Source organism: Pseudomonas kielensis (assembly GCF_030505375.1).
Lineage (GTDB): Bacteria > Pseudomonadota > Gammaproteobacteria > Pseudomonadales > Pseudomonadaceae > Aquipseudomonas > Aquipseudomonas kielensis.
Genome location: NZ_CP130043.1, coordinates 4,776,619 through 4,891,961, shown reverse-complemented (window position 1 = coordinate 4,891,961; position 115,343 = coordinate 4,776,619). Strand labels below are relative to the sequence as shown.

Below are 115,343 nucleotides of genomic sequence, written 5' to 3'. Positions count from 1 at the left end.
AGCTTAGTCCAGGGCGTTGCTACATAGTTTCCGGGCATTTTGCCTGAACTATAGGGATAACGTCCCAAACAATGGCGAAGACACAGGGACAGCGCAAAATAAAAAAGTTCCATTGAGCGGCAAAAGAAATCAAAATCGCCGTCCAAAGTGGCTGCGCACACGCTTTTCCATGCCGGCCACTGTTGTCAGACGCCATTTACGAGGTGAGCAATGGGCACAGTAGTCACCGCACTGCCGACACAAACCCTGTACGTCACCGTTCGTCGTGACGAACTGCGCCAACTCAAGGCCGACCGCGAACAATTGCTCGAACAGGTCGCGCAACTGCGCTTGCAGTTGGCCCAGGTGCAACTGCCAGAGCCTTCAGTGACCCGCTGAAGCTGCCTTGCACCGCGCAAACAAAAACTAACAATTTTTTCACATCCGCCTAGGGATACTTCGCCGTTTTAGTACGCCGCTCGCGCGCGCGTGAACCGTGGATGCCTGGAAACGCTCCAGTCTCCGCGTCATTAATCGGCTGGAGCGCTGAATGGCGATGTTTAAACGCAGCAGTACGCCTGCAAAAGGGTTTGATTGGGCAGGCTTGGGCTGGCTGTTCCTGTTCTTCTGGTATTTTTCCGGCATTACCCAGCTACTGATCCTGTTGACCGGCACCTCGGGGTTCACCGGTTTTCGCCAGGCCTTCGTGATGTCCGCCATCTGGCTCGCGCCGATGCTGCTGTTCCCCGCCCGTACACGCCTGCTCGCGGCGGTGATTGGGGTGGTGCTCTGGGCCTGTTCGATGGCAAGCCTGGGCTACTTCTTCATATACCAGCAGGAGTTCTCGCAAAGCGTCATCTTCATCATGTTCGAGTCGAACGTCTCGGAAGCCGGCGAGTACATGACGCAGTACTTTGCCTGGTGGATGGTGGCTGCGTTCATCGCGCACACCGCTGGAGCCCTGTTCCTCTGGACCCGCCTGCGCCCGGTCTACCTGCCGCGCGGCAAGGCCTTGCTGGCAGCCACGGCAATTCTGGTCGCGGTCATCGGCTACCCGCTGGTCAAACAGACCGCGCGCACCGGCAGCCTGGCCGCCGGCTACGAAAAATTCGAAACCCGGATCGAACCGGCGGTGCCATGGCAGATGCTGGTTGCCTATCGTCGCTACGGCGAAACCCTGGCCAGCATGCAGGGCATGCTCGACAACGCCAGCCAGGTCCCACCGCTGCACAACTTCAAGGACGCGATGGCCGGCCAGCCCGCGACCCTGGTCCTGGTGATCGGTGAGTCGACCAACCGTCAGCGCATGAGCCTGTACGGCTATCCGCGGCAAACCACGCCGGAGCTGGACAAGCTCAAGGACCAACTGGCGGTGTTCGACAACGTCATCACCCCACGCCCCTACACCATTGAAGCGCTGCAACAGGTTCTGACCTTCGCCGACGAAGAGAGCCCGGACCTGTACCTCAAGACGCCGTCGTTGGTCAGTGTGATGAAGCAGGCCGGCTACAAGACCTACTGGATCACCAACCAGCAGACCATGACCAAGCGCAACACCATGCTCACCACCTTCTCCGAGCAGGCGGATGAGCAGGTCTACCTGAACAACAACCGCAACCAGAACGCCCGCCAGTACGATGGCGACGTGCTGGAACCGTTCACCAAGGCCCTGGCCGACAGCGCGCCGCGTAAATTCATCGTGGTGCATCTGCTGGGCACCCACATGAGCTACCAGTACCGCTATCCACCTACCTACGACACCTTCAAGGACCGTCAGGGCGTACCGCCTGGGGTCAGCGACGATCAGTTGCCGACCTACAACAGCTACGACAACGCGGTGCGTTACAACGACTTCGTGGTCTCGAGCCTGATCAAGGACTACGCCAAGACCGATCCGAACGGCTTCCTGCTGTACCTCTCCGACCACGGCGAAGACGTGTTCGACTCGGCGGGCCACAACACCCTGGGTCGCAACGAAGCCAAGCCCACCGCGCCGATGTACACCATTCCGTTCATGGCCTGGGCCTCGCCGAAATGGCGGGCAAACCACGCCTGGGACTTTACCGGCGACTTGCAGCGGCCCTACAGCAGTTCGCACCTGATCCACACCTGGGCTGACCTGGCCGGTTTGAGCTTCGACGAACTGGACCACAGCAAGAGCCTGGTCAGCAACAGCTTCAAGGCGCGCCCGCTGTTGATCGGCAACCCTTACGAACGTGAGCAGAAGGCACTGATCGACTTCAGCCTGATGAAGCCCAAGGCGCCTGCCACGGCCGTCGTGGCTCAATAAGCAAACCCTGCGGGGGCCGGTTCCGGCCCCCGTTTCTGCAGGCCCTGAGCCCACGCAAAATCCCCCTCGAAAAAATTAGATTAATAATTATTCGCAATTAGGCTAAATATCCTGATTCACCTTCGTCTTTGAGCAAACGGAATTTTTCCATCGAAGACAAGGAGTCGGCTGCGATGTTCGCGCCTATTACCCGTTCCATGACCTTGACCCTGGGCCTGTGCAGTCTCGCCCTGTGCCCTTCCGCCCATGCGGACACCGAGCCGGATAAACAGCAGGAGCCTGCCGCCAAGGCGCTCGAACTGGACACCACCAACATCAATGCGGTGGGTCTGGGGACCACCACTGAAAACACCGAGTCCTACACCACCGGTGCAATGAGTACGGCGACCCGGCTCAACCTTTCCATCAAGGAAACCCCGCAGTCGGTCTCGGTGGTCACCCGCCAGCAGATGGACGATTTCAAGCTCACCACGCTTTCCGAAGCCATGAGTCAGACCACCGGCGTGGTCGTCCAGCACAACGACTCCGACCGGGTCAGCTATTCCTCACGCGGCTACTCGATCAACAACTTCCAGATCGATGGCATGCTCAACACCTTCGGGCGCATGAAGTCCGACTCGGATACCATCATCTACGACCGCATCGAAGTGGTTCGCGGCGCCACCGGCCTGACCACCGGCGCGGGCGATCCTTCGGCCACCATCAACATGGTGCGCAAGCGTCCGACCGCCCAATGGGAAGCCAAGACCGGCGTCAGCGGCGGCAGCTATGACGATTACTACAGCTACGTCGATGTCGGTGGCCCGCTGGCGTTCGACGGCCGCCTGCGTGGGCGCAGCGTGCTGGCCTACCGCGACAGCAAATCGTTCCGCGATCACTACCAGCTGCAACGGGAAGTCGGCTACGGGATCCTCGAAGCGGACCTCACCGACGACACCGTGCTGGCGGTCGGTTACGACTACCAGGACAAACAGGTCCAGGGCACGTCCTGGGGCACGGTGCCGTACTGGAAATCCAACGGTGACAAGGCCAACCTGTCGCGCTCGACCAACATGGCGACCAAGTGGAGTTCCTGGCCACTGAAAGACAAGACCGCCTTCGCCAACCTGGACCAGAACCTGGGCAACGGCTGGCACATGAAGGGCGCCTATACCTACCGGGAGAGTGACACCGACGGCAAGGTCTACTACGGCGGTGGCGGCTATCCCAACGACGACCGCAGCGGCATGGTCGCCTACCGCAGCCACATGAAGGGCGAGCAGAAGATGGAAGTCTATGACTTCAACTTCGCCGGCCCCTATCAGTTGCTCGGACGCGAACACGAGTTGATGGTCGGCTACGGTGAAGCCGAGCGCAGCGCGTCCAACCCGTACCTGGTGTCTGCACCGACGCCACCGGGCTACGACAACATTCCTGATTGGAAGTACATGGGCAACATCGGCAAGTTCCGCGACACCGACACCGGTATCGAAGGCTCGAACGACAGCACCAAGCAAAAAGCCGGTTACCTGGCCACCCGCCTGAGCCTGGCCGAAAAGTGGCATGCAGTCCTGGGCAGCCGTTATGGCAGCTGGAAAACCGATAGCAACTACTACAGTTTCAACGACCAGTACCAGCGCACCGGCAACGACCACAGCAGCCAGACCCAAAACGACGTCTTCACCCCCTATGCCGGCTTGCTGTACGACATCACCCCTGAGTACACGGCTTATGTCAGCTACACCGACATCTTCAAGCCGCAGACCGAGCGCGATTCCAGCCGCAAGTACCTGGACCCGATTGTCGGCCAGAACTATGAACTGGGGCTCAAGGGCAGCTTGCTCGATGAGCGCTTGAACGTCGCCACCGCGGTGTTCTGGAGCAAGCAGGACAACGTCGCCGAACTGGATGACTCGGTGCGACCGGACCCGACCACCGGCGAAGACTTCTACAAGTCCGGTGGCAAGGGCAACAAGGTCAACGGCTTCGAGGCCGAGGTATCGGGTGAGGTCATGCCGGGCTGGAACATGACGGCCGGCTACACCTACACCCATTCGAAAAACGGCGAAGGTGAGCGCAACAACACCAACCAGCCGTTGAACATGCTGCGCATCTCGACGGCTTATCGCCTGCCGGGTGAATGGAATGCGCTGACGGTGGGCGGCGCGGTGAACTGGCAGAGCGACATCTACGAATTCGCCAGCCGCCCCGTCGGACGCGACGCCGATGGCGACATCGTGACCAAGGAAACGCGGATCAACCAGAACAACTACTCGGTGGTCAAGCTGATGTCGCGCTACGAGTTCGACAAACACCTCACCGCCTCGTTGAACGTCGACAACCTGTTCGACGAGAAGTACTACGACAACGTCGGCTTCTACAACGGCGTGTTCTGGGGTGACCCACGCACCGTCACCTTGAGCCTGGACTACAAGCTCTGACCCTCAGGAACTGAAGGAGCGCCGTCCGGCGCTCCTTCACGTTACAGCGGCTTGGTCCAGAACAGCATCCGCCCGTGGTCCGGATCGAACATGCCGGGGGCGAAACCAAACTTGTCGTACGCTGCCTGTGCGACGGCGTTGCCTTCCAATACTTCCAGGGTGATCTTGCAGCAGCCACGCTGACGGGCAATTTCCTCGACCTTGAGCAACATCTTCTGACTCAGCCCAAGACCGCGATACTTGCCGACCACCGCAACGTCATGGACGTTGACCAGCGGGCGACAGGCAAAGGTCGAAAAACCCTCGAAGCAATTCACCAGCCCGGCCGGCTCGCCATTGACGAAAGCCAGGACGCTGAATGCATGGGGACGCTTGGCCAATTCGCCGGGTAATTGCTGCAACACGTCGGCCGGCAACGGTGTGCCGCTGCCCATCGGGTCTTGCGCATAGTGGTCCAGCACCACGCCTATGGCTTCGGCATGAGTCGGGTTGCTGTAGCTGGCCTGGAGTACCAGGATGTCTGCGGGTTCCATTTCCTTCCTCGATCTAACGGTAAGCGCTATCCCTGCGGGTATCGCCTGGGGCAATCGACATTAACCTGTGGCGCGCGACCGGACAACCGTGACGGCTGGGGTAGCGTTTCAGGCTGGAGCAAAACGCCGCAACTGCATCTCCTTCAAACGGCTCAAGGTGCGGCGAAAGGCAAATTCCAGGTAACCCTCGGTGTACAACTGATCCATCGGCACCTGTGCTTCCAGATACAGCGGGACCTTGCGGTCATAGCACTCATCGACCAAGGCAATGAAGCGCCGCACGCTGTCGTCGTGGACCGACAACTGCGGCAACTCGCGGTCACCGGCAGCAACACGGGCACTCCCATCTTCGGTGCCGCGGGCAATCCGTCCGGGGCGTTGCTGGGCGCTGAGATTGGGCACTTCGCTGATCAGGATAGCGCTGAAGCGATCACACAGCGCCATGAAATCCATGGCCGCCAACGGTTGCTCGCAGAGGTCGGCATAACGACACCAGAGCACCTTGTCACTGGCCTGGACCACGGCCACCGAACGGTAACCGATGTTCACCGGCGCGCTGGACACCGGCTGGCCGGCGGTCAGCTCGGCGAAGACCTGACTCAACCCCCCGGGCTCACCTGCTTTGCTGACCCAATAACGCTGCAGATTCACCCCCGGATGCAAGCGGTGATCCTCAGCGCCGTCCACCGCCACCACCTGCATATGCGCCTGGATCGCGGCAATCGCCGGGACGAAGCGGTCACGATTAAAACCGTCCGCGTACAGCTGCTCGGGCGGCTGGTTGGACGTGCAGACCAGTACCACGCCTTCCTCGAACATCACCTGGAACAAACGACCGAGAATCAGCGCGTCACCAATATCATTGACGAATAGCTCGTCAAAACACAGCACCCGCACCTCCCGACTCAACTCCCGAGCCAACGCCCGCAGCGGGTCGGCGGTGCCGGTCAGTTGAAACGAACGCTGATGCACCCAGGCCATGAAATGATGAAAATGCTGCCGCCGCGCCGCTACCCGCAAGGTCTGGTAGAACTGATCCATCAACCAGGTCTTGCCCCGCCCCACCGGCCCCCACAGATAAACCCCAGCGATCGGCGCCCGGCCTTGATGCAAAGCCTCGTGACACGCCTGCAACGCCAACACCGCCCGCTCCTGAGCGGCATCGACAACAAAGCCCTGCTGACTGATGGCCGATTGATAAGCGCTGAGAGGAGAATCGAAGGTCATGGGGCCCCGGGGTCAATACGCAAAAACCGAAGTATCGCATGCCCTCACGGATAATCCGCCAGATGCCTTGGTGCAGAGCAAGGACTGCTGCGACAGAGGATTAGGGTATTACCGAAGCAGACGGTGTGGCCAATATCGCCATCGCGAGCAAGCTCGCTCCCACAGGGGTAAGAGCCCTTGGTTACTTGGGGTCGGGCGACGTTCCGTATTCCCAAGTAACCCGCCGTAGTGCGCAACCCTAAGTAGCCATCACCGCAGCAACGGATACACCCACCCAACCCTCCCCACCCAACCAACTTTCGACGCTTTAGTGGCTTGACGCTTCTGGCAGGTCCACCTTTCTGGCATCCTGCGCCTCCATTTTCTGACCTGGCCTTATTGGCACCCTCCCCGTGACCTCATCTGACCACGCAAAAACTGCCCCGCGTTCCGACCTGATTTACGGCCTGTACGACCGTCCCCACTTCACCGCGACCGTGTTTGCCGCACTGCAGCACGTGCTGGCAAGTTTCGTCGGGATCATCACCCCGACCCTGATCATGGGCAGCGCCCTGGGGCTGCAGAGTGAAATCCCCTACCTGATCAGCATGGCCCTGTTCGTTTCCGGCCTCGGCACGTTTGTCCAGGCGCGCCGCTTCGGCCCGGTCGGTTCCGGCCTGCTGTGCCTGCAAGGCACCAGTTTCTCGTTCATCAGCGTGATCCTCAGCGCCGGCTTCATGGTCAAGGCGCGGGGTGGCGGTACCGACGAGATCCTCTCGACGATTTTCGGCGTGTGTTTTTTTGCCGCATTCATCGAGGTGGTGCTGAGCCAGTTCATCGGCAAACTGCGCATGCTGATCACCCCGGTCGTCACCGGCACCATCATCACCCTGATGGGTCTGTCGCTGATCAAGGTCGCCATGACCGACATCGCCGGCGGCTTTGGCGCGGCTGACCTGGGCGGCGCCCACCATCTACTGCTGGCCACCCTGGTGCTGGGCACTATCGTGGTGCTGAACCGGGTAGACGTGCCATTCCTGCGCCTGGGGGCCATCGTCATCGGCCTGACCCTGGGTTACCTGGTGGCCTGGTTGATGGGCGACGTCGACTTCGCCAACATGACCGCCGTGCCCCTGATGAGCGTGCCGGTGCCGTTCAAGTACGGTTTTAACTTCGACTGGGTGGCGTTCATTCCGATCGCGGTGATTTTCCTGGTCTCGCCCCTGGAGGCCGCCGGCGACCTGACGGCCAACTCGATGATCTCGCAACAACCGGTCAAGGGCCCACTGTATATCCGCCGGATCAAGTCCGGACTGTTGGCGGACGGCCTCAACTCGGCGATGGCCGCCGTATTCAACAGCATGCCGATGGTGACCTTCGCCCAGAACAACGGAGTGATCCAGCTGACCGGCGTCGCCAGCCGCTACGTGGCGTTTTTCATTGCCGGCCTGCTGGTGTTGCTGGGGCTGTTCCCGATGATCGGCGCGGTGCTGCAACTGATGCCCAAGCCCGTGCTGGGCGGCGCTGAACTGGTGATGTTCGGCACGGTGGCCGTGGCCGGGATCAAGATCCTCGCCGAGGCCGGGCTGCACCGGCGCAACATGCTGATCGTGGCGATCTCCCTGGGCATGGGCCTGGGCGTGGCGGCCGTACCGGAAGTGCTGCGCGAGTTGCCCAAGGCGTTGCACAACATCTTCGAGTCACCGATCACCGTCGGCGCGTTGTGCGCTATCGTGCTGAATATCTTTTTGCCCGAGGAGTTCATCGAGCTGGAAGAAGACGACTTTGACCCGGAGGCCTCGATTCTCCAGGTCATGGAAAACCCCGACGTCAGCCACTCGGGCGAACCGCTCAAGCCCTCGGCGGTCCCATCCTTGAAGCGCTAATCCGCGGGTGGGTCGAGCCGCTGGCGGTTCGACCCCTGTTGATGAGAGCCCCTACATGCGCCGATTCATCTTTGCCGGCCTTGCCCTGTTGTTGCTCAGCCTGAATGGCTGCGCGCTGTTTCCCGATCGCGACCCGTTGAACGTCAACGTGGTCGGCCTCGAGCCGCTGCCCAGCCAGGGCCTGGAGGTGCGATTCGCAGTCAAGATCCGTCTGCAGAACCCCAACGACAACGCCATCGACTACCACGGCGTGGCCCTGAACCTTGAGGTCAACGGCCAGCCTCTGGCCTCCGGCGTCAGTGACCAGCAAGGCTCGATCCCGCGCTTCAGCGAGGCGCTGATCAGCGTGCCGGTGAGTATTTCGGCGTTCTCGGTGATGCGCCAGACCCTGGGACTGAGCCAGACCCAGTCCCTGGACAACCTGCCCTACGTGCTACGAGGTAAATTAGCGGGCGGCCTGTTCGGCACCCAGCGTTTTGTCGACAGCGGCCAATTGAGCCTGGCCGGCCCAACTGCCGGCGCCCGTTGACGCCGCGCGCCCATCACACCAAGGAGGTGGATTCAGATATGGCCCCATACCCCACGCTGTACACCGAGCGCTTGATCCTGAAACCGCTGGAACTCGCCGATGCCCAGGCGATCCAGCAGCAGTTCGCCCAGTGGGACGTGGTGCGCTACCTCAATGCCCTGGTGCCCTGGCCGTATCCGCCGGACGGTGCCCTGGTCTACCTGCGCGACATCGCCCTGCCGGCGATTACCCGGGGGGAGGAATGGCATTGGTCGATCCGCTTGAAGTCGGCCCCCGAGCAACTGATCGGCAACATCAGCCTGATGGACGAACAGGACAATAACCGTGGTTTCTGGCTGGGCCCTGCGTGGCAGGGCCAGGGGCTGATGGCGCAAGCCTCGGCCGAGGTCACCCGCTACTGGTTCCAGGACCTTGGGCGCGAGCTCATGCGTGTGCCCAAGGCCTCGCCCAACCTGGCGTCACGCCGACTCTCGGAACGCAGCGGCATGCACCTGGTCCGGGTCGACGAAGGCAACTTCGTCGGCGGCCGCTACGCCCAGGAAACCTGGGAAATCACCCGCGAGCAGTGGCAGCGCTTACTTCGCCGCCATTAGGCGATTGACTTCGCTGCGCACCATGTTGGCGTATTCCGGCGGTGACATGGCGTCCAGCTCCGAGCGGACCCATTCGGCCCATTTGCCTTTGCGCTTGGAACGCTCACCGAACAGACGGGCCGCTTCACCTTTGGATTTGCCCAGGTTGCTCTGCCAGAGGTCGAACAGACGGGACTTTTCATCTTCAAGCGCGGCGCGCTCGGCAAGGGGCTTGTCGGCCAGATTGAAGCTCATGGGAGTTACCTGCTGCATAAAATAGGCGACATCTTACACTGTAGGTAGAAATCTCCGGCGATGGATTTACCCAGACCAGGGAGCATCGCAGAAAAAATCTGCAACTTTTACCCGCCGCCTACACTCCATTGTTCACTGTCCCTTTCCCTGCAAGGAGTTACCCGATGGCCCGAAAAACTGCCGCCCAGGCTCAAGAAGAGCAAATCAAGGATCAGGCGTTCAGTGAGCTGCAAGCGCTGATCGAAGAGTCGGAAAAGCTCCTTAAAAGCAGCGCCGCCCTGGTGGGCGAGGAAGCCGAGACCCTGCGCGGGCAAATTGCCCTGAAGCTGCAGCAGGCTCGCGACTCGGTCACCAGCGTGCGCGAACGCACCCAACCGGTGGTCGATGCCACCGAAACCTACATCGGCGGGCACCCTTGGCAAACCGTGGCAATCTCTGCCGGGTTTGGCCTGGTGGTGGGGTTGTTGTTGGGGCGCCGTTGAGCCCCACATCGCTGTAGGAACAACTGGGGTCTGGTGGACGCAGGACTTGTAGGAGCGAGTGCCCGCTTGCGGCTTGCTCGCAATGCACTCAAGGACAACGCGTCCATCCAGCCACTGCACCTCATCGTTGACGACCCTCGCCGGCAAGCCGGCGCCTGCACATCGGCAGGTCAGCCCTCAGCCAGGCTGCGCAACTGCACCAGGGTTTCATCGTCCAGCACGATGCCTGCTGACTCAGCTTTACGCCGCTCGCGATGACGGCGATCACCCGGCAGTCGGTGCAAACCGACGGCATGCATCTGCCGCACCAACTCCTGGCTTCTCTGCGCGAAGTTCTGCCCCGCCGCCTTGCTCGGGTCGATGACGATCAACAACTGCCCGGTCCACGGGGTCTTGGCACCAGGGTGATTGGACCAGTCGAATTCGAACGAAAAATTGCCCCCTGTCAACGCCGCCGCCAGCAACTCGACCATCATCGACAACGCCGAGCCCTTGTGTCCGCCAAACGGCAGCAACGCCCCGCCCTCGAGGATCGCTTTCGGGTCCGTGGTCGGCTGGCCCAGGCTGTCCACCCCCATACCCGGCGGCAAGCGCTCGCCCTTGCGCGCAGCGATCTGCACATCGCCATGGGCAATGGCGCTGGTGGCCAGATCAAAGACAATCGGCTCGTCGTCTGCCCGTGGCGCGGCAAACGCAATGGGGTTGGTGCCAAACAACGGACGGTCGGCGCCGTGGGGCACCACGCACGTCATGCTATTGACCACGCTGAGTGCCACCAGCCCCTCATAGGCAAAGGGCTCGACGTCCGGCCAGAGCGCGGCGAAATGGTGGGAGTTGCGAATCGCCATGACCGCGATCCCGGCACTGCGGGCTTTCTCTACCAGCAATGCGCGGCCAGCAGCCAACGCCGGCTGGGCGAAGCCGTTCTGCGCATCGACCCGCACGAACCCCGAGGCGACATCTTCCACCACCGGCACCGCCTGGCCATTGACCCAGCCGCTTTTAAGCGTCGAGACATACCCCGGAATGCGGAACACCCCATGGCTATGGGCACCATCTCGCTCGGCCCCGGCACAATTGTTGGCCAGCACCGTGGCGACTTCGGGACGGGTGCCGTGGCGCAGAAAAATCCCTTCGAGAAGATTCACCAGTGTTGGGTACGACACCGTATGTGAGGCAGCTTGATCGTGTGACACAGACATCTGAAGCTCCAGGTTTTTTATTGGAGGGGGCAACAGCGCGGGGATCCCGAGGCGCTGATTAAACCCCCCTTGACGCGCCCGCTGTCAACTGTCGAAAGGCGACCCACAGCACACTAACTATCTACCGCGCTGCGCCGTCTCGGCCCACTTAGCCTTGGAGCCTCCCCAGCGACTCACAATCGTCGCGCCCCACCGAGACAAACACCATGACAGACCAGCCCCTACCGCTGTTTTTCCCTGAAGCCCTGCAAGACCTGAAAGTCCTCACCCCAAGGTTACGGGCCCTGGATTTCTCGCTCGCGGACCTGGCCTGGTTGCGCAATGTTGAACTCGCCAGCCACACACACCGTGCCGCGCAGCCTGACCCCATGACCGTCGAATCCATCGCCCTCAGGGTCAAGGACAGCCAGCCAGAGCCCCTGGCCGGCAGCTTCATGCTGCACCCGACACCGGTCGATCAAAAGGCAGTGCTGTACACGCCCTACGGCGGGCTGCAGAAGTTCGACAACCCGGGCGCCGCGATTCAGACGCTACAGGCGTCGCTCAAGGACCCCGGCAAGCGCCTGGAGCTGTTGCGCTTGCTGCCCATCGCCTGGCGTCATTCATGGCCCGACGACAACAGCTTCAGCCTGAGCCATGAGGTCATCGACGAGCCGGTGTTCGAGCACCAGGGGCGACAATTCGCTGCCAGCCAGCGCAACAACCTCAGCCTGATGCGCGAACAACTCGAACAACTGCCCACCTTGAGCCACTTGCTTGAACAGCTACTCGACCGTGAGCTGGGGCGCTCCTTTCCCGGGCTGGACCAACGACAAAGCCGTGTCGAATTCTTCGCGCTCGACCCAGAGGGTGAACGGCGCAAGGTCGATAGCAAACCCTTGACCCAGGCGCTACTGGATTTTTTCCTGCATCGCACATGGCCTGCGGGCCTCAACCGACGGTTTGCCAATCCGCGCCTGGTACCCACTGCCGATGACCCTGCCCCCTGGGAAAACGCCGTCAAGGGCATCGCGCAAGGCCTGGCGCCCTTGTTGGCCGAGCGATTGCGCAGCTATTGGGCAACTGACGCCGGGGTCGTCGGTTCGCGCCTGGCTTTTTTTGCCCAGGCCATGAGTGACAAGGCGCGCCTCGACCTGCTGCGCAAACGCCAGGAGCAAATCCTCAGCCCCGAGCAGCACCAGGTCCTGCTCGCGCTGCTCGAGCGTGGGAACGCCCCCGCCGGCTATGACGCCGACCAGTTGCAAGCCGAAACCGTGCGCGTGTGGGAGCAGCCTGAGCAGTATGTCGAGCCGGCCAGCACACTGCTGCTGAGCAACCGCAACAGCGCTTACCTGTATAGCCAGTCCCAGGGCGTGCAAGTCCTGAGCGACTACGCCCAGCTGAAACAGACCGTGCAACGCATGGTCACCAGCAGCGGCCATGAAGATCAGGTCTACAGCCTGCTGAGCCTGCCGGAGCGCAACCTGCTGCTGCGCCTGGACGAGCCCCAGGTATCCGGCGAACCGGTATTCGGCAACCTGTTCCAGCGCCTGGTGTCGGACATCATCAGCAAGCAACAGCAGAGCATCAGCCACGCACTGGATGTCTTTCGCAACAGTGAAGGGGCTATCGATCTGCCGGCGTTGTTCGATCAGTCACTGGACGTGCGGGCCATGCTCGACAGCGCGTTGCTGGAGCCGGCCGATCAGCAGCGCTGGAGTCTGCGGCCGTTGATCAGCGGTGAACATCACCCCTCCATACGGGCGACGGACAGGGCCGAGCTGCACCTCAAGTCCCTGCAAAGCGTACGAGACTCCCTGGCCGAAAAACTCGCGGCGCTGCCCGCGGACAGCCTGGCACTCCAGCAAACCTTCCTCGAGGGTCTCAAGCCCGACCTCGGCCACGCCATGGCGGTCGGTATTCGCGGCGAAGCTGCTCTGCGCCAACTGCCCCGTACGTTCAGTGCGCATGACAAGGCCATCGTCGACACTGCCCTCAATCCCGATACCCCGACCCGCCGGCAACGCAACGCATTGCGCGGTTTCCGACCCGATGCCTGGTCATTGACCCTGCTCTGCTCGGGTGAGCCCAACCTGATGCCACTGGCCAATTGTTTGCTGCTGACCGAACGCGGCGGCCTGGACCCGTCACACTCGGGACGGGCCATTCTCTGGACGCCGGCACAGGGTCTGGAGGCCTTCGCGTCCATCACCCACGCCCGGCTCGAACTGGACAAGCGCTTGCTGGATGAAGGCGCACGCCTGGAGCTGCTGGAAAACCTCCCGCGTGACCTCTACCGCCCTCATCGCAGCTATACGCTGGGGCCGTTTCGCCTGATTGAAGGCCATGTACTGCAGGAGCGTCAGCAATCGGCGATCAACCACTTCATTGCCGCACGCCGGTTCACCCGCTCACTCGGCCTGCCGGACGCGAGCCTACGCGCGGATTGGCTACGGCATAAATCGTCGCCCACGCCACTCAATCTCGAACATGCCATGCAGATAGCCCGGGGCATCATCACCCAGCGCTCGTTACCGGCCTGGCTCGGCGCGGCCTCTGCGGGACAGATGCAGCAGCATGCCGAATTGCTGGAGCAATTTCGTCTCAGCCTCGAACCAGGCGGTGACTACCTGCATGACGTGCAACCCCTTTCAGGCTACGTCGCCGAGCGCCTCAAGCAACTGCTGCGCGCGCGTTTTCCTGGGGCTGAGCTTGACCCCGATCAAATGCAGGTGACGCCGACACTGGCTTTGAACGGCCCAGTTCAGACACTCACTGAATTCGCTCTCAACCCCACCCATGTGCTGCATAGCGCCGGTTTCGCGATCACCTCGGGCAGTGCCCTGGAGCTCACCGCGCAGGTCACTGCCAGTGAAGTCAGAAAGCTGTTGCTGCAACTGGACATCAAGACCGCCTACCGCGAGCAACTGACCCGGCTCCTCACCGGCAACACCCGTGCGGTCCTCAAGCGCCAGCAACGCTTCGTCCGGCAGTTGCCCTGGCAGTTGCGGCTGCACGCCCACGCCCTGAACCTGCAGGGCAACCTCTCGGAGCAGGGCCTTGCCCTGGTTGAGCAAGTGCTGGAGATGCCGGATGCCCTGGCGCGTGCCAGTGTCAGCGGGGCCAAGGCGATCGTCCGGCCCCTGGAACTGATCGCCACCCAGGGCGCCGCAACCGTCAAGGCCTTGGGTTTGTACCTGATCGGCGAGCACGTCAACGGGCCGCAGGTGCTCTATGCGCCGTACGACAAACACCTGGGTATTACCGAGTACGCCAACACGGCCAGCGTGGTGAGCGCGATCAATCATCCGGGGCCATTGCAGGATCTGTTGCTGCGCCGCTTGCCCGCCCCCCACCAGGCAACCTACCAGAACCTGCTGGGCAGTGGCCCCGACTCCGATATCCAACTCGCCTGCCACCCGATTGAAGGCAACCTGCTGCATCGCTTGTTCGCCGATAACAGCGTTCTGCTGTCACACCTGCTGGGCAGTCATCTGGAGCGCAGTGCAGCAGCGGACTGGGACGCGCTCAAGGCGCTGTTTGCCAAGGGCATGAAGTATGGCGGCGCTTTTTTGCCGGGCAAACTGGCGATTCCCCTGGCGCTCTGGCAAAGCTACACCTCCTTCAAGCAGTCGGCCGAGGCCCTGCAGGATCACCACTGGAAGACCGTGTTGCCGAGCTTTATCAACGGTATCGCGCAACTGGTGAGGCTGGGCAGGTTGTTGCATGTCCCCGTCGGGGTGAGCCGCGACACCAGGGCCATCGACCTCTGTGCGCCCGCGCGGACCCGGCTACAGCCCTTCGAAGCCACGCAACTGGCCCTCTCCGGCGAACGCGCTGCCGACGGCAGCTACCCCATGGCTGTCGGGCAGCACTATGCCCCGGTGGCGGGCAAGGTCTACCCCATCAGCAAGAAAGCCATCGCACCACGCATCGTCGAGACCCAGCGCCAGGGGCCCTACCTGCTGAACCAGGGTACCCAATGGTTGCTGGACCCTGACGTGCATAGTGTTCACTACGGCAAGGCGCTGTCGAAACTGCACAGCAAACTGGTCACCCGGCAGGAGGTACGCCGGCTCATCAACATCGAAGCCCGGGGTATGGAGAAGATCCGCCAACTGTTCCCGGAAAAAGCCAGGCAGATCGTGCAGGCACTCGACCTTGCGCGCTTCTACGCGTTCAACAGCCTGCACAATCTGGCCCAGCTCAAGAGCACCCAGCGCGGCGCACGCCTGGAGGTACTCTTCAAGGAAATGTTTGACGTCGACAGCCTCAATGAAAGCCTGCTTCGGAAAATCAAAGAGGCCATTGTGCCCCTGTGCAAAGCCCTGGTGGATCCGAGCCTGGACTCACTCGACCACGATCGGTTTGTGGTGGGCTCCAACCTCTATCCCACCGAGGGCGTGATCGCGTTTGTCGTCAGTGAAGACGCACAGCGTGCGGTGCATTTCACCGAGCACTTCTTCAACCAGCAACTGGACATGTATGAGGGGGCCTTGACCGAAACATTCGATATCACCGCCCACGCCCAGGCCGCCACTCTGATCCACGAGTTTTCGCACCTGTTTTCCAATACGTATGACTTCGCCACAGTGGAGTCCCGCAGACCCTTCAGTGACCTCATCTCGACCCTCACTCACGCTCACCGCCTGCTCAAGGCCACGCATGAGACGTTCCAGCGTGAAGCGCTGTCCCTGCGCACGCCGGCCGAGGAATTGTTCGCCTACTGGAACCGCGAAGAACAGACGTGGGAAAGTTTTGACGACGCCCTGGAGGCCAGGCAATTGCGCAACGCCGTCAGGTCAGCCACCGGCGCCGCAAACATGCAGGAGGCACGCACGGCGTTCTTCAATCCCGATTCGCCCGATCGACGTACCGACACCATCCTGCGTAATGCCGATTCGGTGGCACGCCTGGTATGTGAAATGGGCCGGCGCCTCGACCCGGTTCCAGGAATGGACGAAAAAGCCATTCATTGATGTTTAATCGCCATGACGGCTGGTCTCGGCGGCCGGTGCTGCTGTCCGACACTGGCACCGGGATGATGGCGGCAAACGCGTAATGGGCCTTGTCATGGGTAAAAATCGGCGGAAAATAATTGACAGGCCACTGGCCCAAAATATCGGCGTCTGACCCTTCGATGACGTACTTTCGACAAAATTTCTACATTCAGAGCTTCATGATTTGCCCCGCTCATTCGTCTTAATGACAGAGAGCACAAATCACATTTTCCTGATCAGGCTCTGAAAAGGAGTTTTCTGCATGTACAACTCGCCAATGCCAACGGATGGCAAACCCGCGCCGCAAGGCGTTTCACTGGGTCAGGAAGTCACTGTGTTCGGCAAACCGGTGGAGCGTCACAGTAACGAACGTATCCGCCAACTGCTCAAGAGCTTCGGTCTGCGCACCAGCCTGATACGCTTGAAAGTGATCGACGCACTGCTCAGTGCCGCGCAGAACGACCACCCGCTGGGCGTCCGTGGGGTGCACAACCACCTGCTGGAACTGGACATACCGCTGTCTTTTCTCAGCGTGCGCGAAGTCTTGAAGCGTCTGTGCAGCGAGGGGGTAATTGTGCTCAACCCGGACAAAAGCTACAGCCTGCATCCGCAGGCTGCCGCCGTGCTCCAGCGTCTCGACTGACGCGGGCCCACCTCGCTCAGGGCTTGACCTTGCGCCGCATCACACCGTTGATTACCACCACCGCCACGGCCACACCGATCGCGATGTACTGGAACAGCGTTTCGCTGATGATCCCGGCATTCTGCAGATACGACAGCCCAAGCATGATCGCCAGCACCACCAGGGAAATCAGAATCGAGTATTTCAAACGTTGCGACTGGGTCATTGCGGGTTCCTGAACCTGTGAATGTGTGAGTCCTGCGGCGCGCTGCCCCCTCCCTGTTCGGGGAGCCAGCAGCGCGCGGGCCACATGGTACACCCAAGATGTTTCGCCGGGCGCGCCACGCAACTGACAAATCGGTAATCCGCGCCTCAGTCTACTGACAGCGCGGGCCGTTTAAGGTCCTGCCAAACCTGAAGCTTCAGGATTGACGGGACTTTTTTATGCCTTCAACACCCTCACGACGTTCTTTGCTCAAAAGCCTGGCCGCCGGCACAGTCCTGGCAGGTGCAGGCCTGTGGCGCCCAAGCACCTGGGCCGTGACCGCTGACACCCCCTCCTCGACCCTGACCGGTAGCCGCTTCGACCTGTGGATCGGCGAATCGCCGGTCAACTTCAGTGGCCGCCCACGCACCGCCATGACCATCAACGGCGGCATTCCGGGCCCCTTGCTGCGCTGGCGCGAGGGCGACACGGTGACGTTGCGCGTGCACAACCGGCTCAAACAGGACACCTCCATCCACTGGCATGGGATTATCCTGCCCGCCAACATGGACGGCGTGCCCGGCCTGAGTTTCCACGGCATCGCCCCCGATGGCCTGTACGAATACCAATTCACCCTGAAGCAGAACGGCACCTACTGGTACCACAGCCATTCCGGCCTGCAGGAACAGGCCGGCGTCTATGGCCCGTTGGTGATCGACGCTCGCGAACCCGAACCGTTCGCCTACGACCGGGACTACGTGGTGATGCTCAGTGACTGGAGCGACCAGGCCCCGGAACACCTGACGCACACCCTGAAAAAGAAGTCCGACTACTACAACCGGCACCAGCGCACGGTCGCCGACTTCATTGCCGATGTCAGCCGCGACGGCTGGGCGGCCACCGTAGCGGACCGCACCCTGTGGGCCGAGATGAACATGAGCCCCACCGACCTGGCAGACGTCAGCGGTGAGACCTACCACTACCTGATGAACGGCCAGACGCCACACACCAACTGGACCGCCCTGTTCCAGCCAGGGGAAAAGCTGCGCCTGCGGCTGATCAATGGCTCGGCCATGAGCTACTTCGACTTTCGCATTCCCGGCTTGCAGCTGACCGTGGTCGCTGCCGACGGCCAGTACGTGCAGCCGGTCACCGTCGACGAGTTGCGCATCGCCGTCACCGAGACCTACGACGTCATCGTTCAGCCCACCAGCGCCCGCGCCTACACCCTGTTCGCCCAGTCGATGGACCGCAGTGGCTATGCCCGCGGCACGCTCGCCACGAGCCTGGGGCTCAGCGCCGAGGTCCCAAAGCCTGACCCGCGCCCGTTGATCGGCATGGCCGACATGGGCATGGACCACGGCAGCATGGCGGGCATGGGCCATAGCCAGATGGCCGGCATGGATCACAGCAACATGCCCGGCATGAGCGCCCCACGGCAAAGCCATCCGGCGTCGGAAACCGACAATCCGCTGGTGGACATGCAGACCCAGCGTCCCAGCGCCAGGCTCGCCGACCCGGGCATTGGCCTGCGCGATAACGGCCGCCGGGTGTTGACCTACGCCGACCTTCGGAGCCGCTTCGCCGACCCCGACGGGCGCGAACCCTCGCGCACCCTCGAACTGCACCTGACCGGGCACATGGAACGCTTCGCGTGGTCATTCGACGGCATCAAGTTCAGCGACGCCCAACCCCTGCGCCTGACCTACGGCGAGCGCCTGCGCATCACCCTGGTCAACGACACGATGATGACCCACCCGATTCACCTGCACGGCCTGTGGAGTGATCTGGAGGACGAGCACGGGCGCTTTCAGGTGCGCAAGCACACCATCGACATGCCACCCGGCACCCGCCGCAGTTATCGGGTCACCGCCGACGCCCTGGGTCGCTGGGCCTTTCACTGCCACCTGCTGCTGCACATGGAAATGGGCATGTTCCGTGAAGTGCGCGTCGATGAACCGGGGAGCCCGACATGAACATTCGCCTGCTGCTGGCCGCACTTGGCGGTTTTTACCTGAGCCCGACCCAGTCGGCCGAAAGCATCGACCATTCGGCCATGGGCCACGGCACGATGCCGGCCATGGACCACAGCCAGATGCCTGCGCTGCAGAGCCGCACGCCAATCCCCGTGCCGAGCGACGCGGACCGCCGGGCAGCGTTCCCGGCAGTCAAGGGGCATGGGGTACACGACAAAGCGCTCAATGGCTTCTGGCTGATCGACCAACTGGAGTACCAGGATGCCACCGACGGCAGCGCCCTGGCCTGGGACATGAGTGGCTGGGTCGGCGGCGATATCGACCGTCTGTGGCTGCGCACCGAAGGTGAACGCACCAATGGCCACACCGAAAAAGCCGAAGTACAGGCATTGTGGGGGCATGCCATCGGTCCCTGGTGGGACCTGGTCGCCGGCCTGCGCCAGGACTTCGAGCCAGGCTCGCCGCAAACCTGGGCCGCATTCGGGGTGCAGGGCATGGCCCTGTATAACTTTGAAACACAAGCCACGTTCTTCGTCGGTGAAAAGGGGCAAAATGCCCTCCGCCTGGAAGGCGAGTACGACATTCTGCTGAGCAACCGGCTGATCCTGCAACCCAGCGCCGAGCTGAACCTGTACAGCCGCAACGACCCCGAACGGCGGATCGGCGCGGGGTTGGCCAACACCGAAGCCGGTCTGCGCCTGCGTTATGAAATCGTTCCCGAGTTCGCCCCGTACATTGGCGTGACCTGGAGCAGCACCTACGGCAACACCGCCGACTACACTGGCGAGGATGACGAACAGCGCAGCCAGACGCGCTTCGTCGCCGGCGTGCGGCTCTGGTTCTGAGCCCATCAACGCAACGATCGACAAAGAGACTTCCCATGCACACCACAGCACTTCGCCTGGCCGCCCTGGGCGCCCTGTTCATCAGCACCCAGGCCCTGGCAGCCGAACTGATCCCGATCGACGTCCACCGCGACGCCAACTGCGGTTGCTGCAAAGCCTGGATCAGCCACCTGCAGGACAACGGCTTCAAAGTCACCGACCACGTCGAAACCAACATGAGCGAGGTCAAGCAGCGCCTGGGTGTGGCACCGCGCCTGGCGTCCTGCCATACCGCGCTGATCAACGGCAAATTTGTCGAAGGCCACGTCCCGGCCGAACAGGTGCTGGCCCTGGCCAAGCGTGACGACTTGTTGGGCATGGCCGTACCGGGCATGGTCACCGGCTCGCCGGGCATGGAAATGGGCGATACCGTCGACCCGTACCAGGTAATCGGCGTGTCTAAAGATGGCAGTCAAACAGTGATCGCCGACTACCCGGCCAAGTAGTGCTGCTGGCGTACCTCGGGCTGTTTGCGGCGGCATTCGGCGCCGCCACCCTATTGCCCCTGCAGTCCGAGGCGGTGTTGGTGGGCCTGTTGCTCAACGGCCAGCACTGGCTGTGGCTGCTGCTGGCCGTCGCGACCCTGGGCAACGTCCTCGGGTCGCTGGTCAACTGGTGGCTGGGGCGCGGCGTCGAACGTTTCAAGGACCGCCGCTGGTTCCCGGTCAGCCCGGCCAACCTGGAAAGGGCCCGCCGGCATTATCAGCGCTATGGCCACTGGTCGCTGCTGCTGAGCTGGTTGCCGGTGATCGGCGATCCATTGACCCTGGTGGCCGGCGTCATGCGCGAGCCACTGGGGCGTTTCCTGTTGATCGTGACCCTGGCCAAAGGCGCCCGGTACGCTGTGCTCGCCCTGGCCACGCTTGGCTGGCAGGGCTGACCTTTTCCCCCGGACACAACCAACCCTGTGGGAGCCGGCCTGCCGGCGATGGCCTTCAACGATGACACGTGCATCACAGGCCAACACCCTCCCTGTCGCGCACTTATTTGGTGCGCATACCTGCCTCCCCTCGCGCCACAGACCTACACCTCCTGCCTCTTTTTGTTCGCCCATTGCTGAAAACCTGCCCTTCGTCGGTGCAATTGTCACAATTTTTCGGTTGTCTTCTCCTGATCCAAACCGATTGTCGAACAATCCGAAAACCGGCCTACCCCGCTCTAGGTTCTGGCCTAGACTGGGTTTCGCAGGGTCAGACCGTCGGGTCATAAAACGGCGAAAAACTCGAAACTTTCCGCTATAGCGACAGGTCAGGTGATTAGAGGGGTCACGGCCGCTGGTGCAATCCTTGCAATGTTCACAACAGCCTTGGAGCTCCAACGCATCGGGTCGCGCTTGCGCCACGACGCGTGGCGCGCTTGCGCCTGGCCACAGGAACCGGCCGCTTGATGTACGGGTGAGATGCCTGAAACAGATCAATAAAACGGGAGAAACACATGAACAGTGCCGCTTTAGAAATCCAGGGAGAGCGTACTCAGCAGGCCATCGGCGAGTCGACGTCGATGTCGATCCTGGCCCCCGGTGCAAAGACGGTACTGCCCACTCCACGTCAGAATCCGAACAAAAAGAAAGTCCTGTTCGTGACGTCGGAAATCGCCGACCTGGTCAAGACCGGCGGCCTGGGTGACGTCTCTGCTGCACTGCCTCGGGCCATGGCCCACCTGCACGACGTCCGCGTGCTGATTCCCGGTTACCCGCAAGTGATGCACAGCGACAACCCGATCCACATCATTGGCGAACTGGGCGGTCATGCCGCGCTGCCGCCGTGCAAGATCGGACGCATGGACATGCCCGACGGGTTGGTGATCTACGTCTTGATCTGCCCCGAACTGTACGAGCGCGAAGGGTCGCCCTACGGCGCCAATAACGGTCGAGACTGGCCCGACAACCATATCCGCTTTGCCCGCCTGGGCCTGGCCGCCGCCGACATCGCCGCCAACCTGGCGCAAATCCACTGGTGCCCGGATCTGGTGCACGCCCATGACTGGCCCGCGGGCCTGGCCCCGGCCTACATGCACTGGCGTGGGCAGCGCACCCCAACCCTGTTCACCATCCACAACCTGGCCTACCAGGGGGTGGTCAGCCTGGCCTCGTGCCCGGAGCTGGGCATTCCCGAACACGCCCTGCAGCAAGAAGGCATGGAGTTCTACGGCAAACTGTCCTTTCTCAAGGCCGGCATGGCCTACTCCAGCCACATCACCACGGTCAGCGCGACCTACGCCCAGGAAATCACCACCCCGGCCTTCGGCTGCGGCCTCGACGGTTTCCTGGCCAGCAAGACCCAACAGGGCCTGCTCAGTGGCATCCCCAACGGCATCGATGAAAGCTGGGACGCGGCCACCGACCCGCACCTGGCCTGCCCCTTCACCATCGGCGACTGGGACGGCAAGGCCGCCAATGCCGCCCAGGTGCGCGAACTGTTCGGCCTGCAGGACAGCGAGGGCCCGCTGTTTGCCGTGGTCTCGCGCCTGGTCTACCAGAAAGGCCTGGACCTGACCGAAGGGGTGGCCGAGTACATCGTCAAATCCGGCGGGCAGATCGCAATCATCGGCCGCGGCGAACCGGAGGAAGAACAAGCCATGCGCAACCTGGCCCTGCGCTTCCCCGGGCAGATCGGCGTGCGCATCGGCTTCAATGAAACCGACGCGCGGCGCATGTTCGCCGGCAGTGACTTCCTGCTGATGCCCTCGCGCTACGAGCCCTGCGGCCTGAGCCAGATGTACGCCCAGCGGTTTGGCTCCCTGCCGGTGGCACGTAATACCGGCGGGCTGGCCGACACCATCGAAAATGGCGTCACCGGCTTTCTGTTCGACGAGTCCACTGTGGCCAGCTACGAAGAGGCACTGAGCCGGGCCTTCAAGGTCTTTGCCTTCCCTGCCCTGCTCAATGCCATGCGCTGCCGGGCCATGGCGGCACCGTTCAACTGGTGCAAGGCCGTCGAACCCTACGCTGAACTCTACGAACAACTGGTGGCCAAGGCGCTGGGGAAATCGGTCAAGTTATAAGAGGGAACTGTGCATGCCGTTACGGACTATGGAAACCTGGCCCCACGGCGCTGTCATGCTGGATGCGCAACACACTCGGTTTGCGCTGTGGGCACCCGATGCATTTTATGTGAGTGTCGAGTTGGACGAGGGGCCGTCGCTGCCCATGCTGCCCCAGGCCGACGGCTGGTTTGTCCTCAAGACCCGCTGTCCGGCCGGAACCCGCTATCGCTTCAACATCGATGGCGAACACGACGTCCCCGACCCCGCCTCGCGTGCCCAGGTGGCGGGACCTGAGTCGGCCAGCGTGGTGGTCGACCCGCTCGCCTACCGCTGGCAACACCTCTCCTGGCAGGGCCGGCCCTGGCACGAAGCGGTGATCTACGAGTTGCACGTCGGCCTGCTCGGCGGGTTCGCGCAGGTCCAGCACCAGTTGCCGCGCCTGGTAGAGCTGGGCGTCACGGCCATTGAACTGATGCCCCTGGCGCAGTTTCCCGGCGAGCGCAACTGGGGGTATGACGGCGTGCTGCCCTATGCCCCGCAATCGTCCTACGGTTCGCCCGAAGCCCTCAAACAACTGATCGACTGCGCCCACGGCCTGGGCCTGGCGGTGATCATCGACGTGGTCTACAACCATTTCGGGCCGGACGGCAATTACCTGCACCACTACGCCAAGCGCTTCTTTCGCGAAGACCGGCACACGCCCTGGGGTGCCGCCATCGACTTCCGGCGCCGCGAGGTGCGCGACTTTTTCATCGACAACGCCCTGATGTGGTTGCTCGAGTACCGCTTCGACGGCCTGCGCCTGGACGCCGTGCACGCCATCGACGACCCGGACTTTCTCCAGGAGCTGGCAAAGCGGGTCCACCAACAGGTCGATCCGGCGCGACATGTGTGGCTCACCGTGGAAAACGAGCACAACCAGGCCAGCCTGCTGGAGCAGCGGTTCGACGCCCAATGGAACGACGACGGGCACAACGCCCTGCACGTCCTGTTGACCGGGGAAACAGATGCCTACTACGCCGACTTCGCCCACAACCCCACCGAGCAACTGGCCCGCTGCCTGAGCCAGGGGTTTGTCTACCAGGGCCACACCAACCGCCATGGCGAGACCCGCGGTGAGCCCAGCGGCCACCTGCCCCCCAGCGCGTTTGTGCTGTTCCTGCAGAACCATGACCAGATCGGCAATCGCGCCTTTGGCGAACGCCTGCACCAGTTGTGCCCGCCCCAGGCCCTGCACGCCGCCACGGTGCTGTTGCTACTGTCGCCCATGATTCCCCTGCTGTTCATGGGCGACGAAGTGGCCGCCGATCAGCCCTTCCTGTTCTTCACCAGTCATCACGGCGACCTCGCACCGTTGGTACGCGAGGGCCGGCGCAATGAGTTCGCCTCCTTCAAAGCCTTTGCCGACCCCCATAGCCGCGAACGCATTCCCGACCCCAATGCGCCACAGACCTTCGAAGACTCGCGGCCCAACCTCACGCCCGGGGATTACGGCATTCGCCACAGCACCCAGGCGCTCTACCGGCAACTGCTGCTGATTCGCCACCGCGAAATCATCCCACGCCTGCCCGGCGCCCACGCGCTGGGTGTTTCGGTGCTCGGCGAGGGGGCGATCAGCGCGCGCTGGCAACTGGGGGACGGCAGCGTGCTGCACATTGAGTTGAACCTCAGCGCCAAGGCTGTTGCCCATATACCGCAAGCCCAGGCCCAACTGCTGTTCGCGTGCCCGCCACAGGCGAGCACTCGCTTACAGCGAGGCACCCTGGCTCCCTATTGCGCGCTGGTCAGCCTGACGGCAGCGGCATCCATGCTACCCCCCGCAGGAGAGCGCCAATGAGCGATGCGCAACTGGAAATTCTCGCCAGCCGGGCCGGCCTGGCCGTGGACTGGATCGACGCCAATGGGCGCGCACAAAAAGTGGCTCCGGCAGTTCTGCGCGCCGTCCTCAACGGTCTCGGCCACCCGGCCGGCAGTGCCCAGGAAATCGACGCCAGCCTGTTGCAGGTACAGCAGAGCCAGGCGCGCAGCCAGTTGCCACCGCTGTTGACCGTGGATGTCGGGGCCCGGCTTGACCTGGCGCGTTACTTCGAACCGCACAGCCCCTGCGAGATTCATCTGGAGGACGGCGCCATCCTCAACCTGAAACTCGACGACGAGGCGCAGTTGCCGGGGCTGATCCCGGTGGGTTACCAGGAAGTCAGCATCGCTGGCCGCTACTTCACCCTGGCCGTGGCGCCCCTGCACTGTCACAGCGTCGCCTCGGCCGTGGACAGCGACACCCCGCGAGCGTGGGGCCTGAGCGTGCAGTTGTACGCCTTGCGCCGCCCCGGCGACGGCGGTATTGGTGACACCCAGGCCCTCGAAGAGCTGGCCCGGGTTGCCGGTGAACGCGGCGCTGAAGCGCTGGCTATCAGCCCGATGCACGCGATGTTCAGCTGCGACACCCAGCGCTTCAGCCCCTACTCACCGTCCAGTCGGCTGTTCCTCAACAGCCTGTATGCCGCGCCCGGCGAGATCCTTGGCGAACGCGCCCTGCGCATGGCCATCGAGGCCACCGAGCTGGCCGACGAGCTCGCCCAGCTGGAAAGCCAGCCCCTGGTGGACTGGCCCGCGGCAGCCCAGGCCAAGCAGAAACTCTACCAGGCCCTGTACGAAGGCTTTGCCCGCGGTGATCATCCGTTGCACGCCGACTTCAGCAGCTTCCGCCACAGCGGTGGCGAAGCCCTGGAAAACCACTGCCGTTTCGAAGCCCTGCAAGAGGTCTGCGCCGCCCGTGGCGAAAGCCTGGACTGGCGCCATTGGCCCGAGCCCTGGCGCAACCCGCGCAGCCCGGAGCTGGCGGCCTTCGCCGAACAGCATGCCGGACGCATCGGCTTCTACGCGTTTTGCCAATGGCTGATCGCGCGCTGCCTGCAGCGTGCGCAAAACGTCGCCCGCAGCAGCGGCATGGGCATCGGCCTGATTGCCGACCTCGCGGTCGGGGCGGACGGCGGTGGCAGTCAAGCCTGGAGTCGCCAGGACGAACTGTTGGCCTCGCTCACCGTTGGCGCGCCACCGGACATTCTCAACCGCGCCGGCCAGGGCTGGGGGATCTCCGCGTTTTCACCCGAAGGCCTGGTACGCAATGGCTTTCGCGCCTTCATCGAAATGCTGCGGGCCAACTTTGCCCACGCCGGCGGCTTGCGTATCGACCATGTGATGGGCCTGCAACGACTGTGGGTCATCCCCCTCGGCGCGCCGCCCTGTGACGGTGCCTACTTGTATTACCCGGTGGACGACCTGCTGCGCCTGCTGACGCTGGAGTCGCACCGGCACCAGGCGATCGTCCTCGGCGAAGACCTCGGCACCGTGCCCGATGGCCTGCGGGAAAAACTCATCGCCCGCTCGATCCTCGGCATGCGCGTGCTGCTGTTCGAACAGGATCACAGCACGCGCTTCCGGCCGATTCTCGACTGGCCCGACAACGCCCTGGCCACCACCAGCACCCACGACCTGCCTACGCTCAACGGCTGGTGGCATGGCCGTGACATCGAATGGAACGCCCGTCTCGGGCTGGTGACCGGCGACGACGAAACCCACTGGCGCGCCCACCGCCAGCGCGAGCGTGACAGCCTGCGCAGCGCGCTGAGCCAGGACCCGCAGAACTTTCGTGAAGAGCAGCACGAGACTGACCAAGTGCTCGATGCCAGCGTGCGTTTTCTCGGGCATACCCGGGCGCCGCTGGTGTTGCTACCGCTGGAAGACGCCCTGGGCCTGGACGAACAGCCCAATCTGCCGGGCACCGTCGACACCCACCCCAACTGGCGGCGACGCTTGCCCGCCGACAGCAAGCAACTGCTGGACGATGCCGACGCCGCGCGGCGCCTGGAAATGCTCGCCTGCGCACGCCTGCAAGCCAGCGAGCGTGATCGATGAGTAGTCTGCGGGCCACCGTCAGGCTGCAGTTTCATCACGGTTTTACCCTGGATGACGCGGTGCCGCTGGTGTCCTATTTCGCCCGGCTCGGCATCAGCCACCTGTATGCCTCGCCGCTGCTCAAGGCCCGCAGCGGCTCGATGCACGGCTACGATGTGGTCGACCCTGGCCAGGTCAACCCGCAACTGGGGGGTGAAGCGGCGCTGCGGCGCCTGGTCAAGACCCTGCGGGCCCACGACATGGGCCTGATTCTCGACGTCGTGTCCAATCACATGGCCGTCGGTGGCGCCGACAATCCCTGGTGGCAGGACCTGCTGGAGTGGGGACGACTCAGCCCCTATGGCGAGTTCTTCGATATCCAGTGGCACTCGCCCGACCCGCTGCTCGAAGGCCAGTTGCTCCTGCCGTTCCTGGGCAGCGACTATGGCAGCGCCTTGCAGGACGGTAGCCTGGCGCTGCGCTTTGACTCGGCGCAGGGGCGGTTTTATGCCGAGCACTACGAACACCACTTCCCGATCTGTCCAATGGACTATGCAACGCTGCTGATGCCCGACGAGCGTCTGAGCGTCGAACACAGCGGCGCACTGAAAACCCTCGCCGAGGGTTTTACCCGCCTGCGTCACCAGACCACCGCCCATTCGCTGGCCGGCCCCTTGCAACAGGCCTTGGCGCAGTTGGCCAGGGAGCCCGCGCTGGCCAGCTGCATCGAACACAACCTGGCGCTGCATGACGCTCGCCAGCCCGATGGTTTCACCCGCCTGCACCACCTGCTGGAACGTCAGAGTTATCGCCTGGCCAGTTGGCGCACGGCGGCGGACGACATCAACTGGCGGCGCTTCTTCGACGTCAATGAACTGGGCGGCCTGCGGGTCGAGCGCCCGGCCGTGTTCGAAGCCACCCACGGCAAACTCTTCGAGTTGCTGGCCGACGGCCTGGTGGACGGCTTGCGCATCGACCACATCGACGGGCTCGCCGACCCACGGGGTTACTGCCGCAAACTGCGGCGCCGGGTCGACGCCCTGGTACCGTCACGGCACATCCCGATCTACGTGGAAAAGATTCTCGGCCCCGGGGAAACCCTGCGTCGCGACTGGGGGGTCGATGGCACCACCGGCTATGAGTTCATGAATCAACTGTCGTTGCTGCAGCACGACCCGCACGGCGCGTTAGCCCTGGGCGAGCTGTGGCAACGGCACAGCGAACGTCCACAGGCGTTCATCGAGGAAGCGCACCTGGCCCGCCAGCAGATACTCAACGGCTCGCTGGCCGGCGATTTTGAAAGCGTCGCCCAGGCCCTGTTGCAAGTGGCCCGCGATGACGTAATGACCCGCGACCTGACCCTCGGTGCCATTCGCCGGGCGCTGCAGGAACTGATCGTGCATTTCCCGGTGTACCGCACCTACATCAGCCCCCGCGGACGCTCCGCCGAGGACCAGGTGTTTTTCCAGCAGGCCATGGACGGTGCCCGCCAGACCCTGGGCGAAGCCGACTGGCCGGTGCTCGACAACATTGCCCTGTGGCTGGGCGGCCAGCCTTGGCGCGAGCGTCCGGTGGGGCGCCAACGCAAGCTGCTCAAGCACGCCTGCGTGCGGTTCCAGCAACTGACATCACCGGCGGCGGCCAAGGCCGTGGAGGACACCGCGCTCTATCGCTCGGGCGTGCTGCTGTCGCGCAACGATGTCGGGTTTGATACCGAGCAATTCAGTGCGCCCTTTTCCGATTTCCATGCCGCCTGCATCCAGCGTCTGGCAGCCTTCCCGAACAATCTGCTGACCAGCGCCACCCACGACCACAAGCGCGGTGAAGACAGCCGGGCGCGGTTGGCCGTACTCAGCGAACGCAGCGCCTGGTATGCGCAACAGGTCGACACCTGGCGCACCGAGGCCGCGGTTCTACGTGAAGACGCCCAGGCGCCGGCAGCCGGGGACGAACTGATTCTCTACCAGGCGCTGCTCGGCAGCTGGCCTCTGGGTTTGCGCTGCGACGACCTGCCGGCCCTGACCGATTACTGTGAGCGCCTGTGGCAGTGGCAACAAAAAGCCCTGCGCGAAGCCAAGCTGCACAGCAGTTGGAGTGCTGCCAACGACGCTTACGAACAAAGCGCCCGGCATTTTACCGAGCGCCTATTGCTCGCCCCCGAGGGGCTCGCGCTGCGCACCCGTATCGCCGACGCCGTAGCGGTGATTGCCAGCGGTGGCGGCCTGAATGGATTGGCGCAAACCTTGCTGCGCATGACAGTGCCGGGGGTCCCGGACCTGTACCAGGGCAATGAGTTCTGGGATTTCAGCCTCGTGGACCCGGACAACCGGCGGCCGGTGGATTTCCAGGCACGGATGCAGGCACTGGAGCACCAACCAGATCCGGCCCGGTTGCTCGACACCTGGCAGGACGGACACATCAAGCAAGCCTTGATCGCCCGCACCCTGGCAGTACGCGCCGAGCATGCCGAACTGTTTCGCGCCGGGCGTTACTTGCCCTTGCCGGTGTCAGGCAGCCAGGCCCCACGCGTGCTGGCGTTTGCCCGCGAGCACCAGGGCCAGTGGGCGATTGTGCTGGTGCCGGTCCGGGTCGCCGCGCTGCTGGAAAGCAGTGCCACACCGTTGGTTCCTGCCCTGCAGTGGGGCGATACCCGGGTCACTCTACCGTTCACCCCTCGCGGGGGAAAACTGAAGGGACTTTTTTCCACGGTGCAAGTCACACATCACACAGAGTTGCTGATCAGCGCCGCGCTGGGGGATTTCCCGGTCAATCTGTTTATCCAGACTTGAGTTCAACTCAGGAGCATTGCGATGAGTACCGATGAAAAACGCGTTCGTGAATTTGCCTATCAGATCTGGGAGTCCGAGGGTCAACCCCAAGGACAGGAAGCGCGCCACTGGGAGATGGCCCGCAAACTGGCGGAAGCCGAAGCCCTGGCACCGGCCAAGCCGGTAAAAACGCCAAAAGCCAAGGCCCCGCCCGCAACGAAAACCAAGGCCAAGGCCGGCGCCGCCCAGGTCGTCACCCCGCCAGGGGAAAAAAGCGTCGCCGCGAAAAAGCCCCGCGCCCCGCGCAAACCGGCCAGTTGACCCACGACAGCGGCTACGACAACCGCATCGACCACCTCAGGTCGATGCCGGTCATGCGCTACAGGAGTTTTTATGACCTCACCCGACAACACCGCAAAACCAGCCCATGGCGCAGAAACCTCGCGGATTCGTGAAGGGCTGCCCTTCCCGCTGGGCGCGACCTGGGATGGTCTGGGGGTCAACTTCGCGATCTTCTCGGCGAACGCGACCAAGGTCGAACTGTGCATCTTCGACGATGCCGGGAAAGTCGAACTCGAACGCATCGAACTGCCCGAGTACACCGACGAGATCTTTCACGGTTACCTGCCCGATGCCCATCCGGGGCTGATCTATGGCTATCGTGTGTATGGTCCTTACGACCCGCAGAACGGTCATCGTTTCAACCATCACAAACTGTTGATCGACCCCTACGCCAAGCAACTGGTCGGCGAGCTGAAATGGTCCGAAGCGCTGTTTGGCTACACCATCGGCCACCCGGACGCCGACCTCAGCTTCGACGAACGTGACAGTGCGCCATTCGTACCCAAGTGCAAGGTGATCGACCCGGCGCACACCTGGGGCCACGACCACCGAGTCAGTGTGCCCTGGGACAAAACGATCATTTATGAGACTCACGTACGCGGCATCAGCATGCGCCACCCGGCGGTTCCGGAGGCGGTGCGCGGCACCTTCGCCGGGCTGATGGTCGATGACCTGCTGGAGCACATCCGCAAGCTGGGAGTGTCGTCGGTGGAACTGCTGCCGATCCATGCCTTCGTCAACGACCAGCACCTGCTGCACAAAGGCATGACCAACTACTGGGGCTACAACAGCATCGCCTTTTTTGCTCCCGACCCACGCTACCTGGCCAGCGGCAAGATCGCCGAGTTCAAGGAGATGGTCGCGCACCTGCACGAAGCCAATCTGGAGGTGATTCTCGACGTGGTCTACAACCACACCGCCGAAGGCAACGAACAGGGACCGACCCTGTCCATGCGCGGCATCGACAACGCCTCCTACTACCGCCTGATGCCGGACGACAAGCGTTTCTACATCAACGACTCAGGCACCGGCAACACCCTCGACCTGAGCCACCCTTGCGTGCTGCAGATGGTCACCGACTCCCTGCGTTACTGGGCCACGGAGATGCACGTCGACGGTTTCCGCTTCGACCTGGCAACCATCCTCGGGCGTTACCACGATGGTTTCGACGAGCGCCACAGCTTCCTCGTGGCCTGCCGCCAGGACCCGGTGCTGCGCCAGGTCAAGCTGATCGCCGAACCCTGGGACTGCGGCCCCGGGGGGTACCAGGTGGGTGGATTCCCGCCGGGATGGGTGGAATGGAACGATCGTTTTCGCGACACCGTGCGCGCGTTCTGGAAAGGTGACGACGGCCAGTTGGCCGACTTCGCCGGACGCCTGACCGCCTCCGGCGACATGTTCAACCAGCGCGGGCGCCGGCCCTACGCCTCGGTCAATTTCGTCACCGCCCACGACGGTTTCACCCTCAACGACCTGGTGTCCTACAACGACAAGCACAACGAAGCCAACGACGAAGACAACCAGGACGGCAGCAACAACAACCTGTCCTGGAACCATGGCGTCGAAGGCCCGAGCGACGATCCCGAGATCAACGAACTGCGCCAACGGCAGATGCGCAATTTCTTCGCCACCCTGCTGCTGGCCCAGGGCACACCGATGCTGGTGGCCGGTGACGAATTCGCCCGCACCCAACACGGTAACAACAACGCCTACTGCCAGGACAGCGAGATCGGCTGGGTCAACTGGGACCTGAGTGACGACGGCAAGGCCTTGCTCAAGTTCGTCAAACGCCTGATCAAACTGCGCCTGACCTACCCGATCCTGCGTCGCGGGCGTTTCCTGGTGGGCAGCTACAACGAAGACATCGGGGTCAAGGACGTGACCTGGCTGGCCCCGGATGGCAGCGAGATGACCACCGAACAGTGGGAAGACAGCCATGGCCGCTGCCTCGGGATGCTGCTCGACGGCCGCGCCCAGGAAACCGGCATCCGCCGCAAGGGCGCCGATGCGACCTTGCTGCTGGTGGTCAACGCCCACCACGACATCGTCAATTTCAGCCTGCCCGCGGTTCCGGACGGTGGCTTCTGGACCTGCATGATCGACACCAACCAGCCCTCGATCCGCGGCCAGGAGCGCTTCGAGTTCGAGCACTCATACTCAGTCACCGGCCGCTCGCTGCTGCTGTTCGAATTGCAGCACCACGACGAAGACTGAGGAGTTCCCCCAGGTGCACCACAAAAAAAACCTGGGGGACCACGCCGCGCACGCGACGAACCCTGAACCATGGGCAATACTCTGCCCGCTGCCCTTGAGGAACTGCCCCCAGGGTGTTCCGGGCGCATGGACGGAGCAAGGCACTCAGCCTGTCGGTCAGGCATCGGGAGACGACCGACAGCTCACGCTTACAAGGACGTGTCAACATGAAAAGCACCTCGCTTCTGGACAGCAACCTGCCCGCGCAGATCTGGAATGGCGCCCGCCAATTGGACAACCTGCCGGTCATCAACACTCAGTCGCTCATCGCACCCGGCGCCCGCGCCGTGGTGATCGCCCCCCACCCCGGCGATGAAGTGGTGACCTGCGGCGGCCTGCTGCAATTGTTCGCCAACCTGGGGCATCCCCTGCAACTGATATCCGTCACCGACGGCAGCGCCAGCTACCCGGGTTCGCAACTGTGGCCGGAGAAACGCCTGAGCGTGTTTCGCCCCCAGGAAAGTGTCGAGGCCCTGCGCAGGCTGGGGCTGCCCATGCACAGCCTGAAGTGGATTCGTGGCGGTTTCACCGACGCCGCACTGGCCGAGCGCGAGACCCAGTTGGCGCACTTCATTGCCCGCTACCTGCGCCCCGAAGATGTGCTGTTCAGCACATGGCGCGAAGACGGCGTCGTCGACCATGACACCGTCGGTCGCGCCAGTGCCAAGGCCGCCCAGATGGTCGGTGCCCGTCTGTGCGAACTGCCTTTCTGGGCCTGGCATTGGCCGGTGCGCGACCAAGGGCAGATCCCCTGGCATCGCGCGCGCAAGGTGCGCCTGGACAGCTGGACGACCGCTCGCAAGCGCCATGCCATCCACGCCTATGCCAGCCAACTGGATGGCGATCCGGAAATGGGCATCGCGCCGCTGTTGCCCAAGGTGGTCCTGGAACGCTTGCGCCAACCCTATGAGATTGTCTTTGTGTAAGGCCATTGCCCACAGATGTCGATGATCGGCGGCGATACTCTGAACTGCTGGCCGCCACATCAGTCGCATGGATATCCCGCCGCGACTTTCCAGGAGTGCACGTGAACCCCGACCCAGAACGTCAACCCGGCCCCGTCCCGCCGCAGGACACCCTCCCGGCCGTGCATCGGCTCCGGGTGCTGACCGTCAACACCCACAAAGGTTTTACCGCCCTCAACCGGCGTTTCATCCTGCCCGAGTTGCGCGAGGCCGTGCGTAGTACCTCCGCCGACCTGGTGTTTCTCCAGGAGGTATTGGGTGAGCATGATCGCCACGCCTCGCGCCACAGCAACTGGCCGTCGATGTCGCAGTATGAGTTCCTCGCCGACAGCATGTGGAGCGACTTCGCCTACGGACGCAATGCGGTCTACCCCGACGGCCACCACGGCAACGCCCTGCTGTCCAAGTACCCGATCCGCCATCACCGCAACCTGGACGTGTCGATCACCGGGCCCGAACGCCGTGGTTTGCTGCACTGTGTGCTGGATGTACCGGGCCACGCCGAGGTCCACGCCATCTGCGTACACCTGAGCCTGCTGGAAAGCCATCGCCAACTGCAACTGGCGCTGCTCTGCCAGTTGATCGAGTCACTGCCCGCAGACGCTCCGGTGATCATCGCCGGCGATTTCAATGACTGGCAGTTGCAGGGCAACGTCACCCTTGCTCAGCGCGATGACTTGCATGAGGCCTTCGAACGCCACCACGGGCGGCCGGCCAAGACCTATCCGGCACGTTTCCCGCTGCTGCGCCTGGACCGCGTGTACCTGCGCAACGCCAGCAGCCACGCCCCCAGAATCCTCGGCAATAAACCCTGGAGCCATCTTTCCGACCACTTGCCGCTGGCGGTCGAGGTACATCTCTGATTCGTGCCAAAAGGGTAATGCAGAGCCGTTTCCGGATGATTTTCCGGTGAAACAACAGCTTAGAGAGTCGTCAATTTTCAGGCATTTACGTGACCTAAATTAGCCATACCGCTCATCGTTCAATTTCTTGACGCAGGGCTCCGGGTCTTCTTAGCTAACCCTTACTACCCCCGGAAGTAACTCCTGGGGCAGGCCGAAAGCTCCCGTTCCTGCGGGCCGCCGGGGCTTGCCCCAACGAAATCGGTCGCCCCTCATTCGGGGTAGGAGAGACGCCAAGACCAGACATGGCATGCGTATGCAGCAAGGTAGACCTCCATGAACACCTCCCTTATCCAACACGAGATATCCGTCACCCTATACACCCTGTCGACTTCGCTGCTGCTGTGTACATCCATGGAGGTTGTGGCATCGTCTGCCGAAGACGAGGCGATTCCCTGGTATCGCCAGGACGTACCGACCTTCGCCTTCCCTGCCCCCCCTATCACTGCGTCCGGCCAGTTCATGCGCCAGCCCGGACTCGACAACCAGTTACTGACCATCCAACAGGCCGCCCCTTCGGCCTGGCAACAGGTCTACGGACACGCCGCCACCCAGGCCGAGCAGGATGTCCTCAACTCACAGTTCTCCACCGTAGGTGCGGCGCTGGCCAAGGGCCCGGCCCTGTTGACCGTGCACGGCAATGGCGGCAGTACCCAACGAGTGGGCCTGTTGGGTGGTAGCAACCAGATCCAGGGCAACAGCAACGGTACGCTGGTTGGTCCGGCCCTGGCCAACCCCGGCACCGACAGCCTGAACGTCCAGGGCGACAGTCTCGGTGCGTACTGGAGCTTGACCGGGGCCAACGGCTGGCACGTCGACCTGAGCGCCAGTGGCGGCCGGGTCAGCGGCTTCAGCCGTAACGCCCAGGGCGAGCGCCAAGCCACAGAAGGCAGCGCGGTGACGCTGTCGGTGGAAGGGGGGTTCCCCATCGGGATCAGCAAGAACTGGGTGATCGAACCCCAGGCGCAGTTGATCAACCAGCGCATCTCCCTGGACACCCCCTACGCCAACGGCAACGCCCAGGCCAATGAACTGAGCAGCTGGAGTGGCCGGGTCGGGGCGCGCTTGAAAGGGAGCTACGACATCAACGGCCTGCCGGTCGAACCCTACGTCCGCACCAACCTGTGGCACCGGATCAACACCAGCGACACCGTGACCCTGGACCAGGTCGACAAGATCAGCAGCAGCCGCTACTCCTCCACCGTCGAACTGGGCTTGGGCCTGGTCGCCAAAGTCAGCCCCAGCGTCAGCCTTTACGTCAGTGCCGACTACAGCAGCGACGTCGACGACAACGACCTCAACGGTCTGATCGGCAGCCTCGGCGTGCGGATGCGCTGGTGAGCTTATGTTGGAGGAACAAGGCTTGCCCGCGATAGCGGTGCGTCAGGCACCATTGATGTTGAATGGACTGGCCTCATCGCGAGCAAGCTCGCGCCCACAGTGCTTTAGCCTGCCCGTAGATCTCGCGTACACCCAGCACATGTGTGGGAGCGAGCCTGTCCGCGATGACGGTATGTCAGCCACCATCGATACATCAGGCCGGCCTCTACCCAAACGGACGCAACATCAACACCGCCAACGGCGGTAAATTCAGCACCAGTGACTGCGGCTGCCCGTGACTACCTTCGTCTTCAGTCTCTGCGCCACCGTCGTTACCATAATTGGACCCGGCATAAATGCCCGCGTCGCTGTTGATCAACTCACTCCAGCGCCCGGCAAACGGTACGCCCACCCGATAGGCAGGACGCGGCACCGGGGTGAAGTTGGCCACCACCAGCACCGGTCGGCCATCCTTGCTCCAGCGCAGCCAGGCATAGACGCTGTTGATCGCATCATCGCCAATCAACCACTGGAACCCTTGCGGCACATCGTCCTGGTCGTGCAGCGCCGGCTCTTCGCGGTACAGCTGGTTGAGGTCGCTGACCAGCTTCTGCACGCCCCGGTGTTCCGGGTACTGCAGCAAGTACCAATCGAGCTGCTGGTCATGGTTCCACTCGCGCCACTGGCCGAACTCACAGCCCATGAACAACAGCTTCTTGCCCGGATGCGCCCACATGAAACTCAGGTAGGCCCGCAGGTTGGCGAACTTCTGCCAGCGATCGCCGGGCATCTTGTCGATCAGCGAATGCTTGCCGTGTACTACTTCGTCGTGGGAGATCGGCAGGATGAAACGCTCGGACCAGGCGTACACCAGACCAAAACTCAGCTCATTGTGATGGTGCGCGCGGTACACCGGGTCCTGCTGGATGTAGTGCAGGGAGTCGTGCATCCAACCCATGTTCCACTTGTAGTCAAAGCCCAGCCCGCCTTGCTGGGTGCTCTGGCTGACGCCCGGCCAGGCGGTGGACTCCTCGGCGATGATCAGGGCGCCCGGCGCCTCGAGGTCGACCACGTCATTGAGGTGGCGGACAAAATCGATGGCTTCCAGATTCTCCCGTCCGCCATGGCGGTTGGGCACCCATTCACCGGCCTTGCGCGAGTAGTCGCGATAGAGCATCGAGGCCACGGCATCGACCCGCAGCCCGTCGATATGGAAGTGCTTGAGCCAGTGCAACGCCGAAGCCAGCATGAAACCGTGCACTTCGGTGCGCCCCAGGTTGTAGATCAGGGTGTCCCAGTCCTGGTGGAAGCCTTCCTGCGGGTTACCGTATTCGTACAGCGCGGTGCCATCGAACTGCGCCAGGCCATGGGTGTCGGTGGGAAAGTGTGCCGGCACCCAATCGAGGATTACCCCAATCCCGGCCAGGTGACAGGCATTGACGAAGGCAGCGAAGTCACTGGGTGAACCGTAGCGCGCACTGGGTGCGAACTGCGAGAGCGGCTGGTAACCCCAGGAGCCGCCAAAGGGATGCTCCATGATCGGCATCAATTCGATGTGGGTGAAACCCAGGTTTTGCACGTAGGGAATCAGACGTTCGGCCAGTTCGCCCCACTGGTACTGGCGCGCCACTTCCCCGACATCGTCGACCTCGCACTGCCAGGAACCGGCATGCAGTTCATAGATCGACAACGGCGCGCTCGGCAGGTGACGCTCACCGCGGGTCTGCATCCAGGCGTGGTCCTGCCAGTCGATGGTCAAGGGGCCGGCGACTTTCGACGCGGTGTCCGGCGGCAACTGGGTGGCCAGGGCCATGGGATCGGCCTTCAGCGGCAGGATCCCCTGGGCGCCAAGAATCTCGTACTTGTACGCTTCCCCCACCTGCAGGCGCGGGATGAACAACTCCCAGACCCCGGAGGGATGACGCAGGCGCATCGGGTGGCGGCGGCCGTCCCAGATATTAAAGTCCCCCACCACCGAGACCCGGCGGGCATTCGGCGCCCACACGGCAAAGCGCACCCCATCCACTCCGTCGACGTTCTGCAACTGGGCGCCCAGGCAGGCGCTCAAGTCACGGTGGTTGCCTTCGGCGAACAGATACAGGTCCATCTCGCCCAGCAACTGGCCAAAGCTGTAAGGATCCTCGGCCGTCTGCTCGCCACCGGCCCACTGGGTCCGCAGGACGTACGCCTGGGCCTGGGGGAAATGACCGACGAACAACCCCGGCACCTCGCTGGCCGTCAGGCTGCCCAGCACTGCACCGCTGTCACGGGCCAGCACCTGGACGCTCAAGGCGTCCGGCAGATACGCCCGAATGAACTGGCCGCCGGCGTCATCCCCGTGAGGCCCGAGAATCGCAAACGGATCCGGATGTTCGGCACGCACCAGCGCCTCGATGTCGCGCGCTGCCGGCAGCAGCGCTTCTTTGAGTCCCCGTTCCTTCATCACTGCTCTCCACCTATCTCGGAAAAGGGTTCAAGTCCACTTAACAACCCATAGAGCCCGTGCAACGGCACGGGTAGCCAGGCGGGACGATTTTCGGCTTCATACAGCACTTCATAAGCAGCCTTCTCCAGACTGAACAAGGCCAGCGCGGCGTCTTGCGCCCCAGGCATCTGCCAGGCATGAGCAAGACTAGCTGTCGCCAGCCGATATGCCTGGACAAAAGCGGCCTGTGCCTCACGTAAATACCGTTCAGTGACCCGTGCGCGTGCGACATCCGCTTGCTCGGTGCTGTCGACGCCCTGGCCGTTGCGCGCCATGGCCGCGGCGTAATCGAACGAACGCAGGACCCCGCTGACGTCCTTGTACGGGCTGTGCTTGCCCCGACGTTCATGCAATGCCCGCGCCGGTTCGCCCTCGAAGTCGATCAGGTAGGCATCGCCCTTGATCACCAGCACCTGGCCCAGATGCAAGTCGCCGTGGACTCGCATACGCAGGCCGCCCGTGGCCTGTTCGGCCAACCCTTGCAGGTGTTTGAGAATGACCTTGCGGTGTTCCAGCAAACGGGCCACCCGCTGCTGATCGCCAGCTCCCAGTTGAGCCTGGTGCTGCTTGAGCAACAGCAAGGCGCGTTCCAGTTGCGCGGCGATCGACTGGTACAACACCTGCTGATCCTTGGCGGTGGTCACTTCGCTGCCGAACGCCGGGTCCTTGCCGGGAGCTGCCAGCAACAGGTGCATTTCACCCAGGCGCTGGCCGAGCATGGCAGCGAAATCCTGCAGTTCGCCGAGGGCGTTGTAGTGCTGGTCCTGTTCGGACATGGCATCGGCCAGTTCGTCACGAATCGCCCGCTCAAGGTTGTTCTGGGTCCACTCCCAGGCATCGCCCTGGTTGCTCAGGTACCCCTGGGCAATCATCAGCAGGTGGTCCACGCCCTGGGCGTCGCGCCGCACCACGGAGCCGAGCAGCGGCGAAATATGTTCGAAGCCCGCCGCCGTCAGGTACGCGCCCATCTCCAGCTCAGGGTGCACACCACCGGCCACTTTGCGGATCAGTTTGAGCACCAGGCTGCCCCCGATCACCACTGAACTGTTGGACTGCTCGGCGGACAGGTAACGCACTTCGGACTCGGCCCCAAGCCCCAGCTGCGCCAGTTGGCCAGTGGGTTCGAAACGAATCTCGCCGTCGCTGGACGCCAGCACCGTCTGTGCCTGGATCGCCTGCAACACCGCCCGCACAAAGCTGTCGAGACTGAACGCATCGGTGACCAGGCCGACCTGCGGCCCACGCCGGACCCGCGACAGCGCCAGTTGCTGGGGCAACGCCGCCCCCACCTGGTCCTCGCCAAGAAAACCGAAGGGCAATTGATACCGGCTGGTCTGGCCCTGGCTGCTGACCTCGATTTCGCTCAGCAACACCGGATGCTGGGCATCGCCAAAACGCACCCCATAGGCAATGTGCACCGATTCGATGCTGGCATCCTTGCCGGCGAACCAGCGGCGGTTGAGCAGCCAGCTGGGTAGCACGCTTTGCTCCAAAAGGGTGCGCGATGGTGCTTCAAGCAACTCTTCCATGCGCTTTTTCAGGACCAGGGTGGTGAAGTCCGGCAAGCTTTGCGCCGGCTCCACGTGCCAGCTCGGCATCTGGTTTTCCGCCGCCAGCACGAACCAGTAGAACCCATAGGGCGCCAGGGTCAGGAGAAAGCTCAGCTGGCCGATGGGCGGGAAGGCGTTGCCCCCCAGCATCTCCACCGGGACCATGCCGACGTAGGCCGACAGATCCAGCTCGGCCGCTTGCGCACTGCGCGACACGTTGGCCACGCACAAAATGGTTTCGTGGCGGCCATCGGCCCCGGTGAATTCACGGGTATAGGCCAGGATCCGGCGATTGCTCGGCGACAGCATTTTCAGCGTGCCGCGGCCGAACGCCTTGGATTGCTTGCGCACCGCCAGCATGCGCCGGGTCCAGTTGAGCAACGAGTGGGGATCGCCCGCCTGGGTTTCGACGTTGACCGACAGGTAGCCGTACTGCGGGTCCATGATCGGCGGCAGCACCAGGCTGGCCGGGTCGGCGCGGGAGAAACCGCCGTTGCGATCGATCGACCACTGCATGGGCGTGCGCACACCGTCCCGGTCGCCCAGGTAGATGTTGTCGCCCATGCCGATTTCGTCGCCGTAGTACAGGGTCGGTGTGCCAGGCATCGACAGCAGCAGGCTGTTGAGCAGCTCGATCCGGCGTCGGTCACGCTCCATCAAGGGCGCCAGGCGCCGGCGGATACCCAGGTTGATCCGTGCCCGACGGTCGGCGGCGTAGTAATTCCACAGGTAATCGCGCTCCTTGTCGGTGACCATCTCCAGGGTCAGCTCATCGTGGTTGCGCAGGAAAATCGCCCATTGGCAGTTGGCCGGGATCTCCGGGGTCTGGCGCAGGATATCGGTGATCGGGAAGCGGTCTTCCTGGGCCAGGGCCATGTACATGCGGGGCATCAGCGGAAAGTGGAACGCCATGTGGCACTCGTCGCCGCTGTCGCCGTGGGGATCGCCGCTCTTCTTGTTGCCAAAGTACAGCTGCGTGTCCTCCGGCCACTGGTTGGCTTCGGCCAGCAGCATGCGATCCGGGTAATTGGCGTCGATCTCGGCCCGGATCTGCTTGAGCACGTCATGGGTCTCGGGCAGGTTTTCGTTGTTGGTGCCGTCGCGCTCGATCAGGTACGGAATGGCGTCCAGGCGCAGGCCATCGATGCCCATGTCCAGCCAGTAGCGCATCACCGACAGCACCGCCTTCAAGACCTGCGGGTTGTCGAAATTGAGGTCCGGCTGGTGGGAGTAGAACCGGTGCCAGAAATACTGGCCGGCCACCGGGTCCCAGGTCCAGTTGGACTTCTCGGTGTCGAGGAAGATGATCCGGGTGCCGTCGTATTTCTGGTCGTCGTCGGACCACACATAAAAGTCCCGCGCCGCCGATCCGGGCTTGGCCTTGCGTGCCCGCTGGAACCAGGGGTGCTGGTCGGAGGTGTGGTTGATCACCAGCTCGGTGATCACCCGCAACCCGCGCTTGTGGGCTTCGGCAATGAAGCGCTTGGCGTCGGCCATGGTCCCGTAGTCGCTGTGCACGCCACGGTATTCGGCGATGTCGTAGCCATCGTCACGCCGTGGCGAAGGGTAGAACGGCAACAGCCAGATGGTGTTGACGCCAAGGTCGGCGATGTAATCGAGCTTGGCGATCAGCCCGGGGAAATCGCCGATTCCGTCGTTGTTGGAGTCGAAGTAGGATTTGACGTGAACCTGGTAAATCACCGCATCCTTGTACCAGAGCGGGTCATCGCTGAAGGTGGCTGACCTGGGTTTCTTCGCCATTACAATCTCCTGTTCAATGGGGGGTGGCAGGACCGGTCGTGCGGGCCTTGTGAGCCCGCGCTACAGCGATATCCGCCAGATGCCGAACGGTTGATGCCAGGGCTCGATGCGCATCCATTGGGTCTTGCCGTACCAGCTCCAGCGATGGCCGTTCATCAAGTCTTCGCCCTGGGTCACTGCGTCGTCCGCCAGGCCCAGCTCCCACAATGGCAGTTCGAAATGCGCCTCCTGGGCGTTGAACGGATCCAGGCTGACGGCCACCAGAATGAAGTTACTGCCATCGGCGCTGCGTTTGCCGAAGTACAGGATGTTGTCGTTCCAGGCGTTGTACAGCTGCAAGCCCAGATGGCTGTGCAAGGCCGGGTTCTGCCGGCGGATGCGGTTGAGCTGGGCGATCTCGGCGATGATGTTGCCGGGGGCATTGAAGTCGCGGACGCGGATCTGGTACTTCTCCGAATCCAGATACTCCTCTTTGCCCGGTACCGCTGCCGACTCACACAGCTCGAACCCCGAGTACATGCCCCACAATCCCGAGCCCATGGTCGCCAGCGCCGCACGGATGAGAAACCCGGCACGCCCTGATTCGTGCAGGAAGCCTGGGTTGATGTCCGGGGTGTTGACGAAAAAATTCGGCCGGTAGCATTCGCGCCAGGGCGACTGGTTCAGTTCGCTGAAGTAGCTGGCCAGCTCCTGCTTGGTATTGCGCCAGGTGAAATAGGTGTAGCTCTGGGAGTACCCGACCTTGCCCAGGCGCGCCATCATCGCCGGCGTGGTGAAGGCTTCGGCGAGGAAGATCACCTCGGGGTACAACGCCCGCACATCAGCGATCAGCCATTGCCAGAACGGCAGCGGCTTGGTGTGCGGGTTGTCGACGCGAAAGATCTTCACCCCCTCCTCGACCCAGCCGACCACGATATCGCGCAGCTCCAGCCATAGGCTGGGAATGGCCTCACTGCTATAGAAGTCGACGTTGACGATGTCCTGGTACTTCTTCGGCGGGTTTTCCGCGTATTTGATCGTGCCGTCCGGACGCCAGTTGAACCAGCCCGGATGTTGCTGCAGCCATGGGTGATCCTGGGAACACTGGATGGCGAAGTCGAGGGCGATTTCCAGGCCGTGGTCGGCCGCAGCCGCCACCAGCCGACGGAAGTCTTCGCGGCTGCCCAATTGCGAATGAATCGCCTCATGGCCGCCCTCCTCGCTACCGATGGCATAGGGGCTGCCCGGATCGTCCGGCCCGGCCGTCAGGGCGTTGTTCGGCCCCTTGCGATAGCGGCGACCGATCGGATGGATCGGCGGGAAGTACAGCACGTCGAAGCCCATGTCCTGAATCATCGGCAGGCGCGCATGCACGTCATTGAAGGTGCCATGGCGCGCGGGGTCGTCGGTGATCGAACGCGGAAACAGCTCATACCAACTGGCGAACTGCGCCAGCTCGCGCTCCACGTCCACCGGGTACTCCGGGCTCAGGCTCAGGTAGGCACGGTGATCGGCCTGGCCCATGAGTTCGGCGCTATCGGGGTGCAGGAACAAAGCGACCTGCTCGGTTTCGAGCAGGCCGGACAATTGCTGGTGCAGCGCCGTCAGTTGCGCCTTGAGTGGCCCTTCGGCGCGCTCGGCGGCCTGCAGGACGTGCAGCCGGCCTTCCTGCAGCTCCAGGCTGACGGGGATATTGGCAACGTGCTTCTTGTCCAGTTCGTAGCAAAAACTGGCGAAGTGATCGATCCAGGCTTCGATGCAAAACACATGACGACCCTGGGCCGGCACACGAAAACGCCCCTGCCAGGCATTGTTGCCCAGGTCGGCCATCACCTCGCTGCGCCACACTGCATCACCCTCGCCACGCCAGCGCAGGCGTACCGCGAGCTTGTCGTGACCGTCGGCGAACACGTTGCTGGTCACCTCTACGTCCTGCCCCACCACGGCCTTGACGGCAAACTGCCCGCCTTCGAGGATCGGCATGGTGCCTTCAATCACGATGCGCGGCAGCAGCAGCGCCTGGGACAGTGGAATGTGGGGGTTGTAGCTCAACTCATCAGGTTTCGCAGCCGTCATCGAGCCTCTCTCCTTTACGCCCCAAGGACGCTCATGTGTCTGGGTGTCGTCGGCAAGGTAGTCCCGCACCGAATGAGCTCACTTAGGTTCCGAGCGACAGGCACCGGCAAAAGTTCATAGGGAATTGGCTGGATCCGAATCCTCGGCGCCGTGGTCAACCTACTTAAGCACGACTCAGGCCAGATGCCACTGGGGGTTGGAAAATCCCCCATCCACTCCCGACAGCAGCAGTGGGTATCGATAATCCAGCACTTCTGCCGGCGAGCACGTCGCTATCGAGATCGGTGCTGCAGTAGAGGCAAACTCGCTAATAAACCTCCAGCAATCCTCAGTATTGAATGGTCACCATGACAACCCTGTGAAACACATACCGCTCGTCGGTTTTTCTTGGCCGGTTAGTGCGAATAAAAATACGCAACCTACGTGAGCTTAAGAAACGCACTACAAACATCTTAAGAAGCTTCAGCGCCTCAACAAAACGGATTACAACAGGCCATCTATTAACACCCCCATAAAATCAGGACAAACCGTAGAAAAGTCACTCTTTCGCCCTGGTTTATATCAAAAACAAAACAATCAGAAATCAATCTTAAACTCGCAAGAAAATGTTCAAATATTCGAGAGAAACCTCCTACAGCTACAAACCCAATCAATTTGCAACACGCGCCCCGCCAGACTAAAAGTTGAGAGCCACTTGATAGGAAGTGGCTCTCAACCGATCAGGAGTACAAAAATGAAACCAGGAAATTTGATCGAAACAGTCTTCAGTTTCAAAAGTGAGTTTGGAGAAGCCTCAGTACCGCAAATCGCGGGAGGTTCTGGCGGAGCCGGTGGCTGTGGTGGAAGTGGTGGTTGCGGTGGTGGTGGCGGTTGCAGTGGTGGAAGTGGCGGTTCCGGCGGATCCGGTGGTAACGCGATCTCAACCCATCCAGACAATGAGCAATCTAAATAGCCTACTTAAACTCTAAAATGAGAGTTGGCCTTTTCGATACGTTCTGAAAGGCCAACACAAGGACAGCCATGAAACTAAGCATCGAAAACTACAACCTTCTTAACTTCAACAATGACAGCATTATAATCTCACCAAAAGGTGTATCCCGAGTGACATCTCCGTCTCTTTTAGACGTATTAAAAAAACTACAAAATCGAACAAGCATTTCAGAAGCTGATCTATCTAGCTTATTAAGCGAACATCACCTTGATTACGAAGACGCCTACCGATCGCTTGAAAAATCAGTAGGTCTAAAATCTGACAGACCTCTATTTTTTGAAAAAATAATCGTCGCCCACGACTGGGAGGACCGTGAGTACCTCGAATCACTTCTAGCAGACGAACTACCTGACTCGACAATCACTTGCCCAATATCGGAACTGACCATAACCGTAAATAATGAAACGCGATATCTCATAGCAATCACCTATCAGAATTATGACTATAACGAGTTAAAAAGTATTTACTTCCAACTTGCGTCCACCCTACCTGAAAGTGCAATTATAATTTGCTACCCTGCAGGAGCATCCTACGTAATAGGGCAACCCCACGTTCAAGCACTAGGCAATGCCTGTCACTTCTGCTCTATAGATAGAGTGATTAGTCATGAAACCTATAAACCCAGCAAAAATACATGGTCAAACTTGCTCAATTTTTGTCAAAGCCGATATATCCCAACCCCATCAGCACTACCAACCCTTTATCAAAAGGCTTTAATTATTGGCGCATTGGTCCAAAAGATAAAATTCTTGACCGGTACAAACGGTGCTTGCCGCTATCAAGACAACATTCTTCAAGAAACCAATATTTCCCTCAGCAACGGGCAAGTTTCAGAGTCTTCAGTTTCACATTGGTGCATGTGTGACTGCCTGAGGAATATCAAATGAATAGTGTTCCTCACGACTATTACCTTAGGTTTCTCGACCCAATAGTTTATGACGACGTCCTTGACTTTCACAGCAAAGGAAATTACATCCTCCACCCTGCATTCCAGCCATCAACCGCCCTTCATTTTATTGACGAAAAACATCTAGAAAGATTAACAGGCAATGAGCTTAGACTTTATCCAGACATGGACATCTGCCTACCGACGAGAATTAATAAAACATCCAGCCCTCTCAATCGAAATGAGTCATGCGAAAAATTCACCAAAGCCAACATAACGTTCGATCTTATTGAAGATCTGGTCAGCCCCTTGATCTCTAAAAATACAGACCATTACAAAAGAGGTTACCCTAGCGGTGGTGCGCTTTACCCAATCGAGGTATTTATTTGCTCATTAATGAGTGACGAGCCAACATGGCCGTGCCCAGAAAAAATATTACACCTACTCCCTCAATCTGCAAAATTCGAAATCGTCCAGAACTCTGAATGCACAAACGAATTACGCTCTGCAATTTTGTCTACCTCAGGAACTATTGGAACACCAAGCCTCGCCATAATATATATCGCATACCTTCCCAAAACGATGTTCAAGTACAGATACAGAGGATATCGCCTAGCACTTATGGAGGCGGGTTCTATCTATATGCTAATCGACCTTCAAGCTAAAAATCTCAATCTTCAAAGCCGGCTTTGGTCTGCTTACACAGACTCAATGCTATGTAAATCGCTCGGATTGAATCCGGCGTTATTCCTACCTCTCTCAGTGCAGTTTGTAGGAGAATAAATGAATACATACAACCAGAACAACATATCCTCATTACCGACAATGTTGACCTGTCAGCCCTGCGGGATTAAATCCATACCTACATCAGCAGAAGTTAATGATAGATGGGGCAATGGTGGGTCAGGTATCGGCGCCGGGTCAAAAGCCATACAGTCTGCGCTCGGCGAGTACTTTGAACGACGCCACTTCTATATGGAGGTCATGCCCGACCAGCAAGGCCCTCTTGGGTATTCATTAACCCCAGAAGAAAAAATCAGTTTCGCAGTGGCGCTGAGTCAAACGTCCGAAAAAGCACATCAACCAGAAAAGATTGAAGAGCACACTTTTAATCTATCTGAAGTCTACAGAAGCGACGATTTTTCCAGTTGCCACATCCCAACCGCGTGCATATCACTTAGCTCACACAAAATTGAGAGCGACAATTTATTATACCCGCAACGTGATACATGCGGGTGCAGTTTTCACTGGGACCCCACGACTGCTATATTTGGCTCGCTAAAAGAAAAACTTGAAAGACAGTTTTTAGCTAAATTCTGGCTTACAAAAAGATGCAACAAGATAATCTCACCCACCGACACTGTTAATATGTTACGCAAATCCAATTCGTGCGCACTATACAAGCACCTACTGCGAGTCTGGAGAAAGCACGATTATTGATATCTCAGACGCCAACTTCCCAGGATCCTGCATCTTGACAGTTTACGGAAACCACAAAAAAGGAAGGCACGTAAATTACTGTGCCGGCATGGCTTATGCGGCAAGCGTGGAGGAAGCAATAGAAAAGTCTATTAACGAACTTTGGCAGACGTACCGTTTCATAGATGTTTTTACTGCCACCGACAGCGCGCACTCTGACATTGACGACCCCTACCTGAAGTACTTTCTGAACTGTAACAACTATACAACTTACAGAACAATTACCACCACGCTCATTCAGCCACCACCGCAACCCAGCAAGTCATTCGAATTTAACGAACAAGGATTACTTGCCGCACTCGACAATCAGCACATCAAAGGCTTCATCTACTTAAAGCCAATGACCATCAATAACTCCACATGCTACGCGAGCAAATACATATCTCCAGATCTGTTTTTACACATGAACAACTCAGCAAACATAAACCTCCGAAACAAATACTCGGAAAAGTTTCTGAACGAAATCTACGAAGATCGTAAAAAATTCATGGTCCCTTTCCCATAAAGAGAACACCCATGCTTAGCACAATAACTTATCGCACCATAAAAATCAGTACCGTCTTCATAAAAGAACAGCTTAAAGAACCTACCGCTTTTTTTTGGACAATACTCTCGCCAACGGCGCTATTTTATTTACTGAACTACTCCAAAGGCATTACTCCCCCCTACCAGGCGAATTATATGGAGGCGACGTCTTGGTTCTATGCCTACATATCTTCAAGCGTCGCTTTTTTTGGTTTCTCCTTTTACATCATCGGACGCCGAGAAAGCGGATTTACACGATCTTTTATCTACACACTTGAAGCAAGAACCATTTTCTTACTGGGTCAATTCCTGGCCTATTCATCAATATCGGTATTTTACTGTCTGGCGTTTTACTTGCTTACACGCCCCGCTTTCAGTGCCTACTCCATAAGTGAAGCGACGTTCATCGTTGGTCGCTTCTACCTCTGCTTTCTCCTTTTCAGCATACCCGGTCTCTTACTGACACTCCCTCCCCTTACGTTTCAAAACGCCAACACCACCTTCTCAATCATCTCTTTTTCAATGCTCACACTAGGTATTTACAGCGCAAACATCACGCCATCAACCTCGTATTCTCTATACAACATCAACCCGCTAGCCATGGCTTACAACATAATCTTGAACGGTACACAGAGCAACCTGCCACACTTAATAATCATATTAACGTTATTCCCCATCACCTTTCTTCTTACCCTGCGCTTCTTAAGAGTCAACCCGGTATGGAGCAGATACTAATGAAATCACTATCAGTCAACAATATTTGTTTCAGATATCCAAACAGGCCAATATTCGTCAACGCCTCAATATCTGTAGAGGCCGGTTCAATCGTGGGTTTACTAGGCCCAAATGGCAGCGGGAAAACCACATTTTTCGACATGATATGCGGATTATTGAACGACAGAAATCTTGGAGTGAATAGCACATTCAAACACCCACTGTACCTCACTCAATCTTTAACAACCCCACACACACTTCGCATGTCTGATGTCTTCAAGCTGATTACGACCCTCTGCTCATCAAAAAATATTAGCCAACAGTGTGCAATTGATAAACTCCGGGCATGGAGCCCCGAAATCATTGATAGATACAAGGCGCTATGGAATAAAAAATCCACTCTCTGTAGTTACGGTGAGAAGCGCTGGTTCTTCACATTAACCTTACTCGCACTAAGTGCCGACCTGGTTATCCTGGATGAACCCAGTGCCGGGGTTGACCCGGAGTTCCGCCACTACATCTGGAAATGTTTAACGGGTGCGGCTCGAGAGGGGGTCGCCATTTTAGTCTCGTCACACAACATTGAAGAAGTGTCTGCCCACTGCGATCGTTTTTATATGATTAGTGAATGCACTTTCAAACCCTTTCAATCCGGCGCTGAATTTATTAGCCACTACGAGACCGATAGCCTTGACGAAGCATTTATCCGGGCAGCCACGACCTCTGCTCCCTAACCGTTGCGCTCGATGCCTGGAATCAAATCCACACGCGGGAGGTCAACCCACATAAGCAGGACCCACGCCACGTGCCGCTGGAGGTTAGACCGATGACCAATCCCTTCCCAGGAGAAACCCCGGACCCGAACATCGATCATCCGGTGATCCCCGAGACCGATCCGCAGCCGGTTCCCGAGCAGGACCCGCCTGGCACCAACCCGCCACCGCGGGAGGAGCCACCGACGCCGATGCCGCCGGTGATTGTCGGCCCGGCATAAAAATCTGTCCCTACGGTTCTTTGTCCTTATCGAACCGGTTGACGATCCACGGCATCACGCTGAACACCGCCAAGGCCAACAAGGTGCTGAGCACCGCCGTCGACTCGCGGCCCATGCCGGCGGCGACGCCGATGGCGGCGGTCATCCACAGGCCGGCGGCGGTGGTCAGGCCCTTGACGTGGCTGTCGTCGCCGTCCTTGCCCTTGAGAATGGTCCCGGCGCCGAGAAAGCCGATCCCGGCAATCACCCCCTGCACCACTCGGCTCATGGCATCGGCCTGGGCCCCGGACATCTGCGGCACCAACACAAACAGGGCCGCGCCCATGGCCACCAACATGTGGGTGCGCACCCCGGCGGCCTTGCCCTTTTGCTCGCGTTCAAACCCCAGGATCGCCCCCAACAACGCGGCGATCAGCAAGCGCACGGTGATGCGCGTCAACTGCGACGCGTCGCCGATGTCGGCGAACTCCGCTTGCAGGGTGATCCAGACTTCATGCCACCAGGCGTCCATGAGGCAGTCCTGAAAAGAAGGTTGATAAGGCATGGACCGCGCTGACCGCTAATCGGTCGCAGCGAACGATGGGCGGCCCCAGGCCCCTAACGTGAAAGCCCCGTAAACAGTGGAGAGCCCCATGAGCGTGCGCATCGAAAACCAGACCTGCTTTTTCACCACCGAAAGCGGCGAAGAGATCCGCCTGGCCGCCGACGTGACCATCCTCACCGACAGTGAAAAGTCGATGTCAGCCGTGGACCTGGACGGTCAGCGCGTGTACATCACCGAAGCAGAAGCCGACGCATTGACCGTAGCAGGTGCGGTCGATGGGCGGCGGCACTTGAAGGTCACCGACAGTGATTCGGTGATTTGACTGATCGCTATCAAGCCCCCCGCCAGGTGCCTGGGATAGGCACCTGCGCCACGCCCGGCGGGGTGCATCAAGTTGTCGCAGGGGCGGCTCAGCGGCGCATCTGATCCGCTTTTTAATCCAATACCTGAGTCTGTTATGCAAACAGTTGCCCGCGCATAGTTCATTGGCCTGATGGAGGCTGATGAGCGAAAGACCATGAGCGAAAAAATCCCCGTCCGATTAGTAGAAACATTCGAGCCTTCGCGTTCAAAGATGAAGGCCAAATCCAGCGACAACCAGATCCACACCCGTAGCTTCACCGGCTTGTTCCGCACCTTGCGTGTCAGTGGTGCGGGTTTTCTGTTTCTGGCGTTTTTTGGCACCGTGTGGCTGAACTGGGGTGGCCGCCAGGCCGTGCTCTGGGACCTGGCGCAAAGCAAATTCCACATCTTCGGCGCGACCTTCTGGCCCCAGGATTTCATCCTGCTCTCGGCCTTGTTGATCATCTGCGCTTTCGGCCTGTTCGCGATCACCGTGTTTGCCGGGCGCGTCTGGTGTGGCTACACCTGCCCGCAGAGCTCGTTCACCTGGCTGTTCATGTGGTGTGAAAAAGTCACCGAGGGCGAACGCAACCAGCGGATCAAGCTGCAAGCCGCGCCCTGGACCCTGGAAAAACTGCTGCGTCGCTCGGCCAAGCACACCCTGTGGCTGGCGATCAGCGTGCTGACCGGCCTGACCTTTGTCGGTTACTTCACGCCAATCCGGCCACTGGCCGAAGAGCTGCTGACCTGGCAGATGGGCGGCGTCAGCCTGTTCTGGGTGCTGTTTTTCACTGCCGCCACTTACATCAACGCCGGTTGGCTGCGCGAAGCGGTGTGCATGCACATGTGCCCCTACGCACGGTTCCAGAGTGTGATGTTCGACAAGGACACCCTGACCATCTCCTACGACACGGCCCGTGGCGAACACCGTGGCCCGCGCAAGCGTGAGGTGAAGCCGGCCGAGGTGGGCCTGGGCGACTGCATCGACTGCCAGTTGTGCGTGCAGGTCTGCCCCACCGGGATCGACATCCGTGACGGCTTGCAGATGGAGTGCATCGGCTGCGCCGCCTGCATCGACGCCTGTGACTCGATCATGGACAAGATGGGCTACGCCCGGGGCCTGATCAGCTACACCTCCGAGCACCAACTGCAAGGTGGCAAGACCCGCCTGCTGCGTCCGCGCCTGATCGGCTACACCGCAGTGCTGCTGGTGATGATCGGCGCCCTGGTGCTGGCCTTGATGGAACGGCCGATGGTGTCCCTGGACGTGAGCAAGGACCGTGGCCTGTTCCGCGAAAACAGCCAGGGCCAGATCGAAAACATCTACAGCCTCAAGGTCATCAACAAGACCCAGCAGCGCCAGGACTATCGCCTGTCACTGGTGGATGGCGAGGGTTTCCAATTGCAGGGCAAGACCGAGCTGAGCCTGGCGCCCGGGGAGATTCTCGATGTGCCGGTGTCGGTCGCCATGACCACCGACAAGCCCGCCAGCAGCTCGCAGACCCTGAGCTTCAAGGTCAGCGACAGCGACGAGCCACAGGTCTACAGCGTGGCGAAGAGCCGCTTTGTTGCACCGATGAACCGCTGAGCCTTTACACTGCGGTGCTGTCATCGCGAGCAGCCCCTCTCCCACAGGAACAGTGCAATACCTGTGGGAGCGAGCCCGCTCGCGACACACTCACCTCGATTTTTCTGAATGACATCTATCGGGCTTTCGATGAAACGCTACGAAAAATTCGCTGACGACATTGCCGAGCTGATCCGCTCAGGCGTCCTGGGCCCCGGCCAGCGGGTGCCCTCGGTGCGTTATGCCAGCCAGACGTACGGGGTCAGCCCGTCCACGGTGTTCCAGGCCTACTACCTGCTGGAGCGCCGGGGCCTGATCCGCGCCAGGCCGCGCTCCGGCTACTTCGTCAACACACACGCCCCCAGCCCGTTTTCCGAGCCGGTGATCAGCAGCCAGGTCAACGAGTCCACCGAAGTCGACGTCAGCGAACTGGTGTTCTCGGTACTGGACTCGATCAAGGACCCGCACACCGTGCCGTTCGGCTCGGCGTTCCCCAGCCCGACCCTGTTTCCGCTGCAACGCCTGGCCCGTTCGCTGGCCAGTGCCAGCCGCGAGATGGACCCGCGCATGGTGGTCACCGACATGTCGCCGGGCAACCCACAACTGCGCCGGCAGATCGCCCTGCGCTACATGGTCGGCGGGCTGATGCTGCCCATGGAAGAACTGCTGATCACCAACGGCGCGCTGGAAGCCCTCAACCTCTGCCTGCAAGCCGTCACCGAACCCGGCGACCTGGTGGCCATCGAGGCCCCGGCCTTCTATGCCAGCCTGCAAGTGCTCGAACGACTCAAGCTCAAGGCTGTGGAAATCCCGGTGCACCCGCGTGATGGCATCGACCTTGGGGTACTGGCGCAAACCCTCGAACGCCACCCGATCAAGGCCTGCTGGTGCATGACCAGCTTCCAGAACCCCATGGGCGCCACCATGCCCGAGGCCAAGAAACAGGAACTGGTGGAGTTGCTGCGCCGTCATCAGGTGCCCTTGATCGAAGACGACGTCTACGCCGAGCTGTACTACGGCCAGCAAGCGCCGAAACCGGCCAAGGCCTTCGACACCGAAGGCCTGGTGATGCACTGCGGTTCGTTCGCCAAGAGCCTGGCCCCCGGCTACCGCATTGGCTGGGTGGCCGCCGGACGCTACGCGCAGAAGATCGAGCGGCTGAAGCTGATGACCTCGCTGTGCGCCTCGATGCCGGCCCAGGCAGCGATCGCCGATTACCTGCAGCACGGCGGCTACGACCGCCACCTGCGCAAGTTGCGGTATGCCCTGGAAGAACAGCAAAGCGCCATGCTGGCGGCGATCGCCCGCTACTTTCCGGCGCAGACCCGCGTCAGCCAACCGGCCGGCGGTTACTTCCTGTGGCTGGAGTTGCCGGAGCAGATGGACTCGTTGAAGTTGTTCCAGATGGCCCTGGCCCAGGGCATCAGCATCGCGCCGGGGCCGATCTTTTCCCCGACCCGGCGCTTTCGCAACTGCATCCGCCTCAACTACGGCAGCCCCTGGACCGAGGACACGGAAAAGGCCATGGAGACCCTGGGCCGCATCGTGCGCTCGTTCTAGCGCCCACCCGCCACGTCGATGAAGGTCCCGACGGCATAGGATGCCTTGTCCGAAAGCAGCCAGATAATGGCCTCGGCCACTTCGTCGGGACGCCCGCCACGGGCCATGGGAATGCCTGATTCGAGCTTGCTGACCCGGTCCGGGTCGCCGCTCAGGGCATGGAAGTCGGTGTAGATGTAGCCGGGACGCACCGCGTTGACCCGGATGCCTTCGCCGGCAACTTCCTTGGACAGGCCGATGGTGAAGGAATCCAGCGCCCCTTTGGAGGCGGCGTAGTCGACGTATTCCCCCGGAGAGCCGAGGCGCGAGGCGACCGACGAGACGTTGACGATGCTGCCGCCCTGCCCGCCATGTTTGGGCGACATGCGCAGCAGCGCGTGCTTGGCGCAGAGCATCGGCGCCAGGACGTTGGTCTTCAGGATTTTCAGGATGCGAAACTCGGACATGTCCTCGACGCGGGACTTGTGCCCGACCGTGCCGGCGTTGTTGACCAGCGCGGTGACCCGCCCCAGTTCATTGTCCACGCGCTGGAACAGGCTGATCACTTCGTCTTCTATGCTGACATCGGCACGCACCGCGATCGCCTGGGCCCCCAGGGCACGGACCTGGGCCAGGACCTGATGGGCCGCCTCTTCGTCCGCCTGGTAGTTGATGCAGATGCGATACCCCTGCGCTGCGGCCAGTAACGCCGTGGCCGCGCCAATACCGCGACCGCCACCGGTGATGACGATGACTTTATCCATGTTTGCGTGCTCCCCAATTCAGACGTGTAACCTCGCGTGGCAAGGATACCCGCCACAGCCGGGTTTTGCATGGGCACGAACAGCCGGGGGTTAGCCGCAGGCTTTTCTGCAGATCGGTTAAGCGTGTAGGAGCGAGCGCCCGCTTGCGGCTTACTCGCGAAAAACGTCAACGATAACGCGTGCATTCAGTATAAACGCGGTGCCTTTGAGCTCTTCGCGAGCAAGCCGCAAGCGGGCGCCCGCTCCTACAATGGTCGGCGTCGCTTACCCCAAGACGCCGGAGCCACGGCCTACAGCCGGCCGAGCAAATGACTCATCGCGGTCTTCAGCTTCATCGGCCGCACCGGCTTGTGCATCAGGGTATGGCCCAGCTCGCGGATCTGCTGCTTGAGTTCGTTGCTGTAGTTGGCGGTGATCATCATCGCGGGAATCGCACAGGCGCGCCGGGCGTTGATCCGGGCCACGGCGTCCACACCATTCTGCTCGTCGTCCAGATGATAGTCGGCGATCAGCAGGTCGGCCTCGGCGTGGTAGTTGTCCACCTGGCGTGCCAGGTCCTGCTCGGACAACGCGGTCACCACCCGGCAGCCCCAGCCTTCGAGCAGGGTGCGCATGCCGGCGCAGATCGCCGCGTCGTTATCCAGCACCCATACCCGCGCGCCGCGCAGGCGCTCAAGCATCGGCTCACTGATGACCAGGCTTGGCAGGGCCTTGGGCGCGGTGGCGCTGAGGGGCACTTCCACGGAAAATACCGAACCGCGACCCGGCCAGGAACGCACATGGATCCGGTGCCCGAGGATCCCGGCGATTTTCTCCACGATTGCCAAGCCCAGGCCCAGGCCTCGGTCCTGATCGGGGCGCTGCACGTCTCCGCGCTTGAACTCCTGGAAAATTTCTTCCAGGCGGTCTTCGGCGATGCCCATGCCGCTGTCCCAGACTTCGATCGACAACCGCTGGTGCTGACGCCGGCACCCCAGCACCACGCGGCCGCTGTAGGTGTAGCGGATGGCATTGCTCAGCAGATTGCGCAGGATCCGCGCCAGCAACTGGATATCGCTGCGCACCAAGGCCGAACAGGCCACGAAGTGCAGTTCCAGGCCCTCGCTGCGGGCCACCTGGGTGTACTCCGCGGCGAGGTTCTCGAGCAGCTCGCTCAAGGCGAACGGGGCGATATCGGCGGTGATCACCCCGGCATCCAGCTTGGAAATATCGACCAGGGTGCCCAGCAGGTTTTCCACGTCCTCCAGGGAGTTGCTGACATTACGCACCAGCACTTCGTTGGCCTGGGGCTCGCGACGCTCAAGCAAGGCCCCGGTAAACAGGCGGGCAGCGTTCAGCGGTTGCAGCAGGTCATGGCTGACGGCGGCGAGAAACTTGGTTTTCGACAGGTTGGCCCGCTCGGCTTCCAGCTTGGCCTCGCGCAGCCGCGATTCGACGCGCCGGCGCTCGTCGATCTCGCTGCGCAGTTGATTGTTGAGGGTGGTCAGCTCCGTGGTGCGTTCGCGCACCCGCAACTCAAGGTTCTGATAGGCCTGGTGCAGGGCCTCGGCGGTGCGCCGGCGCTCGGTGATGTCGCGGATCAGCACAAAGATCCCCACCACCTCGCCGCTGGCCAGGCGGTTGGGTACGTAGGAGCGCAGCATGTAGCGCTCCTGATTGTTGATGTTGGTCTCGGCAAACTCGAACGTCACGCTCTCACCCGCCAGCGCCCGCGCCACATAGGCTTCCAGGCGTTGATAGTGCTGCTCGCTGTGGACCTCGCGCAGGCTCTGGCCGAGCATCACCCCGCGCGGCCAGCAGTACCACTCTTCGTAGACCTTGTTGGTGAATTCGTAGACCAGGTCGGCATTGAGGTAGGCGATCAAGGCCGGCACGTGGTCGGTGATCAGGCGGATCCAGCGCTCGCTTTCACTCAGCGCTTCGGCGTGCTGGTAGCGCTCGGTGATGTCGGTGAAGGTGTTGACGAAACCGCCGGTGGGCAACGGATGGGTGCGGATCTCCAGGACCCGGCCATCGTACAGGCGCTGTTCGCACTCCTGCACGGGGCGGCCGTTGGCGTCGCGACTGGCGGGGGTCAGCAGCTGCAACTCGCTGTCGCCGATGACCTCGCTGAACGGTCGATGGGCGGCCACCGGGGCCAGCCCGCTGAGTTCCAGAAAGCGCCGGTTCCACAGCTCCAGCACACCCTCGGCGTTGACCATCGCCACCCCTTGGGACAGGTTGTCCACCGCCCGTTGCAGCAAATGGGATTTCTGCGCCACCGCCTGCTCACGGCGCACGGTCTCGCTTTGCTTGACCTCGGTGATGTCGGTGAACAGGATCACCCGCCCGCCCTCCTGGGTCGGCCGCTCGCTGACCTGCAGCCAGCGCCCGTTTTGCAGGCGGTACAGCAGGCTTTCGTCGGCGCTGCCCCGGGGCTCTTCGGTAAACAGCCCGGTCCCGGTCATCAGGCGCTTGACCTCGCCAAGGCGCATGCCGGCGATGATCCGCACCCGGCTGTTGCTCCAGAACGCCTTGAAGCGGCTGTTGAACAGGACGATGCGCTGGTCGGCGTCGAACAGCACGAAGGCATCGGAAATGCTCTCGATGGCATCGATCAGGTGCTGGTGCGCCGTCTCGGCCCGCAGCCGCGCGTCACTGAGCAGGTGATTGCCGGCCTTGAGCTCGGCCATCGCCTGGTTCAGCGCATCGGTCCGCTCACGCACCTGCTCGGCCAGCACCACCGAATGCTGGAACGCCGCATAGGGGTCGTTGCCGCGGGTGACGCCGGACTCGATGCGCTCGATCAAGGCACTGTTGATGCGCGCCAGCTTCTGGTTGTCGCGCTGCAAGCTGGCGATCTGCGCCAGCAGCTCAACGTTTTGCTGGGGATCGGCCACGGGCAATGGCAACCCCGGTAAAGGTCTGGTTGATGTGCATGCCATTGAACTGTTCTCCGTAGGTGTTGAAACCCATCACCCGCTGGTCCCGCAAAAACCCGCCGATCTGCTCCAGCTTGCCGCTGTCTTCCAGCTCCAGGCGCCGCAGGAAACAGTCACAGCCGATGGTCAACAGCAGCTCGCCGAGGCGCTCCTGCAGGCCGTCGAACAGGCGCTCCAGGTTCGGCAGCATCGGCCCCGGCGTCATCGCGGTGAGGACGATGCCGTTTTCCACGGCGCAGTAGAAACTCAGGCTCAGGTCCGGGTGTACCTGCTGGATCGCCCGCACGTAGTACTGCTCGTTGATCCGCACCGCCAAGGGGTGGGCGGCAAAAATCCGGTGATCGAGCTCGGCCACCGGCACGCCGATATGCCGGGCGTACTCCTCGGCGGCCGGCTCGGCGTTGAGTTCGAATACCCGCCGGGACGGGCTGTCAGCACCGGTCACCACCAGCTTTTCCGCGCGCGGCAGGATGTGGTGGGTGGTGAACACTTCAAAGTCGAGCCAGGTGTTGACCAGCACCACCACCGCCGCGCCGCTGTGAAACGCGCCGCCGAAGTACACATGGGTGTGGGTCAGGTAATTGTCGTCGCCGGCCGAGCCACCGAAATGGGGGATGTCGCCCAAGGCTGCACTGAGGGCGGCAAGGACCATCTCCTCGCGGCTGGACAGCCCGTCGAGCAGGGTCAGGGCAAAACTGTTGCCCTTGATCGGCGCCAGGGTGTTGCTGCGACAGCCGCTGACCAGGCGCTCGACCATCTGCTGGGCGTCGATCAGGCTGAAGTGCTCCATCTCGTCGATCAGTTCGGTGGAAATGGAGAAGTGCCGGTGGTCGAAGCCTACCGCTGTCACGCAGTTGCGGCCGTAGCCCTGGGGAGTGATTTCCCCGGCACTGGTGCAACCCACCAGGCGGATGCCGCCGAAGCCCTGCTGCAAGGCCTGGCCCAGCGCCTGCAGGTCGTACTCGGCGGAACAGAAAAACAGCACGAACCCCAGGTGCGGATGCAGCAACTGCCGCGCCAACTCCTGAGCCACCTGTTGCGCGTCACTGGCCTGGGACATGGCACTGACGACCCCTTCACTCTGGACCTGCTGCATCGTCGCCTCCGGCAGGTGCGCATGGTTGAGGCTTGAGTGTACGAAGGCGACGCACCGCGACCTATGCTACTTGGGTAGCGGTCTGGCGCTTCGATGGGATGAGAGGGGTGCGACGCCGGCCGTGATGCGCACAGCCAGCGTCACACCGGGGGGGGGTTACCAAGTCAGGACCGCACCTACGGCAAAGGTGTCGGTGTCTTCGTTCTGCTCACTGCTGTCGTGGCCGTTGAGTTCGAACTGGTTGTACTCGGCCACCAGCTTGAGGTTGTCGTTGACGTCGTGGAACAGCGCGACGCCGCGCGTCTCGTAGTCCGCGCCACTGCCGACCACACCGTTGCCATCGTCGTTGGTCTTGCCGTAGGACAGGGCCAGGCGGTTCTTGCCCAGCTTGTAGGAGCCCTGCAGCAGGTAGCCGTCGCTGTCGACGTTGCGCAGCGTGGGTTCGCCAGCGTTGTTGGTATAGAACGGGTTGATGCCCTTGGCCTGGAACCCGGAACCGGTCAGCGACAGCCCGCCCATCTTGGCCTGCACGCCGTAACCGACGCCTTTGGAGGTGATGGTGTCGACGCTCGAGTCGGTATTGTCGGAGGTCTGGTAGCTGCCGTTGACCCAGCTGTAGATCTTCGCCCCGGCGAGGTCGAACTGGTAGGTGATCTCGCTCTCGGTCCGCGGGTTTTCCTGGTAGGCCTTGCCGGTCGGGCTGCTGTCGTTGGTGTCGACCGGGTCCATGATCCCCACTGCCACCCGCAACCCGTCCATCACTGGCGTGCGGTAGGTGATTTGCGAAGTCGGGAACGGGTACGGGTAGCCAGTGCCGATGTTGCCGAACGACACGCCGCCGCCGTCCACCAGGCCCAGGGTGTCGCTGACCTGGCCATAACCGGCGAGCAATTCATCGAGCAGGATGTTGGAGCGGGCAAACAGGCCGAAGTCCTTGCCGATCAGCACCTCGCCCCACTCCGGGTTGGCCACCGTGCCGTAGAACTGGCGCACGTCGATGGCGGTGTCGGTGCCGTTGGTTTCGCTGTCGTTGATGGTCACCCAGAACGAGGCCCGGGCGCCGAGCTTCAGGTCATCGACCTGCTTGCCCATGTTGAAGCCCAGGTAGTTGGGCAAAAACCCCATCTTCACCCGCGACTGGCGGCGGTCGTACTGATCGCCCGCGCGGTCGACGTCACTGTTGACGTAGAAGGCGTTGACGTAGCCGTCGGTGGAGAACGTGGTCTGGTCCTTGTCGTAGAGCATGATCTCGGCCTCGGCGAACGAACTGAGGCCCAGGGTGGACAGACTGGCGATGAAGGCTGGCAAGAAACGGTGCTGGAAGTTCTTATTGTTGTGCATGGCGCGCTCCGCAACGGGGACTTGATGTCGGAGGCGATTATCGAAAGCCGCCCGGCGGCGTCATACGCTGCCTTGGAGGCGGTTGCCAGGTGCTTTGGGTTGGCGGGTGATGCTCAGCAAATACGGCGTAAGACCGGTCCCGGCCAAGGCCCACCACTTTGGGCGTACGTCTCTTTTACCGTAGGAGCACAGCTTGCTCGCGATGGCGGTGTCTCAGGCGTCGTCGATGTGGAAAGGACCGACCTCATCGCGAGCGAGCTCGCTCCCACAGGGATTTTGGGTGCTCGCGGGTTTTGCATACACCCACCAACGTGGTGTGCAGGCTTCTAATCGTCAGGCCTGGGCCTTTACCAGCATGTACAGCGCAACCACCACGCACACGCTGGCAAAACCGACCTGCAAGGCGCGGGCCGGAACATGGGCGCAGAGTCTGCGACCGAGCAGCATGCCGAGGATACTGGCAACGATGAACGCCACCCCCTGGCGGTCGATGCGCACTCCCGCGTGGAACGCACCGATCACGCCAATCAGCGAAATCAGGCTGATCACCATCAACGATGTGGCGACGATCCCGCGCATCTGCACGTCGGTCAGTTGCTTGAACGCCGGGACAATCAGGAACCCACCACCCACCCCCAGCAACCCCGACACCACCCCGGTCACCGCGCCGAGCGCCGCCAGGGTCGCGGTGCACTTGGCGGTCCAGGAAAAGCGCCCGGTCTGCTGGTCGAGCATGCAGTTCTTCTGCCCCCAGTTGGCGTGACCGTGATCGCTCGGCCCGGCGTCCTGGCGTTCGCGGCGCAGCATACGCACGGCCACCATGACCATCAGCAGGCTGAACAGCAGCATGAGGATTTTTTCCGGTAACTGATGGGCGAAATAAATGCCCAGCGGGGAAAATATCGCCCCCAACAACGCAATCAACAGCGCCGCGCGGTAGCGCACCAGGCCGTGGCGCAAACCATCGATGGCCCCCACCGCCGCGGCGCTGCCCACCGCAAACAGGGCCACCGGAGCCGCCTGGGTCATGCTCCAGCCCAAACCGAGTACCAGCGCCGGGACCGCCAGAATGCCACCCCCTGCCCCCGTCAAACCCAGCACCAGCCCCATCACCACGCCAAGCACACTCGCCAGCAACATAAAACACTCATGGTCCGCGAAAAAAAGCCGGGAACGCCCGGTATCGATGCCTGACAGGATAGAGCGCGCGCGGCTTTTTTCCTGCATTGAATTGTCCGGGGGCTGGTCAAGGCAGGGAAAATGGCACTACCCTCAAGGCCTGTCCCGCCAGAAACGGCCACCATGCCCGCCTTGATTGAAGCCTTCCTCGACCCCGCCTCGTCGACCTACAGCTACGTGATCTACGAAGCCTGTGGCGGTGCCTGCGCGATCGTCGACCCGGTGCTCGACTATCAGCCCGCCTCCGGAAAAACCTCGACGGTCCAGGCCCAGCGGATCATCCGTTTCGTGCGCGACCACCAACTGCAGGTGCAGTGGCTGCTGGAAACCCACGCCCACGCCGATCACCTGTCCGCCGCGCCCTACCTGCGCCGCGAACTGGGCGGCAAGATCGCCATCGGCCGGGCTATCAGTCAGGTACAGACGGTGTTCAAGGCACTGTTCAACCTGGAACCGGGATTTGCGGTCGACGGTTCGCAGTTCGATCATCTGTTTGCGCCAGACGAGGTGTTTGCCATCGGCAACCTGTCGGCCAGGGCCCTGCATGTGCCTGGGCACACCCCGGCAGACATGGCCTACCTGATCGACGAACAACTGATCCTGGTGGGCGATACCCTGTTCCTGCCAGACGTCGGCACGGCCCGCTGCGACTTCCCCGGCGGCAACGCCGCACAAATGTTCGCCTCGATCCAGCGCCTGCTGGCCCACCCTCCCGCCACCCGCCTCTACGTCTGCCACGACTACCCACCGCCCGGCCGCACGCCGCAGTGCCAAACCACCGTCGGTGAGCAGCGCGCACACAACATCCACGTGCGCGACGGCATCGACGCCGCCACATTCATCGCCATGCGCACCAAACGCGATGCCGGACTGGACATGCCGACCCTGTTGTTGCCGGCAATCCAGGTCAACGTCCGAGCAGGCCACCTGCCGCCGCCGGAGGACAATGGCGTGGTGTTCCTGAAAATTCCGATCAACCAACTCTGAACCGGTGGATGGCCAGCTGCTACAGGGGATTGGGGTGTTGCCCAGCGCCATGGTGTGGCGCAGGCAGCCATCGCGAGCAAGCCATGCTCCTTCGGGGAGGCGATCCGCGCCCCGTCAAACCCCCAGCGTCAACCCATTCGCCGGCAACGGCAGCGCCGTCTTGTACCGCACCTGTTTGAGGGCAAAACTGGAACGGATGTTGGCCACCCCCGGCACCTTGGTCAGAAAATCCATCATGAAGCGCTCCAGCGACTGAATGGTCGGCACCAGCACCCGAATCAGATAGTCCGGATCCCCGGCCATCAAATAACACTCCATCACCTCCGGACGATCGGCAATCGCCTCTTCGAAATGCTGCAGTGCCTCCTCCACCTGCTTCTCCAGGCTGACGTGGATGAACACATTGACATGCAACCCCAGCAGATCCGCATCCAGCAGCGTCACCTGCTCGCGAATCAGCCCCAGTTCCTCCATGGCCTTGACCCGATTGAAACAGGGCGTGGGCGACAGGTTCACCGAGCGGGCAAGGTCGGCATTGGTGATGCGCGCGTTCTCCTGAAGGCTGTTGAGAATGCCGATATCGGTACGGTCCAGTTTGCGCATGAGACAAAACCACCTGTTTTTTATGTTTATGCAGATTTTTTATCCTCAAATGATCTCAAGCGCAACGAAACAGAGAGAAATATTCTTCTGCTCCGGGCCTATGATTGTTGTAGGACAAGATTTCTTCGACCCGAAGGATGAACGTCAGCTCACTACAAGAAATTCACAAGATCGAGCGTAGAAGCCATGAAAGAAGCGTATGAACCGCTGCGCCTGCACGTGCCTGAACCATCGGGCCGTCCTGGATGCAAAACCGACTTCTCCTACCTGCATCTGACCGATGCGGGCACTGTGCGCAAACCCCCAATCGACGTAGAACCGGCCGACACCGCCGACCTGGCCCGTGGCCTGATTCGCGTGCTCGACGACCAAGGCAATGCCCTGGGTCCGTGGGCTGAAGGCGTGCCGGTGGAGATCCTGCGCAAAGGCATGCGCGCCATGCTCAAGACGCGGATCTATGACAACCGCATGGTGGTCGCCCAGCGTCAGAAAAAAATGTCGTTCTACATGCAGAGCCTCGGCGAAGAAGCCATCGGCAGCGCCCAGGCCCTGGCCCTGAACATCGACGACATGTGCTTCCCCACCTACCGCCAGCAAAGCATCCTGATGGCCCGTGAAGTGCCCTTGGTGGACCTGATCTGCCAACTGCTGTCCAACGAGCGCGATCCGCTCAAGGGCCGGCAACTGCCGATCATGTACTCGGTCAAGGACGCTGGTTTCTTTACCATCTCCGGCAACCTGGCGACCCAATTCATCCAGGGCGTGGGCTGGGGCATGGCCTCGGCGATCAAGGGCGACACCAAAATTGCCTCGGCCTGGATCGGTGACGGCGCGACCGCCGAATCGGACTTCCACACCGCCCTGACCTTCGCCCACGTATACCGCGCACCGGTGATCCTCAACGTGGTCAACAACCAGTGGGCGATCTCCACCTTCCAGGCCATTGCCGGCGGTGAAGCCACGACTTTCGCCGGTCGTGGCGTGGGCTGCGGCATCGCCTCGCTGCGGGTCGACGGTAACGACTTCATCGCGGTCTACGCCGCGTCCGCCTGGGCTGCCGAGCGTGCACGCCGCAACCTGGGGCCGACCATGATCGAGTGGGTCACCTACCGCGCCGGCCCGCACTCGACTTCCGATGATCCGTCCAAGTACCGCCCTGCCGACGACTGGAGCCACTTCCCGCTGGGTGACCCGATCGCCCGCCTCAAGCAGCACATGGTGAAAAACGGCCACTGGTCCGACGAGGAACACGCGGCCCTGAGCGCCGAGCTGGAAGCCGAAGTGATTGCCGCGCAAAAAGAAGCCGAGCAGTACGGCACCCTGGCCGGTGGCCAGATCCCGAGCGCCGCGACCATGTTCGAGGACGTCTACAAAGAGATGCCGGAGCACTTGAAGCGCCAGCGCCAGGAGTTGGGGATCTGACATGAACGATCACAACCATAAAATCGAGTTGGAAACCGCCATGACCACGACCACCATGACCATGATCCAGGCCCTGCGCTCGGCCATGGACGTGATGCTTGAGCGCGACGACAACGTAGTGGTGTTCGGCCAGGACGTCGGCTACTTCGGTGGCGTGTTCCGTTGCACCGAAGGCCTGCAGACCAAATACGGCACCTCGCGGGTGTTCGATGCACCGATCTCGGAAAGCGGGATCGTCGGCGTCGCCGTCGGCATGGGCGCCTATGGCCTGCGTCCGGTGGCTGAGATCCAGTTCGCCGACTACGTCTACCCTGCGTCCGACCAGATCATTTCCGAAGCCGCCCGCCTGCGTTATCGCTCGGCCGGCGAGTTCACCGCCCCGATGACCCTGCGCATGCCGTGCGGCGGTGGCATCTACGGTGGCCAGACCCACAGCCAGAGCATCGAAGCGATGTTCACCCAGGTCTGCGGCCTGCGCACCGTGATGCCTTCCAACCCCTACGACGCCAAGGGCCTGCTGATCGCCTCCATCGAAAACGATGACCCGGTGATCTTCCTCGAGCCTAAACGCCTGTACAACGGCCCGTTCGACGGCCACCACGACCGCCCGGTAACCCCTTGGTCGAAACACCCGGCCGCACAAGTGCCGGACGGTTACTACACAGTGCCGCTGGACGTCGCGGCAATCACCCGTCCGGGCAAGGAAGTGACCATCCTCACCTACGGCACCACCGTCTATGTCTCCCAGGTGGCGGCTGAAGAAAGTGGTATCGATGCCGAAGTCATCGACCTGCGCAGCCTGTGGCCGCTGGACCTGGAAACCATCGTCAACTCGGTGAAAAAGACCGGCCGTTGCGTGGTTGTCCACGAAGCGACCCGCACCTGCGGGTTTGGCGCCGAGCTGGTGGCGCTGGTGCAGGAACATTGCTTCCACTACCTGGAAGCGCCGATCGAACGTGTGACCGGTTGGGACACCCCCTACCCGCACGCGCAAGAGTGGGCGTATTTCCCAGGGCCGTCCCGTGTGGGCGCGGCGTTGAAACGGGTCATGGAGGTCTGAATGGGCACGCACGTTATTAAAATGCCGGACATTGGTGAAGGCATTGCAGAAGTGGAACTGTCGGCATGGCACGTCAAGGTGGGCGACCTGGTGGTCGAAGACCAGGTCCTGGCCGATGTGATGACCGACAAGGCGATGGTCGACATTCCTTCGCCGGTGCACGGCAAGGTCATTTCCCTGGGCGGTGTGCCCGGTGAAGTCATGGCCGTGGGCAGCATCCTGATCAGCATCGAAGTCGAAGGCGCGGGCAACTACAAGGAATCCGCACAGCCGGCGGCCGTGGCCGAGGTCAAGGCCGAGCCTGCCAAGGCGGCGCCAGCACCCGCCCCCAAGGTCGAGGCCGTGGCCCCGGGCAAACCTGCAGCCGCCTGCCGTCCAGCGCCCCAGGCGCCCGTGGCACGTACCGCAGACGAACGTCCGCTGGCCTCGCCGGCCGTGCGCAAGCATGCCCTGGACGCCGGTATCCAGTTGCGTCTGGTTCAGGGCACCGGCCCTGCCGGGCGCATTCTTCACGAAGACCTGGACGCCTACCTGGCACAGGGGCCTGGAGCCTCCAGCGCGGCCGGCAATGCCTACCGCGAACGGCATGACGAAGAGCAGATCCCGGTCATCGGCATGCGCCGCAAGATCGCCCAGCGCATGCAGGACGCTACCCAGCGCGCGGCGCACTTCAGTTATGTCGAAGAAATCGACGTCACCGCCGTGGAAGAACTGCGGGCGCACCTCAACGAAAAACACGGCGCGAGCCGCGGCAAGCTGACCTTGCTGCCGTTCCTGGTGCGCGCCCTGGTGGTTGCCTTGCGCGACTTCCCGCAGATCAACGCCCGCTACGATGACGAAGCCCAGGTGATCACCCGCCTTGGCGCCGTACACGTGGGCATCGCCACCCAGGCTGACATCGGCCTGATGGTGCCCGTAGTGCGCCACGCCGAAGCCCGCAGCCTGTGGGACAGCGCCGGGGAAATCGCCCGCCTGGCCACGGCCGCGCGCAATGGCAAGGCCAGCCGCGACGAACTGTCCGGCTCCAGCATCACCCTGACCAGCCTCGGCGCCCTGGGTGGCATTGTCAGCACCCCGGTGCTGAACCTGCCGGAAGTGGCGATCATCGGGGTCAACAAGATCGTCGAGCGGCCGATGGTGATCAAAGGCCAGATCGTGATCCGCAAAATGATGAACCTCTCCAGCTCCTTCGATCACCGGGTGGTCGATGGCATGGACGCAGCACAATTCATCCAGGCCCTGCGTGGTTTGCTCGAACAACCCGCTACGCTGTTTGTGGAGTAAGACATGCAGACTCTGAACACCACGCTGCTGATCATTGGCGGCGGCCCTGGCGGTTATGTAGCGGCCATTCGTGCCGGGCAACTGGGCATCAATACCATCCTGGTCGAAGGCCAGGCACTGGGCGGCACCTGCCTGAACATCGGCTGCATTCCATCCAAGGCGCTGATTCATGTCGCCGAACAGTTTCACCAGACCCGCCAGCACAGCCAGCACTCGGCCCTGGGGATCTCGGTGGCCGCGCCGAGCCTGGACATCGGCAAAAGCGTCGAGTGGAAGGATGGCATCGTCGATCGCCTGACCACTGGCGTCGCGGCGCTGTTGAAAAAGCACAAGGTCCAGGTCATCCATGGCTGGGCCAAGGTGGTCGACGGCAAGACCGTGGACGTCGGTGACACCCGTATCCAGTGCGAGCACCTGCTGCTGGCCACCGGTTCGAACAGTGTCAACCTGCCGATGCTGCCCATTGGTGGGCCGATCATCTCCTCCACCGAAGCCCTGGCCCCCAAAAGCCTGCCAAAACACCTGGTGGTGGTCGGCGGCGGTTACATTGGCCTGGAGCTGGGCATTGCCTACCGCAAGCTCGGCGCCGAAGTCAGCGTGGTCGAAGCCCAGGAGCGCATCCTGCCCGCCTACGACGCCGAACTGACCCAGCCAGTGCACGAAGAGCTGAAAAAGCTCGGCATAAAGCTTTACTTGAAACACAGCGTGCAAGGCTTTGATTCTGAAGCAAATACGCTACAGGTTTCCGAGCCGGACGGCGGCACCCTACGCCTGGCAACCGATCGGGTCCTGGTGGCCGTCGGGCGCAAACCCAACACCCAGGGCTGGAACCTGGAGGCCCTGAACCTGCAGATGAACGGCGCGGCGATCAAGATCGACAACCGCTGCGCCACCAGCATGCGCAACGTCTGGGCGATCGGCGACTTGAGTGGCGAGCCGATGCTGGCGCACCGAGCCATGGCCCAGGGCGAGATGGTCGCCGAGCTGATCAGCGGCAAAAACCGCGAGTTCAACCCCACCGCCATCGCCGCCGTGTGCTTTACCGACCCGGAACTGGTGGTGGTCGGCAAGACCCCGGACGAAGCCAAGGCCGCGGGCGTGGACTGCATCGTCGCCAGTTTCCCGTTCGCCGCCAACGGCCGGGCGATGACCCTGGAATCGAAAAGCGGCTTCGTGCGGGTCGTGGCTCGCCGGGATAATCACCTGATCCTGGGCTGGCAAGCGGTCGGAGTCGGGGTTTCGGAGTTGTCCGCCGCGTTCGGCCAGAGCCTGGAAATGGGCGCTCGCCTGGAAGACATCGCCGGCACCATCCACGCCCACCCGACACTGGGTGAGGCGGTGCAAGAGGCTGCATTGCGGGCCTTGGGGCATGCGCTGCACCTGTAAACCAAGGGAGATGGGTGGTCATCGGTGATGGCCTCTTCGCGGGCAAGCCCGCTCCCACAAGGGTTAGACGTACTGTGGGAGCGGGCTTGCCCGCGGTTTCTTGAGGCCAACACGATGAATCTGCCTCTCGTCCGATCGTCTGGGCTGCGAAACCGGCCCGGAATGAAGTATTGTTGTGCCCATCCAGAAAAACGTCAGAAGCCTTGAACCGTTCAGGCGATTGTTAAGTGATAGAGGGTGTCATGGGTAACGAAAGCATCAATTGGGACAAGCTGGGTTTTGACTACATCAAGACAGACAAGCGCTTTCTGTCGCACTGGCGTAACGGCGAGTGGGACGCAGGCACCCTGACCGAAGATAACGTGCTGCACATCAGCGAAGGCTCCACCGCCCTGCACTACGGTCAGCAATGCTTCGAAGGCCTGAAGGCCTATCGCTGCAAGGACGGCTCGATCAACCTGTTCCGCCCGGACCAGAACGCCCTGCGCATGCAGCGCAGCTGCGCCCGCCTGCTGATGCCACAGGTAGACACCGAGCAGTTCGTCGAGGCCTGCAAGGCCGTGGTCCGCGCCAACGAGCGCTTCATTCCGCCGTACGGCACCGGCGGCGCGCTGTACCTGCGTCCGTTCGTGATCGGCGTGGGTGACAACATCGGCGTGCGCACCGCCCCCGAGTTCATCTTCTCGATCTTCGCCATCCCGGTCGGTGCCTACTTCAAGGGCGGCCTGACCCCGCACAACTTCCTGATCTCCAGCTTCGACCGTGCCGCCCCGCAAGGCACCGGCGCGGCCAAGGTCGGTGGCAACTACGCCGCCAGCCTGATGCCCGGCTCCCAGGCCAAGAAGGCGCACTTCGCCGACTGCATTTACCTGGACCCGATGACTCACTCGAAAATCGAAGAAGTCGGCTCGGCCAACTTCTTTGGGATCACCCACGACAACAAGTTCGTCACGCCGAAGTCGCCTTCGGTGCTGCCGGGCATCACCCGTCTGTCGTTGATCGAGCTGGCTCAGTCGCGCCTGGGCCTGGAAGTGGTGGAAGGTGACGTGTTCATCGACAAACTGGCGGACTTCAAGGAAGCCGGTGCCTGCGGCACTGCCGCAGTGATCACGCCGATCGGTGGCATCAGCTACAAAGACCACCTGCACGTGTTCCACAGCGAGACCGAAGTCGGCCCGATCACCCAGAAGCTCTACAAAGAGCTGACCGGTGTCCAGACCGGCGACATCGAAGCGCCAGAAGGCTGGATCGTCAAGGTCTGATCCCGCGTTCCAGGCACTGAACAGGCCCAGCCGGCGTTAGCGCGTCGGCTGGGCCTTTTTTGTGGGCGTCGATCCAGCGCACTGGGCGCGCAACCATGTCAGGAACACCTGCGTCTGCTCCGTCACCTGCGGGGCCAGCCCGTAGTAGTAACGCGGCAACGGAATGCGCAACGCGGGCAACGGACAGATCAATTCCCCACTCGCCAGATAGCTGCCCAGCAGTGAAGTCGGGCACAAGGCAACACCCTGCCCCTCCACGGCGGCTTCCAGCACCCGATGCATGTGCTCGAACTGGCGTGTCGGTTGATTGGCCGATTGGGTCTGACCGAAGTGCATGGCCCAGTTGTGCCAGTCTTCGCGCCGCGCCTTGGCGATCAACAGCCGATGCGCAGCCAGCGCGTCGAGGTCGTCGAGGCCCAGGCGTTCGATCAGCGAAGGCGCCGCCACCAGCACCAACTCGTCCTCGAACAACGCCTGTGCCTCAATGGCCGGCGCCCAGTCGTCACGTCCGCGGCGAATGACGACGTCGAAGCCATCCCGCGCCTGATCCGGCGCCTGGGTCTGGGTGACCACCTGCAGTTCGATCTGCGGGTGCAAGGTGTTGAACTCAGCGAGCCTGGGGGTTAGCCACAGCAAGGCGAAGGACGGGCGCACGTTAATCTTCACCGCAGGCCGTGAGGCCTGTCGCCTCAGCTCAGCGGCGGCGCTGGCGATCTGCGCCAGGCCAGCGCTGACCTGTTCAAAGAAGTGCTGCCCGGCCGGCGTCAATACCGACTGGCGGATTCGGCGCTCGAACAGCAGCACCCCCAGGTGCTCTTCGAGCAATTTGATGTGCCGGCTGACGGCGCTGTGGCTGACATGGAGTTCCTCGGCCGCCAGGCTGAAGCTCTGGTGACGAGCGGCAGCGGCGAAGGCGCGAACAGCGTTCAAGGGTGGGAGTTGAGTGATCATGCGTCTAATTTAGTCACATATGCGCGGCAATTAAAGCGTTTGTCACGTGCTCCGCGTCCCGCCTACCTTGGCACCCAGCCAACACCTTCTGACGGAGCACGACATGCACACCTATGGACTGTTTTTACTGTTCGCCACCCTGACTATCCTCAGTCCCGGGCCGGGAGTGCTGCTGACCCTGTCCAATGCCCTGCAACACGGCTGGACCGGCGCCCTGCCAGGCATTCTCGGTATCGCCTCGGGTGCCTTCGTGGTGGCGTCAATCAGTGCCACCAGCGTCGGCCTGATTCTCAGTACCTCGGCGCAGGCCTTCAGCGTACTGAAATATGCAGGTGCCGCTTACCTGTTGTACCTGGGGTATAAAAGCTGGCGCTCCGACCGTATCAGTACGCGACTGCACAACACGCCATCGAGTCCCGGCTATCGCTACCTGGAAGCGGCGTCGATCCAGCTCCTCAACCCCAAGGCGGTGTTTTTCTTTCTCGCGGTCTTCCCGCAGTTCATTGACCCTTCGGCGCACTTCTACAGCCAGTTTTTCAAGCTGGTGGCGTCCTACGGCGTGGTGGTGATTGTTGTACACACCAGCTATGCGCTGCTTGCCAATGCCGCTCGAGGTTGGTTGTCGAGCCCCAAAGGCGCCTGGTTGGCAGCGAAGATCTCGGGCGTGACCTTCACTGGGTTCGGCCTGTTGATGGCTTCGGCCAGCCGCTAGGGCCCAGGGCTTGCGAGCGTTCGGCGCGCGGTTTGGCGGGCTTCACCTGACGCGGGCAATCGCTGGGCCGGCAACTCGATGGCGAACCGACGGCCGAATTCCTTGCGCCCAGTGGCGGTCAATGCCAGCGCCCGGCTGTCCAGGTCCTGGGTCAGCCATCTGCGCTGCAGCGCCGTTGCCAACAACGCCGCGCCCAGGGCTCCACCCAGGTGCGGGCGGCGCATGCTCCAGTCCAGGCACGGGCAGGCAAACCGTCGACGCAGTGCGCTCAGCTCACTGACCTCGATGCCCAACTGCTGGAACCCCGCCTCGCCGCTCGCGCTCAATCGATACGACTGCGGCTCGGTCACCAGCAGCCAGCCGGTTTCGAGCAACCGGTCGTGCAGCAACACCGCCAGGGTGCCGGCCATGTGGTCGTAGCAGGTGCGGGCAAATTGCAGGCGATCCGGGGTGCGCGAGGTGAAGGTTGGCGCGGCGTTCTGGCCGATCACCATCAGCGCCTCCAGGGCCTGGGCGACTTGCTGATCGGCAAGACTGTAATACCGATGCCGGCCCTGTACGTGCAGTCGCACCAGCGCCAGTTCCTTGAGCCGGGCCAGGTGGGCACTGGCCGTCGACGTGCTGACTTGGGCAATGCTCGCCAGTTCGGTGCTGGTGCGGGCATGACCATCCATCAACGAACAGAGGATTTTGGTCCGCGCCGGCTCGGCGATCGCCGCCGCCACCTGCGAGACACCGACATCGTGTTGTTCTGCACTCATATTTCGCTCCCGGACGAATCGTCGTCCTGCCGAACCCCGGATAGTAACAAGACTTGTCACTACCCATAAGGCGCGTCCCATGGACCCGATCATCGCTGCGACTCACCCTGATCCCTATCCCTACTACGCCAGTCTGCGCGCCGCCGGCGGGTTTGCCTTCGACCAGAACCTGGGCCTGTGGGTGGCCAGCAGCGCCCAGGCGGTGGCGGCGGTGCTGGCCCATGCCGACTGCCGGGTGCGCCCGGCACACGAACCGGTGCCCGCCGCGATTGCCCAGGGCGAGGCCGGCCGAGTGTTCGCCCGCTTGATGCGGATGAACGAGGGCGAACCCCACCGCTGCCCGCGTTCGGCCATGGCGCCGGTGCTGGAGCGGATCGACACCGAGCAGGTCGGCGAGCGGGTGCGTGCGCGGCTGATCACGGCAAACGCCGAAGGCCTGCACCAGGCCATGTTCATGGGGCCGGTGTGGGTCGTCGCCGCATTGCTGGGCTTCGCGCCCTCTGAAGGCAGGACCCTCAGCCAGTTGACCGCAGACTTCGTCGCCTGCCTTTCGCCCCTGAGCACTGCCGCGCAACGGGTCGCGGCCCACCAGGCCGCCGAGCAACTGAAGGGCTATTTCATCGAGCGGCTGAGCGCCCAATCCCCTCAGAGCCCCCTGCTGGAAAGCCTGCGCCAGGGCCTGACTGATCGCGAAGTCCTGCTGGCGAACCTGATCGGCCTGCTCTCCCAGACCTATGAAGCCAGTGCCGGCCTGATTGGCAACGCTGTACTGGCGCTGATCCGCGAGCCGGGGCTACTGACCGAGCCAGGGCGAGTCGATGCGTTTGTGGCTGAGGTTCAGCGCTTTGACCCGCCAGTGCAAAACACCCGGCGTTTTGTCAGCGCCCCCTGCGAGATCGAGGGCGTGCGCCTGGCCCCCGGCGATACCGTGCTGCTGTTGCTGGCCTCGGCCAACCGCGACCCGCAACTCAACCCACACCCCGAGCGCTTTGTGCTGGAGCGCCCGGCCCGGCGCAGCTTGAGTTTCGGTGCGGGACGCCACCACTGCCCCGGCCAGGCACTGGCCATGAGCATCGCCAGTGCCACGCTGAGTGAGTTGCTGACGCACAGGGAACACTTCGCCCGATTGACCTGGCACTACCGCCCTTCGCTGAACGGGCGGATTCCACTGTTCAGCGAAAAATGAGCGACCGTCAGTCGTCCCGCGTCAACACTTCCAGCAGTTCGATCTCGAACACCAGGTTGGAGTTGGGCGGGATGCTGCCCACGCTGCGTTCGCCGTAGGCCAGGTGCGCGGGCACCCGCAGTTGGCGTTTGCCACCGACCTGCATGCCGATGATGCCCTGGTCCCAGCCCTTGATCACGCGCCCGGTGCCGATCACGCACTGGAAGGGCTTGCCGCGGCTCCAGGAGGAATCGAACTCGGTGCCGTCTTCCAGGCAGCCGCGGTACTGGGTGGTGATCAACGCACCTTTGACTGCCGCTTTGCCGTTGCCCACCAGCAGGTCGGCGACCTGTAATTCATCGTTCATTGCTGCTCTCGTCTGTTCACTGGCCCGACTGGGCGTTGGGGGCAGGTTTTTCCCAGAAAACCGCGTGCTTGGCAACCTCAAGAGCCTTTGTCGAACAGCGGCTGACCCTCGTTTTTTGGCGGAGCCTGTGCGGCCTTGGCTTCAGCGGCAAAGCTTGAATCAAAAATGGCATCGGGGCTGATCCATTCGGCGTACTGGCTTTTTTTGTCGGTGACGATGCCGATCTTCTTGCCAATGCCAAACACCGAGAAGTCGATGTGCGGAAACTTCTGCAAATCCAGGGTCTGCACCTTCGCATTTCGCTCAACGTCGATGGTCTTGCCCAAGGCATCCACCGCCACCACCTCCAGAGGAGAGAGGGTAATCAACGAGGCTTGTGACGGATTGGGCGTGCTGGAGGGTGCACAGGTCTGTGCCGTGGGCAGGATCACCCCATCGGCCAACTTATGCTCCTTCTTCTGGCAATCGACAAAGACCCCTGAATTGTCCGCGGTTTGCCGCCCCAAGTAGCGATCCCCGCTATTGAGTTGCAGTATCTGTTCGGCAAACAGGTTCGATGCCTGTAGCGCCACAACCATGCCAACCCAGTTGCGCAACATAGGACCTCCTGCAACAGTGGTTAGTTGAAGAGTGTTTTCCAGCTCGGTAGTTTGGGAAAAAGTCGTTCGACGCGTTGCGTGTTGATCACATCCATTTGCGCATAAGTGACGTACTTCTTCGGCACCCGGTAAACCACCCCCATGGCGTCATACTGCGTCACCGATGTCTGTTGATCGCGCAAGACCTTTTGCACCAGTACGTAATAAGCCGCCGTGGTTTCAACCAGCAGTACGGCTTCTTTAACGCCTTGATCGGGGGTGACTTTGGCTGTCGTCAGGACCTCTGGAAACATGCCCGCCTGGTCTTTGCCGAACACCAGCCTGATGGGTGCCAATACGCCCCCGTCACGCACTTGTTGCGCCTGAAGTTCACCCTGCTGCTGCGCCAGGAACGACGTGCTCCACAGGCCCACCATCAAAAACACAGCAAATGCCGACCTATGCAGGAAATGCACCCAGGGCTTACGGTCCATGGCCCAGGCGCCGTTGAGCCAGACGTAGCAGATGGCCCCCAGGGTCAATGCCAGCAGGACCCCGACACCAAAATACTCGACCGCGGTCCAGGCGAAGGTCAGGTAGAAGTACACCGGTATATCCAGGGAAACCAGGGAAATACCGAACGTCCTGAAGTAATAGAACAATAACAACCACGAATAGAAAAACAGATAAGCCCCCAGCAGCAGGGCCGGACCACCAAAGTGTGCCGACAACTGTTCGGTCGTGCCCACCTGGCGCTCCGGAACTGGCTGTTGCGCGTTAGTCTGATTCGACATAAAGCCAATCTCTTCAGGGAATTATTGGCAAACCGGCCTTCAGTCTATGGAGTCTAGTAGTGATGCGGATGGCTGCTGCCTGGAGGTTTGCTTGCCCCGTATGCCTGTTAAAACAGCGACTATGCTGATCACCACTCACTGCCCGAACGTGCAACTTGAACCTTAGCCAGCAGCTATGTCCCAGCATGAATGCACTGCGCTGCGGCTCCAGAGGTAGATGCAATGACCGACATCGTGATGCAAGCCAAGGGTTTCACCCGTTTTGACTTCAGCGACGGCCATTACAGCCATCCTGTCTACGACAAAGGCCACGGGCCAAAAGTCATCGTCATGCATGAGTTGCCCGGCCTGACCCATACGGTGCTGGACTTTGCCGACCGGCTGATCGCCGCCGGCTTTCGCGTGTACCTGCCGCTGCTGTTCGGAGAAGCTGCTGGACGATGCGCCAGTGGGCAACCTGGCGAAGCTGTGCATCAGCAAGGAGTTCGGCCACCTCAAGGCGGGCACCACGGCCCCCGTCTGCGACTGGTTGCGCGCCCTGTCGCGCGAGGTTCAGCAGCAAACGCCCACCACAGAGCGAGTCGGGGCGATCGGCATGTGCGTGACGGGAGCATTCGTCATCCCGCTGATCCTTGAGGACGCCGTGGTGACTGGCGTAGTCTCCCAGCCTTCGATTCCATTTTCGGCTGTCTACCACGCAACCGGCCTGGGTGAAGGGGACTGGATGCGGGAAATGAACGTATCCGACCAGGACCTGTTCGACGCCGCTGACTGCGCTGCGGACAAAGACAAGCACATCCTGGTTCAACGCTTCATCGATGATCGGTTATGCCCGGCAGCCCGGGTCCAACTGATCGCCGAACGTTTCGACCAACAGGCCGAACTGCACGAGTATCCCTCGCCAACACCGCACGTGGCCCACCCCCATGCCGTGCTGACCGAGGAATACGCCAACGCCGAGCCTTCGGACACCGACCCGACACGCATTGCCTTGCAGCGGGTCATCGAATTTCTGCGCGTGCACCTGAACTAGCGTCACCCAGGCTGGGCACTAAGCCATCTGCTTGCCCAGCCGGTATTGATTATTGCCACTGCGCTTGGCCTCATACATGGCCAGGTCAGCGATGTGCAGCAGGGTGTCCATGCTCGGGGCATGGTCGGGGAACACCGCGACGCCGAGGCTGCTGCCGACGTGGCACAGGTCCACGCCGATGCTGATCGGGGGCAACAGCTCGATGAAGATCTTCTGGCAGATGCTGTGGGCCTCGTCCTGCAGGCTCTTGCCCTGGGGTAAGCCCTCGATAATGACCACGAACTCATCGCCGCCGATGCGTGCCACCGTGTCCCCCGCCCGCAGGATGGTGTTCAGGCGAGTCGCGGTGGTCCTCAACACCCGGTCGCCGGCGGCATGCCCATAAACATCATTGATTGCCTTGAAGCCGTTGAGGTCGACAAATACCAGCATCACCCGCGTGGCACTCAGGCGCGCCAACTCCAGCGCCTTGGCCAGGCGTTTTTCCAGGACCAGCCGGTTCGGCAGCCCGGTCAGCGGATCCGCATGCGCCAGGGTCTGTAGCTGCCTGGCGCTGGCTTTCTCTTCGCTGATGTCGCGCACCACCCCCATCATCTTGACCACCGAGCGATCGGCGCTCTTGACCACATTGCCGGTTTCCCGCAGCCAATGGATGCTGCCGTCCGGCCAGACCACTCGGTACTCTTCGTCATGGTTTTCGCCGGTGGCCAGGCAACGGAGTTCGCCGGCACGCACTTGCGCGCGGTCGTCGGGGTGCACGCAGGAGCAGAACAGTTGATAGCTGGGCGTCACCTCGCCGACCTTGAAGCCGAACATGCCGTAGATCGCGTCGGACCAATACAGCTGTTCGGTGTCGACGTCCCAGTCCCATGTGCCGATCCGCGCGAAATACTGGCTGCGCTTGAACCGCTCGACATCCTCGGGTTGGGTGCCCGGGGCGCCGAGATTCGCGGAGTGAATGGCCGGCCACTTGTCCAGCAGCGCCCGGTACTGCGCCCGGAGCTGGCGCAATTGCCGCTCGCGCAGCACCAGCACGGCGATCAGGAGCAGGATCACCCCTACGGCACCCAGGCCGAACCAGATCGAGTTCATCAAAGGGCTGGCGTCATAGCGCTTGACGTCCTGGGCAGTAATGGCGATTCGCTATATTACTCCAGGCGCTCCTCGGCGTAACACTCTGTTGTCAGACTGGCCCCGGCTGATCCAACGATGCAGTCAGCGTTCCCCACCGTTACACTGCGCGTCGAATCAGACGGCGTCAGACCCGTGTTTAGCCTTTTTTTCTGTCCAGGAGTGACTCATGCCCCATGAAGGCAACCTGTTGCAAGCCGCTGTGGTGTTTCTGTTTGCGGCGGTGCTCACCGTGCCTTTGGCCAAACGCCTGCAACTGGGGGCCGTGCTGGGCTACCTGCTGGCCGGGGTCCTCATCGGCCCCGCCGTACTGGGACTGATCGGCAACCCGCAAAGCGTGATGCATATTTCCGAGCTGGGCGTGGTCCTGCTGCTGTTCATCATCGGCCTGGAACTGTCCCCGCGCCGGCTCTGGGTAATGCGCAAGGCGGTGTTCGGCGTCGGCCTGGCCCAGGTGCTGTTGACGGCCTCGGTGATCGGCGTGCTGGCGTTCTATCTGTTTGGCCAGAAGCTCAACAGCGCCATCGTGCTCGGCCTTGGCCTGGCCCTGTCGTCCACCGCCTTCGGCCTGCAAAGCCTGGCCGAACGCAAGGAACTGACCAGCCCCCACGGGCGCCTGGCGTTTGCCATCCTGCTGTTCCAGGACATTGCCGCAATCCCGCTGATTGCCATGGTGCCGCTACTGGCCGGGGGCAATGCCACCACCACCCCCGCCGAAGACCTCAACCATGGGTTGCAGGTGCTGGGCAGTATCGCCGTGGTGGTCGTGGGTGGGCGGTACCTGTTGCGCCCGGTCTTTCGTATCGTCGCCAAGTCCGGCCTGCCGGAAGTGTCCACCGCCACCGCGTTGCTGGTGGTGATCGGCACCGCCTGGTTGATGGACGAAGTCGGGATATCGATGGCCCTCGGGGCGTTCCTCGCCGGCCTGCTGCTGGCGGACTCCGAATACCGCCACGAACTGGAAGCGCAGATCGAACCGTTCAAGGGCCTACTGCTGGGGCTGTTTTTCATGAGCGTGGGCATGGGCGCCAACATCAGCCTGTTGTTCAGCGCCCCGGTCGCGGTGCTGGGCCTGACGGTGCTGCTGATTTCACTGAAGTTGCCGATGCTGTACCTGGTCGGACGCATGGCCGGGGGCCTCAACCGCGTGAGTGCGGTGCGCCTGGGCATTGTCCTGGCCGCCGGCGGTGAATTTGCCTTCGTGGTGTTCAAGATCGGTCGCGACCAAGGCTTGTTCGATGCCCGCCTGTATGACCTGCAAGTGCTGACTATTACCCTGTCCATGGCCGTCACTCCCCTGCTGCTTCTGCTGTGCGCGCGCCTGGCCAAACCCAAGGTCGAACCGGTCGCCGTGCCGCCGCACCTGCGTGAGATCGACACCGACACCCCGCGCGTGGTGATTGCTGGCATGGGCCGCATGGGGCAGATCGTGGCGCGGATCCTGCGGGCGCAGAAAATCCGCTTTGTGGCCCTCGACACCTCGGTGGAAACCATCGAACTGTCCCGCAGTTTTGGCGGGGTCCCGGTGTTCTATGGCGACCCGATGCGCCCGGAGATCCTCAGCGCGGCCAAGGTCGAGCAGGCGGAGTTCTTCGTGATTGCCACCGACGACCCGGACACCAACATCAAGACTGCGGAACTGGTGCGCCGGCTCTACCCCCACATGAAGATCATCGCCCGCGCGCGTAACCGCCAGCACGTGCATCGCCTGGTCGACCTGGGCGCCGAGGCGGTGCGGGAAACCTTCCATTCCAGCCTGGAAATGAGCCGCATGACCCTGATCGGCCTGGGACTGAGCAAGGCTCAGGCCGCAGCGCGCATCGAAACCTTCAAGCAGCATGACGAACAGGTGCTCGAAGCCCAGCGCGCGATCTACGACGATGCCGTCAAAGTCTTGCAGACCGCCCAGGAGGCACGGGAGGAACTGGCCCGGTTGTTCGAGGCCGACCAATTGCAGGAAGAGTCCCCCAAGGTGGTCTAGGGACATGGCTTGCAGCCGACACTGGCACCTTCGCGGGCAAGGCGGCGAAGCACGATAACGCGGTCCAACCTTTTCAAGGAGCTCTGAATGAGCAGCACCGAGCAATCCTCCCCGGCCCTGAAGGAAATCTTCAACGCCGAGCGCTTTGCCCACATCGCCAGTGAACTGCGTGCGGTGTACCCGGCGTTCGATCACCAGGCGTTCCTGGCCATGGCCTGCGACGGACTCGAACCACTGTCGGTGATGCAGCGCATGGCCCACACCGCCGAGTGCCTGCACGCCGTGCTGGGCCTGGACTACGAGCAGTCGCTGGAGGTCCTGCGCCAGTTGGCACCACGCCTGAACAGTGGCTTCGTCAGCATGTTCCTGGCGCACTACGTTGCGCGCTACGGCAGCCACGCCTTCGAACTGTCGATGGACGCGCTGCAGCACTTCACCCGCTTCGGCTCCTCGGAGTTTGCGGTGCGGCACTTCCTGCAAAGCGACTTCGAACGCACCCTGGCCCTGATGCACGACTGGTCGCTGGACCCCAACGAACACGTGCGCCGGCTCGCCAGCGAAGGCAGCCGGCCACGTTTGCCCTGGTCGTTCCGCCTGGAGCAGGTCCAGGCCGACCCGCGCCTGGCCGCCAAGATCATCGACAACCTCAAGGCCGACAGCAGCCTGTACGTGCGCAAGTCAGTGGCCAACCACCTCAACGACATCACCAAGGACCACCCGGACTGGGTGCTGGACACCCTCGAGGGCTGGTCGCTGGAGGATCCGCGCACGGCCTGGATAGCCCGCCACGCCCTGCGTAGCCTGATCAAGCAGGGCAATCAGCGGGCACTGACGTTGATCGGCGCCGGTGGCAAGCCTGAGGTCGAGATTCATCAACTGACCGTCGAACCCGCCGTGATCGCCTTGGGGCAACGCATCAGCCTGTCGTTCGAGACTGCAGTCCACCGCCGATGCCGAGCAGCGCCTGGTGGTGGATTACGCCATCGAATACGTCAAGGCCTCGGGGGCGACGTCGGCCAAGGTGTTCAAACTCAAGGGCCTCACCCTGCCCGCCCGGAACCGACAGACACTCAGCCGCGCCCAGCACGTGCGCGACATGACCACCCGCAAGCACTACCCCGGCACCCACGCGGTACACATCATGGTCAATGGCGAGCGACTGGCGAGCACGGCCTTCGAAATCACTTCCTAAACCCATGCTTCCCTAGCGTGCGGATATCCGAAAAAACAGGCGGCCGGTAGGCCGCCTCGCCCGCCCTTACCACTCAACAGGCCGAACGTTACCTCGCCTGCTGCTCTTGATCTTGATCCACCCGCCCCAGCAACAGGGCCTGCTCGCGCTCACATAACTGCACCACAAAATCCCACAACACCCGCAGCCGCACCGACTTGTGCAGCTCGCGCCGGGTGCTGATCCAGTAGCTGCGCTGGATGCTCTCGGCCGGCAGCAGCGGCACCAGGCCCGGATCGCCGCTGGCCATGTAGCACGGCAACACGGCGATCCCCAGGCCCGCGCGCGCGGCCTGTTGCTGGGCGATCACGCTGGTACTGTGGAACACCACCTGGGGGCTGCGGCAGAAGCTGTTGAGGAACATCAGTTCCTGGCTGAACAACAGGTCGTCGACATAGCCGATCCAGGCGTGGCGGCCCAGGTCTTCGCGGCTGCGCAGGGGCGGCGCGCGATCGAGGTAGTCCTGGCTGGCATACAGCGCCAGGCGGTAGTCGGTGAGTTTGCGGGTGACCAGCATGTCCGCCGACGGCCGCTCCAGGTGAATGCTGATCTCGGCTTCGCGGTTGAGGATGCTGACGAACCGCGGCACGGCCACCAGTTCCACCTCAAGCCCCGGGTAGCGGTCAAACAGGCCCTTCATGCGACTGGCGAGGAACATGATGCCCAGCCCTTCCGTGACCCCCACGCGGATTTTGCCCAAGGGCGCGCTGGACTGGGTGATTTCTTCCTGGGCCAGCAAGGCGACATTTTCCATGGCCTCGGCATGTTTAAGCAGCGCTTCGCCAGCCGGGGTCAACTGGTAACCCTGCGCCTGCTGGACAAACAACGCGGTGCCCAGGCTCTGTTCGATTGCCTCGATATGCCGCGCCACCGTGGCATGGGTGGTTTTCAAGCGCTTGGCGGCGGTCAGCAAGCGACCGCTGCGTTGCAGTTCGAGAAAAAACCGCAGGTCATTCCAGTCGAACATCGGTCTTCCTTGTTTAACGTTGGGCTTGTCGCTGTTTATAAACGCACAGCGGCTGAGCAAAAACTAACATTCTTTTATCGAAAACTAACAACTAGGATGAAGCGCAATAAGAACAACACGCTGCGAGGTCATGGATGTCACCAGTCGTTGATGCATACGATTACATCGTGGTCGGCGCCGGGCCCGCCGGCTGCCTGTTGGCCAATCGGCTGAGCGCCAACCCGCAACATCGGGTGCTGTTGCTCGAAGCCGGCGGGCGCGACAACTATCCCTGGATCCATATCCCCGTCGGCTACCTGTTCTGCATCGGCAATCCGCGCACCGACTGGTGCTACAAGACCCAGGCCCAAGCCGGCCTGCAGGGCCGCAGCCTGAGCTACCCACGGGGCAAAGTGCTGGGCGGCAGTTCGTCGATCAACGGCATGATCTACATGCGCGGCCAGGCTGGCGACTATGATCGCTGGGCCAGCGAAGGCAACCCCGGCTGGAGCTGGAACGAGGTACTGCCGCTGTTTCGCCAGAGCGAAAACCATTTTGCCGGCGCCGACGACTTTCACGGCGCCAGCGGCGAATGGCGGGTTGAACGCCAGCGCCTGTCATGGCCGATTCTCGACGCCTTTCGCAGCGCCGCCGAACAAACCGGCATCGCCAACATCGACGACTTCAACCAGGGCGACAACGAAGGCTGCGGCTATTTCCAGGTCAACCAGAAGGCCGGCGTGCGCTGGAACGCCGCCAAGGCATTTCTCAGACCTGTCGCCCATCGGCCAAACCTGACGGTACTGACGGGGGTCGATGTCGACCGCGTGCTCCTGGAGAACGGCCGGGCCTGCAAGGTCACCGCGCGCTGGCAAGGCCAGGCCAGCACCTTCACTGCGCGCCGGGAAATCATCCTCAGCGCCGGCGCCGTCGGCTCGCCCAGCATTCTCCAGCGCTCCGGCATCGGCCCGGCCGCCCTGCTCAAGCGCCTGGGCATCAACCTGGTCCATGAGCTCAATGGCGTCGGTGGCAACCTGCAGGATCACCTGCAACTGCGCTTGATCTACAAGCTGGAAAACGCCCGCACCCTGAACCAGATTGCCGGCAGCCTGTGGGGCAAGATGGGCATGGGCCTGCGCTACCTGTACGACCGCAGCGGTCCGCTGTCGATGGCCCCCAGCCAACTCGGCGCCTTTGCCCGCTCAGGGCCCGAACAGACCTCGGCCAACCTTGAATACCATGTCCAGCCGCTGTCCCTGGAGCGCTTCGGCGAGCCACTGCACGCGTTCCCGGCGTTCACCGCCTCGGTGTGCGACCTGCGTCCGCAAAGCCGTGGCCGGATCGAGATCAGCTCGGCCGACCCACAGCAGGCGCCGCTGATCCAGCCCAACTACTTGAGCCACCCCGAAGACCTGCGCGTGGCCGCCGCGGCCATTCGCCTGACCCGGCGGATCGTCAGCGCCAAGGCCCTGCAACCGTTCAAGCCGGTGGAGTATCTGCCGGGTGCCGAATTGCACACCGAGGAGCAGTTGCACGAGGCCGCCGCGCGGATCGGCACGACCATCTTCCACCCGGTGGGCACCTGCCGCATGGGCCAGGATGGCGATGCGGTCGTCGATGCCCAACTGCGGGTTCACGGCATTCCCGGCCTGCGCATCGCCGACGCCTCAATCATGCCCCACATCACCTCGGGCAATACCTGTTCACCCACGCTGATGATCGCCGAGAAGGCGGCACAGCTGATTCTCGCCTCACCGACAAGGAGCAACGCCATACCCACAGAACGAGCAACCGTACCGCACCTCTAGGACAGCAGACGCACCAGCCCGCAAGGCCGGTGCCGACAGTGGAACAACAATAAATAAACACTGTGAGGGATACCCGTATGTCAGACCAGGCAACTGCCGTGGCAGGAACGTTGAGCACCGGCACCAGCAAGGAAACCCAGAAAGTCATCTTCGCCTCATCCCTGGGGACCGTTTTCGAATGGTATGACTTCTTTCTCTATGGCGCCCTCGCGGCGGTCATCAGCAAGCAGTTTTTCGCTGGGGTCAACGACACCACCGCGTTCATCTTCGCCCTGATGGCGTTCGCCGCCGGTTTCATCGTGCGGCCGTTCGGCGCGTTGGTGTTCGGCCGGTTGGGGGACATGATCGGACGCAAATACACCTTCCTCGCCACCATCATCCTGATGGGTGTGGCAACCTTCTGCGTCGGCCTGCTGCCGACCTACGCCAGCATCGGTATCGCCGCGCCGATCATCCTGGTGGTGCTGCGCATGCTCCAGGGCCTGGCCCTGGGCGGTGAGTACGGCGGGGCCGCGACCTACGTCGCCGAGCACGCGCCCATGGGCAAACGCGGATTCCACACCAGCTGGATTCAATCCACCGCGACCCTCGGCCTGCTCCTGTCGCTGCTGGTGGTGCTGGGGTGCCGCTACTTCACCGGCGACCAGTTCGAAGTCTGGGGCTGGCGCATTCCGTTCCTGCTGTCGATCGTGCTGCTGGGCATCTCCACCTGGATCCGCCTGAGCCTGCATGAGTCACCGGCCTTCCTGAAAATGAAAGAAGAAGGCAAGTCCTGCAAGGCGCCGATCCGCGAGTCCTTCGGCAACTGGGAAAACCTCAAGGTGGTGTTGATTGCGCTGTTCAGCATCAACGCCGGGCAAGCGGTGACGTTCTACGCGGCGCAGTTCTACGTGCTGTTCTTCCTCACCCAGTTCCTCAAGATGGACCCGGCCCTGGCCAACACCCTGCTGATTGTCAGCGTGGTGATCGGCGCGCCGTTCTTCATTTTCTTCGGCTGGCTGTCGGACCGGGTCGGGCGCAAACCGATCCTGATGCTCGGCCTGCTGCTGGCGACCGTGCTGTACTTCCCGATCTTCAAGACCCTGGCCCACTACGCCAACCCGGCCATCGACCGCGCCAGCCAACAGGCACCGATTACCGTGCTGGCCGATCCAGCCACCTGCACGTTCCAGTTCGACCCGGTCGGCAAAGCGCGTTTCGACAGCCCGTGCGACAAGGTCAAGACCTTCCTGGTCAAGCAGGGCCTGCCCTACAGCAGCGCGGCCGCACCGGCCGGCAGTGGTGTGCAAGTGAGCATTGGCGAGGTGAAAATCGACGGTTACGACGAAGCCGCCCTGCGCGGTGCCGTGACCCTGGCCGGTTATCCGCAGACCGCCGATACCCAGCAGGTCAACAAACCGATGATCGTGGCCCTGATCGTGGCGCTGATCATCATCTCGGCGATGTGCTACGGGCCGCTGGCGGCCTTGATGGTCGAACTGTTCCCGACCCGCATCCGCTACACCTCGATGTCCCTGCCCTACCACATCGGCAACGGCTGGTTCGGCGGCTTCCTGCCCACGGTATCGTTTGCCCTGGTGGTGTACACCGGCGATATCTTCTACGGCCTGTGGTACCCGGTGCTGATCACCGGCGTGAGCCTGGTGGTGGGCCTGTTGTGCCTGCGGGAAACCAAGGACGTCGACCTGGAGAAGAACTGAGCCCGAAGGGCCCACTCCTACAGGTCCTGTGTAAATCGGGCCCTGTAGGCACCGCAAACCTTGTGGGAGCGAGCCTGCTCGCTCCCACAAGGTTTTGCATCAATTTCAGAAGTCGGCTTTGACCGACACCATGAAGTTACGCGGCTCGCCATAGTAGTTACCGAAGGTCTCGGTGCCGATGGTGCTGTAGTAGCGCTTGTCGAACAGGTTGTTGCCGTTGAGCGCCAACGACCAGGTGTCATCGATGCGGTAGCCGACCCGGCCATTCCACACGGCGTACCCGCCCTGGCTGATCTTTTCCCCACTCAAGGGTGACACGCGGAAGTTGTCGCTTTGCGCGTTGACCCCGGCCCCCAGGGTGAAGCGCTCCCATGCACCCTCCAGGGCATAGTCGCCCCACATACGCAGCACGTGCCGTGGCACGTAGCTGTTGAACGCTTCGCCGTTGAGGCTGGTGTCGATGTCGTCGAGGGTCTTGGTCTGGGTGTAGGTGTAGCCGGCAAGCAGTTGCAGGCGCTCGATCAATTCACCGCTGACTTCCGCTTCAAAGCCCTGGGCCCGGACTTTGCCGGCGTTGACGTAGCAATAACCGTCCGAGGATGGGCAGGACGAGTTGTAGTCGGTCTGGGCCTGGTCTTTCTGGATCGTGCGGAACAGATTGAACGAGCTGTTGAGGCGGCCACCGTACCACTCGCCCTTGATCCCCAATTCATAGCTCTGCCCTACCAGCGGCTTGAGCGCCGCACCGCTTTCGGAGCGCAGGTTGCCCTGGGGGGTGAAGATTTCCGAATAGCTGGTGTAGGCCGTGAGGTTGTCATTGAGGTCCAGCAGCAGCCCGGCGAACGGTGTGACCTGCCCGGTTTCCTTGGTCTCGGCCGTCTCTGAAGTACCCGAGTTGATGAACAGCGAATCGGTTTCGGCGTGGTACCAGTCTGACGCGCCCACCGAGGACAAAGGTCAAGGGGTCGGCCAGTTTCAGGCGTGCCGTGGAGTAGACCCCGTACTGCTTGGTGACGCTGTCCACCGGGCCGCCGCGGGTCGAGTTGGCGATGAAATAGCTGTCATCGGGTTTGGGCAGATGCTTGTCGGGATTGAACACGTCCTGGGTCTGCGGCAGAAAGGCCACGGAGTAGAAGTCGTTCTTGTTGGAGCGACTGCCATTGAGGCCGACGATCAGTTGGTGCTCGCGGCCCAGCGCCTCGAATTTGCCGTCCAGGTAGGCATCCAGGCCATAGTCGACCTGATCGTAGTCGTACATGCTGCCCAGCATGCGCACGTTGCTGTTGCTTGGGGTAACGGGGCCGGACGGGAACGCGTATTTGATGTCCTGGGTGTTTTTGCTGTAGACCCCGGCCACTTTCAGCGCCCAGTTGTCATTCAACTGATGCGCCAGGTCACTGAAGGTGGTGGTGCGCTGGCTGCGCCAGGTATTCCAGGACGGGTCCAGGCAGGTCGAGCGGCTTAGCTTGAGGTCGCTGCCATCGCGATAACGCGGCATGCCGCCCCAGCACGGGTTGGCGTCGACGTCTTCATAGGCAATGCCCAGGCCCAGGGTGGTGTCGGGCGACAGGTCGTAATCCAGCGCGCCGTAGTAGACCTGGTCCTTGCGACTGGCATCGTCATAGAAGTAATGCTTGCTCTGCTCGGCGATCACCGCGCGGCCACGCAGAGTCCCGGACTCGTTCAGCGGACCACCGGTATCGACCTGGCCTCGGTAGTTGTCCCAGGTTCCGCCGGACAGGCTCAACTGGGTCTGGGGGGTGCTCTGCCCACGCTTGCGCACAAAGTTGACCCCGCCGGCGGTGCCGCCCGAGCCTTTCATCATGCCGGCCGCCCCGCGCAGCACCTCGACCCGATCGTAGTAGGCCATGTCACTGCTGAAACTGTCGGCCTGGACATAGGAGTTGCCCATGTCCAGCGGCACACCGTCGTACTCATACTGCCCGGACATGCGAAAGCCCCGGGAGTAGAAGTACTTGCCGCCCATGGTCGAGTCATAGACGGTGATGCCCGGGGTCTTTTCCATGACCTGGTCGATGGTGGTGAGATTCTGGTCGTCGAGCATCTTGCGGGTGATCACGGTCACCGATTGCGGGGTTTCCCTGAGCGAATGAGCGCCCTTGGCGATGGTCACCGCACCGGTGGTGTACGAACCGCTGCCTTCGGTCGTCGCCCCGAGCGCCTGGGCATTGACGTTGGTCGCCGCCAACTCCAGGGCCGAGCCTGCGGATGGACGGGGGCGCAGCACGTAGCTGCCGTTGGCCTGGGGCTCGGCTTGCAAAGCACTGTTGGCGAGAATCCGCGCAAACCCTTCGCCGACGCTATAGGCCCCCTGCAAGCCCGGCGATTGTTGGCCTGCGGTCTGCCGGGCGTCGAACGAAATGGCCGCGCCCGCCGCACTGGCGAATCGGCTCAGCACCTCGGTCAGGCTGCCGGCCGCGATATCGTAGGATTGCACCGCGTGCTGCGCCGGCGTCGCGGCCTGGACAGTCGCCACACCCGCGCCGCTGGCGGCCAGCGCAAACAGGCCAATTCTCACCGCGCCCGCCAACCGACCCGCACCCGGCTTGTACACAAAAGACATGCTTACCCTCCCCCAGAACCATCCAATTGAAATCACTGAGGGATGAGCCGAATGACGTCGATAAAAAATGCACATGAGAATCAATTAATTTTTCAGGCGCCGCGCTTCAGACCGCCGCAGGCCCGGAAACATTGACCCAATAGCGGCTGTAGTGCTGGATCTTCAGGCCAAAGCCACTGTGCAACGCAGCCAGTGCCCGGTCAGTGTCATCCACCGGAAAGGCGCCGGAGATCTTCATCCGCGCAATCTGCTGGTCGCAGCGCAGTACCCCGGGACGATAGCGCGAGAGGTCGGCGAGCAACTCCCCCAGCGGCCGGTCGATGGCGATGATGCTGCCCTGCTGCCAGGCACCGACCGTGGCATCGTTCCGGCGAATCGCGCCGAGGGCCTGGGAGGTGAAATCCAGGCGTTGCCCAGCGTCGAGATGAACCGCTGGCCCACCCTGCGCCAGGCTGACCTGCACGGCGTTTTCCAGCACCGCCACCTCGCCGCCAGCAGCCTGGGAACGCACGATGAAGCGCGTCCCCAGGGCCAGGACCTGAGCGTGTCGGGTACTGACCCGCAGCGGCCGTTTCAACGGGTCCAGGGCGCTGCTGACCAGCATTTCGCCCCACAGCAGTTCCAGCACCCGCTGCGCGCCGTCGAAGCGCACGTTGACCGAGGTGTCGGTGTTGAGCAGCAATAAACTGCCGTCCGCCAGACGCACCTCACGCCGCTCGCCCACGGCCGTGCGGTAGTCGGCCAACAGGTTCTGGCTGGTCTCGCTGCGCCAACCCAACCACCCCAGGGAGCCGGCCGACGCCAGCAGCACAACGCTGCGCACTACCTGGCGGCGCGAGCGCTGGACACCGTGCAACGTCGGCGCGACCAAACTGCCCGGCACCCGGTCCATCTGCTGGCGTACCGCCTCGATACGCTGCCAGGCCTGGCGGTGCAGTTCATCGGCTGCCTGCCAGGCCTGCCAGTCCTGTCGGTCCTGGTCGCTTGCCTCACCGGACTGCAGCCGCGCATACCACTGCGCGGCCGCACTCAGCGCCTGCAGTTCAGGGCCGGACAAGCTGGACTTGAGGTGACTCATGACAGCTGCAACTGCAGTTGCATCAGGCAGCAATGCTCCATGGCCTTGGCCATGTGGTTATTCACGGTGCGCGTGCAAATGCCCAGGCGCTCGGCGATGCGGGGATACGTCAGGCCTTCGAACTGCGACAGGATGAACACCTGCTTGACCTGTTTGCCCAGGCCGTCGAGCATGCGGTCGATGTCCAGCAGCGCCTGCAGCATGATCGCCTGCTCTTCGAGCGACGGTTGCTGAGATTCCGGGGCACTGGCCAGGACCTCAAGGTAGGCGTGCTCCAGCGAGCGCCGGCGAAACAGATCGATCAGCAGGCCCTTGGCAACCTGCGACAGGTACGGCCGCGGCTCCCGAATCTCTAGTGCATTACGTGCCTTGAGCACCCGCACGAAGGTGTCCTGCGTCAGGTCAGCCGCATCGCACGCACTGCCCAGGCGCTGGCGCAGCCAGCCCTGGAGCCAGCCGTGATGCTCGTGGTACAGGTCGTGAACGGCACTGCGCAGGGAAAGATCGTTGGCAGACATGACGGCGCAGGTTCGTGATTGATAATGTTTCGCATTGTCATGTGGCGCGGGTGGGCTTGGCAATAGGCAGTTTCCATTCGCCTGGTCTATGCTTGAAGCCACCTCTACGTGCATCCAGGAGCTGCCACACCATGTCTTTCCAAGCCTATCTGGACAACATCCAGACCAAGACCGGCAAATCACCGGCTGACCTCAAGCAATTGGCCAACGACAAAGGGTTCGCCGAAGACGGCAAATTGAAAGCTGGAGTCAAGGCCGGCCAGATCATCGAATGGTTGAAAACCGACTTTGACCTCGGTCACGGCCACTCCATGGCCATCTATGCATTGCTCAAAGGTAAAGAGTCATGAGGGTCGACGGTCATAGCACTGTCATCTATAAACAACCGTTAATCATTAACTTGCAGTGACAACAACTGTTTCCTGTCTAATTGCTAAACAACCGTTAATTCAAGGTTGACTTCAAATAGTCGTCTGCGTAGATTGCCCCGGGCCGGTCAGCCCGGCCCTTATTTCAACTTACAAAAGAACTCAATGGACACAGTATCTAGACGCTGCCCGACCGATGCGTATACGCCAGGTCGGGCCACTTACCCAGTCATCGATGGGACTCGACCTCGGTCGGGCATGCTGCGCTAGAGCCTGAGGCTCCAACGTAACCTGCCTCGCCGGCGTCCGTCCGGTTGCGAGGCATGTTATGAACTTCATCTGCACCTGCATCCCAGGGGCTCGGCCCCTCGCCAAAGCGGCGCGCGCCCTGCTGCGCCGCCCGCCAGCGGCCCTCCCACGCCCGCTGTTCAAGTCCCCACCTGCACGCCTGCGCCCACACCCGCTGGGGCATTGGCACGTCTGCCCGGCAAGCGGCCAGCTCGCGCAGCGCTGGAGCCTCGATGACGGCCAGGAACCTCCGGGGCGGGGCTTCGCGCATCGGATGCAACCGGCCGCGTTGATGCTCGGCCGGTTTCTCGGGGCGCACACTTTCAGTTGATCTGAAAGTTCTCCAGGCACTCTTGATCGACGTGTTCCTTACTCAGGAACTCGGCAACTTTCTATTGCCCGTTAAACCATTAAAAGAGCGAGAACCCCCATGGAAGACGCCAGTAGACGGTTCGCTGTATGCCTGTATTCCAGCGGTGTACGGCGAACATTAAAACAGCACGACAACAACTCCCAGAATCGATCGCTGCCGGGCGACTCGACGCACTTTCACTCGCCGTTAGTTAGTTGAGTGATTGCTGTGCCGTGCCGCCAGCCAGCGGCAGGAGCACCCAGCATGAACACCGTAAAGACCGCCAAAAAAACCCTCAAGGGCAGCCCGCGCGACACGGGCAAACTGTCAATGCGCGCCGCCCGTGAAGCGCAGAACGGCCTGGCCGTGACCCTCGCCAACCTCAAGACCAGCAGCGCTGGCCTGACCGAACTTGACGCCGAAGGCCGCCTGCTGCGCGACGGCAGCAACGAGGTGGCCCACGATCAGCCGCCCCACGCCCTGGTGCAAGTGCTGAAGGCCTTCAACAATCCCTTCATCTATGTGCTGCTGACCCTCACGGTCATCAGCTTCATCACCGACTTCTGGATCCCGCTGCGCGACGGAGAAGACACCGACCTGACCGGCGTCATCATCGTCCTGGTGATGGTCCTGGCCAGCGGCCTGATGCGCTTCTGGCAGGAGTACCGCTCGGGCAAATCCGCCGAAGCCCTCAAGACCATGGTGCGCACCACCGCCAGCGTACTGCGCCGCGACCAGCCGGGCAGCACGCCGACCCTGCGTGAAGTGCCCATGCGTGAACTGGTGGCAGGCGACATCGTACAGCTGTCGGCCGGCGACATGATCCCCGCGGACATCCGCCTGCTCGAATCCCGGGACCTGTTCATCAGCCAGGCGGTGCTGACCGGTGAAGCCTTGCCGGTGGAGAAATACGACACCCTGGGCGATGTCGCGCAGAAATCGGCGGCGAGCGTGGCCAGCGAGCAGAACAACCTGCTGGACCTGTCCAACATCTGCTTCATGGGCACCAACGTGGTCAGCGGCACCGCGCGCGCCGTGGTGGTCGCCACGGGCCCACGCACCTACTTTGGCTCGCTGGCCAAGGCCATCGTCGGCTCGCGCACGCAAACCGCCTTCGACCGTGGCGTCAACAGTGTCAGTTGGCTGCTGATTCGCTTCATGCTGGTGATGGTGCCGGTGGTGTTGCTGATCAACGGCTTCACCAAGGGCGACTGGAGCGAAGCCTTCATGTTTGCCCTGGCCGTGGCGGTCGGCCTGACCCCGGAAATGCTGCCAATGATCGTCAGTGCCAACCTGGCCAAAGGCGCGGTGGCGATGGCCAAGCGCAAAGTGGTGGTCAAGCGCCTCAATGCGATCCAGAACTTCGGTTCGATGGACGTGCTGTGCACCGACAAGACCGGGACCCTGACCCAGGACAAAATCATCCTCGAACATCACCTCGACAGCGCCGGCCAGCGCGACGACGCGGTGCTGGAGTTGGCGTGGCTCAACAGTCACCACCAAAGCGGCATGAAAAACCTGATGGACCAGGCGGTGGTGCAATTCGCCCGGCAGAACCCGCGTTTCAAGGCGCCCTTGGCCTACCGCAAGATCGATGAATTGCCCTTCGACTTCATCCGCCGGCGCCTGTCGATCATCGTCGAAGACAACCGCGCCGATCACCTGCTGGTGTGCAAGGGGGCAGTCGAGGAGATGCTCGCCATCAGCAGCCACCTGCACGAGGACGGCGCGCTCGTGCCCCTCGATGAGCCTCGACGCGAAGCCTTGCTGCGCCTGGCCAACCAATACAACGAAGACGGCTTCCGGGTGCTGGTGCTGGCGACCCGGCACATCCCCAAGGCCCAGAGCAAAGCCCAGTACGCCACGGGCGACGAGCACGACCTGGTGATTCGCGGCTTCCTGACCTTCCTCGATCCGCCCAAGGAAACTGCCGGCCCGGCGATTGCCGCGCTGCGGGACATGGGCGTGACCGTCAAGGTGCTGACCGGCGACAACCCCGTGGTGACCTGCAAGATCTGCCGTGAGGTCGGCCTTGAACCCGGCACCCCGCTGCTCGGCCAGGACATCGAGCCGATGGACGATTCGACCCTGCAACAACAGGTCGAGACGCGCACGGTGTTTGCCAAGCTGACACCGCTGCAGAAATCCCGGGTGCTCAAGGCGCTGCAAGCCAACGGCCACACCGTCGGTTTCCTCGGCGACGGGATCAACGACGCCCCGGCCCTGCGCGATGCCGACGTGGGCATCTCGGTGGACAGCGGGACCGACATTGCCAAGGAATCAGCGGACATCATCCTCCTGGAAAAAAGCCTGATGGTGCTCGAAGAAGGCGTGCTCAAGGGCCGCGAGACCTTCGGCAATATCATGAAGTACCTGAACATGACCGCCAGCTCCAACTTCGGCAACGTGTTCTCGGTGCTGGTGGCCAGTGCGTTCATTCCCTTCCTGCCGATGCTGGCGATCCACCTGCTGCTGCAGAACCTGATGTACGACATCTCCCAACTGGCCCTACCGTGGGACAAGATGGACAAGGAGTACCTGAGCAAACCGCGCAAATGGGATGCGCAGAACATTGGGCGATTCATGCTGTGGATCGGGCCGACCTCGTCGATCTTCGACATCACCACCTTCGCCCTGATGTGGTACGTGTTCGCCGCCAACAGCGTGGAAATGCAGAGCCTGTTCCAGTCCGGCTGGTTCATCGAAGGGCTGCTGTCCCAGACCCTGGTGGTGCACATGCTGCGCACCCGCAAGATCCCGTTCTTCCAGAGCACCGCGGCGCTGCCGGTGATCCTGATGACCGGGTTGGTCATGGTGCTGGGCATCTACATTCCGTTCTCGCCACTGGGCAACCTGGTGGGCCTGACCCCACTGCCGTGGTCCTACTTCCCGTGGTTGGTGGGCACCCTGCTCAGCTACTGCGTGGTCGCCCAAGTGATGAAGACCCTCTACATCCGGCGCTTCAAGCAATGGTTCTGAGGGGTTGAGGCCTCCCGGCCGGGTAGCTGTCGAAGAAGCATTCCCATTGTCCTAGCCGTTACGGCCATTGGGAAACACCAAGCGAAACACCGTCACACGCCCAGGTGAACTCTCCACCTGGGCCAAGCCCTGGTGCAGGCTCATGATCGAGCGCACGATGGCCAGCCCCAGGCCGGTGCCGCCCTGAGCGCGGGAGCGGCTGTTGTCGACGCGGTAGAAGCGGTCGAACAGGTGCGGCAGATGCTGGGATTCGATGCCCGCGCCGGGGTTGCTCACCTGCACCGACACGTGTTCGCCGTGACTGTCGATAACCAGCGAAATCGCCTGCCCGTCAGGGCAATGGCGAATCGCGTTGGACAGCAAGTTCGACATCGCGCGCTGGATCATCAGCCGGTCGCCCAGGGCTCGTCCGCTGCCGGAAACCTGCAGGGTGATGTGTTTTTCCTGCGCCGCCAGGCTAAACAAATCGGCGACCCTCAGCGCTTCATCCTCCAGGCAAATCACCTCAAAGGGCACCAGCGCCGCCGGGTGGCTGACCTGGGCCAGGAACAGCATGTCGGAAACGATCCGCGTGACTCGCGCCAGTTCCTCGGTGCAGGATACCAGCACCGCCTTGTACTCCTCGGTTGGACGCTCCCGCGACAGGGTCACCTGGGCCTTGCCCATCAGGTTGCTGATGGGCGAACGCAGTTCGTGCGCCAGATCGTCGGAGAATTGCGACAGTTGCTGCACACCGTTGTCGAGCCGGTGCAGCATGAAGTTGATGCCATGCGCCAGTTCGCTAAGCTCCTGGGGCATATTGGCTTCCGACAGTCGATGATTCAGGTCCTGGGCCGAAACCATCGCCGCGACTTTGCGAAACTCACGCAGCGGGGCAAGGCCGCGCTGGACAACCGCCCAGGCACTGAGGCCAATCAGGATCAACAGCAACGGCAAGGCAATCAGGGTCGAGCTGAGGTAGGCACTGAGCAAGGCCTCATCGTTGGATCGGTCAATCGACAACAGCACCACAACCGACTGGCCATCGTTGAGCGGCATCAATTGGGTGGCCGTCAGAAAGTGCCTGCCCTGATCATCCGAGCGGCTGAAGTAGCTGACCTTGCCCTGGCTCGCCGCGGCCACCTCACGACGAGCCTGCGCCGGTAACGGCAGTGGGCTGCCGACACTGAGCAACGGTGCCGTCGGGTCGCCTTGATCGAGGATCGTCAGGTTCAGGTTGTCATGCCCCATGACCTGGTCCAGCAATGAGTGCGGCTTGAGCGACAGGTCGCTGGCGCGCTGCTCCAGTGCCAGGCTGTGGCGAATCTGCTGCATTTTCCTTTCCAGGCCGCCCTTGGCCAGGGCGTCCAGTTCGTGGGTCAGCGCCAGGAACGCGAGAATGGCCAACACCACCACCAGTAGTGCGCCCAGTACGCTGACCGTCAGCCCCAAGCGCATCGACAGGCTGGCCGGTTTCATTCGCGCGCCTCCAGCACATAACCGACGCCGCGCAGGGTGTGGATCAGCTTACGGTCGAATGGATCGTCGATCTTGGCCCGCAAGCGGCGGATCGAAACCTCGACCACGTTGGTGTCACAGTCGAAGTTCATATCCCACACCAGGGAAATGATCTGGGTCCGCGAGAGCACTTCACCCGACTGGCGCATCAGCAGGTGCAGCAACGCGAACTCCTTGGTGGTCAGGTCGATACGTTGCTCACCCCGGAACGCCCGATGTCGCCCCTGATCCAGCTCCAGGTCGGCCACCTTCAACACCTGAGGCAACGGAATCTGCCCGCTGCGCCGCAGCAAGGTGCGTACCCGCGCCAGCAGTTCGGGAAACTCGAAGGGTTTGACCAGGTAGTCATCAGCCCCCAGATCCAGCCCACGGACCTTATCGGCAAGCCGCCCTCTGGCGGTCAGCATCATCACCAGGGTGTTGCCACTCTTGCGGATATGTTCCAGCACGAACCAGCCATCTACCTCAGGAAGGTTTACATCAAGTATCACCAAGTCATAGGCCTGTTGCCGGGCCAGGTGAAGTCCATCTGCACCATTGTTCGCACAGTCCACTACATAGCCACTTTCGGTCAGCCCCTGGTGCAAATATTCGGCAGCTTTCAGCTCGTCCTCGATCACAAGGATTCGCATAGTTGTTCACCTTTAAACAAATAACGCATGGATTTATTCAGAGCACGACAAAGATGTTTTCATACGGCTCCGTGGTTCAAAATGAGCCGCTCGTGCACCACGCTAATGTCTGTAGTGGCTTCAGGGTCAACCGGAATCCGCGGCCTTGAGTGCTGCAATCCACAAGCGCGACAAAATGCCGCAACTAACAGCCCGGGTAATTCACGAACAAACAAAATCAACAAGTGCATCTGAGCGGATAAACCATCGGTGTTTGTATCGTCATATTTCTATGGCGACGCCTATAACGTTCCGACACTTTCCATCCTAATACACAAGTTCCTACGCAAACCGCGGATAACGTATTTGTAATTATCCAGCCACCTTACTGATAAGCACCGACCTCTAGATTAACGCCATCGCCTGTTTCGCATTTAAGGAACGTCCACAGTGCAGGGTTATCAATGCATCGTTAGTCCACCCAGGATCAGAAAGTTACTCACTGGCCCTGCTGTTTTACTGCTCAGTCTGGCAATCGCCGCCAGTGCCTTGCCGGCCATGGCGCAGGCCGCACCATTGACCCTGGAGCGAGCGCTGCAGAGTGCCTTTGCCCACAACCCGAGTCTGGCTGCGGCGCAATGGGAAATCGGCGTCGCCGAGGGTGATCGCCAGCAAGCCGGGCTGATCCCCAATCCGCAAGTGTCCTGGGAGGCCGAAGACACCCGACGCCGCTCGCGAACCACCACGCTGATGCTCAGCCAACCGCTGGAGCTGGGTGGAAAACGCGGCGCCAGAATCGAAGTGGCCGAGCGAGCGCAGGACGCGGCGAGTATCGAACTGGAACGTCGACGCAATGAATTGCGCGCGGATGTGTTCCAGGCCTTCTACAACTCGACCATCGCTCAGCAACGTTTGTTACTGACCGAGCAATCCTTGCAACTGGCCGAGCGAGGACTGCGCGTAGCCCAGGGACGCATCAACGCCGGCAAAGCGGCGCCGGTCGAAGCCATGCGTGCGCAGGTGCAACTGTCCCAGGTGCGCCTGGAACTGCGTCGCGCCGAACGTGACCAGGCCACCGCCTATCAGCAGCTGGCACAGGTCACCGGGGCCCCACAGGCCACCTTTACCCGCGTCGAAGAACCGACAACCGCATTGCCGGCCATTGCCTCGCCACAGACCCTGCTTGATCGCCTCCCCACTACCGCCGAGCTGCGCCTGGCGCGCTTGCAGATCAACCAGAAGGAAGCCTCGCTAGGCCTGGAAAAGGCCCTGCGCATCCCCGACCTGACGGTGAGCATCGGTAGCCAGTACAGCGAGACCGATCGCGAACGGGTCAACCTGCTGGGCGTGTCGATGCCGATTCCATTGTTCAATCGCAACCAGGGCAATGTGCTGGCCGCCGCGCGCCGCACCGACCAGGCTCGGGACCTGCGCAACGCCAGCGAATTGCGCCTGCGCTCCGAGGTCCAGTCAGGCCTGGAGCAATGGGCCACTGCCAACACCGAAGTCAACGCCTTCAACCAGGTGATCCTGCCGGCGGCCCAAAGTGCAGTCGACACCGCCACCCGTGGCTTTGAAATGGGCAAATTCAACTTCCTCGACGTGCTCGATGCCCAGCGCACCCTGTTCGAGGCGCGCAGCCAATACCTGCAGGCCGTGGCCGATTCCACCGATGCCTGGGTGCGTATCGAACGCATCTATGGCGACACCCGCGCCCTCCTCCCCACCCCTTGAAATCCTATCTATAGCCGTATTGCGCACCCGTCCGGTCGTACTGACCCAACGGTGCCTGGAGTATCCATGGACAAAAAAGCCATCCTGGCCATCGCTTTGACCCTGATCGCCGGCATCGGCCTCGGTTCATTGCTGACCACCCGCGCCACGTCGGCGCCCGTCGCAGAGCAGTCGCACGCCGAGCACGGCACACCCGCCCAGATCACGGCCGACACACCCGCTGAAGCAGAACCGGAGGAAGCCGAAGGTCACCTGACGCTCAGCGACGAGCAAATCAATGCCGCCGGCATTCAATTGGCCGAGGCGCGGCCACAGGTCATGGCGCTGTCGCTGGCGTTCCCCGGCGAAGTACGTTTTGACGAAGACCGCACTGCTCACATCGTTCCCCGCGCCCCCGGGGTGGTCGAGCAGGTGCTGGTCAACCTCGGACAAGCGGTGAAAAAGGGGCAGTTGCTGGCGGTGATTGCCAGCCCGCAAATCTCCGAGCAACGCAGTGAACAGGCGGCCGCCCAGCGTCGCGTTGAATTGGCGCGCAGCACCTTTGAGCGTGAACGCCAGTTGTGGCAGGAGCAGATTTCCGCCGAGCAGGATTTTCTGCAAGCGCGCCAGGCCCTGCAAGAAGCCGAGATCGCCCTGAACAACGCCCGCCAGAAAATCAGCGCATTGAGTGGCAGCAGCGCCACCGGTGGTGGCAATCGTTATGAGTTGCGGGCGCCCTTCGACGCGATGGTGGTGGAAAAACACCTGACCCTGGGGGAAGTGGTCAACGACGCCACCAGCGTGTTTACCCTCTCCGACCTGTCGCGGGTCTGGGTAACGTTTGGGGTTTCACCCAAGGACCTGGACAGCGTACGAGTCGACACGTCGGTCAACGTCAATGCCCCGGAACTGAATGCCGAAGTGGCGGGCAACGTGTCCTACGTCGGCAGCCTGCTGGGCGAGCAAACCCGTACGGCCACGGTCCGGGCCAGCCTCGCCAACCCAGACGGCGCCTGGCGTCCGGGGTTGTTCGTGACCGTGCGGGTCACCACCGATACCCGCCAGGCCTCGGTCACCGTCCCCGAAACCGCGATTCAGACCATTGAGGACAGCCCCCGTGTTTTCGTGCGCACGGACGACGGCTTTGAGGCCCGGACGGTAGCGCTCGGCAGCCGCTCCGCAGGCCAGGTGGAAATCATCCAGGGGCTGGATGCCGGGGCGCGCGTCGCCACGGCGGGCAGCTTCATCCTCAAGTCAGAACTGGGCAAGGCTTCGGCCGAGCACGCTCACTGATCCGCTATCGGCACAAGAAGGTCCTCATGTTCGAACGCCTGATCCAATTCGCCATCGAGCAGCGCATCATCGTGCTGCTCGCGGTTCTACTCATGGCTGGCCTGGGTATCGCCAGCTACCAGAAGTTGCCGATCGACGCCGTGCCGGACATCACCAACGTCCAGGTGCAGATCAACACCGCGGCCGCCGGGTTCTCGCCGCTGGAAACCGAGCAGCGCATCACCTTCCCCATCGAGACGGCCATGGCCGGGTTGCCGGCGCTGGAACAGACCCGTTCGCTGTCACGTTCCGGGCTGTCGCAAGTGACGGTGATCTTCAAGGAAGGCACCGACCTGTTCTTCGCCCGGCAATTGGTCAATGAACGGCTGCAGGTGGCCAAGGAGCAACTGCCTCCGGGCGTCGAGGCCGTCATGGGCCCCATCTCCACGGGGCTCGGGGAGATTTTCCTGTGGACCGTGGAAGCCACGGCCGATGCACGCAAGGAGGACGGCAGCGCCTACACCCCCACCGATCTGCGGGTGATCCAGGACTGGATCATCAAGCCGCAACTGCGCAATGTGCCCGGTGTGGCGGAGATCAACACCATCGGCGGCTTTGCCAAGGAGTATCAGATTGCCCCCGACCCCAAGCGCCTGGCCGCCTACAAGCTGACGTTGACTGACCTGGTGAGCGCACTGGAACGCAACAACGCCAACGTCGGTGCCGGGTACATCGAGCGCAGTGGGGAGCAGTTGCTGATTCGCGCTCCCGGCCAGGTGGCGAGTCTCGATGACATCGCCAACATCGTCATGGCCAATGTCGACGGCACACCGATCCGGATCAAGAACGTCGCCAGTGTCGACATCGGCCGTGAATTACGCACCGGTGCTGCCACTGAAAACGGCCGGGAAGTGGTACTCGGCACGGTGTTCATGCTGATCGGCGAAAACAGCCGAACGGTGTCGCAAGCGGTGGCCAGCAAGCTTGAACAAATCAACCGGACCCTGCCTCAGGGCATGGTCGCAGTGACGGTGTATGACCGCACCACGCTGGTCGACAAAGCCATTGCCACGGTCAAGAAAAACCTGATCGAAGGCGCGATCCTGGTGATCGCCATCTTGTTCCTGTTCCTGGGCAATATCCGCGCTGCGCTGATCACCGCCATGGTGATCCCCCTGGCCATGCTCTTCACCTTCACCGGCATGTTCACCAACAAGGTCAGCGCCAACCTGATGAGCCTCGGCGCGCTGGACTTCGGCATTATCGTCGACGGTGCAGTGGTCATCGTCGAGAACGCCATCCGCCGTCTGGCCCACGCCCAGCAGCAACATGGCCGTATTCTCACGCGCTCCGAGCGCTTTCATGAAGTCTTCGCGGCAGCCAGGGAAGCACGACGGCCGCTGATCTACGGCCAGTTGATCATCATGGTGGTGTACTTGCCGATCTTCGCCCTGACCGGGGTCGAGGGCAAAATGTTCCATCCAATGGCGTTCACCGTGGTGATTGCCCTGCTCGGCGCCATGCTGCTCTCGGTGACCTTCGTGCCGGCGGCCATCGCGATGTTTGTCACCGGCAAGGTCAAGGAAGGCGAGAACCTGGTCATGCGCGGCGCGCGCCGGGCCTATGCGCCGGCGCTGGATTGGGTCATGGGGCACCGCCAACTGGCGTTCGCCCTGGCGCTCGCGATGATCGGCGTCTGCACGGTGGTCGCCAGCCGCATGGGCAGTGAGTTCGTGCCCAGCCTCAGCGAAGGCGACTTCGCCCTGCAAGCCTTGCGCGTACCGGGCACCAGCCTGAGTCAATCAGTGGACATGCAACAGCGCCTGGAAACACTGCTGCTGGAAAAGATCCCCGAAGTGCAGCGTGTGTTCGCCCGCACCGGCACCGCCGAGATCGCCTCCGACCCGATGCCGCCCAACATCTCCGACAGCTACGTGATGCTCAAGCCGCAGCAACAGTGGCCCGACCCGAACAAAAGCCGCGAGGCGCTGATCGCCGATATCCAGCGGGTGACGGCGCTGTTGCCGGGCAGTAACTATGAGTTGTCGCAACCGATCCAGCTGCGCTTCAACGAGCTGATTTCCGGGGTGCGTAGCGACGTCGCGGTCAAGGTCTTCGGTGACGACATGGACGTACTCAACAGCACCGCGACGAAAATTGCGGCGACCCTGCAAACCATCGATGGCGCCTCGGAGGTCAAGGTCGAACAGACCACTGGCCTGCCGGTACTGACCATCAATATCGACCGCGACAAGGCCGCGCGTTACGGGCTCAACGTCGGTGATGTGCAAGACACCATTGCGGTGGCGGTTGGCGGACGCCAGGCCGGCATCCTGTATGAAGGTGATCGGCGCTTCGACATGGTGGTGCGTTTGTCCGACGCCATGCGCAAGGACGTCGAGGGCCTGTCGAAGCTGCTGATCCCAGTACCCGCCCTGCTCAACGGCAGCGCCGACACCATCGGCTTCATCGCCCTGGCGGACGTTGCCAGCCTGGATCTGGTGCTCGGGCCAAACCAGGTCAGTCGCGAGAATGGCAAGCGCCTGGTGATTGTCAGCGCCAACGTGCGTGGCCGCGATATCGGTTCGTTCGTGCAGCAGGCCAGTGCCCGGATCGAGCAGCAGGTGCAGATTCCTGCCGGTTACTGGACCACTTGGGGAGGCCAGTTCGAGCAGCTGCAGTCGGCAGCCAAGCGCCTGCAGATTGTGGTGCCGGTGGCCTTGCTGCTGGTGTTCGCGCTGCTCTTCATGATGTTCAACAACCTCAAGGATGGCTTGTTGGTGTTCACCGGGATTCCGTTCGCGTTGACCGGTGGCGTAATGGCGCTGTGGCTGCGGGACATTCCACTGTCGATCTCCGCCGGCGTGGGGTTCATCGCCCTGTCCGGAGTGGCAGTGCTCAACGGCCTGGTGATGATCGCCTTCATCCGCAACCTGCGCGAGCAAGGTCTATCCCTTGGTGTGGCCGTCAACGAAGGTGCCTTGACGCGCTTGCGTCCGGTGTTGATGACCGCACTGGTGGCGTCCCTGGGCTTCATTCCCATGGCCCTGGCAACCGGTACCGGTGCCGAGGTCCAACGGCCCCTGGCCACCGTGGTGATCGGTGGAATCCTGTCGTCGACGGCCCTCACGTTATTGATATTGCCGGCACTGTATCACTGGGCCCATCGGCGGGATGAAGAGGCAGTGAGCGAATAACCCGTGCACTAATCCGTTTGTGCTTACTTGCCCGCAGTCATTAATGGCTGCGGTTTTTTTAGTGCTCGGGATATTTACATGACTGATCTGTCATCGCATCGCCACGTCGACGAAAGGTCGGCATTGATAATATTCCGCTTTATTTAACCGAGGTCATCAACATGAAACTCAGCCAACTTATCAGCCTCACCGCAGCACTGATTGTTTCCACTAACGCCCTCGCCGAAAGTGGCGGCGACAGGCGATTTGAAACGATGATGCAGAACAATCAGATGGCGATGCAGCGCTATGCCGCCCAACAAGGCAAGGAACAACCCATCGTCAAGGAATATGCCTATGGCATGAAACTGGATGTGGCCAAAGTGGTGAATGTCACTCCCCCGATAAAGTCCTGCGGGCCCGTGCCGGCGCAGATGACCTATGAAGACACCCGCGGGCAACTCAATACCCTGCGCTACACCATCGCCGGCGACTGCAGCCGTCGCGGCGGTTGACCCCACTGAGCCCGGCAACGTCCGCCCGCCGCTGGAGCGAGCGCACTCGCTCCAGCGGCTATGGCAGCCGCAACAATCCGCAGAGCAAAAAAAAGCGTCCCGAAGGACGCTGAAAAATTCACCTCTTCCAAAGGAGCAAGACGCTACCAAGGTGAATGGACACTGTGAACGCTGATCAACCCTCCGAGTTCTTGCCCTGCTTGCCCTCATCCTGTGAGTCAGCGTTGGCCGTCGACTGGACATCAACCGTGCTCGAAGTACCGTGCACTTGTTGCTGACTCAGTTTGAACGCTGCCAGGTATTGCTGAGAACGCTCGGCGCCCCCTTCGGCAAATACACTGCTGCTGGCCACGGCAACTACCGTAATAAACACGAACTTCACAAGTTTCATGACAGGCTTCCTCTTACCATCATCGGAATGACTCGCCGACCTATTGGCCTTCAAGTCTTTGGCTTGCCGACAAGTATAAAAAAGCCAAGTTAACAGGAGCATGGGCGGGACATTACATTCTTGATAGGTTGGCTATTCAAACGGGCCCATACGGCTCATCCCATGCCCCACTATCAAAGAATCGCCAAAGGGTATTCGACAATCAGCCGGACTTCGTCCAGGTCCGACTCGAATGCCGTGGCCCGGGTGTTCGCCTGGCGCACGCGCAACGACAGATCCTTGAGCGAACCGGACTGCACCACGTATTTGACTTCGATATCCCGCTCCCAGCGCTTCTGGTCCGTCAACGGATTGCCCTCGGCATCGCGGCGCATGTACACCGTGTTGGCGTTGGAGTAGTCGGCATCACTGCCGCGCCCATAACGGGTCATGAAACTCAGACCCGGGACTCCGTAAGTGGTCATGTCCAGGTCATAACGCACCATCCACGAACGCTCCTTGGGCGAGTTGAAGTCGCTGTACTGGATCGAGTTGTCGAGGAAGATCGAGTCCGACTGCCGCAGGTAGTCGAAGTCATCGTTGCCGTTATTGCGCTGGTGGGACAGCGCCAGGCTGTGGGCACCGAACTTCACCCCGGCCTTGGCACTCCAGATGTTGTTGTCGAACCGGCCCAGCAACTGCTGGCCCTCATCCACCGCCTTGTAATAGTTCAAGCCACCGAACAGCGAGACCTCCTCGCCCAGCGGATAACTCAGGGTCGTACCGGCGTAGTACTGATTCCAGGCGTCCTTCAGTCGGCTGGAATACAGGCTGACGCTGACGTGCCGGTTGAGGCTGTAGTCGCCGCCGAAGTACGCCACCCAAGGCGAGTTGACCGGCCCGGCATAAAAGGTTGCGAAGTTGTCGCGCATGTTGCTCGAAACCGGCTGGCTCATTGCGTGCAGACGACCGCCCTGCAGCGTCAGGCCCTCCAGGCTGGTGTTGCTGGCCGTGACCCCGGTGAAACTTTCCGGCAGCAGTCGCGAATCCCCGGCAGCCACCACCGGCGTGGCAGGAAACACATCGCCCACCTTGACCACCGTATCAAACGCCCGGATTTTCGCCGCGCCACCCAGCTTGGAGTATTCATCGCGGGGCTCGCCCCGGGCGTCGACTGGCAGTACATCGAACGAACTGCGTGCGCCATTGCGCCCATCGCCGGTGTCCAGTTTCAGGCCGATCATGGCGAAGGCATCCACCCCGACACCCACGGTGCCCTGTGTGAATCCCGATTCGAACTTGCTGATAATCCCTTGTGCCCAGGCCTCGGAATAACCATTGCCCGTAGGGCTGGACTGGCCGTTGCGGTGATCACGGTTGAAGTAGTAGTTGCGGTTGAGCACCGTCAGGCTGCTGCCCTCGACAAAACCTTCGGGCTTCTCTTCGGCCACCGCCAGTGAAGCGCCGGAACCGGCCAGCGCGGCTATCGCCGCCAGGGTCAATGTTGTGCTGTTATTCATCTTTCGCTCCTGAATGTTTGGCGCAAAGTCTTGTTGTAGTGCGGGGCCGGGCGCCCCAGGTCCGCCGAGCGATATCGTGGCAAGCACGAGATAACGTGAAGATGATGGGCGAATGACAATTTCGTCATGCACGGGCGTGGTGTCGGGCGCAATGGCCGGCAACGCCTTTGACTGTACATCCATACAGATAAAGATTGATCCAGGCCGCCGCACCGCGCATGCTGTGCAGCTTGTTACCTGAAGACTGATGGTCGATATGCGTCTGTATCTGTGTGAAAAACCTTCCCAGGCCAAAGACATTGCCGCGGTGCTCGGCGCCAGCCGGCGTGGCGATGGCTGCTGGCTGGGCACGGGGATCACCGTCACCTGGTGCATCGGCCACCTGCTGGAAACCGCGCCACCGGATGCCTACGACGCCCGCTATAAACGCTGGGTGCTGGCAGACCTGCCGATCATTCCCGAAAAGTGGAAGATGCTGGTCAAGCCCAAGACCGCCAGCCAGTTCAAGGCGGTCAAGCGGCTGTTGGGTGAGGCCCAGGAACTGGTGATCGCCACCGACGCCGACCGTGAGGGCGAAATGATTGCCCGCGAACTGGTGGAGCACTGTCGCTACCGCGGGCCGATCCAGCGGCTGTGGTTGTCGGCGCTCGACGATGCCTCGATCCGCAAGGCCCTGGCGGCCCTCAAGCCGGGAGCGGAGACTTTCAGCCTGTATCACTCGGCACTGGGTCGCTCGCGGGCCGACTGGTTGATCGGCATGAACATGAGCCGGCTGTTCACCCTGCTCGGGCGCCAGTCCGGTTACCAGGGCGTCCTGCCGGTGGGTCGAGTGCAAACCCCGACCCTGCGCCTGGTGGTGGACCGCGACCGCAGCATCGCCGACTTCGTGCCAGTGCCCTATTGGGCGATCGACGTGCAATTGCTGCACGACGCGACCCCGTTTACCGCCCAATGGCGGGCGCCGTCGGACCTGTGCGATGAACAGGACCGTTGCCTCAATCAAGCGTTGGCCCAGCAAGCGGCGCAAGCCATGCGCACTGCCGCCAGTGCGCGCCTGGTCAAGCTGCGCACCGAGCGGGTGCGGGAGGTCGCGCCACTGCCCTTCGACCTTGGCACCCTGCAGGAAATCTGCTCGAAAAAACTCGGCCTGGGGGCCCAGGAAACCCTCGACGTGGCCCAGGCGCTGTACGAAACCCATAAAGTCATCACCTACCCACGCAGCGACTGCGGCTACCTGCCCGTGAGCCAGCACGGCGAAGCACCGGCGATTCTGCAGGCCCTGGGCCGCGCGGACCCAAGCCTGGCGCCGTTGCTCCAGCACCTGGAGCCGCAACGCCGCTCCCGGGCCTGGAACGACGCCAAAGTCAGCGCCCACCACGGCATCATCCCCACCGCCGCCGCGCACAATTTCGAGCGCCTGAGCGGCAAGCACCGGGCGGTCTACACCTTGATTCGCGCGCGCTACCTGGCGCAGTTCCTGCCCAACCATGAGTACGACCGCACCCAGGCCGACTTCGACTGTGCCGGCCACGCTCTGCGCGCAGTGGGCAAGCAGGTGGTGGAGCCGGGCTGGAAACGCGCCATGCCCGAGGCTCTGGCAGCCGCCAAGGGACGCGAAGCCGCCGCCCCGCAAAACCTGCCGCCCCTGACCCAGGGCAGCGACTATCCGGTTGCCGACGTCAATCTCAAGGACCTGTGGACCCAGCCACCCAAGCCGTTTACCGAGGGCGACCTGATCAAGGCCATGAAAAACGTGGCCAAGCTGGTGCAGGACCCGCTGCTCAAGCAAAAACTCAAGGACACCACCGGCATCGGCACCGAAGCCACCCGCGCGGGAATCATCCAGGGGCTGCTGGACCGCGGTTACCTGGTCAAGCACGGCAAGGCGCTGGCTGCCACACCGGCGGCCTTCAGCCTGATCGACGCCGTCCCCCGAGCCATCGCCGATCCCGGCACCACGGCCATCTGGGAACAAGCCCTGGACATGGTGCAGAGCGGTGAAATGAGCCTGGAAGAATTCGTCGCCAAGCAGGCCGCCTGGATGAGCAAGCAAGTGGGACGCTGCACCGGCCTGCGCCTGACCATCAGCGGCCCGGCAAGCCCGGCCGGCAAAGGCGCGACACCCTGGAAAGGCAAACGCAAGAGCCCCTCACGCAAAGCCGCAACGACCGGCAAACGCAAGGCCAAGCCCAAGGCCTGAGGCAACTGCTGAACGTGTAGGCAGTGGGTCAGGTGCCAGCGATGTTGAATGCACTGGCCCCATCGCGAGCAAGCTCGCTCCTACAGTGTTTTTGGCTGGCCGTAGATCTCGCGTACACCCAGCACATGTGTGGGACTGGGCTTGCCCGGGATAGAACCAAGATCAACAGCCCTCTAACTCCCCACCACCGGACAAGGCCCACCCGCCTCGGCCCACACTTTGAACTGGCTGACGAACACATCGTGGGGCACCGGCACCGGGGCTCGGTTGCCGCCGGGGTTCCAGCCCCAGAGCACCAGCTTGTCGTCGCTGACATGCTTGATCAACGCGGCAAAGTCGCGGTCGCCGTTGCTCGAACGGTCCTTGATCATCTGGCACAACTGATCGGCCGGCAGCCCGATCCAGGCCATTTTGTGTGCCGCCGGCGGCAGGCTCCAGTGCGGGGCGCCCGGTGGCGCGTGGGGGCCATAACTGGCCGGTGGATTGGACTCGCCATGACAGGAGGCACAGGGCAATCCGGCAGCCCCCTTGCCCTCCACCCCACGCACCACACTCATGCCGTGGGTCAGCCCGGCATCGAACTGCAAAGGCGCATCCCCGGGGATATGGCAGTTCTGGCAGCGCGGGCTCTGGAACACCTTCTGCACCGTGCCGAATGCACTCAGCGCCGGCGACTCGTCGGCGAACAGGTCCGAGGTGTATCCGCCCACCCCGAGCAACAGCAGCGTGGCCAAAAACAGGTGGCGTCTCATCTCACACCCCCTCCAGCTGCAACGGCAACTCACGCAGGCGTTGCCCGGTCAGGGCATACACCGCATTGGCCACCGCCGGTGCAGTGGGCGGCACGCCAGCCTCGCCGATACCGCCCGGCTTCTCGGTGCTAGGCAGGATGTGCACCTGCACCTCAGGCATTTCGTTGAGCCGCAGCACCTGATAGTCGTGGTAGTTGGACTGCACCACCTGACCGTCCTTGAAGGTCACTTTGCTGTGCAAGGTGAAACCCAGGCCGAAAGTGATGCACGACTCCATCTGCGCGACAATGCTGGCCGGGTTCACCGCAATCCCGCAATCGACGGCACAGACCACCCGGTGCACGCGGATTTTCAGGTTGTCCTGGGACACTTCGCTGACTTGCGCGACATAACTGCCAAAGGACTCGTGCACCGCCACCCCCAAGGCATGCCCCGCCGGCAAGGGTGCCTGCCAGTTGGCCTTTTCCACGGCCAGGTTGAGCACCCCGAGGTGCCGTGGATGGTCCTTGAGCAAGGTCCGCCGGTAGTCCACCGGGTCCTTGCCTGCCGCCGCAGCCAGTTCGTCGATCAAGGATTCCATGACAAAAGCGGTGTGGGTGTGCCCCACCGAACGCAGCCACAGCACACTGATGCCGGTCTTGGGTGAGTGCAGGTCGACCCGGTGATTGGCCAGGCTGGCCAGGTAGGGACTGTCCGCCACCCCTTCGACCGAGGTCTTGTCGATGCCATCCTTGACCATGCTCGCCTCCAGCATGGTCCCGGCCATGATCGACTGCCCCACCAGCACATGCTGCCAGGCCAAGGGCAAGCCATCCGGCCCCAGGCCGATCCGCGCGTGATGCAGGAAGGCCGAGCGATAGTAGCCGCCACGGATGTCGTCTTCGCGCGACCAGACGGTCTTCACTGGCGCACCCGCGACGTGCGCCACCTGCACCGCCTCACTGACAAAATCCGAGGTCGGGTTGGCCCGCCGACCGAAGCCGCCACCGAGGAATTGGGTATGAATCACCACCTGCTCCGGCTTGAGCCCGGTGATCTTCGCCGCGACCATCTGGTCCAGGGTCTGGAACTGGGTGCCGGTCCAGATCTCGCATTGCGCGTGGGTAATGCGCACCGTGCAGTTGAGCGGCTCCATCGGCGCATGCGCCAGGTACGGCACGCTGTACTCGACATCCACGGTCTTCGTCGCCTTGGCCAACGCGGCGCTGACATCCCCGGCCTGGCTGGCCGGTGTGCCGGGGGTGGTGGCCAGCTTGCGGAAGTCCTGCAGCAGGGTGACGCTGTCCAGGCCTGCATTGGGGCCCAGGTCCCAGTCGATTTTCAGCGCATCGCGCCCCAGCTTGGCGGCCCAATAGTGATCGGCCACCACCGCCACGCCCGTGGGCACCTGCAGCACCTTGTGCACCCCGGGCACCGCCAGCGCGGCCTGGGCGTCGAAGGAGCGCACGCTGCCGCCCAGTACCGGCGCACGGGCGACCATGGCGGTGAGCAGCCCCTCGAACTGCACATCCATGCCGAACTTCGCCTGGCCGGTGATTTTCTCCGGGGAGTCCAGGCGCTTGGTCGGCTTGCCGATCAGGGTCCAGTCCTTGGCGTCCTTGAGTTTGATCGATGCCGGATCCGGCACCGGCAGTTGCCCGGCCTCATTGGCCAGTTCGCCATAGGTGGCCCGCTGGTCGCCGGCAATCACCACCCCCGCTTCGGTGCGCACCTGGGATGGCGCGACGTTGAAGCGCTTGGCAGCGGCTTCGATCAACATCAGACGTGCCGCGGCACCGGCCTGGCGATAGCGGTCGAACTCCATCCAGGTCGAAGTCGAGCCCCCGGTGATCTGCATGCCGCCAAAGGCTGGCAGGCCGTACAACGCCGCCGACGCCGGGGCGTGTTCGACGCGAATCTTGCTCCAGTCCGCGTCCAGTTCCTCGGCGATCAGCATGGTCAGGCCAGTCCAGATGCCCTGGCCCATTTCCGCGTGCCCCAACAGTATGATGACGCGGCTGTCCGGGGCGATCCGCAAAAACGCGTTGGGCGCAAAGCCAGGATCGGCGGCTGTGGCGGCGCGAGCAAAGCGGTTGGCCCCGGGGATCACAAACCCCACCACCAGGCCGGCGCCCAGCACGGCGCTGCCTTTGAGAAAGGACCGGCGCGAGCTATCAATGAGTACGCTCATGCTCAGGCCTCCCCGATGTGCGCAGCACGCTTGATCGCCGCCCGAATACGCGGGTAGGTGCCACACCGGCAGATATTGCCCGACAGCGCCTGATCGATATCACTGTCAGTCGGCGCGGGGATTTTCGCCAGCAGGGCCACCGCCGACATGATCTGCCCGGACTGGCAGTAACCGCACTGCACCACGTCGATCTCGGCCCAGGCCCGCTGCACCGGGTGCGAACCGTCGCTGGACAGGCCTTCGATGGTGACAATCTTCTGCCCGTTGGCCACCGCCGCAGCCGGGGTGATGCATGAGCGCAAAGGCGCACCGTCGACATGCACGGTACAGGCCCCGCATTGCGCCATGCCGCAGCCGAATTTGGTCCCGGTCAGGTGCGCGACATCGCGCAACACCCACAACAGCGGCATGTCGCCGGGCACTTCCAGGGGTTGATCGTTGCCATTGATATTGAACGTCAGCACGGCAATCTCCTCAGGGACGGTCAGGACGCAAGGAGTCCTGGGTCAGCGTCGCTGTGGCATCGAGTGCCTACGCGCGCTGGTGGTTGTCCCTTGAGCTAAGCGCAATTCCCCCCAAAATTGGCGTGGTGCGACCACCGGTCAGGCATCGGCGCAAACGCCCTAGATCCTGGGCCCGCTCAAAATCCGCGTGTAACCCTGCAGAAACAGGGCAAACGCCAGGCACCAGCACAGGGCTGAAATGCCCAGGCCGTGGCTGCTGAACGGCACCAGCAATACCCGGGACAGACCGGCCAACAGCACCAGGGCGAATCCCAGCACCACCCCTTTGGGCGGCTGCAGCGGGCGCCCGGCCTGCCCCAGGCTGACCCGGGCGATCATTGCCAGCACCAGGCCGCCGATGCCGCCGACCGCCAGCGCGTGGGTCGCCAGGCTCTGTTGCGCCAGCCCCCCCAGTTGCCACAGCGCCATGGCCAGCGCGGCCACCAGCATCCAGGCATAAGCCAGGTACAGCGACCAGAGCAGTGGCACGCGCCAGATACCCCGGTCATGCCAGCGCCACAGGCGCGCCAGGTGCAGGCCGCTGATCAACAGGTACAGCGCCGCCAGCCAGGGCCGTGGCAGGTCGTTGACCCCGGTGCCGATCAGCAACGCCGCCAGCAGGCTGGTGACCAGCAGCACCCGGGTCGGAAGCGGGCTGGCCGGCGCGCCTGGCGCGCGCTGCAGGCCGCGTTGAATAAAGAAGGGAATTACCCGCCCGCCAATGACACTCATCAACCCCGCCACCAACCACAGCGCCGCCAACACGCCACGACGCTGCCAGGCCAGGTCCTCGTGGGCCATGCCCCACAGCGTCAGCCACTGGCAGCCAGCCAACAAACCGATCATCAACAGAATCGGGTAGTTCTCGCGCTTTCGTGCGGCGACCAGGTCACGTCCCAGCAGCAGCGCCAGCAACGGCAGGAATGGCAGTCTGCAGCACCAGCAAGGCATCCGCGTCGATCGGCATCAGCCAGGCCAGGCGCGCCAGCAGCCATACGAGCACCAGGCCCAGCAGCGGCCAACCACACAGCCCGCGACGCCCGGTCCAGTTAGGCACCGCCGTCAGCAGGAACCCGGCAATGATCGCCGTGGCAAAACCGAAGGGCATTTCGTGGCGATGCCAGGCCAGCATCCCACCCAGGGGTTGGGCCGCAGGCAAGCGCCCGTACAGCCACAGACTCCAGATCGCCAAGGCGACACAGGCAAACCCGGCGCCGGCGAGGAAAAACGGGCGAAAGCCCAGGCTCCACAGGGGTACGTCCTTGATTGAAGGCATGTCAGGCGCCCCCTTCCATCAGCCATTGATTGCTGCCGAACATTGTTTTTTTCTCCCTTCACCCGTGCGTTGTCCGTGATAGCTATCAAGTCCCGTGCCAGCTCCACCCTCTGGTAATCCGCGGGCTTGATGGCCATAGAGTCATATTGACTGCAAATCAATGAGGTCGTAATGACACCAGAACGAGTCATATTGACTTCTTGAACACAATACCCGGACAACAACGCTCGCCAGGCGCCACAAGCCAGCGCCTAAAAGCAAACCAATATCATTTGCACCCTGACACACCTTTTGTTTTAATCGCGACCAATTCCCATTTGCACCTCTGGTGCCATCACGCCGTATGGAAATGCGCTCTTTATGATGGTCGTCGAACCCTCACTCGTGCAGAACCTCTACACCAGCCACCATCGCTGGTTGTACGAGCTGCTGCGCCGTCGCCTGAGCAACGCCTTCGATGCCGCAGACCTGGCCCATGACACCTTCATCCGGGTGCTCAAGCGCCCACAGGAATTCCAGGGCGAAGTCCATGAACGCTCCTACCTGGCGACCATCGCCCGGGGTCTGTGCATTGATCACTGGCGCCGCCGGCAACTGGAACAGGCCTGGCTGCAGGCCCTGAGCGAACGCCCCCAGGCCATGCACCCCTCTCCCGAGCAACGGGCGATCATCGTCGAAACCCTGCACGAAGTGGATGCCATGTTGCAGCGCCTGCCGCAGCGGGTCAGCGACGCGTTCATCCTCGCCCAACTGCACGGCATGCCCTACAAGGCGATCGGCCTTGAGATCGGTGTGTCCGAGCGCATGGTCAAGAAGTACCTGGCCCAGGCCCTGATGCACTGCGCCATGCTCGAGGCCGAACTCGACGGCCTGTTGATCGAGTAACCGCCCTTGCCTCCCAGCACCGTGAACAAACTCAGCCACGCCAGCCTGCAGCAGGCGGCCCATTGGTACGTGCAACTCAACGATCAACAGGTCGGCGAGCAGGAGCGCCTGCGCTGGCAAGCCTGGCTGGCCCAGAGTGGCGAGCACCAGGACGCCTGGCGGTATGTGCAGCGGGTCGGTGAGCGATTTGCCCCGCTGCAGGGCGCCGGCGACTCCCAAGCGGCGAGCAAGGTCCTGCGCGGCACCGGACGCACCAGCGTCACGCGCCGCCAGACCCTCAAGTCGTTGTTGATCCTGACCTCGGGCAGCCTGCTGGGCTTCAGTGCCTGGCGCCAGACCTCGCTGCCCGCCACCCTGGAGCGCTGGACCGCCGACCTTTCCACCGGCACCGGTGAAATACGCGAAACCCGGCTCAGCGATGGCAGCCGGGTCTGGCTCAACGCCTTGAGCGCTCTGGATGTGCGCTTTGACAGCCACCAGCGCCTGCTCGACCTGCAACTCGGCGAAGTGCTGATCGACACCGCCAAGGACCTCCTCCGACCCTTGCGGGTGCAGACCCGCCACGGCCTGCTACAGGCCATGGGCCCGCGCTTGAGTGTGCGCCAGGACCCAGATCGCACCTTACTCAGTGTGTTCGAAGGCGCGGTACAGGTGCGCTTGGCCAACGCTCAGGTGCAAGTGGTGCCCGCGGGCCGCCAAATGGCCTTCAGCCAAGAGCGCTTCGAGCCCCAACTCCCGGTCTCCCCCGCGCGCGAAGCCTGGCGCCGTGGCGTGCTGCTGGCGGACAACCTGCCCCTGGGCCAGTTGCTCGAGGAGCTGAGCCGCTACCGCCATGGCCATCTGGCCTGCGACCCGAGCGTGGCGCAGATGCCGGTGATGGGCTCCTTTCCGCTCAAGGACACCGACCAGGCCCTGCGCCTGCTGGCCGCTGCGCTGCCGATCAGGGTGGAAAAACCCATGCCGTGGTGGGTCAACGTCGGCGCTAGAAGCTGACAACCAAGATACTGAGAATTATTTTGATTCGCGGTTCCCTTTTGGGGTTTTCGTTCGGATAACCCTGCACACGTACTTCAATTGCCGATCGACTCGATCCAAAGGGACCCCCATGCCGCACCACGTCGCTGCCCGTTTTCGATTTGCCTTGCGTCCCCTGGCGCTGGCCCTGCCGGCCGCCCTGCTGAGCCTCGCCCCGGCAGTCGCCCACGCCGCTGAAACCGCCGCCAGCGAACACTCCAGCAGCAAGCGCCCCTACAGCATCGGCGCCGGCTCGCTGGTTGAGGCCCTGAACAGCTACGCCGAGCAAAGTGGGGTGTTCCTCGCCGGGCACAACGACTTGGCCAGCGGCAAGCGCAGCCCCGGGCTCAACGGCACCTTCACCACTGCCGCTGCCCTGCAGCGCTTGTTGCAAGGCAGCGGCCTGCAGGCCCAGGCCCTGGACAACGGCGGCTACATCCTGCAAGCGGCCCCCAAAGGTGACGGTACCCTGGAGCTGGGCGCCACCACCATCTCCGGCCAGGGCCTGGGCGCGACCACCGAAGACACGCACGCCTACACCACCGGCTCCACCTCTACCGCCACCGGCCTGCCGCTGTCGCTGCGTGAAACCCCGCAATCGGTGACGGTGATCACCCGCCAGCAAATGGACGACCGTGGCGCCCAGAGCGTCGGCGATGTGTTGCGCAATACCCCTGGCATCAGCCAACAGGCCTACGACAGCGACCGCATGGAGTTTTCCTCCCGCGGTTTTGCCATCACCAACTACCAGTACGACGGCATCAACCGTCCCTATGACGGTGTCTACGGTGAAGCGGCAACCAACGTCGACGCCGCCACCCTGGACCGCATCGAAGTGGTCAAGGGCGCAACCGGCCTGATGACCGGCTCCGGCGACCCGTCCGCCACCGTCAACCTGGTCCGCAAGAAGCCGACCAAGGAATTCAAGGCCTCGGTCAGCGGCACGGCCGGCTCCTGGGACGCCTACCGCACCGAAGGCGACATCTCCGGCCCCCTGAACGACAGCGCCAGCGTGCGCGGGCGTTTTGTCGGCGCCTATCAGGACAAGAATTCCTACCTGGACCACTACAGCCAGAAGAAGGACCTGTTCTACGGCATCCTCGAAGCCGACCTGACGCCCGACACCCTGCTGACCTTCGGCATCGACAAGTCCAGCGTGACCCCGCGCGGCACCTCGTGGACCGGTAACCCGACCTACTTCGCCGACGGTGGCCGCACCGACTTCCCGCGCCACTTCAACCCGGGTGCCGACTGGAGCCGTCGCGACTTCGACGACGTCACCTACTTCACCTCCCTGGAACAGGCCCTGGCCAACGACTGGCAGTTCAAGGTCAGCCTCGACCAGAAAACCACCGACCACGACACCCGCCTGGCCTCGGCCAGCGGCGGCAGCCCGGACCGTGTCACCGGTGAAGGCATGTTCCTGTACTGGGGTCGCTGGGAAGGTCACCGCGTGCAGAACACGGCCGACGCCAACGTCTCGGGGCCGTTTACCCTGGGCGGGCGTGAACATGACCTGGTGGCCGGCGTGATGACTTCGCACTCGCGCCAGACCGGCTCGACCTTCGACACCAGTGCCTTCAGCCAGGTACCGGGCAGCATCTATGACTGGGACGGCGACCTGCCGTACCAGGAGTTCCCGAAAAACGGCAAGTACGAGCGCACCCAGAGCCAAAACGGCATGTACCTGGCCACCCGCCTGCGTCCCACCGATGACTTGTCGTTTATCCTCGGCAGCCGCGTGAGCACCTTCAAGTACAACGAAGACTATTCGTACTACCCAGGCGCGGGCCTTGACGACACCCACGCCAGCTACAAGGAACACGGGGTCGTGACCCCCTACGCCGGCGTGGTCTATGACCTCAACGACACCTACTCGGTCTACGCCAGCTACACCTCGATCTACCAGCCGCAGACCTTCAAGGACATCAACGGCAAGACCCTGGCACCGGTGGAAGGCGACAGCTACGAAACCGGCATCAAAGGCACCTACCTGGACGGCAAGCTGAACGCCAGCCTGGCCCTGTTCCGCATCGAACAGGACAACGTCGCCGAATCGATCGGCACTGATCCGGTGACCAACGAAGGCATCTACAAGGCCATCGACGGCGCGACGACCCAAGGCATCGAGCTGGAAATGGCCGGCGAGTTGCAAGACGGCTGGAACCTGATGGCCGGCTACACCTATGCCCGTACCCGTGACCAGGATGAGCAACGGATCTTTGGTTATCCGCTGACCACCTCCAAGCCGGAGCACGTGTTCCGCACGTTCACCACCTACCGCCTGCCGGGTGCGCTGGACAAGGTCACCGTCGGCGGCGGCATCAGCTGGCAGAGTGCGTTCTACGGCAATATCTACAGCGCCAGCGTCGGCGACTACACCCGGATCAAGCAAGGCGGCTACTCCCTGGTCGACCTGATGACCCGTTACCAGTTCAACGAGCACCTGAGCTTTACCGCCAATGCCAACAACGTCTTCGACAAGAAGTACCTGACGGGCCTGGGCAACTTCGACACCACCTACTACGGCGAGCCACGCAACCTGATGCTCACCACCAAGTGGGACTTCTAAACCCCTGACACTCGCACGCTGCCCGCTCCCCGGGCAGCGTGCGGTCTGCCGACAGTCATTATCCCCGCACAACCACGAGCCTTTGCCGCCGCCAGCCATTACACTGGCCCACCGGATGAGCAAAGGACGTTGACCGATGAAGCACGCCATCGCCAAAGATGCCGACAAAGCCCCGCGCTTCTGGCGTGATGCGGCCCTGCCCTTCATCGAGGCCCGCTCCATCGCCGATGGCCGCGAAGTCTGCTACACCCGCCATTCCCACGAACACTTTTCGATCGGTGCAATCACCGCCGGACGCAGCACCTACGTGCACGAACAGGCGTCCTGCGAAGTGGCGACCGGCACCGTGGTGTTGATGAACCCTGGCGACGTGCACGCCTGCAACCCCATCGACGATCAACCCTGGTCGTACCTCATGCTGTATGTCGACACGCCCTGGCTGACCGACTTGCAGCATCAGTTGGGCTTTGCCGCCGAGCTGGACTATCGTCCGTTCGCTTGCACCCATACCACCGACCGCACGCTGTTCGACGGCCTCAACCAGCTGTATGAATTGTTGCTCGACGCCCAGGCCTCGACCCTGCAAAAGCACAGCGGCGCAGTGGCGTTTTTTACCGAGGTGCAGATCTGCCTCAACCCGGCCCAGGTCATGCTCGACGAACCCAACAGCAAACTGGAGCGTGCCGCCGAATACATCCGCGAACACTGCACCCAGGCGCTCAAGCTCGAAGACATCTGCACGGCCGCCGAGCTTTCAGCCTCGTACCTGATCCGCGCGTTCAAGCAGCAGTACGGCATGACGCCCCATGCCTACCTGGTCAACCGCCGTATCCAGTTCGCCCGCCAGCAGTTGCGCCAGGGCAGATTGATCGCCGACGTGGCGCTGGACGCCGGGTTTGCCGACCAGGCGCATTTTCAACGGGTGTTCAAACAGCACCTGGCCGCGACACCCGGGCAGTATCGCGGCTAACCCTCAGGGCAGCAGCAGGTAGCCGGCACTCACTGCCAGCAACAACGCCATCACCCGGTTGAACAGGCGCAGGCCCCCGGCGTTGCTCAGGTACTTGCGCAAGAAGGTCCCGGCATAGGCCCAACAGGCCACCGACAGGTAGCACACCACCAGGTACACCGCGGCAAACTGCCAAACCAGCCGCGTCTCGCCGTCCGCGACAAACGCCCCCATTCCCGCGACACAGGCCAGCCACGCCTTGGGGTTGAGCCATTGCATCAAGGCGCCGTAAAAAAAGGTCGGCGCCTGCCTGGCATCGGCGGTGCCCAGGCGCCCGTCATCGGTGGCAAGCTTCCAGGCCATGAACAACAGGAACCCCACCCCCGCCAGTTGCACCACCCGAGTCAACGCCGGCCAGAGCTTGAGCAGCTCATGCAGGCCCAACCCCATCAACACCAGTAACAGCACAAACCCCAAGGTCGCCCCCAGCACATGCCGTTGACTGGCACGAAAGCCATACTGCGCCCCCGAACTCAAGGCCATGATATTCACCGGCCCCGGCGTGATAGACGCAGCCAGCGCAAACGCGGCCATGGACATAATCAGACTCATTGCACTTTTCTCCACTCACTGGGGAACATCCCTGATGTGCAAGGTAAAAGCCGGGCCAATGTCTGTATTGAAGAAAAACACCCCACGGTAAACCTCACTCACCGGCGAACGCCTACCGCACCGTGGTGTCACTACCAGTATGGGGATACCGTTACACGAAGGAGGGCCACCCATGGTGACTCACTACAAAACCGCCGGGCACCTTGCCTGCGGTCATCACGGCAA

Annotated in this window: 90 protein-coding genes and 3 pseudogenes (2 of these 93 only partly in view); 58 read left to right on the top strand and 35 right to left on the bottom strand. The window is 62.1% G+C overall.

What is annotated here, in order from left to right:
• Positions 1–38: the 5' end (the start) of a phosphogluconate dehydrogenase (NAD(+)-dependent, decarboxylating) gene (gene gnd, locus Q1W70_RS22765; RefSeq protein WP_166589528.1), read on the bottom strand. The gene continues 1,045 nt to the left of window position 1, outside the view; only the first 38 of its 1,083 coding nucleotides appear in the window; it begins with the start codon at positions 36–38; its stop codon lies off the left edge, out of view.
• A 172-nt stretch (positions 39–210) separates the two neighbouring features.
• Here gnd and Q1W70_RS22760 point away from each other — a divergent pair, with 172 nt between their 5' ends.
• The 3 genes from Q1W70_RS22760 to Q1W70_RS22750 all read left to right on the top strand — a co-directional run bounded on the left by Q1W70_RS22760 (position 211) and on the right by Q1W70_RS22750 (position 4,689).
• Entirely contained in the window at positions 211–378 is a 168-nt protein-coding gene (locus tag Q1W70_RS22760) for a DUF6026 family protein (protein WP_166589527.1), read from the top strand.
• 151 nt (positions 379–529) lie between these two features.
• Complete coding sequence (locus tag Q1W70_RS22755; protein ID WP_302098003.1) at positions 530–2,269, top strand: phosphoethanolamine transferase CptA; 1,740 nt, start codon at positions 530–532, stop codon at positions 2,267–2,269.
• A gap of 173 nt (positions 2,270–2,442) precedes the next feature.
• Entirely contained in the window at positions 2,443–4,689 is a 2,247-nt protein-coding gene (locus tag Q1W70_RS22750; protein WP_166589525.1) for a TonB-dependent siderophore receptor, read from the top strand.
• A 41-nt stretch (positions 4,690–4,730) separates the two neighbouring features.
• Here Q1W70_RS22750 and Q1W70_RS22745 read toward each other — a convergent pair whose 3' ends face one another.
• A complete protein-coding gene (locus Q1W70_RS22745) occupies positions 4,731–5,222 on the bottom strand; it encodes a GNAT family N-acetyltransferase (protein WP_166589524.1) in 492 nt (163 codons plus the stop codon).
• Between the two features lie 108 nt (positions 5,223–5,330).
• Positions 5,331–6,449: a cell division protein ZapE gene (gene zapE, locus Q1W70_RS22740; protein WP_302098000.1), complete on the bottom strand. Its 1,119-nt coding sequence runs from the start codon at positions 6,447–6,449 to the stop codon at positions 5,331–5,333.
• 392 nt (positions 6,450–6,841) lie between these two features.
• Between zapE and Q1W70_RS22735 the strand changes: the two genes are divergently transcribed.
• Genes Q1W70_RS22735 through Q1W70_RS22725 form a run of 3 tightly spaced genes read left to right on the top strand, consistent with a single transcriptional unit; the run spans position 6,842 to position 9,436 of the window.
• Positions 6,842–8,314 carry a nucleobase:cation symporter-2 family protein gene (locus Q1W70_RS22735; protein WP_182340455.1) on the top strand — a complete coding sequence of 491 codons (1,473 nt, stop codon included), beginning with the start codon at positions 6,842–6,844 and terminating at the stop codon, positions 8,312–8,314.
• A 55-nt stretch (positions 8,315–8,369) separates the two neighbouring features.
• Positions 8,370–8,843 (top strand): LEA/WHy family protein, encoded by a 474-nt coding sequence (locus tag Q1W70_RS22730; protein WP_166591662.1) that lies wholly within the window; start codon positions 8,370–8,372, stop codon positions 8,841–8,843.
• A gap of 38 nt (positions 8,844–8,881) precedes the next feature.
• Positions 8,882–9,436 carry a GNAT family N-acetyltransferase gene (locus tag Q1W70_RS22725; protein ID WP_302097997.1) on the top strand — a complete coding sequence of 185 codons (555 nt, stop codon included), beginning with the start codon at positions 8,882–8,884 and terminating at the stop codon, positions 9,434–9,436.
• On the opposite strand, the gene Q1W70_RS22720 is transcribed toward Q1W70_RS22725, so the two are convergent.
• On the bottom strand, positions 9,419–9,670 hold the full coding sequence (locus Q1W70_RS22720) for a hypothetical protein (RefSeq protein WP_019690567.1): 252 nt from the start codon (positions 9,668–9,670) through the stop codon (positions 9,419–9,421). The two genes, Q1W70_RS22725 and Q1W70_RS22720, sit on opposite strands and share 18 nt — an antisense overlap.
• 164 nt (positions 9,671–9,834) lie before the next feature.
• Here Q1W70_RS22720 and Q1W70_RS22715 point away from each other — a divergent pair, with 164 nt between their 5' ends.
• Complete coding sequence (locus tag Q1W70_RS22715; RefSeq protein ID WP_166591664.1) at positions 9,835–10,152, top strand: ElaB/YgaM/YqjD family protein; 318 nt, start codon at positions 9,835–9,837, stop codon at positions 10,150–10,152.
• 170 nt (positions 10,153–10,322) lie between these two features.
• Here Q1W70_RS22715 and Q1W70_RS22710 read toward each other — a convergent pair whose 3' ends face one another.
• Positions 10,323–11,354 carry an Ldh family oxidoreductase gene (locus Q1W70_RS22710; RefSeq protein ID WP_182340457.1) on the bottom strand — a complete coding sequence of 344 codons (1,032 nt, stop codon included), beginning with the start codon at positions 11,352–11,354 and terminating at the stop codon, positions 10,323–10,325.
• A 206-nt stretch (positions 11,355–11,560) separates the two neighbouring features.
• Between Q1W70_RS22710 and Q1W70_RS22705 the strand changes: the two genes are divergently transcribed.
• Together Q1W70_RS22705 and Q1W70_RS22700 are read left to right on the top strand one after the other, a co-directional pair.
• The gene (locus tag Q1W70_RS22705; protein WP_302097993.1) at positions 11,561–16,312 is read left to right on the top strand and encodes a dermonecrotic toxin domain-containing protein; all 4,752 of its coding nucleotides are present in this window, start codon (positions 11,561–11,563) and stop codon (positions 16,310–16,312) included.
• 283 nt (positions 16,313–16,595) lie between these two features.
• Entirely contained in the window at positions 16,596–16,976 is a 381-nt protein-coding gene (locus Q1W70_RS22700; RefSeq protein WP_166591667.1) for a fe2+ zn2+ uptake regulation protein, read from the top strand.
• Positions 16,977–16,992: 16 nt separating this feature from the next.
• On the opposite strand, the gene Q1W70_RS22695 is transcribed toward Q1W70_RS22700, so the two are convergent.
• The gene (locus Q1W70_RS22695) at positions 16,993–17,181 is read right to left on the bottom strand and encodes a hypothetical protein (protein ID WP_166591668.1); all 189 of its coding nucleotides are present in this window, start codon (positions 17,179–17,181) and stop codon (positions 16,993–16,995) included.
• 218 nt (positions 17,182–17,399) lie between these two features.
• On the opposite strand from Q1W70_RS22695, the gene Q1W70_RS22690 reads away from it, so the two are divergent.
• From Q1W70_RS22690 to Q1W70_RS22630, 13 genes are all read left to right on the top strand, one after another.
• Entirely contained in the window at positions 17,400–19,136 is a 1,737-nt protein-coding gene (locus Q1W70_RS22690; protein WP_302097992.1) for a copper resistance system multicopper oxidase, read from the top strand.
• Positions 19,133–19,981, top strand: a complete 849-nt coding sequence (locus Q1W70_RS22685) for a copper resistance protein B (protein WP_166591670.1) — start codon at positions 19,133–19,135, stop codon at positions 19,979–19,981. Before Q1W70_RS22690 ends, Q1W70_RS22685 begins: the two co-directional genes overlap by 4 nt.
• A gap of 35 nt (positions 19,982–20,016) precedes the next feature.
• Positions 20,017–20,466: a DUF411 domain-containing protein gene (locus Q1W70_RS22680; protein WP_166591671.1), complete on the top strand. Its 450-nt coding sequence runs from the start codon at positions 20,017–20,019 to the stop codon at positions 20,464–20,466.
• A complete protein-coding gene (locus Q1W70_RS22675) occupies positions 20,466–20,900 on the top strand; it encodes a YqaA family protein (protein WP_166591672.1) in 435 nt (144 codons plus the stop codon). Before Q1W70_RS22680 ends, Q1W70_RS22675 begins: the two co-directional genes overlap by 1 nt.
• A 554-nt stretch (positions 20,901–21,454) precedes the next feature.
• Positions 21,455–23,023 (top strand): glycogen synthase GlgA, encoded by a 1,569-nt coding sequence (glgA, locus tag Q1W70_RS22670; protein WP_182340465.1) that lies wholly within the window; start codon positions 21,455–21,457, stop codon positions 23,021–23,023.
• 13 nt (positions 23,024–23,036) lie between these two features.
• The gene (treZ, locus tag Q1W70_RS22665) at positions 23,037–24,842 is read left to right on the top strand and encodes a malto-oligosyltrehalose trehalohydrolase (RefSeq protein WP_166591674.1); all 1,806 of its coding nucleotides are present in this window, start codon (positions 23,037–23,039) and stop codon (positions 24,840–24,842) included.
• Complete coding sequence (malQ, locus tag Q1W70_RS22660; RefSeq protein ID WP_166591675.1) at positions 24,839–26,920, top strand: 4-alpha-glucanotransferase; 2,082 nt, start codon at positions 24,839–24,841, stop codon at positions 26,918–26,920. The genes treZ and malQ overlap by 4 nt, the downstream gene beginning before the upstream one ends.
• The gene (locus Q1W70_RS22655) at positions 26,917–29,688 is read left to right on the top strand and encodes a malto-oligosyltrehalose synthase (RefSeq protein ID WP_302097991.1); all 2,772 of its coding nucleotides are present in this window, start codon (positions 26,917–26,919) and stop codon (positions 29,686–29,688) included. The genes malQ and Q1W70_RS22655 overlap by 4 nt, the downstream gene beginning before the upstream one ends.
• Before the next feature lie 21 nt (positions 29,689–29,709).
• Positions 29,710–29,988 carry a DUF2934 domain-containing protein gene (locus tag Q1W70_RS22650; RefSeq protein WP_166591677.1) on the top strand — a complete coding sequence of 93 codons (279 nt, stop codon included), beginning with the start codon at positions 29,710–29,712 and terminating at the stop codon, positions 29,986–29,988.
• Positions 29,989–30,060: 72 nt separating this feature from the next.
• Entirely contained in the window at positions 30,061–32,223 is a 2,163-nt protein-coding gene (gene glgX / locus Q1W70_RS22645; protein ID WP_166591678.1) for a glycogen debranching protein GlgX, read from the top strand.
• A 206-nt stretch (positions 32,224–32,429) separates the two neighbouring features.
• Entirely contained in the window at positions 32,430–33,188 is a 759-nt protein-coding gene (locus tag Q1W70_RS22640; RefSeq protein ID WP_166591679.1) for a PIG-L deacetylase family protein, read from the top strand.
• Between the two features lie 101 nt (positions 33,189–33,289).
• The gene (locus Q1W70_RS22635) at positions 33,290–34,090 is read left to right on the top strand and encodes an endonuclease/exonuclease/phosphatase family protein (RefSeq protein WP_166591680.1); all 801 of its coding nucleotides are present in this window, start codon (positions 33,290–33,292) and stop codon (positions 34,088–34,090) included.
• Between the two features lie 315 nt (positions 34,091–34,405).
• Positions 34,406–35,470 carry an autotransporter domain-containing protein gene (locus Q1W70_RS22630; protein ID WP_166591681.1) on the top strand — a complete coding sequence of 355 codons (1,065 nt, stop codon included), beginning with the start codon at positions 34,406–34,408 and terminating at the stop codon, positions 35,468–35,470.
• A 205-nt stretch (positions 35,471–35,675) separates the two neighbouring features.
• On the opposite strand, the gene glgB is transcribed toward Q1W70_RS22630, so the two are convergent.
• From glgB to Q1W70_RS22615, 3 genes are read right to left on the bottom strand one after another with little or no spacing between them, the layout of a single operon-like run.
• Entirely contained in the window at positions 35,676–37,892 is a 2,217-nt protein-coding gene (gene glgB, locus Q1W70_RS22625) for a 1,4-alpha-glucan branching protein GlgB (RefSeq protein ID WP_302097990.1), read from the bottom strand.
• A complete protein-coding gene (gene treS / locus Q1W70_RS22620) occupies positions 37,892–41,245 on the bottom strand; it encodes a maltose alpha-D-glucosyltransferase (RefSeq protein WP_302097989.1) in 3,354 nt (1,117 codons plus the stop codon). The genes glgB and treS overlap by 1 nt, the downstream gene beginning before the upstream one ends.
• A 60-nt stretch (positions 41,246–41,305) precedes the next feature.
• Complete coding sequence (locus tag Q1W70_RS22615; RefSeq protein WP_166591684.1) at positions 41,306–43,300, bottom strand: alpha-1,4-glucan--maltose-1-phosphate maltosyltransferase; 1,995 nt, start codon at positions 43,298–43,300, stop codon at positions 41,306–41,308.
• 1,020 nt (positions 43,301–44,320) lie between these two features.
• Here Q1W70_RS22615 and Q1W70_RS22610 point away from each other — a divergent pair.
• From Q1W70_RS22610 to Q1W70_RS22580, 7 genes are all read left to right on the top strand, one after another.
• On the top strand, positions 44,321–45,178 hold the full coding sequence (locus Q1W70_RS22610; RefSeq protein WP_166591685.1) for an McbB family protein: 858 nt from the start codon (positions 44,321–44,323) through the stop codon (positions 45,176–45,178).
• Positions 45,175–45,960 (top strand): SagB/ThcOx family dehydrogenase, encoded by a 786-nt coding sequence (locus Q1W70_RS22605; protein ID WP_166591686.1) that lies wholly within the window; start codon positions 45,175–45,177, stop codon positions 45,958–45,960. The genes Q1W70_RS22610 and Q1W70_RS22605 overlap by 4 nt, the downstream gene beginning before the upstream one ends.
• Positions 45,961–46,617: a YcaO-like family protein gene (locus Q1W70_RS22600; RefSeq protein ID WP_302097988.1), complete on the top strand. Its 657-nt coding sequence runs from the start codon at positions 45,961–45,963 to the stop codon at positions 46,615–46,617.
• Between the two features lie 34 nt (positions 46,618–46,651).
• Positions 46,652–47,161, top strand: a complete 510-nt coding sequence (locus tag Q1W70_RS22595) for a hypothetical protein (RefSeq protein WP_302097986.1) — start codon at positions 46,652–46,654, stop codon at positions 47,159–47,161.
• Between the two features lie 11 nt (positions 47,162–47,172).
• Positions 47,173–47,916: an ABC transporter permease gene (locus Q1W70_RS22590; RefSeq protein WP_166591687.1), complete on the top strand. Its 744-nt coding sequence runs from the start codon at positions 47,173–47,175 to the stop codon at positions 47,914–47,916.
• On the top strand, positions 47,916–48,629 hold the full coding sequence (locus tag Q1W70_RS22585) for an AAA family ATPase (protein ID WP_302097985.1): 714 nt from the start codon (positions 47,916–47,918) through the stop codon (positions 48,627–48,629). The genes Q1W70_RS22590 and Q1W70_RS22585 overlap by 1 nt, the downstream gene beginning before the upstream one ends.
• 92 nt (positions 48,630–48,721) lie before the next feature.
• Positions 48,722–48,889, top strand: coding sequence for a hypothetical protein (locus tag Q1W70_RS22580; protein ID WP_166591689.1), 168 nt, complete (start codon positions 48,722–48,724; stop codon positions 48,887–48,889).
• A 10-nt stretch (positions 48,890–48,899) separates the two neighbouring features.
• On the opposite strand, the gene Q1W70_RS22575 is transcribed toward Q1W70_RS22580, so the two are convergent.
• Positions 48,900–49,400, bottom strand: a complete 501-nt coding sequence (locus Q1W70_RS22575) for an MgtC/SapB family protein (protein WP_166591690.1) — start codon at positions 49,398–49,400, stop codon at positions 48,900–48,902.
• A gap of 121 nt (positions 49,401–49,521) precedes the next feature.
• On the opposite strand from Q1W70_RS22575, the gene Q1W70_RS22570 reads away from it, so the two are divergent.
• The 3 genes from Q1W70_RS22570 to mapR all read left to right on the top strand — a co-directional run bounded on the left by Q1W70_RS22570 (position 49,522) and on the right by mapR (position 52,902).
• A complete protein-coding gene (locus Q1W70_RS22570; RefSeq protein WP_166591691.1) occupies positions 49,522–49,755 on the top strand; it encodes a DUF3203 family protein in 234 nt (77 codons plus the stop codon).
• A gap of 195 nt (positions 49,756–49,950) precedes the next feature.
• Positions 49,951–51,363, top strand: coding sequence for a cytochrome c oxidase accessory protein CcoG (gene ccoG / locus Q1W70_RS22565; RefSeq protein ID WP_166591692.1), 1,413 nt, complete (start codon positions 49,951–49,953; stop codon positions 51,361–51,363).
• Positions 51,364–51,492: 129 nt separating this feature from the next.
• Positions 51,493–52,902 carry a GntR family transcriptional regulator MpaR gene (mapR, locus tag Q1W70_RS22560; RefSeq protein WP_095168749.1) on the top strand — a complete coding sequence of 470 codons (1,410 nt, stop codon included), beginning with the start codon at positions 51,493–51,495 and terminating at the stop codon, positions 52,900–52,902.
• On the opposite strand, the gene Q1W70_RS22555 is transcribed toward mapR, so the two are convergent.
• From Q1W70_RS22555 to Q1W70_RS22535, 5 genes are all read right to left on the bottom strand, one after another.
• Positions 52,899–53,645: an SDR family oxidoreductase gene (locus tag Q1W70_RS22555; RefSeq protein WP_166591693.1), complete on the bottom strand. Its 747-nt coding sequence runs from the start codon at positions 53,643–53,645 to the stop codon at positions 52,899–52,901. The genes mapR and Q1W70_RS22555 overlap by 4 nt on opposite strands.
• Positions 53,646–53,935: 290 nt before the next feature.
• On the bottom strand, positions 53,936–56,569 hold the full coding sequence (gene nahK, locus Q1W70_RS22550; RefSeq protein WP_166591694.1) for a hybrid sensor histidine kinase/response regulator NahK/ErcS': 2,634 nt from the start codon (positions 56,567–56,569) through the stop codon (positions 53,936–53,938).
• Positions 56,499–57,662, bottom strand: a complete 1,164-nt coding sequence (gene nosP / locus Q1W70_RS22545) for a nitric oxide-sensing protein NosP (RefSeq protein ID WP_166591695.1) — start codon at positions 57,660–57,662, stop codon at positions 56,499–56,501. Before nosP ends, nahK begins: the two co-directional genes overlap by 71 nt.
• Before the next feature lie 156 nt (positions 57,663–57,818).
• Positions 57,819–59,003 carry a porin gene (locus tag Q1W70_RS22540; RefSeq protein ID WP_166591696.1) on the bottom strand — a complete coding sequence of 395 codons (1,185 nt, stop codon included), beginning with the start codon at positions 59,001–59,003 and terminating at the stop codon, positions 57,819–57,821.
• A 333-nt stretch (positions 59,004–59,336) separates the two neighbouring features.
• Positions 59,337–60,143, bottom strand: a complete 807-nt coding sequence (locus Q1W70_RS22535) for a sulfite exporter TauE/SafE family protein (RefSeq protein ID WP_302097984.1) — start codon at positions 60,141–60,143, stop codon at positions 59,337–59,339.
• A 162-nt stretch (positions 60,144–60,305) separates the two neighbouring features.
• Here Q1W70_RS22535 and Q1W70_RS22530 point away from each other — a divergent pair, with 162 nt between their 5' ends.
• Positions 60,306–61,169, top strand: coding sequence for an MBL fold metallo-hydrolase (locus Q1W70_RS22530; protein ID WP_302097982.1), 864 nt, complete (start codon positions 60,306–60,308; stop codon positions 61,167–61,169).
• Between the two features lie 114 nt (positions 61,170–61,283).
• Here the strand turns inward: Q1W70_RS22530 and bkdR are convergent, their stop codons facing one another.
• Positions 61,284–61,772: a Bkd operon transcriptional regulator BkdR gene (bkdR, locus tag Q1W70_RS22525; protein WP_166592183.1), complete on the bottom strand. Its 489-nt coding sequence runs from the start codon at positions 61,770–61,772 to the stop codon at positions 61,284–61,286.
• A 186-nt stretch (positions 61,773–61,958) separates the two neighbouring features.
• Between bkdR and Q1W70_RS22520 the strand changes: the two genes are divergently transcribed.
• From Q1W70_RS22520 to Q1W70_RS22500, 5 genes are all read left to right on the top strand, one after another.
• Positions 61,959–63,194, top strand: a complete 1,236-nt coding sequence (locus tag Q1W70_RS22520) for a 3-methyl-2-oxobutanoate dehydrogenase (2-methylpropanoyl-transferring) subunit alpha (RefSeq protein WP_166592184.1) — start codon at positions 61,959–61,961, stop codon at positions 63,192–63,194.
• 1 nt (position 63,195) lies between these two features.
• Positions 63,196–64,254, top strand: a complete 1,059-nt coding sequence (locus Q1W70_RS22515) for an alpha-ketoacid dehydrogenase subunit beta (protein ID WP_166592185.1) — start codon at positions 63,196–63,198, stop codon at positions 64,252–64,254.
• Positions 64,255–65,538, top strand: coding sequence for a dihydrolipoamide acetyltransferase family protein (locus Q1W70_RS22510; protein WP_166592186.1), 1,284 nt, complete (start codon positions 64,255–64,257; stop codon positions 65,536–65,538).
• Between the two features lie 3 nt (positions 65,539–65,541).
• Entirely contained in the window at positions 65,542–66,924 is a 1,383-nt protein-coding gene (gene lpdA, locus Q1W70_RS22505; protein ID WP_182340485.1) for a dihydrolipoyl dehydrogenase, read from the top strand.
• Between the two features lie 242 nt (positions 66,925–67,166).
• The gene (locus tag Q1W70_RS22500; protein ID WP_166592188.1) at positions 67,167–68,186 is read left to right on the top strand and encodes a branched-chain amino acid aminotransferase; all 1,020 of its coding nucleotides are present in this window, start codon (positions 67,167–67,169) and stop codon (positions 68,184–68,186) included.
• Between the two features lie 36 nt (positions 68,187–68,222).
• On the opposite strand, the gene Q1W70_RS22495 is transcribed toward Q1W70_RS22500, so the two are convergent.
• Complete coding sequence (locus Q1W70_RS22495; protein ID WP_166592189.1) at positions 68,223–69,137, bottom strand: LysR substrate-binding domain-containing protein; 915 nt, start codon at positions 69,135–69,137, stop codon at positions 68,223–68,225.
• Between the two features lie 103 nt (positions 69,138–69,240).
• Here Q1W70_RS22495 and Q1W70_RS22490 point away from each other — a divergent pair, with 103 nt between their 5' ends.
• Positions 69,241–69,849: a LysE family translocator gene (locus tag Q1W70_RS22490; RefSeq protein ID WP_166592190.1), complete on the top strand. Its 609-nt coding sequence runs from the start codon at positions 69,241–69,243 to the stop codon at positions 69,847–69,849.
• On the opposite strand, the gene Q1W70_RS22485 is transcribed toward Q1W70_RS22490, so the two are convergent.
• On the bottom strand, positions 69,846–70,610 hold the full coding sequence (locus Q1W70_RS22485) for an ArsR/SmtB family transcription factor (protein ID WP_265537812.1): 765 nt from the start codon (positions 70,608–70,610) through the stop codon (positions 69,846–69,848). The genes Q1W70_RS22490 and Q1W70_RS22485 overlap by 4 nt on opposite strands.
• Before the next feature lie 79 nt (positions 70,611–70,689).
• Between Q1W70_RS22485 and Q1W70_RS22480 the strand changes: the two genes are divergently transcribed.
• Entirely contained in the window at positions 70,690–71,796 is a 1,107-nt protein-coding gene (locus Q1W70_RS22480) for a cytochrome P450 (RefSeq protein ID WP_302097980.1), read from the top strand.
• A 7-nt stretch (positions 71,797–71,803) separates the two neighbouring features.
• Here Q1W70_RS22480 and Q1W70_RS22475 read toward each other — a convergent pair whose 3' ends face one another.
• The 3 genes from Q1W70_RS22475 to Q1W70_RS22465 form a co-directional block, all read right to left on the bottom strand.
• Positions 71,804–72,142: an FKBP-type peptidyl-prolyl cis-trans isomerase gene (locus Q1W70_RS22475; RefSeq protein WP_265537814.1), complete on the bottom strand. Its 339-nt coding sequence runs from the start codon at positions 72,140–72,142 to the stop codon at positions 71,804–71,806.
• A 77-nt stretch (positions 72,143–72,219) separates the two neighbouring features.
• Entirely contained in the window at positions 72,220–72,741 is a 522-nt protein-coding gene (locus Q1W70_RS22470; protein ID WP_166592194.1) for a hypothetical protein, read from the bottom strand.
• 20 nt (positions 72,742–72,761) lie between these two features.
• Positions 72,762–73,514 carry a hypothetical protein gene (locus Q1W70_RS22465; protein ID WP_166592195.1) on the bottom strand — a complete coding sequence of 251 codons (753 nt, stop codon included), beginning with the start codon at positions 73,512–73,514 and terminating at the stop codon, positions 72,762–72,764.
• A 222-nt stretch (positions 73,515–73,736) separates the two neighbouring features.
• Between Q1W70_RS22465 and Q1W70_RS22460 the strand changes: the two genes are divergently transcribed.
• Together Q1W70_RS22460 and Q1W70_RS22455 are read left to right on the top strand one after the other, a co-directional pair.
• The gene (locus Q1W70_RS22460) at positions 73,737–74,150 is read left to right on the top strand and encodes a dienelactone hydrolase family protein (RefSeq protein WP_302097979.1); all 414 of its coding nucleotides are present in this window, start codon (positions 73,737–73,739) and stop codon (positions 74,148–74,150) included.
• Between the two features lie 97 nt (positions 74,151–74,247).
• Positions 74,248–74,547 carry a hypothetical protein gene (locus Q1W70_RS22455; protein ID WP_302097977.1) on the top strand — a complete coding sequence of 100 codons (300 nt, stop codon included), beginning with the start codon at positions 74,248–74,250 and terminating at the stop codon, positions 74,545–74,547.
• Between the two features lie 18 nt (positions 74,548–74,565).
• Here the strand turns inward: Q1W70_RS22455 and Q1W70_RS22450 are convergent, their stop codons facing one another.
• Complete coding sequence (locus Q1W70_RS22450) at positions 74,566–75,639, bottom strand: sensor domain-containing diguanylate cyclase (protein ID WP_166592197.1); 1,074 nt, start codon at positions 75,637–75,639, stop codon at positions 74,566–74,568.
• Between the two features lie 208 nt (positions 75,640–75,847).
• On the opposite strand from Q1W70_RS22450, the gene Q1W70_RS22445 reads away from it, so the two are divergent.
• Complete coding sequence (locus tag Q1W70_RS22445) at positions 75,848–77,659, top strand: monovalent cation:proton antiporter-2 (CPA2) family protein (protein ID WP_166592198.1); 1,812 nt, start codon at positions 75,848–75,850, stop codon at positions 77,657–77,659.
• 87 nt (positions 77,660–77,746) lie between these two features.
• A pseudogene (locus Q1W70_RS22440) lies at positions 77,747–78,851 on the top strand (DNA alkylation repair protein).
• Positions 78,852–78,939: 88 nt separating this feature from the next.
• Here the strand turns inward: Q1W70_RS22440 and Q1W70_RS22435 are convergent.
• Positions 78,940–79,857, bottom strand: coding sequence for a LysR family transcriptional regulator (locus Q1W70_RS22435; RefSeq protein ID WP_166592200.1), 918 nt, complete (start codon positions 79,855–79,857; stop codon positions 78,940–78,942).
• Positions 79,858–79,991: 134 nt separating this feature from the next.
• On the opposite strand from Q1W70_RS22435, the gene Q1W70_RS22430 reads away from it, so the two are divergent.
• Positions 79,992–81,644 (top strand): GMC family oxidoreductase, encoded by a 1,653-nt coding sequence (locus Q1W70_RS22430; RefSeq protein WP_166592201.1) that lies wholly within the window; start codon positions 79,992–79,994, stop codon positions 81,642–81,644.
• Positions 81,645–81,721: 77 nt separating this feature from the next.
• Positions 81,722–83,344: an MFS transporter gene (locus tag Q1W70_RS22425; RefSeq protein WP_166592202.1), complete on the top strand. Its 1,623-nt coding sequence runs from the start codon at positions 81,722–81,724 to the stop codon at positions 83,342–83,344.
• 105 nt (positions 83,345–83,449) lie between these two features.
• Here Q1W70_RS22425 and Q1W70_RS22420 read toward each other — a convergent pair.
• The 3 genes and pseudogenes from Q1W70_RS22420 to Q1W70_RS22410 form a co-directional block, all read right to left on the bottom strand.
• Positions 83,450–85,928: pseudogene (locus Q1W70_RS22420) on the bottom strand (TonB-dependent siderophore receptor).
• Positions 85,929–86,034: 106 nt separating this feature from the next.
• On the bottom strand, positions 86,035–87,006 hold the full coding sequence (locus Q1W70_RS22415) for a FecR domain-containing protein (RefSeq protein ID WP_166592204.1): 972 nt from the start codon (positions 87,004–87,006) through the stop codon (positions 86,035–86,037).
• On the bottom strand, positions 87,003–87,524 hold the full coding sequence (locus Q1W70_RS22410; protein WP_166592205.1) for a sigma-70 family RNA polymerase sigma factor: 522 nt from the start codon (positions 87,522–87,524) through the stop codon (positions 87,003–87,005). The genes Q1W70_RS22415 and Q1W70_RS22410 overlap by 4 nt, the downstream gene beginning before the upstream one ends.
• A 131-nt stretch (positions 87,525–87,655) precedes the next feature.
• On the opposite strand from Q1W70_RS22410, the gene Q1W70_RS22405 reads away from it, so the two are divergent.
• Entirely contained in the window at positions 87,656–87,874 is a 219-nt protein-coding gene (locus Q1W70_RS22405; protein ID WP_166592206.1) for a DUF4287 domain-containing protein, read from the top strand.
• Between the two features lie 922 nt (positions 87,875–88,796).
• On the top strand, positions 88,797–91,511 hold the full coding sequence (mgtA, locus tag Q1W70_RS22400) for a magnesium-translocating P-type ATPase (RefSeq protein ID WP_166592207.1): 2,715 nt from the start codon (positions 88,797–88,799) through the stop codon (positions 91,509–91,511).
• 51 nt (positions 91,512–91,562) lie between these two features.
• Here mgtA and Q1W70_RS22395 read toward each other — a convergent pair whose 3' ends face one another.
• Both Q1W70_RS22395 and Q1W70_RS22390 read right to left on the bottom strand, forming a co-directional pair.
• Positions 91,563–92,969, bottom strand: coding sequence for a heavy metal sensor histidine kinase (locus Q1W70_RS22395; RefSeq protein WP_166592208.1), 1,407 nt, complete (start codon positions 92,967–92,969; stop codon positions 91,563–91,565).
• Entirely contained in the window at positions 92,966–93,640 is a 675-nt protein-coding gene (locus Q1W70_RS22390) for a heavy metal response regulator transcription factor (RefSeq protein WP_166592209.1), read from the bottom strand. The genes Q1W70_RS22395 and Q1W70_RS22390 overlap by 4 nt, the downstream gene beginning before the upstream one ends.
• Positions 93,641–94,177: 537 nt before the next feature.
• On the opposite strand from Q1W70_RS22390, the gene Q1W70_RS22385 reads away from it, so the two are divergent.
• The 4 genes from Q1W70_RS22385 to Q1W70_RS22370 all read left to right on the top strand — a co-directional run bounded on the left by Q1W70_RS22385 (position 94,178) and on the right by Q1W70_RS22370 (position 100,295).
• Positions 94,178–95,353 carry a TolC family protein gene (locus Q1W70_RS22385; protein ID WP_166592210.1) on the top strand — a complete coding sequence of 392 codons (1,176 nt, stop codon included), beginning with the start codon at positions 94,178–94,180 and terminating at the stop codon, positions 95,351–95,353.
• A gap of 66 nt (positions 95,354–95,419) precedes the next feature.
• Positions 95,420–96,625, top strand: a complete 1,206-nt coding sequence (locus Q1W70_RS22380; protein WP_166592211.1) for an efflux RND transporter periplasmic adaptor subunit — start codon at positions 95,420–95,422, stop codon at positions 96,623–96,625.
• Positions 96,626–96,651: 26 nt separating this feature from the next.
• Positions 96,652–99,801, top strand: coding sequence for a CusA/CzcA family heavy metal efflux RND transporter (locus Q1W70_RS22375; protein WP_302097976.1), 3,150 nt, complete (start codon positions 96,652–96,654; stop codon positions 99,799–99,801).
• Between the two features lie 161 nt (positions 99,802–99,962).
• Positions 99,963–100,295 carry a DUF2790 domain-containing protein gene (locus Q1W70_RS22370; RefSeq protein WP_166592213.1) on the top strand — a complete coding sequence of 111 codons (333 nt, stop codon included), beginning with the start codon at positions 99,963–99,965 and terminating at the stop codon, positions 100,293–100,295.
• A 175-nt stretch (positions 100,296–100,470) separates the two neighbouring features.
• On the opposite strand, the gene Q1W70_RS22365 is transcribed toward Q1W70_RS22370, so the two are convergent.
• Positions 100,471–100,686, bottom strand: coding sequence for a DUF2790 domain-containing protein (locus Q1W70_RS22365; protein WP_185817904.1), 216 nt, complete (start codon positions 100,684–100,686; stop codon positions 100,471–100,473).
• A gap of 173 nt (positions 100,687–100,859) precedes the next feature.
• The gene (locus Q1W70_RS22360; RefSeq protein ID WP_302097975.1) at positions 100,860–102,185 is read right to left on the bottom strand and encodes an OprD family porin; all 1,326 of its coding nucleotides are present in this window, start codon (positions 102,183–102,185) and stop codon (positions 100,860–100,862) included.
• A gap of 256 nt (positions 102,186–102,441) precedes the next feature.
• Here Q1W70_RS22360 and Q1W70_RS22355 point away from each other — a divergent pair, with 256 nt between their 5' ends.
• Complete coding sequence (locus tag Q1W70_RS22355) at positions 102,442–104,385, top strand: DNA topoisomerase III (protein WP_166592216.1); 1,944 nt, start codon at positions 102,442–102,444, stop codon at positions 104,383–104,385.
• Positions 104,386–104,558: 173 nt separating this feature from the next.
• On the opposite strand, the gene Q1W70_RS22350 is transcribed toward Q1W70_RS22355, so the two are convergent.
• The 4 genes and pseudogenes from Q1W70_RS22350 to Q1W70_RS22335 form a co-directional block, all read right to left on the bottom strand.
• Positions 104,559–105,137: a hypothetical protein gene (locus Q1W70_RS22350; protein ID WP_302097974.1), complete on the bottom strand. Its 579-nt coding sequence runs from the start codon at positions 105,135–105,137 to the stop codon at positions 104,559–104,561.
• Between the two features lies 1 nt (position 105,138).
• A complete protein-coding gene (locus tag Q1W70_RS22345; RefSeq protein ID WP_302097973.1) occupies positions 105,139–107,307 on the bottom strand; it encodes a xanthine dehydrogenase family protein molybdopterin-binding subunit in 2,169 nt (722 codons plus the stop codon).
• Positions 107,308–107,309: 2 nt separating this feature from the next.
• Positions 107,310–107,771: a (2Fe-2S)-binding protein gene (locus tag Q1W70_RS22340; protein WP_166593072.1), complete on the bottom strand. Its 462-nt coding sequence runs from the start codon at positions 107,769–107,771 to the stop codon at positions 107,310–107,312.
• A gap of 159 nt (positions 107,772–107,930) precedes the next feature.
• A pseudogene (locus Q1W70_RS22335) lies at positions 107,931–109,086 on the bottom strand (NnrS family protein).
• A 360-nt stretch (positions 109,087–109,446) separates the two neighbouring features.
• Here Q1W70_RS22335 and Q1W70_RS22330 point away from each other — a divergent pair.
• The 4 genes from Q1W70_RS22330 (at position 109,447) to Q1W70_RS22315 (ending at position 114,527) form a co-directional block, all read left to right on the top strand.
• The gene (locus tag Q1W70_RS22330; protein WP_166593075.1) at positions 109,447–109,971 is read left to right on the top strand and encodes a sigma-70 family RNA polymerase sigma factor; all 525 of its coding nucleotides are present in this window, start codon (positions 109,447–109,449) and stop codon (positions 109,969–109,971) included.
• Between the two features lie 6 nt (positions 109,972–109,977).
• Positions 109,978–110,964 (top strand): FecR domain-containing protein, encoded by a 987-nt coding sequence (locus Q1W70_RS22325; protein ID WP_302097972.1) that lies wholly within the window; start codon positions 109,978–109,980, stop codon positions 110,962–110,964.
• A 112-nt stretch (positions 110,965–111,076) separates the two neighbouring features.
• On the top strand, positions 111,077–113,557 hold the full coding sequence (locus Q1W70_RS22320; protein ID WP_302097971.1) for a TonB-dependent siderophore receptor: 2,481 nt from the start codon (positions 111,077–111,079) through the stop codon (positions 113,555–113,557).
• A 136-nt stretch (positions 113,558–113,693) separates the two neighbouring features.
• Positions 113,694–114,527 carry an AraC family transcriptional regulator gene (locus Q1W70_RS22315; protein WP_302097970.1) on the top strand — a complete coding sequence of 278 codons (834 nt, stop codon included), beginning with the start codon at positions 113,694–113,696 and terminating at the stop codon, positions 114,525–114,527.
• 3 nt (positions 114,528–114,530) lie between these two features.
• On the opposite strand, the gene Q1W70_RS22310 is transcribed toward Q1W70_RS22315, so the two are convergent.
• The gene (locus tag Q1W70_RS22310) at positions 114,531–115,118 is read right to left on the bottom strand and encodes a LysE family translocator (protein WP_302097969.1); all 588 of its coding nucleotides are present in this window, start codon (positions 115,116–115,118) and stop codon (positions 114,531–114,533) included.
• A gap of 172 nt (positions 115,119–115,290) precedes the next feature.
• On the opposite strand from Q1W70_RS22310, the gene Q1W70_RS22305 reads away from it, so the two are divergent.
• Positions 115,291–115,343, top strand: the 5' end (the start) of a protein-coding gene (locus tag Q1W70_RS22305; RefSeq protein ID WP_166593080.1) for a hypothetical protein. 232 nt of this gene lie beyond the right edge of the window; 53 of the gene's 285 nt are visible here — the first part of the coding sequence; the start codon lies at positions 115,291–115,293; its stop codon lies off the right edge, out of view.

Coding starts and splice junctions, on each gene's coding strand:
- Q1W70_RS22515 (WP_166592185.1), top strand. CDS start 63,196: ATGAACGATCACAACCATAAAATCGAGTTGGAAACCGCCATGACCACG.
- Q1W70_RS22650 (WP_166591677.1), top strand. CDS start 29,710: ATGAGTACCGATGAAAAACGCGTTCGTGAATTTGCCTATCAGATCTGG.
- Q1W70_RS22760 (WP_166589527.1), top strand. CDS start 211: ATGGGCACAGTAGTCACCGCACTGCCGACACAAACCCTGTACGTCACC.
- Q1W70_RS22725 (WP_302097997.1), top strand. CDS start 8,882: ATGGCCCCATACCCCACGCTGTACACCGAGCGCTTGATCCTGAAACCG.
- Q1W70_RS22480 (WP_302097980.1), top strand. CDS start 70,690: ATGGACCCGATCATCGCTGCGACTCACCCTGATCCCTATCCCTACTAC.
- Q1W70_RS22330 (WP_166593075.1), top strand. CDS start 109,447: ATGATGGTCGTCGAACCCTCACTCGTGCAGAACCTCTACACCAGCCAC.
- Q1W70_RS22555 (WP_166591693.1), bottom strand. CDS start 53,645: ATGGATAAAGTCATCGTCATCACCGGTGGCGGTCGCGGTATTGGCGCG.
- Q1W70_RS22605 (WP_166591686.1), top strand. CDS start 45,175: ATGAATAGTGTTCCTCACGACTATTACCTTAGGTTTCTCGACCCAATA.
- zapE (WP_302098000.1), bottom strand. CDS start 6,449: ATGACCTTCGATTCTCCTCTCAGCGCTTATCAATCGGCCATCAGTCAG.
- glgX (WP_166591678.1), top strand. CDS start 30,061: ATGACCTCACCCGACAACACCGCAAAACCAGCCCATGGCGCAGAAACC.
- Q1W70_RS22690 (WP_302097992.1), top strand. CDS start 17,400: ATGCCTTCAACACCCTCACGACGTTCTTTGCTCAAAAGCCTGGCCGCC.
- Q1W70_RS22355 (WP_166592216.1), top strand. CDS start 102,442: ATGCGTCTGTATCTGTGTGAAAAACCTTCCCAGGCCAAAGACATTGCC.
- Q1W70_RS22750 (WP_166589525.1), top strand. CDS start 2,443: ATGTTCGCGCCTATTACCCGTTCCATGACCTTGACCCTGGGCCTGTGC.
- Q1W70_RS22450 (WP_166592197.1), bottom strand. CDS start 75,639: ATGAACTCGATCTGGTTCGGCCTGGGTGCCGTAGGGGTGATCCTGCTC.
- Q1W70_RS22315 (WP_302097970.1), top strand. CDS start 113,694: ATGAAGCACGCCATCGCCAAAGATGCCGACAAAGCCCCGCGCTTCTGG.
- Q1W70_RS22395 (WP_166592208.1), bottom strand. CDS start 92,969: ATGAAACCGGCCAGCCTGTCGATGCGCTTGGGGCTGACGGTCAGCGTA.
- Q1W70_RS22370 (WP_166592213.1), top strand. CDS start 99,963: ATGAAACTCAGCCAACTTATCAGCCTCACCGCAGCACTGATTGTTTCC.
- Q1W70_RS22630 (WP_166591681.1), top strand. CDS start 34,406: ATGAACACCTCCCTTATCCAACACGAGATATCCGTCACCCTATACACC.
- Q1W70_RS22360 (WP_302097975.1), bottom strand. CDS start 102,185: ATGAATAACAGCACAACATTGACCCTGGCGGCGATAGCCGCGCTGGCC.
- Q1W70_RS22500 (WP_166592188.1), top strand. CDS start 67,167: ATGGGTAACGAAAGCATCAATTGGGACAAGCTGGGTTTTGACTACATC.
- Q1W70_RS22520 (WP_166592184.1), top strand. CDS start 61,959: ATGAAAGAAGCGTATGAACCGCTGCGCCTGCACGTGCCTGAACCATCG.
- Q1W70_RS22700 (WP_166591667.1), top strand. CDS start 16,596: ATGTACAACTCGCCAATGCCAACGGATGGCAAACCCGCGCCGCAAGGC.
- Q1W70_RS22655 (WP_302097991.1), top strand. CDS start 26,917: ATGAGTAGTCTGCGGGCCACCGTCAGGCTGCAGTTTCATCACGGTTTT.
- Q1W70_RS22435 (WP_166592200.1), bottom strand. CDS start 79,857: ATGTTCGACTGGAATGACCTGCGGTTTTTTCTCGAACTGCAACGCAGC.
- Q1W70_RS22430 (WP_166592201.1), top strand. CDS start 79,992: ATGTCACCAGTCGTTGATGCATACGATTACATCGTGGTCGGCGCCGGG.
- Q1W70_RS22590 (WP_166591687.1), top strand. CDS start 47,173: ATGCTTAGCACAATAACTTATCGCACCATAAAAATCAGTACCGTCTTC.
- Q1W70_RS22540 (WP_166591696.1), bottom strand. CDS start 59,003: ATGCACAACAATAAGAACTTCCAGCACCGTTTCTTGCCAGCCTTCATC.
- Q1W70_RS22445 (WP_166592198.1), top strand. CDS start 75,848: ATGCCCCATGAAGGCAACCTGTTGCAAGCCGCTGTGGTGTTTCTGTTT.
- Q1W70_RS22745 (WP_166589524.1), bottom strand. CDS start 5,222: ATGGAACCCGCAGACATCCTGGTACTCCAGGCCAGCTACAGCAACCCG.
- Q1W70_RS22535 (WP_302097984.1), bottom strand. CDS start 60,143: ATGTTGCTGGCGAGTGTGCTTGGCGTGGTGATGGGGCTGGTGCTGGGT.
- Q1W70_RS22705 (WP_302097993.1), top strand. CDS start 11,561: ATGACAGACCAGCCCCTACCGCTGTTTTTCCCTGAAGCCCTGCAAGAC.
- Q1W70_RS22410 (WP_166592205.1), bottom strand. CDS start 87,524: ATGTCTGCCAACGATCTTTCCCTGCGCAGTGCCGTTCACGACCTGTAC.
- Q1W70_RS22580 (WP_166591689.1), top strand. CDS start 48,722: ATGACCAATCCCTTCCCAGGAGAAACCCCGGACCCGAACATCGATCAT.
- Q1W70_RS22615 (WP_166591684.1), bottom strand. CDS start 43,300: ATGACGGCTGCGAAACCTGATGAGTTGAGCTACAACCCCCACATTCCA.
- Q1W70_RS22310 (WP_302097969.1), bottom strand. CDS start 115,118: ATGAGTCTGATTATGTCCATGGCCGCGTTTGCGCTGGCTGCGTCTATC.
- glgB (WP_302097990.1), bottom strand. CDS start 37,892: ATGAAGGAACGGGGACTCAAAGAAGCGCTGCTGCCGGCAGCGCGCGAC.
- ccoG (WP_166591692.1), top strand. CDS start 49,951: ATGAGCGAAAAAATCCCCGTCCGATTAGTAGAAACATTCGAGCCTTCG.
- Q1W70_RS22695 (WP_166591668.1), bottom strand. CDS start 17,181: ATGACCCAGTCGCAACGTTTGAAATACTCGATTCTGATTTCCCTGGTG.
- Q1W70_RS22685 (WP_166591670.1), top strand. CDS start 19,133: ATGAACATTCGCCTGCTGCTGGCCGCACTTGGCGGTTTTTACCTGAGC.
- Q1W70_RS22610 (WP_166591685.1), top strand. CDS start 44,321: ATGAAACTAAGCATCGAAAACTACAACCTTCTTAACTTCAACAATGAC.
- Q1W70_RS22510 (WP_166592186.1), top strand. CDS start 64,255: ATGGGCACGCACGTTATTAAAATGCCGGACATTGGTGAAGGCATTGCA.
- lpdA (WP_182340485.1), top strand. CDS start 65,542: ATGCAGACTCTGAACACCACGCTGCTGATCATTGGCGGCGGCCCTGGC.
- Q1W70_RS22375 (WP_302097976.1), top strand. CDS start 96,652: ATGTTCGAACGCCTGATCCAATTCGCCATCGAGCAGCGCATCATCGTG.
- Q1W70_RS22585 (WP_302097985.1), top strand. CDS start 47,916: ATGAAATCACTATCAGTCAACAATATTTGTTTCAGATATCCAAACAGG.
- Q1W70_RS22455 (WP_302097977.1), top strand. CDS start 74,248: ATGAACGTATCCGACCAGGACCTGTTCGACGCCGCTGACTGCGCTGCG.
- bkdR (WP_166592183.1), bottom strand. CDS start 61,772: ATGCGCAAACTGGACCGTACCGATATCGGCATTCTCAACAGCCTTCAG.
- Q1W70_RS22390 (WP_166592209.1), bottom strand. CDS start 93,640: ATGCGAATCCTTGTGATCGAGGACGAGCTGAAAGCTGCCGAATATTTG.
- glgA (WP_182340465.1), top strand. CDS start 21,455: ATGAACAGTGCCGCTTTAGAAATCCAGGGAGAGCGTACTCAGCAGGCC.
- Q1W70_RS22465 (WP_166592195.1), bottom strand. CDS start 73,514: ATGTCGAATCAGACTAACGCGCAACAGCCAGTTCCGGAGCGCCAGGTG.
- Q1W70_RS22485 (WP_265537812.1), bottom strand. CDS start 70,610: ATGAGTGCAGAACAACACGATGTCGGTGTCTCGCAGGTGGCGGCGGCG.
- Q1W70_RS22570 (WP_166591691.1), top strand. CDS start 49,522: ATGAGCGTGCGCATCGAAAACCAGACCTGCTTTTTCACCACCGAAAGC.
- Q1W70_RS22490 (WP_166592190.1), top strand. CDS start 69,241: ATGCACACCTATGGACTGTTTTTACTGTTCGCCACCCTGACTATCCTC.
- Q1W70_RS22720 (WP_019690567.1), bottom strand. CDS start 9,670: ATGAGCTTCAATCTGGCCGACAAGCCCCTTGCCGAGCGCGCCGCGCTT.
- Q1W70_RS22415 (WP_166592204.1), bottom strand. CDS start 87,006: ATGAGTCACCTCAAGTCCAGCTTGTCCGGCCCTGAACTGCAGGCGCTG.
- Q1W70_RS22530 (WP_302097982.1), top strand. CDS start 60,306: ATGCCCGCCTTGATTGAAGCCTTCCTCGACCCCGCCTCGTCGACCTAC.
- Q1W70_RS22715 (WP_166591664.1), top strand. CDS start 9,835: ATGGCCCGAAAAACTGCCGCCCAGGCTCAAGAAGAGCAAATCAAGGAT.
- Q1W70_RS22495 (WP_166592189.1), bottom strand. CDS start 69,137: ATGATCACTCAACTCCCACCCTTGAACGCTGTTCGCGCCTTCGCCGCT.
- nosP (WP_166591695.1), bottom strand. CDS start 57,662: ATGCAGCAGGTCCAGAGTGAAGGGGTCGTCAGTGCCATGTCCCAGGCC.
- mgtA (WP_166592207.1), top strand. CDS start 88,797: ATGAACACCGTAAAGACCGCCAAAAAAACCCTCAAGGGCAGCCCGCGC.
- Q1W70_RS22575 (WP_166591690.1), bottom strand. CDS start 49,400: ATGGACGCCTGGTGGCATGAAGTCTGGATCACCCTGCAAGCGGAGTTC.
- Q1W70_RS22350 (WP_302097974.1), bottom strand. CDS start 105,137: ATGAGACGCCACCTGTTTTTGGCCACGCTGCTGTTGCTCGGGGTGGGC.
- Q1W70_RS22470 (WP_166592194.1), bottom strand. CDS start 72,741: ATGTTGCGCAACTGGGTTGGCATGGTTGTGGCGCTACAGGCATCGAAC.
- Q1W70_RS22345 (WP_302097973.1), bottom strand. CDS start 107,307: ATGAGCGTACTCATTGATAGCTCGCGCCGGTCCTTTCTCAAAGGCAGC.
- Q1W70_RS22460 (WP_302097979.1), top strand. CDS start 73,737: ATGACCGACATCGTGATGCAAGCCAAGGGTTTCACCCGTTTTGACTTC.
- Q1W70_RS22320 (WP_302097971.1), top strand. CDS start 111,077: ATGCCGCACCACGTCGCTGCCCGTTTTCGATTTGCCTTGCGTCCCCTG.
- Q1W70_RS22640 (WP_166591679.1), top strand. CDS start 32,430: ATGAAAAGCACCTCGCTTCTGGACAGCAACCTGCCCGCGCAGATCTGG.
- treS (WP_302097989.1), bottom strand. CDS start 41,245: ATGGCGAAGAAACCCAGGTCAGCCACCTTCAGCGATGACCCGCTCTGG.
- Q1W70_RS22425 (WP_166592202.1), top strand. CDS start 81,722: ATGTCAGACCAGGCAACTGCCGTGGCAGGAACGTTGAGCACCGGCACC.
- Q1W70_RS22365 (WP_185817904.1), bottom strand. CDS start 100,686: ATGAAACTTGTGAAGTTCGTGTTTATTACGGTAGTTGCCGTGGCCAGC.
- Q1W70_RS22405 (WP_166592206.1), top strand. CDS start 87,656: ATGTCTTTCCAAGCCTATCTGGACAACATCCAGACCAAGACCGGCAAA.
- Q1W70_RS22600 (WP_302097988.1), top strand. CDS start 45,961: ATGAATACATACAACCAGAACAACATATCCTCATTACCGACAATGTTG.
- Q1W70_RS22385 (WP_166592210.1), top strand. CDS start 94,178: ATGGCGCAGGCCGCACCATTGACCCTGGAGCGAGCGCTGCAGAGTGCC.
- Q1W70_RS22710 (WP_182340457.1), bottom strand. CDS start 11,354: ATGTCTGTGTCACACGATCAAGCTGCCTCACATACGGTGTCGTACCCA.
- Q1W70_RS22380 (WP_166592211.1), top strand. CDS start 95,420: ATGGACAAAAAAGCCATCCTGGCCATCGCTTTGACCCTGATCGCCGGC.
- mapR (WP_095168749.1), top strand. CDS start 51,493: ATGAAACGCTACGAAAAATTCGCTGACGACATTGCCGAGCTGATCCGC.
- Q1W70_RS22680 (WP_166591671.1), top strand. CDS start 20,017: ATGCACACCACAGCACTTCGCCTGGCCGCCCTGGGCGCCCTGTTCATC.
- Q1W70_RS22730 (WP_166591662.1), top strand. CDS start 8,370: ATGCGCCGATTCATCTTTGCCGGCCTTGCCCTGTTGTTGCTCAGCCTG.
- Q1W70_RS22475 (WP_265537814.1), bottom strand. CDS start 72,142: ATGAACGATGAATTACAGGTCGCCGACCTGCTGGTGGGCAACGGCAAA.
- nahK (WP_166591694.1), bottom strand. CDS start 56,569: ATGGCATGCACATCAACCAGACCTTTACCGGGGTTGCCATTGCCCGTG.
- Q1W70_RS22755 (WP_302098003.1), top strand. CDS start 530: ATGGCGATGTTTAAACGCAGCAGTACGCCTGCAAAAGGGTTTGATTGG.
- malQ (WP_166591675.1), top strand. CDS start 24,839: ATGAGCGATGCGCAACTGGAAATTCTCGCCAGCCGGGCCGGCCTGGCC.
- treZ (WP_166591674.1), top strand. CDS start 23,037: ATGCCGTTACGGACTATGGAAACCTGGCCCCACGGCGCTGTCATGCTG.